The 115,343-nt window shown below is 64.5% G+C and carries 81 protein-coding genes, 4 tRNA genes and 1 pseudogene (1 of these 86 cut by a window edge); 57 read left to right on the top strand and 29 right to left on the bottom strand.

From position 1 onward, the window contains the following. The first annotated feature begins 1 nt into the window (after nucleotide 1). The 5 genes from ABCN07_RS00405 to ptsP all read left to right on the top strand — a co-directional run bounded on the left by ABCN07_RS00405 (nucleotide 2) and on the right by ptsP (nucleotide 4,396). Nucleotides 2–77 (top strand) — tRNA-Lys (locus tag ABCN07_RS00405). A gap of 347 nt (nucleotides 78–424) precedes the next feature. Continuing rightward, a complete protein-coding gene (locus ABCN07_RS00410; RefSeq protein ID WP_320679774.1) occupies nucleotides 425–877 on the top strand; it encodes a PTS sugar transporter subunit IIA in 453 nt (150 codons plus the stop codon). 231 nt (nucleotides 878–1,108) lie between these two features. Next, complete coding sequence (locus ABCN07_RS00415; RefSeq protein WP_317285825.1) at nucleotides 1,109–2,125, top strand: 1-phosphofructokinase family hexose kinase; 1,017 nt, start codon at nucleotides 1,109–1,111, stop codon at nucleotides 2,123–2,125. 186 nt (nucleotides 2,126–2,311) lie between these two features. Continuing rightward, nucleotides 2,312–2,575 (top strand): HPr family phosphocarrier protein, encoded by a 264-nt coding sequence (locus ABCN07_RS00420; protein WP_293813900.1) that lies wholly within the window; start codon nucleotides 2,312–2,314, stop codon nucleotides 2,573–2,575. 114 nt (nucleotides 2,576–2,689) lie between these two features. Beyond that, nucleotides 2,690–4,396, top strand: a complete 1,707-nt coding sequence (ptsP, locus tag ABCN07_RS00425; protein ID WP_343004905.1) for a phosphoenolpyruvate--protein phosphotransferase — start codon at nucleotides 2,690–2,692, stop codon at nucleotides 4,394–4,396. Nucleotides 4,397–4,661: 265 nt separating this feature from the next. Here ptsP and ABCN07_RS00430 read toward each other — a convergent pair. Together ABCN07_RS00430 and ABCN07_RS00435 are read right to left on the bottom strand one after the other, a co-directional pair. Then, nucleotides 4,662–4,735: transfer RNA gene (locus tag ABCN07_RS00430), tRNA-Gly, on the bottom strand. Between the two features lie 6 nt (nucleotides 4,736–4,741). Continuing rightward, a tRNA-Pro gene (locus tag ABCN07_RS00435) sits at nucleotides 4,742–4,818 on the bottom strand. 364 nt (nucleotides 4,819–5,182) lie between these two features. Here ABCN07_RS00435 and ABCN07_RS00440 point away from each other — a divergent pair. The 10 genes from ABCN07_RS00440 to ABCN07_RS00485 all read left to right on the top strand — a co-directional run bounded on the left by ABCN07_RS00440 (nucleotide 5,183) and on the right by ABCN07_RS00485 (nucleotide 16,820). Further along, nucleotides 5,183–6,115 (top strand): YegS/Rv2252/BmrU family lipid kinase, encoded by a 933-nt coding sequence (locus tag ABCN07_RS00440; protein ID WP_343004906.1) that lies wholly within the window; start codon nucleotides 5,183–5,185, stop codon nucleotides 6,113–6,115. A gap of 358 nt (nucleotides 6,116–6,473) precedes the next feature. Then, nucleotides 6,474–7,829 carry an NADP-specific glutamate dehydrogenase gene (gene gdhA / locus ABCN07_RS00445; RefSeq protein WP_343004907.1) on the top strand — a complete coding sequence of 452 codons (1,356 nt, stop codon included), beginning with the start codon at nucleotides 6,474–6,476 and terminating at the stop codon, nucleotides 7,827–7,829. Nucleotides 7,830–8,032: 203 nt separating this feature from the next. Further along, a tRNA-Leu gene (locus tag ABCN07_RS00450) sits at nucleotides 8,033–8,119 on the top strand. A gap of 140 nt (nucleotides 8,120–8,259) precedes the next feature. After that, entirely contained in the window at nucleotides 8,260–9,582 is a 1,323-nt protein-coding gene (tig, locus tag ABCN07_RS00455; protein WP_343004908.1) for a trigger factor, read from the top strand. A gap of 175 nt (nucleotides 9,583–9,757) precedes the next feature. After that, nucleotides 9,758–10,381: an ATP-dependent Clp protease proteolytic subunit gene (locus ABCN07_RS00460; protein WP_293813905.1), complete on the top strand. Its 624-nt coding sequence runs from the start codon at nucleotides 9,758–9,760 to the stop codon at nucleotides 10,379–10,381. Nucleotides 10,382–10,405: 24 nt separating this feature from the next. Then, complete coding sequence (gene clpX / locus ABCN07_RS00465; protein ID WP_343005162.1) at nucleotides 10,406–11,761, top strand: ATP-dependent Clp protease ATP-binding subunit ClpX; 1,356 nt, start codon at nucleotides 10,406–10,408, stop codon at nucleotides 11,759–11,761. A gap of 3 nt (nucleotides 11,762–11,764) precedes the next feature. Further along, nucleotides 11,765–12,493: a TRIC cation channel family protein gene (locus ABCN07_RS00470; protein WP_343004909.1), complete on the top strand. Its 729-nt coding sequence runs from the start codon at nucleotides 11,765–11,767 to the stop codon at nucleotides 12,491–12,493. Nucleotides 12,494–12,502: 9 nt separating this feature from the next. After that, on the top strand, nucleotides 12,503–14,137 hold the full coding sequence (sdaAA, locus tag ABCN07_RS00475) for an L-serine ammonia-lyase, iron-sulfur-dependent, subunit alpha (protein WP_343004910.1): 1,635 nt from the start codon (nucleotides 12,503–12,505) through the stop codon (nucleotides 14,135–14,137). A 140-nt stretch (nucleotides 14,138–14,277) separates the two neighbouring features. Next, nucleotides 14,278–15,177, top strand: coding sequence for a YitT family protein (locus ABCN07_RS00480; protein WP_343004911.1), 900 nt, complete (start codon nucleotides 14,278–14,280; stop codon nucleotides 15,175–15,177). Between the two features lie 236 nt (nucleotides 15,178–15,413). After that, on the top strand, nucleotides 15,414–16,820 hold the full coding sequence (locus tag ABCN07_RS00485; RefSeq protein ID WP_343004912.1) for an aminopeptidase: 1,407 nt from the start codon (nucleotides 15,414–15,416) through the stop codon (nucleotides 16,818–16,820). Between the two features lie 154 nt (nucleotides 16,821–16,974). Here ABCN07_RS00485 and ABCN07_RS00490 read toward each other — a convergent pair whose 3' ends face one another. Continuing rightward, nucleotides 16,975–17,652: an HAD-IA family hydrolase gene (locus ABCN07_RS00490; RefSeq protein WP_343004913.1), complete on the bottom strand. Its 678-nt coding sequence runs from the start codon at nucleotides 17,650–17,652 to the stop codon at nucleotides 16,975–16,977. Nucleotides 17,653–17,836: 184 nt separating this feature from the next. On the opposite strand from ABCN07_RS00490, the gene ABCN07_RS00495 reads away from it, so the two are divergent. From ABCN07_RS00495 to ABCN07_RS00510, 4 genes are all read left to right on the top strand, one after another. After that, nucleotides 17,837–20,581 carry a phosphoenolpyruvate carboxylase gene (locus ABCN07_RS00495; protein WP_343004914.1) on the top strand — a complete coding sequence of 915 codons (2,745 nt, stop codon included), beginning with the start codon at nucleotides 17,837–17,839 and terminating at the stop codon, nucleotides 20,579–20,581. A gap of 298 nt (nucleotides 20,582–20,879) precedes the next feature. After that, entirely contained in the window at nucleotides 20,880–22,157 is a 1,278-nt protein-coding gene (locus ABCN07_RS00500; RefSeq protein ID WP_343004915.1) for a hypothetical protein, read from the top strand. A gap of 115 nt (nucleotides 22,158–22,272) precedes the next feature. Further along, complete coding sequence (locus tag ABCN07_RS00505) at nucleotides 22,273–23,544, top strand: SPFH domain-containing protein (RefSeq protein ID WP_343004916.1); 1,272 nt, start codon at nucleotides 22,273–22,275, stop codon at nucleotides 23,542–23,544. A gap of 110 nt (nucleotides 23,545–23,654) precedes the next feature. Then, entirely contained in the window at nucleotides 23,655–24,491 is an 837-nt protein-coding gene (locus tag ABCN07_RS00510; protein WP_343004917.1) for a hypothetical protein, read from the top strand. Nucleotides 24,492–24,599: 108 nt separating this feature from the next. Here the strand turns inward: ABCN07_RS00510 and ABCN07_RS00515 are convergent, their stop codons facing one another. The 4 genes and pseudogenes from ABCN07_RS00515 to ABCN07_RS00530 form a co-directional block, all read right to left on the bottom strand. Next, complete coding sequence (locus tag ABCN07_RS00515) at nucleotides 24,600–25,229, bottom strand: response regulator transcription factor (RefSeq protein WP_343004918.1); 630 nt, start codon at nucleotides 25,227–25,229, stop codon at nucleotides 24,600–24,602. 4 nt (nucleotides 25,230–25,233) lie between these two features. Continuing rightward, nucleotides 25,234–26,703, bottom strand: coding sequence for a hypothetical protein (locus tag ABCN07_RS00520; RefSeq protein WP_343004919.1), 1,470 nt, complete (start codon nucleotides 26,701–26,703; stop codon nucleotides 25,234–25,236). After that, nucleotides 26,700–28,478 carry a histidine kinase N-terminal 7TM domain-containing protein gene (locus ABCN07_RS00525; protein ID WP_343004920.1) on the bottom strand — a complete coding sequence of 593 codons (1,779 nt, stop codon included), beginning with the start codon at nucleotides 28,476–28,478 and terminating at the stop codon, nucleotides 26,700–26,702. Before ABCN07_RS00525 ends, ABCN07_RS00520 begins: the two co-directional genes overlap by 4 nt. A 194-nt stretch (nucleotides 28,479–28,672) precedes the next feature. Continuing rightward, nucleotides 28,673–29,764, bottom strand: a pseudogene (locus ABCN07_RS00530) (ATP-binding protein); the annotation flags it as partial. Nucleotides 29,765–30,177: 413 nt separating this feature from the next. Between ABCN07_RS00530 and hypB the strand changes: the two are divergent. The 3 genes from hypB (at nucleotide 30,178) to ABCN07_RS00545 (ending at nucleotide 34,197) form a co-directional block, all read left to right on the top strand. Continuing rightward, a complete protein-coding gene (gene hypB, locus ABCN07_RS00535) occupies nucleotides 30,178–30,951 on the top strand; it encodes a hydrogenase nickel incorporation protein HypB (protein ID WP_343004921.1) in 774 nt (257 codons plus the stop codon). A gap of 49 nt (nucleotides 30,952–31,000) precedes the next feature. Beyond that, nucleotides 31,001–33,790: an FAD-dependent oxidoreductase gene (locus ABCN07_RS00540; RefSeq protein WP_343004922.1), complete on the top strand. Its 2,790-nt coding sequence runs from the start codon at nucleotides 31,001–31,003 to the stop codon at nucleotides 33,788–33,790. A gap of 62 nt (nucleotides 33,791–33,852) precedes the next feature. Further along, entirely contained in the window at nucleotides 33,853–34,197 is a 345-nt protein-coding gene (locus ABCN07_RS00545) for a hydrogenase maturation nickel metallochaperone HypA (protein WP_343004923.1), read from the top strand. Here ABCN07_RS00545 and ABCN07_RS00550 read toward each other — a convergent pair. Beyond that, a complete protein-coding gene (locus ABCN07_RS00550; protein ID WP_343004924.1) occupies nucleotides 34,194–35,618 on the bottom strand; it encodes an MATE family efflux transporter in 1,425 nt (474 codons plus the stop codon). The two genes, ABCN07_RS00545 and ABCN07_RS00550, sit on opposite strands and share 4 nt — an antisense overlap. A gap of 225 nt (nucleotides 35,619–35,843) precedes the next feature. Continuing rightward, on the bottom strand, nucleotides 35,844–36,758 hold the full coding sequence (locus tag ABCN07_RS00555; RefSeq protein ID WP_343004925.1) for a LysR family transcriptional regulator: 915 nt from the start codon (nucleotides 36,756–36,758) through the stop codon (nucleotides 35,844–35,846). Nucleotides 36,759–36,974: 216 nt separating this feature from the next. On the opposite strand from ABCN07_RS00555, the gene ABCN07_RS00560 reads away from it, so the two are divergent. Continuing rightward, a complete protein-coding gene (locus ABCN07_RS00560) occupies nucleotides 36,975–38,327 on the top strand; it encodes a Na+/H+ antiporter NhaC family protein (RefSeq protein ID WP_343004926.1) in 1,353 nt (450 codons plus the stop codon). A gap of 227 nt (nucleotides 38,328–38,554) precedes the next feature. Here the strand turns inward: ABCN07_RS00560 and ABCN07_RS00565 are convergent, their stop codons facing one another. Both ABCN07_RS00565 and ABCN07_RS00570 read right to left on the bottom strand, forming a co-directional pair. Continuing rightward, nucleotides 38,555–41,221: an NTP transferase domain-containing protein gene (locus ABCN07_RS00565; RefSeq protein ID WP_343004927.1), complete on the bottom strand. Its 2,667-nt coding sequence runs from the start codon at nucleotides 41,219–41,221 to the stop codon at nucleotides 38,555–38,557. Nucleotides 41,222–41,303: 82 nt separating this feature from the next. After that, on the bottom strand, nucleotides 41,304–42,869 hold the full coding sequence (locus ABCN07_RS00570; protein ID WP_343004928.1) for an amidohydrolase family protein: 1,566 nt from the start codon (nucleotides 42,867–42,869) through the stop codon (nucleotides 41,304–41,306). A 426-nt stretch (nucleotides 42,870–43,295) separates the two neighbouring features. Between ABCN07_RS00570 and ABCN07_RS00575 the strand changes: the two genes are divergently transcribed. From ABCN07_RS00575 to ABCN07_RS00615, 9 genes are all read left to right on the top strand, one after another. Beyond that, entirely contained in the window at nucleotides 43,296–43,643 is a 348-nt protein-coding gene (locus ABCN07_RS00575) for an Asp23/Gls24 family envelope stress response protein (RefSeq protein WP_293813926.1), read from the top strand. 124 nt (nucleotides 43,644–43,767) lie between these two features. Next, on the top strand, nucleotides 43,768–45,432 hold the full coding sequence (locus tag ABCN07_RS00580; protein WP_343004929.1) for a DAK2 domain-containing protein: 1,665 nt from the start codon (nucleotides 43,768–43,770) through the stop codon (nucleotides 45,430–45,432). Between the two features lie 15 nt (nucleotides 45,433–45,447). Continuing rightward, nucleotides 45,448–47,658, top strand: coding sequence for an ATP-dependent DNA helicase RecG (locus tag ABCN07_RS00585; RefSeq protein ID WP_343004930.1), 2,211 nt, complete (start codon nucleotides 45,448–45,450; stop codon nucleotides 47,656–47,658). Next, nucleotides 47,655–48,230 (top strand): 16S rRNA (guanine(966)-N(2))-methyltransferase RsmD, encoded by a 576-nt coding sequence (rsmD, locus tag ABCN07_RS00590; protein WP_343004931.1) that lies wholly within the window; start codon nucleotides 47,655–47,657, stop codon nucleotides 48,228–48,230. Before ABCN07_RS00585 ends, rsmD begins: the two co-directional genes overlap by 4 nt. A 3-nt stretch (nucleotides 48,231–48,233) precedes the next feature. Then, entirely contained in the window at nucleotides 48,234–48,749 is a 516-nt protein-coding gene (gene coaD, locus ABCN07_RS00595; protein ID WP_293813930.1) for a pantetheine-phosphate adenylyltransferase, read from the top strand. 765 nt (nucleotides 48,750–49,514) lie between these two features. Beyond that, a complete protein-coding gene (locus tag ABCN07_RS00600) occupies nucleotides 49,515–50,066 on the top strand; it encodes a MarR family transcriptional regulator (protein WP_343004932.1) in 552 nt (183 codons plus the stop codon). Between the two features lie 248 nt (nucleotides 50,067–50,314). Continuing rightward, nucleotides 50,315–52,099 carry an ABC transporter ATP-binding protein gene (locus ABCN07_RS00605; protein WP_343005163.1) on the top strand — a complete coding sequence of 595 codons (1,785 nt, stop codon included), beginning with the start codon at nucleotides 50,315–50,317 and terminating at the stop codon, nucleotides 52,097–52,099. Beyond that, a complete protein-coding gene (locus ABCN07_RS00610; RefSeq protein WP_343004933.1) occupies nucleotides 52,092–53,987 on the top strand; it encodes an ABC transporter ATP-binding protein in 1,896 nt (631 codons plus the stop codon). The genes ABCN07_RS00605 and ABCN07_RS00610 overlap by 8 nt, the downstream gene beginning before the upstream one ends. Before the next feature lie 260 nt (nucleotides 53,988–54,247). Next, nucleotides 54,248–55,819 (top strand): C69 family dipeptidase, encoded by a 1,572-nt coding sequence (locus ABCN07_RS00615; RefSeq protein WP_343004934.1) that lies wholly within the window; start codon nucleotides 54,248–54,250, stop codon nucleotides 55,817–55,819. Nucleotides 55,820–55,954: 135 nt separating this feature from the next. On the opposite strand, the gene mnmA is transcribed toward ABCN07_RS00615, so the two are convergent. The 3 genes from mnmA to ABCN07_RS00630 are packed head-to-tail and all read right to left on the bottom strand — an operon-like array spanning nucleotide 55,955 to nucleotide 58,976. Next, complete coding sequence (mnmA, locus tag ABCN07_RS00620) at nucleotides 55,955–57,034, bottom strand: tRNA 2-thiouridine(34) synthase MnmA (RefSeq protein WP_343004935.1); 1,080 nt, start codon at nucleotides 57,032–57,034, stop codon at nucleotides 55,955–55,957. After that, nucleotides 57,031–58,278 (bottom strand): cysteine desulfurase family protein, encoded by a 1,248-nt coding sequence (locus tag ABCN07_RS00625; RefSeq protein ID WP_343004936.1) that lies wholly within the window; start codon nucleotides 58,276–58,278, stop codon nucleotides 57,031–57,033. The genes mnmA and ABCN07_RS00625 overlap by 4 nt, the downstream gene beginning before the upstream one ends. Before the next feature lie 17 nt (nucleotides 58,279–58,295). Next, nucleotides 58,296–58,976 carry a hydrolase gene (locus ABCN07_RS00630; protein ID WP_343004937.1) on the bottom strand — a complete coding sequence of 227 codons (681 nt, stop codon included), beginning with the start codon at nucleotides 58,974–58,976 and terminating at the stop codon, nucleotides 58,296–58,298. Nucleotides 58,977–59,276: 300 nt separating this feature from the next. Between ABCN07_RS00630 and ABCN07_RS00635 the strand changes: the two genes are divergently transcribed. Beyond that, a complete protein-coding gene (locus tag ABCN07_RS00635; RefSeq protein ID WP_343004938.1) occupies nucleotides 59,277–59,702 on the top strand; it encodes an Rrf2 family transcriptional regulator in 426 nt (141 codons plus the stop codon). 109 nt (nucleotides 59,703–59,811) lie between these two features. Here ABCN07_RS00635 and ABCN07_RS00640 read toward each other — a convergent pair whose 3' ends face one another. The 8 genes from ABCN07_RS00640 to ABCN07_RS00675 all read right to left on the bottom strand — a co-directional run bounded on the left by ABCN07_RS00640 (nucleotide 59,812) and on the right by ABCN07_RS00675 (nucleotide 68,980). Next, the gene (locus ABCN07_RS00640; protein WP_343004939.1) at nucleotides 59,812–60,345 is read right to left on the bottom strand and encodes a hypothetical protein; all 534 of its coding nucleotides are present in this window, start codon (nucleotides 60,343–60,345) and stop codon (nucleotides 59,812–59,814) included. A 467-nt stretch (nucleotides 60,346–60,812) separates the two neighbouring features. Then, nucleotides 60,813–61,745 carry a DUF4268 domain-containing protein gene (locus tag ABCN07_RS00645; RefSeq protein WP_343004940.1) on the bottom strand — a complete coding sequence of 311 codons (933 nt, stop codon included), beginning with the start codon at nucleotides 61,743–61,745 and terminating at the stop codon, nucleotides 60,813–60,815. 4 nt (nucleotides 61,746–61,749) lie between these two features. Further along, a complete protein-coding gene (locus ABCN07_RS00650) occupies nucleotides 61,750–64,899 on the bottom strand; it encodes a DEAD/DEAH box helicase family protein (RefSeq protein WP_343004941.1) in 3,150 nt (1,049 codons plus the stop codon). Between the two features lie 179 nt (nucleotides 64,900–65,078). Continuing rightward, nucleotides 65,079–65,528 carry a hypothetical protein gene (locus tag ABCN07_RS00655; protein ID WP_343004942.1) on the bottom strand — a complete coding sequence of 150 codons (450 nt, stop codon included), beginning with the start codon at nucleotides 65,526–65,528 and terminating at the stop codon, nucleotides 65,079–65,081. 11 nt (nucleotides 65,529–65,539) lie between these two features. Continuing rightward, on the bottom strand, nucleotides 65,540–65,956 hold the full coding sequence (locus ABCN07_RS00660) for a helix-turn-helix transcriptional regulator (protein ID WP_343004943.1): 417 nt from the start codon (nucleotides 65,954–65,956) through the stop codon (nucleotides 65,540–65,542). 11 nt (nucleotides 65,957–65,967) lie between these two features. Further along, on the bottom strand, nucleotides 65,968–66,393 hold the full coding sequence (locus tag ABCN07_RS00665) for a hypothetical protein (RefSeq protein WP_343004944.1): 426 nt from the start codon (nucleotides 66,391–66,393) through the stop codon (nucleotides 65,968–65,970). 269 nt (nucleotides 66,394–66,662) lie between these two features. Further along, the gene (locus tag ABCN07_RS00670; RefSeq protein WP_343004945.1) at nucleotides 66,663–68,618 is read right to left on the bottom strand and encodes a site-specific DNA-methyltransferase; all 1,956 of its coding nucleotides are present in this window, start codon (nucleotides 68,616–68,618) and stop codon (nucleotides 66,663–66,665) included. Between the two features lie 152 nt (nucleotides 68,619–68,770). Next, nucleotides 68,771–68,980 (bottom strand): hypothetical protein, encoded by a 210-nt coding sequence (locus tag ABCN07_RS00675; protein ID WP_343004946.1) that lies wholly within the window; start codon nucleotides 68,978–68,980, stop codon nucleotides 68,771–68,773. 250 nt (nucleotides 68,981–69,230) lie between these two features. On the opposite strand from ABCN07_RS00675, the gene ABCN07_RS00680 reads away from it, so the two are divergent. The 4 genes from ABCN07_RS00680 (at nucleotide 69,231) to ABCN07_RS00695 (ending at nucleotide 74,413) form a co-directional block, all read left to right on the top strand. Next, complete coding sequence (locus ABCN07_RS00680; RefSeq protein WP_343004947.1) at nucleotides 69,231–70,424, top strand: hypothetical protein; 1,194 nt, start codon at nucleotides 69,231–69,233, stop codon at nucleotides 70,422–70,424. 162 nt (nucleotides 70,425–70,586) lie between these two features. Continuing rightward, the gene (locus tag ABCN07_RS00685) at nucleotides 70,587–72,038 is read left to right on the top strand and encodes a cation:proton antiporter (protein WP_343004948.1); all 1,452 of its coding nucleotides are present in this window, start codon (nucleotides 70,587–70,589) and stop codon (nucleotides 72,036–72,038) included. A 157-nt stretch (nucleotides 72,039–72,195) separates the two neighbouring features. Continuing rightward, entirely contained in the window at nucleotides 72,196–73,641 is a 1,446-nt protein-coding gene (locus ABCN07_RS00690) for a Sapep family Mn(2+)-dependent dipeptidase (protein ID WP_343004949.1), read from the top strand. A gap of 106 nt (nucleotides 73,642–73,747) precedes the next feature. Further along, nucleotides 73,748–74,413 carry a YoaK family protein gene (locus ABCN07_RS00695; protein ID WP_343004950.1) on the top strand — a complete coding sequence of 222 codons (666 nt, stop codon included), beginning with the start codon at nucleotides 73,748–73,750 and terminating at the stop codon, nucleotides 74,411–74,413. A gap of 109 nt (nucleotides 74,414–74,522) precedes the next feature. On the opposite strand, the gene ABCN07_RS00700 is transcribed toward ABCN07_RS00695, so the two are convergent. Continuing rightward, entirely contained in the window at nucleotides 74,523–76,937 is a 2,415-nt protein-coding gene (locus tag ABCN07_RS00700; RefSeq protein WP_343004951.1) for a hypothetical protein, read from the bottom strand. A 263-nt stretch (nucleotides 76,938–77,200) separates the two neighbouring features. On the opposite strand from ABCN07_RS00700, the gene ABCN07_RS00705 reads away from it, so the two are divergent. After that, a complete protein-coding gene (locus tag ABCN07_RS00705; protein WP_343004952.1) occupies nucleotides 77,201–77,575 on the top strand; it encodes a hypothetical protein in 375 nt (124 codons plus the stop codon). 277 nt (nucleotides 77,576–77,852) lie between these two features. Here ABCN07_RS00705 and ABCN07_RS00710 read toward each other — a convergent pair whose 3' ends face one another. The 4 genes from ABCN07_RS00710 to ABCN07_RS00725 form a co-directional block, all read right to left on the bottom strand. Next, nucleotides 77,853–78,530 carry a DUF1015 family protein gene (locus ABCN07_RS00710; RefSeq protein ID WP_343004953.1) on the bottom strand — a complete coding sequence of 226 codons (678 nt, stop codon included), beginning with the start codon at nucleotides 78,528–78,530 and terminating at the stop codon, nucleotides 77,853–77,855. A gap of 81 nt (nucleotides 78,531–78,611) precedes the next feature. After that, the gene (locus ABCN07_RS00715) at nucleotides 78,612–79,775 is read right to left on the bottom strand and encodes a phosphoglycerate dehydrogenase (RefSeq protein ID WP_343004954.1); all 1,164 of its coding nucleotides are present in this window, start codon (nucleotides 79,773–79,775) and stop codon (nucleotides 78,612–78,614) included. Further along, entirely contained in the window at nucleotides 79,775–80,869 is a 1,095-nt protein-coding gene (gene serC, locus ABCN07_RS00720; protein ID WP_343004955.1) for a 3-phosphoserine/phosphohydroxythreonine transaminase, read from the bottom strand. Before serC ends, ABCN07_RS00715 begins: the two co-directional genes overlap by 1 nt. Before the next feature lie 294 nt (nucleotides 80,870–81,163). Continuing rightward, entirely contained in the window at nucleotides 81,164–81,823 is a 660-nt protein-coding gene (locus ABCN07_RS00725) for a helix-turn-helix transcriptional regulator (RefSeq protein ID WP_343004956.1), read from the bottom strand. A 355-nt stretch (nucleotides 81,824–82,178) separates the two neighbouring features. Here ABCN07_RS00725 and ABCN07_RS00730 point away from each other — a divergent pair, with 355 nt between their 5' ends. The 12 genes from ABCN07_RS00730 (at nucleotide 82,179) to xdhC (ending at nucleotide 101,673) form a co-directional block, all read left to right on the top strand. Further along, on the top strand, nucleotides 82,179–83,456 hold the full coding sequence (locus ABCN07_RS00730; protein WP_343004957.1) for an amidohydrolase family protein: 1,278 nt from the start codon (nucleotides 82,179–82,181) through the stop codon (nucleotides 83,454–83,456). 800 nt (nucleotides 83,457–84,256) lie between these two features. After that, nucleotides 84,257–85,609, top strand: a complete 1,353-nt coding sequence (gene ssnA / locus ABCN07_RS00735) for a putative aminohydrolase SsnA (protein WP_317285090.1) — start codon at nucleotides 84,257–84,259, stop codon at nucleotides 85,607–85,609. Between the two features lie 202 nt (nucleotides 85,610–85,811). Further along, nucleotides 85,812–88,811, top strand: a complete 3,000-nt coding sequence (gene ygfK / locus ABCN07_RS00740; protein WP_343004958.1) for a putative selenate reductase subunit YgfK — start codon at nucleotides 85,812–85,814, stop codon at nucleotides 88,809–88,811. 117 nt (nucleotides 88,812–88,928) lie between these two features. Then, on the top strand, nucleotides 88,929–89,453 hold the full coding sequence (locus ABCN07_RS00745; RefSeq protein ID WP_343004959.1) for a 4Fe-4S binding protein: 525 nt from the start codon (nucleotides 88,929–88,931) through the stop codon (nucleotides 89,451–89,453). Nucleotides 89,454–89,463: 10 nt separating this feature from the next. After that, entirely contained in the window at nucleotides 89,464–92,283 is a 2,820-nt protein-coding gene (xdh, locus tag ABCN07_RS00750; protein ID WP_343004960.1) for a selenium-dependent xanthine dehydrogenase, read from the top strand. A gap of 104 nt (nucleotides 92,284–92,387) precedes the next feature. Next, nucleotides 92,388–93,899 (top strand): ABC transporter ATP-binding protein, encoded by a 1,512-nt coding sequence (locus ABCN07_RS00755; protein WP_343004961.1) that lies wholly within the window; start codon nucleotides 92,388–92,390, stop codon nucleotides 93,897–93,899. A gap of 13 nt (nucleotides 93,900–93,912) precedes the next feature. Further along, nucleotides 93,913–95,028 (top strand): ABC transporter permease, encoded by a 1,116-nt coding sequence (locus tag ABCN07_RS00760; RefSeq protein ID WP_343004962.1) that lies wholly within the window; start codon nucleotides 93,913–93,915, stop codon nucleotides 95,026–95,028. Next, nucleotides 95,028–95,960, top strand: coding sequence for an ABC transporter permease (locus ABCN07_RS00765; protein WP_343004963.1), 933 nt, complete (start codon nucleotides 95,028–95,030; stop codon nucleotides 95,958–95,960). Before ABCN07_RS00760 ends, ABCN07_RS00765 begins: the two co-directional genes overlap by 1 nt. Before the next feature lie 259 nt (nucleotides 95,961–96,219). Then, nucleotides 96,220–97,305 (top strand): BMP family ABC transporter substrate-binding protein, encoded by a 1,086-nt coding sequence (locus ABCN07_RS00770; protein ID WP_343004964.1) that lies wholly within the window; start codon nucleotides 96,220–96,222, stop codon nucleotides 97,303–97,305. Nucleotides 97,306–97,960: 655 nt separating this feature from the next. Then, entirely contained in the window at nucleotides 97,961–100,303 is a 2,343-nt protein-coding gene (xdhA, locus tag ABCN07_RS00775; RefSeq protein ID WP_343004965.1) for a xanthine dehydrogenase subunit XdhA, read from the top strand. Next, the gene (gene xdhB / locus ABCN07_RS00780) at nucleotides 100,304–101,185 is read left to right on the top strand and encodes a xanthine dehydrogenase subunit XdhB (RefSeq protein WP_343004966.1); all 882 of its coding nucleotides are present in this window, start codon (nucleotides 100,304–100,306) and stop codon (nucleotides 101,183–101,185) included. Further along, nucleotides 101,185–101,673: a xanthine dehydrogenase subunit XdhC gene (gene xdhC, locus ABCN07_RS00785; protein WP_293835186.1), complete on the top strand. Its 489-nt coding sequence runs from the start codon at nucleotides 101,185–101,187 to the stop codon at nucleotides 101,671–101,673. The genes xdhB and xdhC overlap by 1 nt, the downstream gene beginning before the upstream one ends. A gap of 221 nt (nucleotides 101,674–101,894) precedes the next feature. Here xdhC and ABCN07_RS00790 read toward each other — a convergent pair whose 3' ends face one another. Next, nucleotides 101,895–102,374, bottom strand: coding sequence for a hypothetical protein (locus ABCN07_RS00790; protein ID WP_343004967.1), 480 nt, complete (start codon nucleotides 102,372–102,374; stop codon nucleotides 101,895–101,897). 207 nt (nucleotides 102,375–102,581) lie between these two features. On the opposite strand from ABCN07_RS00790, the gene ABCN07_RS00795 reads away from it, so the two are divergent. Further along, nucleotides 102,582–103,994, top strand: a complete 1,413-nt coding sequence (locus ABCN07_RS00795; RefSeq protein ID WP_343004968.1) for a solute carrier family 23 protein — start codon at nucleotides 102,582–102,584, stop codon at nucleotides 103,992–103,994. A gap of 299 nt (nucleotides 103,995–104,293) precedes the next feature. On the opposite strand, the gene metK is transcribed toward ABCN07_RS00795, so the two are convergent. After that, nucleotides 104,294–105,550 carry a methionine adenosyltransferase gene (gene metK / locus ABCN07_RS00800; protein WP_343004969.1) on the bottom strand — a complete coding sequence of 419 codons (1,257 nt, stop codon included), beginning with the start codon at nucleotides 105,548–105,550 and terminating at the stop codon, nucleotides 104,294–104,296. A 571-nt stretch (nucleotides 105,551–106,121) separates the two neighbouring features. Here metK and ABCN07_RS00805 point away from each other — a divergent pair. The 6 genes from ABCN07_RS00805 to ABCN07_RS00830 all read left to right on the top strand — a co-directional run. Continuing rightward, nucleotides 106,122–108,821 carry a YhgE/Pip domain-containing protein gene (locus ABCN07_RS00805; protein ID WP_343004970.1) on the top strand — a complete coding sequence of 900 codons (2,700 nt, stop codon included), beginning with the start codon at nucleotides 106,122–106,124 and terminating at the stop codon, nucleotides 108,819–108,821. Beyond that, entirely contained in the window at nucleotides 108,821–111,103 is a 2,283-nt protein-coding gene (locus ABCN07_RS00810) for a YhgE/Pip domain-containing protein (RefSeq protein ID WP_343004971.1), read from the top strand. Before ABCN07_RS00805 ends, ABCN07_RS00810 begins: the two co-directional genes overlap by 1 nt. Before the next feature lie 167 nt (nucleotides 111,104–111,270). Continuing rightward, nucleotides 111,271–113,580: a primosomal protein N' gene (gene priA, locus ABCN07_RS00815; RefSeq protein WP_343004972.1), complete on the top strand. Its 2,310-nt coding sequence runs from the start codon at nucleotides 111,271–111,273 to the stop codon at nucleotides 113,578–113,580. Nucleotides 113,581–113,735: 155 nt separating this feature from the next. After that, nucleotides 113,736–114,287, top strand: a complete 552-nt coding sequence (def, locus tag ABCN07_RS00820; protein WP_343004973.1) for a peptide deformylase — start codon at nucleotides 113,736–113,738, stop codon at nucleotides 114,285–114,287. A gap of 57 nt (nucleotides 114,288–114,344) precedes the next feature. After that, entirely contained in the window at nucleotides 114,345–115,262 is a 918-nt protein-coding gene (gene fmt, locus ABCN07_RS00825) for a methionyl-tRNA formyltransferase (protein ID WP_343004974.1), read from the top strand. Further along, nucleotides 115,263–115,343: the 5' portion of a transcription antitermination factor NusB gene (locus tag ABCN07_RS00830; protein WP_343004975.1), read on the top strand. Its footprint extends 1,359 nt past the window's final position; only the first 81 of its 1,440 coding nucleotides appear in the window; its start codon is at nucleotides 115,263–115,265; the stop codon falls past the right edge of the window. It abuts the gene before it with no gap.

The raw sequence follows: 115,343 nt of genomic DNA on the forward strand, positions 1-115,343 counted from the left end.
TGGACCGTTAGCTCAGCTGGTAGAGCAGGGGACTCTTAATCCCAAGGTCCAGGGTTCGAGTCCCTGACGGTCCACCATTGCATGCAAGGCCCCGGTAATCCCGGGGCCTTTTGCTATTTCTGGCCACTGCGTCGCGATGCGGTGCTGGGGTTTGGCTACTGCGTTGCGATGTGTCCCTGGACTCGCGCTGCCGTGCCGTAATGCGGCCCTGTTGCCACGAGTGCGCCTTGGATGCATATCGCTTGCCTGGTTTTGCAAACAGTCCGGACTGCCATGCGTTTCGCTCCTGCTAACGCTTGTGAAATTTGGTATATCTTTTTGCAAATCGGTTACATCTATTTGCGAGCTGGCTCGCACGTGAGTACCATGCTTCCGGTATGAATGACATCGGCCGGCGGGGGCTGGCCGGGAGAGGGGAGACCCAATGGCACTGCTCGACAATGACCACGTGATTCTTGATTGCGCCGCCACCGCTCGCGACGAGGCTCTTGACCTTGCCGCGCAGAAGGCAGCCGAGCTCGGCGTTGGTGCGGACGCGTCCACGCTCGCAGAGGCCCTCAAGGCTCGCGAGGCCGAGGGTTCCACGGGTATGATGGGCGGCTTCGCCATTCCTCACTGCAAGTGCGCTGAGGTTGCAGACCCCTGCATCGTCGTTCTCCGCTTCGCTGAGCCCGTCGAGTGGGAGACCATGGACAAGGCTCCCGTCAAGGTCGCCGTCGCCCTGTTCATCCCCGATGGCGAGCGTGGCACCGAGCACCTCCGCATCCTCTCGAAGCTTGCCGTTATGGTTTCGGATGCCAACTTCTGCTCCTCCGTCTTTGATGCCGCGGAGGCCTCCCAGGTCGTCGACGCGATCAACGCCGGCCTCGAGCAGTAGGGAGATTTCTCGTCGCGCGGCGGCGTTTCGGGCCGCGCCAGAAGAGTCCCTTACTTCTTGTCGGGTTCGTCCTCCGTGCGGAGGCGTCCGATGGCAAGATTTTTGCTAAAACCCAGCATATGGCCATTAAACGGAGGTCAACTTTTTGGCTGAGTGGCTCCTGAAAGCACTGTCGGGGGCCCTTTCGTGTGTCATACTGGAGTCTGCGGAAAACTGAGGAAGGAGCGCCCCTTGATTTACACCGTTACCTTCAACCCTGCTGTCGACTACGTGATGCACCCCACGACGCTCGACATGGGCTTCACCAACCGTTCCACGAGCGAAGAGGTTCGTTGTGGCGGTAACGGCATCAATGTCTCCAGCATCCTGAACGAGCTCAACGTTGACACCATCTGCCTCGGCATCATCGCCGGCTTCACTGGTGACTACATTCTCGAGACCCTTCAGAGCGCGGGTGTCACGTGCAACTTCGTGCGCCTCGAGAAGGGCTTCACGCGCATCAACGTCAAGCTCAACGGCATCGTGATGACGATCATCAACGGCATGGGCCCCAAGATCCCGAACGACAAGGTCGATGAGATGTTTGGCCGCCTTGACCGCATCAAGGCCGGTGACACCCTCGTCCTCACGGGTTCCATCCCCAAGTGCCTGCCTGATGACATGTACCAGATCATCATGACTCGCCTCGCCGGCCGTGGCATCCGCTTCGTCGTCGACGCTCCGGGCACGCTTCTGCTCCAGTCCCTCGAGTCGAAGCCTTTCATGATTAAGCCCAACCACCACGAGCTCGGCAAGCTCTTCGACGTCTCCCCGGAGACCCCGGAGGAGTGCCTGCCCTACGCGCGTCTGCTTCACGAGCGCGGCGCCCAGAACGTCGTTGTCTCCTGCGGTGGCGAGGGTTCTGCGCTCGTCGCGGCTGATGGCACCGAGTACATCACCAAGTGCCCGCCGTGCCGTCTCGTGAACGCCACGGGCTCCGGCGACTCGATGGTCGCCGGCTTCCTCGCGAGCCTCGACGCCGGCAAGTCCTACCAGGACGCCCTCAACTTCGCGAGCGCCTGCGGTTCCGCCACCGCTGCCAGCAAGGGCCTTGCCCAGCGCTCGACCATCGATAAGTTCTATGACAGCCTCACCAAGATTATGGACGAGGAGCTCGCCAAGAAGGCCACTGCTTCTAAGGAGAAGAAGCCGGCCAAGGAGGCAAAGCCTGAGGCCAAGGAGGCAAAGGAAGCCAAGGACGCAGAGTAGCCGTTTGTCGCAGATTCGATGGTGTTGACGAACGGAAGCGTTTTGGTTGGTTATTTAGGTTCCAGCGTGCTCATGGTCTGCTAGACTCGACCTAGGCACGTGGGTGAGTCGCGGGGGTATCCGTCGGCTCATAGTGTTTATGGGGTAGGGCTCGCAAGGGTCATAAAGAAAAAAGAGGAGTTCAGCATGGTTTCCGAGAAGGTTACGCTCATCAATCCGCAGGGTCTTCACATGCGTCCGGCCGGCACCTTTGCCTCCGCTATGGGCAAGTTCGCCAGCACCGTGACCATCGTTGCCGATGGCAAGGAGACCAACGGCAAGTCGCCGATGGCCCTCATGGCCGCTGGCCTTTCCTGCGGCACCGAGATTGAGATCAAGTGCGATGGCGCTGACGAGGCTGACGCTCTCGCCGCCGCCGTCGAGCTCGTCAAGAGCGGCATCGGCGAGTAGTATCGCCTTTGGGGCCTTGGCCCCGTGCCACAAATGGCGTGTTAAGGAGGGCGGCGCACTGCGCTGACCCTCCTTTCTATTGCTACTTAGGGTACTTAGATCCAGGGGGGATTCATGTACAAGGGTGTTAACGCGTCTGACGGTATCGGCATCGGCTCTGCCCAGGTTGCCGTCGAGCCGGACCTGTCCTACGTTCCGGCCACGCACCAGGACACTGACGAGGAGGAGCGCGCCCGCTACCAGGCCGCCCTCGATGCCTTCTGCGTCAAGACGCAGGCTCAGGCTGACCGCATGAAGGTTACGGTCGGCGAGAAGGAGGCCGAGATCATGGTGGGTCACATCACCATGGCCAACGACCCCTTCATGATCGATGAGGTCAACAACCGCATCAACGACGGCAAGTGCGCCGAGCAGGCCATCGACGAGGTCTGCGACATGTTCTACGCCATGTTCGACGCCTCTGAGGAGCAGCTCATTCGCGAGCGCTGCGCTGACGTCCAGGACATCCGCACCGGCATCCTCGCCGAGCTTCTCGGCAAGGAGCTTGTCGACCTCTCCGTCCTTCCCAAGGACTCCATCGTCGTCGTGCACGACCTCACGCCGTCCATGACCGCCACGATCGACAAGGAGAACGTCGTCGGCATCGTGACCGAGGTCGGCGGCCGCACCTCCCACTCCGCGATCATCGCCCGCGCTCTCGAGATTCCGGCCGTCCTGTCGCTCGAGAACGCTTGCTCCCTCATCAAGAACGGCGACACCGTCGTCGTGAACGGCAGCACCGGTGAGGTCGTCCTCGCTCCGTCTGAGACCGAGCTTGAGGGTTTCAGGGATCTTGCCGAGAAGGCCGCTGCCGAGAAGGCCGCGCTCGAGGCCTACCGTGGCGTCCCGACGAAGACCGCCGACGGTCTCGAGAAGCTTCTCGTTGCCAACATCGGCAACCCCGACGACGCCAACGTCGCCGCTGAGCGCGACGCCGAGGGCGTTGGCCTGTTCCGCTCCGAGTTCCTCTTCATGGATGCCACCGAGCTCCCCAGCGAGGACGAGCAGTTCGCCGCGTACCAGAAGGTCGCCCTTCGCATGAAGGACAAGCCGGTCATCATCCGTACCCTCGATGTGGGCGGCGACAAGGAGATCCCGTATCTCCACCTCACCCATGACGATAACCCGTTCATGGGCTACCGTGCCGTCCGTTACTGCCTCTCCAACGCCGATCAGTACAAGGTGCAGCTCCGCGCCCTGCTCCGCGCCTCCGCCTTTGGCGACATCAAGATTATGATCCCGCTGGTGACTGACCTTGACGAGGTCCGCGACGTCAAGAAGCTCGTGGAGGAGTGCAAGGCCGAGCTCGACGCCGAGGGCGTGGAGTACAACAAGAACATCGAGGTTGGCACCATGATGGAGACGCCCGCCGCCTCCCTCATCGCCGACGACCTTGCCGCCGAGTGCGACTTCTTCTCCATCGGCACGAACGACCTTATCGGCTACACGATGTGTGCTGACCGCGGCAACGATGCCGTGCGTTACCTTTACACCGTCTATCAGCCCGCGGTGCTGCGCTCCATCAAGCGCATCATTGAGGAGGGCAACAAGGCCGGCATCATGGTTGGCATGTGCGGCGAGGCCGCGGCCGATCCGCTGCTCATCCCGATGCTGATCTCCTTCGGCCTGGATGAGTTCTCCGTGAGCGCCCCGTCGATCCTGCGCACCCGCAAGATCATCTCCCAGTGGACGAAGGCCGAGGCTGACGCCCTGGCCGAGAAGGTCCTCGCGCTCAAGACCAAGGAAGAGGTCAAGGCTGCGCTCGAGGCCGCCCAAAAGTAGTTGGGCGTTTTCTGGTGGCTGCCGGGAGTGTACCGGGAGCTGCTGAGCGTCATGCGTATCGCATGATATAAAGGCGGTCGTCATCGCTGCGTGCGGTGGCGACCGCTTTTTGTGTGCTTTGGGGGATGCAATTGCGGCACCACGGCGTGCAGAGACGTGCGCATGACAGCTGGGCGGATCCGTGTTGTTTGTCATCAATCGTTACGTCGAGTACGGAAAACAAAACAGCCCAGAGGCTTGAATGCCTCTGGGCTGCTGTTTTGCATGGAGCGGGTGACGGGAGTCGAACCCGCGTCATCAGCTTGGAAGGCTGAGGTTCTACCGTTGAACCACACCCGCATGCGTTGGTCGGGGCGACTGGATTCGAACCAGCGACCCTCTGCTCCCAAAGCAGATGCGCTACCAAACTGCGCCACGCCCCGGAACGCCGGTTAAGTATAGGCGAGCAGCCCGATTGGGGCAAACGAAAAGTTGTGCGATTGGAAAATGGTGGGCAAACGATGGCGCATCGATGGCCAAGCGATGACCAAACGATGGGGCTGGTCATCTTGCAATGTGGCTTATGTCGCGTCGGCTTTGCGCTCGCGCCATTTTTGAGTGGCAACCGGGCGGGCACACAGGTTCGAGCGACTGGCGGACGGCGCGCAAGTCTGAACGACCGGTGGACGGCGCGCAAGTTTACCCGCGGCGTCACCGCTCGAACACCCAGGCTCGGCGCGAGTCTGTATTGGGGGATACAATGGAACGCAGCGCCGGCGCAGGGCCGGCTGGATCCTCGGAGGGACCATGGCGTTCTCGCTCGGCCACACGCTCGTCATCGCAAACCCGGCATCGCAGAGCGGCGCCGGTGCCGAAGGCGCGGAGTTCGTTCGTCGCACGCTCGCGGCGTACGAGTCCGCGACGGACGGGTTCGACGTTCGCCTCACCTCCGGCCCCAAGGCCGCTACGGACATGGCCGCGGCGGCCTCCTCGTTCGACACGGTCCTTGCCCTTGGTGGCGACGGTGTGATCCACGAGGTCGTAAACGGCCTGATGAAGATTGACGACGACCACCACCGTCCGCGCCTCGGCGTTATCCCTTTGGGCTCGGGAAACGACTACGCCCGCACTCTCGGCATGGCGCCGAACGACCCGGACAAGTCCCTCGCGCAGATCCTCCGAGGCACCACGCGTCGCGTAGACCTCGGCCTCGTAAATGGCACGTACTTCGATGAGACGCTGTCGTTTGGCGTCGATGCCGCCATCGCGATCGATACCATGGAGCGCCGTCTCGCGACGGGTGCCCACGGTACGCGTCTGTTCGCGGCGTCCGGCATCGACGTCATCCGCCGGGAGATGCGCCGCTGGCCCTTCCGTGCCGTGATCGACGGCGAACCGATCGAAGGCAGCTCCGTTATCTTCACCGTCCAGGTTGGCCCCACGTACGGCGGCGGGTTCCGCATCTGCCCGGACGCCGTGTGTGACGACGGCCTGCTCAACATCTGCTATTCCGAGGGCTCGCCCTCGACCATCGAGGCCCTCGGCATTCTCGCGCGCGCTCGCGTGGCGCTCCACACCGGTTCGCGCTACCTGCGCTTCCGCACGGCGTCGAGCATCGTGATCGACTTCGACGGCGAGCCGCCCTGCCAGACTGATGGCGAGCGTTGCGAGGGGTCGCACTTCGAGATATCTTGCGCCCACCGCGCGATCGAGGTCATCCACCCTACGCGCAGCGCGTAGGGGAGGGGCCGCGCGCCCGTCGCGGCCGCCGTCCGCGCCGCGGCTGCCACACGCGCCCGTCGCAGCCGCCATGCTCACGCCTGCCTCGTGCTCATCGCAGCCGCTACGCCTGCCGCGCCGCCGGTGCCGCGCGGCCATTGTGAAGACATCGGGTTGAGTTTGTTACAACGGTGCTAATCGTGCTTGCGCGCGTGCTTTGTGGAAACGCCTGAAATGTATTTTATTGAGCGTCTGTCCAATATTTGCCGCGCGCCGTGGGGCACGGTTCGCGACCTGTGGCTTGGCGTGTCTGTCGCCTGTGTGACATGCAATCTGCCAGGTCCGTTTGCGCCAAGATGGCGCATGAGAGGAGACGTCGATGACGTATACCGAAAGGGTTCTCGACGAGCTTAAGACCCGTTACCCTGAGCAGCCCGAGTTCCTCCAGGCGGCGACCGAGATTCTCGGTACCCTACAGCCTTGCATCGATGCGCACCCCGAGTACGAGGAGGCCGCCCTTCTCGAGCGTCTCGTTGAGCCCGAGCGCGTGATCATGTTCCGCGTGCCGTGGGTCGATGACTCCGGCAAGGTCCAGGTCAACCGCGGCTTCCGCGTCGAGTTCAACTCCGCCATCGGCCCCTACAAGGGTGGCCTGCGCTTCAATCCCACCGTCACGCTCGGCATGCTCAAGTTCCTCGGCCTCGAGCAGATCCTCAAGAACAGCCTGACCACCCTTCCCATGGGCGGCGGCAAGGGCGGCTCTGACTTCGACCCCAAGGGTAAGTCCAACAACGAGATCATGCACTTCTGCCAGTCCTTCATGACCGAGCTCGCCCGTCACATCGGCCCCAACACCGACGTTCCCGCTGGCGACCTCGGCGTCGGCGGCCGTGAGGTTGCCTACCTGTTCGGTCAGTACAAGCGTCTCCGCAACGAGTGGACCGGCGTCCTCACGGGCAAGGGCCTCTCCTTCGGTGGCTCGCTCGCCCGTACCGAGGCCACCGGTTACGGCCTCGCCTACTTCGTTGACGAGTACCTCAAGAGCAACGGCGACTCCTTCGAGGGCAAGAATGTCGTTGTCCACGGTTCCGGCAACGTCGCCATCTACGCCGTCCAGAAGGTCTCGCAGCTCGGCGGCAAGGTTCTCGCCTGCTCCGATACTCACGGTTGGGTCGAGGATCCCGAGGGCATTGACTACACCGTCCTCGAGCATGTCTACAACAAGAAGCGCTCCGGCCACGACAAGGGCGTCTCCCTCGCCATGTATGTCGACGAACGCCCCGCTGCCACCTGGCACGAGGGTGACGGCCGCGGCGTCTGGCAGCTTCCCTGCGACATCGCGCTTCCCTGCGCTCGCGAGAACACGCTGCATCTCGAGGACGCCAAGGCCCTCGTCGCCAACGGCGTGAAGGTCGTGGGCGAGGGCGCCAACATGCCCACGACGATTGACGCGACCGAGTACTTCCAGGCCAACGGCGTCGTCTTCATGCCCGGCAAGGCCGCTAACGCCGGCGGCGTGCTCGTCTCCGGCCTCGAGATGAGCCAGAACGCCGAGCACCTCTCTTGGACCTTCGAGGAGGTCGACGGCAAGCTCGAACAGCTCATGCGCGGCATGTTCCACAATGTCGACGACACCGCCAAGAAGTATGGCCACGAGGGCAACTTCGTCATGGGCGCCAACATCGCCGGCTTCGAGAAGGTCGCCGACGCCATGATGGCTCAGGGCGTCTGCTAGGGAGTCTCCTGCATTCGGGCGTCCATCAACGGGTCGACGGCTTGCCGGGAGTAGCTCGCGAGTCGTCTGCGCCCTCGCGAATCTAGCGCGCACCAACGGCGCCGCGCCCAGGCGGGCTTCGGCTCTTCCTCAGTCGGGCGCGACGTCGCAGATTCTCCATCGTTGACAAGTGCTCACTTAGGTTACTATTGAGCGGTTGCCATGCGGGCGTGGCGGAACTGGTAGACGCGCTGGATTTAGGTTCCAGTGGGGGAGACTTCGTGCAGGTTCGATTCCTGTCGCCCGCACCATTGACTGTTTGAGGAGGTCGTCGTGATTGCGGCGACCTCCTTTTGCGTCTCAGCAGATGCTGTTCTCATTTGCTAGAATCGTTTATGTTTGTGCATGGGTGGGTCACTCCCGCCCACGGAATGACCATCCAGGAGGAACGTTGAAGATCACCGTCACCGCCACCGAGCCCAAGGACAACAAGCTCGAGGCCAACATTACCGTCGCCGCCGCTGATGTCGATGCCGCCATCAAGAAGGCTTACAAGGACATCGCCAACCAGTATCGCTTCCAGGGCTTCCGCAAGGGCAAGGCCCCGCGTCCGGTCATCGACGGTCTCGTCGGCAAGAACTACGTGCTCGCCCAGGCTTCCGAGGATGTCCTCCAGCAGGCCCAGCCGCTCATGCTCGACGAGCTCGACATCGTGCCCGTCGGCGAGCCCCACTTCGACGGCGAGGCCAAGCTCGTCACCGAGGGCGCTGACTTCGAGGCTACCCTTGTGATCGACGTTCGCCCGGACTGCGAGCTCGAGAGCTATGACGCCCCCGAGATCAACATGCCTCCCGCGGAGGTCACCGAGGCCGAGCTCGCCGAGCAGCTCGACGCCCTCCTGAGCTATCGCGCCTCCTTCGAGGACGCTGCTGACGATTACGTCGCCGCCGAGAACGACCTGCTCACCATCGACGTCGAGAACGTCGAGAACGGCGAGTCCCTCGCTGGCGAGGACCGTCCGTTCATGCTTGGCTCCACCCAGGTTCCCGCCGAGTTCAACGATGCCATCAAGGGCATGAAGGTCGGCGAGACCAAGGACGTCGAGATCCACGTCAACGGCACCGACGAGGCCGAGGCCAAGACCATTAAGGTCAAGGTCACCCTCAAGTCCGCCAAGAAGCGCGTCCTCCCCGAGCTCAATGACGAGTTCGCCAAGTCCGCTGGCTTCGACACCGTCGACGCCTTCAAGGATGCCGTCAAGGACGAGATCGCCAAGGACAAGGAGACCAGTCTCCCCAACCTCAAGGAGAGCCGCGTTATCGAGAAGCTCGCCGAGGCCCTCAAGCTCGACGAGGTCCCCGAGGACTACGTCAAGCAGGTCCACGATGAGATCGCCCAGGACATCCTCGCCCAGCTCCAGCGTCAGGGCCTCACCCTCGACGCCTGGCTCAACGCCCGCGGCATCCAGGCCCACGAGTTCCTGAACGACCTGAACGAGCAGGCCCTCGAGCGCGCCCGTCAGTCCCTCGCCCTCGACGCCCTTGCCAAGAAGCTCGGCTTCGAGGCCTCTGACGAGGACATCCGCGCCGAGTTCGAGGATGCCGGTGTCGCTGACGTCGACGCCTCCCTCAAGGAGTTCAAGGAGGCCGGCCGTATGCCCGCCGTCCGCGAGAGCATCAAGCGCACCAAGGCCGTCGATTGGCTCGTCGAGAACGCCAAGGTCAACATCGTTGACGAGGTTGCCGAGCGTCGTGCCGCTCGCGACGCCGAGTAGCATTTTCCGCCCGTTCGGGCTCTCACTCCCATAAAGGGGTATAAGCGCCGGGCGGGGTGATTTCCCCGCCCGGCTTTTTCTCCCCGAGCGAGCTCGCCAGCATAGGCTGGGAGGCGAACGCTCCCGCAAGATAAGATGGCCGGCTCATCCGCGCCTGATCACAATGGAGGACCACATGGTCAACCCGGTTCGCAACATTCCCAACATCCCGTATGTCGTCGAGCAGACCCCTCGCGGCGAGCGAAGCTACGACATCTACAGCCGCCTGCTCAACGATCGTATCGTCTTCCTCGGCGAGGAGGTCACTCGCGACTCCGCCAACCTCGTGGTGGCGCAGCTCCTGCACCTCGAGAGCCAGGACCCGGACAAGGACATTATGCTCTACATCGACTCGCCCGGCGGCGATGTCTATGCGGGTCTCGGCATCATCGACACGATGAACTACATCAAGCCCGACGTCTGCACCATCTGCGTGGGTATGGCTGCCTCCATGGGCGCCGCCATCCTCGCCTGTGGCGCAAAGGGCAAGCGCATGGCGCTTCCCAACTCGATGGTCCTCATCCACCAGCCGAGCTCCGGCGTCCAGGGCCAGCAGACCGACATCCAGATCGTCGCTGACGAGACCAAGTGGATTCGCCAGCACCTCAACGAGATGCTGGCCGAGGCCACGGGCCAGCCGGTCGAGCGCATCAACGAGGATACCGAGCGCGACCGCTACCTGCGCGCTGCCGAGGCCTGCGAGTACGGTCTCGTCGACAAGGTCATCACCTCGCGCGCTGACGCCGCCAAGGAGGAGTAACCAGTGCCCCAGTACCATGACCCCATGAACCCCAAGGACGTTTGCTGCTCGTTCTGTGGCAAGTCCCGCGATCAGGTGCGCAAGCTCGTTCAGGGCGCCAACGGCGTCTACATCTGCGACGAGTGCATCGCTGCCTGCTCTGACATCATTCATGGCACGCCTGGCTACGCCCATGATGTCGACGTGGATGACGAGGGCACGCTCGAGGAACTCCTGCCGCTCGAGCAGCTTCCCACGCCGCACCAGATCTATGACGAGCTCTCGCAGTACGTCATGGGCCAGGAGGACGCCAAGCGCGCGATGAGCGTGGCCGTCTACAACCACTACCGCCGCGTGCTCTATGGCATGGAGAACGACCTCTACGCCGAGGAGTACGAGCACCTCCAGCATGTCGCCCACGACACCGGCACCGAGGACGTGCTTGGTTCGAACGAGCCCGTTGAGCTTGCGAAGAGCAACATCCTGCTCCTAGGTCCCACGGGCACCGGCAAGACGCTGCTCGCCCAGACGCTCGCGCGCTTCCTGCGCGTCCCCTTCGCCATCGCTGACGCCACCTCCCTCACGGAGAGCGGCTATGTGGGCGAGGATGTCGAGAACATCCTGCTCAAGCTCATTACCGCGGCTGACGGCGACGTCGAGCGCGCCCAGGTCGGTATCGTCTATATCGACGAGGTCGACAAGATCGCGCGCAAGGCGGAGAACCTCTCCATCACGCGAGACGTCTCCGGCGAGGGCGTGCAGCAGTCGCTGCTCAAGATCCTCGAGGGCACCATTGCGAGCGTCCCGCCCCAGGGTGGCCGCAAGCATCCGCAGCAGGAGCTCATCAAGATCGACACGACGAACATCCTGTTCATCTGCGGTGGCGCCTTCGTGGGTCTCGACAAGATTGTTGCGGACCGTATCGGCAAGAAGGGCATCGGCTTCAACTCCGAGCTCGCCAAGAAGGTCACCGAGTCCCAGGATGACCTCATGGCTGAGGTCACGCCCCAGGACCTGCACACCTTCGGCATGATTCCTGAGTTCGTAGGCCGTCTGCCCGTCATCTGCTCCACCAAGCAGCTGACCGAGGACGACCTCGTGCGCATCCTCACCGAGCCGCGCAACGCCATCATCAAGCAGTATGTTCGCATGTTCGAGATCGAGGGCGTCAAGCTCGAGTTCGAGGACGAGGCCGTTCGCGAGATGGCACGCCTCGCGCTGGCCCGCAAGACCGGCGCCCGCGGCCTTCGCGCCATTGCGGAGAAGGTTCTGCAGCAGACGATGTTTGATGTCCCGAGTGACCTCTCCGTCTCCAAGGTCATTGTGACCAAGGAGGCAGTCGCCGGTGAGGAACAGCCTAAGCTCGTGCACACGCACAAGGCCGGGAACCGTTCGGAGTAGCGCATGCCCGTTCTTGACGCTAGCGCCGTCCTGGCGATTCCCTGGGGTATCGATTACGCGTCTGTGGTCGTCGGCGTGCTCACGGGCGCGATGTTCGGCTGCAGGAGCAAGCTCGATGTCGTCGGAACCACCGTCGCGGGCTTTCTCACGGGGTTTGGCGGCGGCATCGTGCGCGATCTGCTACTGGGCGCCTCCAACATCTACTTCATGTCGCACCCGGACCTCATCTTGGTGTCGCTCGCGATCTGCCTTCTGACGTTCTACTTCCGTGGGGTCTTTCTCGACCTCAACCGTTCCATTCTGGTTGCGGACACGCTTTCCGTCGCGCTCTTTGCGCTCGCGGGCTCCTCGAAGGCGTTCGCCTACGGGCTCGACCCGGTCTACGTCGTCATCCTCGGCACCATTACGGCCGTGGGTGGCGGCGCCCTGCGCGACGCGATGGCAGGTGTGACCCCGGCCATCTTCCGCGGGTCGAACTTCTACGCCGTGGCGTGTCTGGGCGGTTCCGTCGTCTTTGCCGCCATGGCGTACTTCGGGCTTCCGCTCGTCGCGGCGGGCTTTGGCTGTGTGGGCGCCGTGCTCGCCTTGCGCTATCTCTCGATTCGCTTCGATTGGAAAACGCGCGAGTACTGTGACCTGACGCCTCGCGTCGTCGCTGCCGCGAAGGGTGCCAGCAGCTTGTCCCATCAACCTGACCGCTTAGATGCGCTCCCGAACGGGCGCGAAGACTAGGGGGAGACCGTGTCGAACGTCCTCGACATCATCGGACCCGTCATGATCGGTCCGTCGAGCTCTCACACCGCGGGAGCCGCGAGGCTGGGACTTGTGTCCCGCATGCTGTTGGGGGCGGATCCGAAGAGCGTCCGCGTGACGCTCTATGGGTCATTCGCGAAGACCTACAGCGGTCACGGCACGGACCGCGCCCTCGTCGCCGGTGCCCTCGGACTCCATGCGGATGACGTGCGCCTGCGTGACTCCCTTGACCTTGCGCGCGAGCGCGGGGTCGAGGTCTCCTTTGTGGTTTGCGATGACGAGGACGAGGGTCTCCATCCCAACACCGCCCTGATTGAGCTCGCCTCCGCGGAGGGCAAGCATGTGGCCGTGCTCGGCAGCTCCATCGGCGGCGGTCAGGTCGAGGTCACTCGCGTCGATGGCATACGCGTTCGCATTACCGGCCTCAAGCGCACGCTCATCGTGCGCCACACTGACAAGCCTGGCCTCATCGCCTGCGTGACGGACGTCCTTGCCGCCGGAGGTGCGAACATCTGCGACTTCGCGCTTGCTCGCCAGGAGCGTGGCGGCGTGGCGGTCATGAGCATCGAGGTCGAGAACCAGCTCGATGGCGACATCGCCGAGCGCATCGAGCGCCTTGACGGCGTTGAGCGTTGTACGGTGCTCGAGCCCGTTGGCGCCATGGATGCGAGCGAGCCCGCCAAGGCCGGGGAGGTTCCCGCGACGGACGGTCTTGCGACAGACTTCCTCCTCGGCACGCTCGAGCCCGCCGTCAAGGCGGCACAGGATGCCGGAGTGCCCATCTCCCACGTCATCCTCGCCCAGCAGGCGCGCGTCATGGAGATGGCTCCCGGCGAGCTTTATGCGCTCATGCGCGACCGCCTTGCCGTCATGGACTCCTGCGTGGACCCCGGAAGTGACCCCTCTCTTCGTTCCATGAGCGGACTCACCGGAGGAGACGCCGCCCGCATGCTCGCCCGCGAGGCCGCCGGCAGGCCGCTCTGCGGAGGCATCGTTACGGGTGCCGTGAGGCGAGCCCTCGCCGTGAGCGAGCTCAACGCCGCCATGGGCCGCGTCGTCGCCGCACCCACCGCCGGCTCCTGCGGCATCCTGCCCGCCGCCGTCCTCTCCATGCGAGACGAGCGCGGATGCTCGGAGGGCGCTTGCGTCATGGCGCTGTTCACCGCCGCTGCCGTGGGCCTCGTGATCGAGCACGCCGCGACGCTTGCCGGCGCCGAGGGAGGATGCCAGGCGGAGACCGGCGCCGCGGCTGCGATGGCCGCCGCGGCTGTGACCGAGCTCGCCGGTGGCACGCCTCGCCAATGCGCCTCCGCCGCCTCGATGGCGATTCAGAGCCTGCTCGGCCTGGTCTGCGACCCCGTCGCCGGTCTCGTGGAGGTGCCCTGCGTCAGACGCAACGCCACGGGTGTGAGTGTTGCCCTCACCTGCGCGGAGATGGCCCTCGCCGGTATCTCCGCCACGATTCCCTTCGACGAGGCGGTCACGGCGATGAGGCGCGTGGGCGCGGTCATGCCGTCAACCCTGCGCGAGACGGGGGAGGGTGGCCTCGCCGCGACGCCCACGGGGCGTGCCCTCGACGAGAAGGCCTTTGGCGGATGCGCCGCGTGCGGCGCCTGCAGATAGTTCACGTCCGCACTTCTTGTGGCGCCTGCAGATAGCGCACGCCCGCGCTTCTTGTTCCCTATACTCCATCGCGCTAGATTGCCTTTGCCATCTGCGGCGAGGACAATGGATGGTTGTCGTTACTACGGGAGGGGAGTTCCATGGCTATCGATTTTGAGGCTATCAGCAAGCGCAACCTGGCGCGTGATGGCGCGCTCGTCGTCGTGGGAACGCTGCTGTTCGCCGTCGGCCTCAACTGCTTCATGGAGCCCAACGGCCTCGCTCCCGGTGGAATCTCTGGTATCGCGATTATCGTCAGGGCCGCGGTCATCGCGCAGGGTGGCCCGGATATTCCCGTCGGCATCCAGACCCTCGTCATGAACGCGCTTCTCATGGTGCTCGCCTGGCGCGCGGGTGGTCCGCGCTACGTCGCCAAGTCGCTCGCGGGCATCGTGTTCTGTTCGGTCTTCATCGACCTCACGGCGCCGTTCCTGCCGGTTCTCGGCAATGGCGACCTGCTGCTTTGCGCGCTGTGGGGTGGCGTTGTCTCCGGCACTGGCCTCGGCCTCGTGTTCCGTGCGGGCAGCAACACCGGCGGCACCGACATCATCTGCCAGATCATCGCGCGCCACTCGATGTTTCCCGTGGGCACGTGGGTCATCATCACGGATTTCATGATCGTCGCGGCTTCTGCCCCGGTCTTCTCGGTCGAGAACGCGCTTTATGCCTGCATCGCCACCTATTTCATGGGCAAGGTCTGCGACATGGTGATTGACGGCCCCAGCCGCGAGCGCGTGGCGTGGATCATCTCGTCCGAGCACGAGGCGATTGCCCAGGCAGTTCTTGAGAACCTCGATCGCGGTTGTACCGAGGTCACGGCGAAGGGCAAGTATACCGGCGAGGAGCGCCCGATGCTCTTCTGCATCCTGAGCAGGTCAGACATCGCCCCGCTCAAGGACATCGTCGCCGAGGTCGACCCGGACGCCATCGTCGTCATTACCGAGGCCCACGAGGCCTTTGGCGAGGGCTTCCGCAAACTCGAGGGTGGAGCCTCGCTGTAACGTGCCGGCGCGCGCTCGGACGGCCGTGCGGGCACGTCCTACGCGGCGTGGACGGCTGCGCGCCGGCGGCCGCAATCGCCGCCCTTTTCGCCGAGACACGCACTTCTTCGAGATACTGCGCCCAAAACACCGCAACATCTCGTGAAAGTGTGTGTCTCGGCGTTGTTGTTTGCGCGCCCGACGCGCCGCCAGTTGCCTACAATCGTGTCGTTGATTCGTCTCTACGAGGAGGAAGTATGGAGCGCGAGAACGCCTGGAAGAAGTACACGGACGAGCAGCTTGAGCAGCTCGAGGCCCTGAGCTGCCGTTATCGCTCGTTCATCAGCGAGAACAAGACCGAGCGCGAGTGCGTCGCCACCGCTCAGGCCAAGGCCGAGGCCGCCGGATACGTGAGCCTCGATGACTTTGTCGCCAAGGGTCGTGCGCTCGAGGCCGGCGACAAGGTCTTCGTCAACACGCGCGGCAAGGCCCTCACCCTCTTCAACATCGGCACCGTCCCGATGTCGAAGGGCCTCAACATTCTCGGTGCCCACGTTGACTCGCCGCGCCTTGATGTCAAGCAGAACCCCGCGTACGAGAAAGCCGACCTCGCCTTCCTCGACACGCACTACTACGGTGGCCTCAAGAGCTCGCTGTGGGTTGCGACACCCCTCGCCATCCACGGCGTCGTCGCCAAGAAGGACGGCACCGTCGTGCCCGTCGTCGTGGGCGAGGACCCGGCGGATCCGGTCTTCTGCATCTCCGATATCCTGATTCACCTCGCCGGCGAGCAGATGAAGAAGACGCACGCCGAGGCCGTCGACCCCGAGGCTCTCGACGTCATCGTCGGCGGCAAGCCCGTCCGTCTCGGCGATGCCAAGGAGGAGGGCGCCGACGAGCCCAAGGAGCCGGTGAAGCGCCTCCTGCTCGATCTTCTCGCCGAGCGCTATGACATCGAGGAGGAGGACCTCCTCTCCGCCGAGCTCGAGATTGTCCCCGCAGGCCCCGCCCGCGACATGGGCCTCGACCGCTCGATGATCCTCGGCTATGGTCACGATGACCGCGTGTGCGCCTACACCTCGCTTGAGGCCATGCTCGACGTCGAGAGCGTCGAGCGCACGAGCGTGTGCCTGCTCGTCGACAAGGAGGAGATCGGCTCCGTCGGCGCCACGGGCATGCAGGCCCACTATTTCGAGAACGCCCTTGCCGAGGTAATGAATCTCGCTGGTGAGACCGGTGACCTCGCGCTGCGTCGCGCGCTTGCCGCCTCCCGCATGCTCTCGAGTGACGTTTCCGCTGGCTTCGACCCGGCCTACGCCGGCCAGTTCGAGGAGAAGAACAGCGCCTTCCTCGGTCGTGGCCTGTGCTTCAACAAGTACACGGGGTCTCGCGGCAAGAGCGGCTCGAATGACGCTGACGCCGAGTATGTGGCCCTCATCCGCGACATTATGGACGGCGAGGGCGTGAGCTTCCAGACCTGTGAGCTCGGTCGCGTCAACGCCGGTGGCGGCGGCACCATCGCCTACATCATGGCTCGCTACGGTATGGACGTCATCGACTCCGGCGTCGCCGTGCTCTCGATGCACTCGCTGTGGGAGGTCGTCAGCAAGGCTGACGTCTTCGAGGCCTACCGCGGCTACAAGGCGTTCCTTCACCGCGCCTAGGGCCACGCGGCCCTAGTGCCGGTATAGCCCCGGGACGAGCTAACTCTTTGGATAGCGGCTTCTGGGTAGGCCTGCTTTCGGGTGGGCCAACCGCCAGGGGCGAGTAGCAGCTCCCGGGAGGCCTGCTTTCGGGTGGACCTACTGCCAGGGGTGACTACTGCTCCCCAGAGATCAGGGACATGAGCTCGCAGGCGTCGCGCGCGATTATGGTCGCGCCGGCGTCTGCGAGCTGCTTTATGCTGCGGAAGCCCCAACAGACGGCGAGGCAGGGGAGACCCGCGTTGGCGCTCGTGGCGACGTCCACCTCGGAGTCGCCCACGTAGGCAGCGCGACCTTCGGTGGCGTCGCGCGCGGCCTCCTCGCCCATCAGGGAGAGCGCGAGGTCGACCATGTCGCGCGCGGGCTTCTTGGCAACGCCCTCACGCACGCCCACGGCGACGTCGAAGGCGTCCGGGAAGTGCTTGGCCACGAGGCTCGCCACTGCGTAGTCCGTCTTGTTGGAGACCACGGAGATGCGCCTGCCCTCCGCGCGAAGGCGCCCGAGGAGCTCGGGAATGCCGGGGTAGGGGTGCGTGTGGTCGTCGCAGTGGACGGCGTAGAACGAGTCGAACTCCGCCTGCATCGTGTCGATCATGTCCGCAGACGTGCCTCCGGGCACCGAGTTCTCGATGAGGCGGCGGATACCGTTGCCAACATATGCGCGCGTCTCAGCGAGGGTCTGCTCGGGCAGGCCTGCCCAAGTGAGCGTGTGGTTGATGGCGAGGTGAAGGTCCTCGAGCGTGTCGAGGAGTGTGCCGTCGAGGTCGAAGACGACAGTGCTGTAACCGGTCATGTGCTGCCTTTCGTCGTGTCTCGCCCTATCGTAGCGCGCTACTCTCCTCGAGTTTCCGGAACGTAACAAGTACGAAGTGTTCATGCGGCGCTGTTATTATTAACCAATGGCCATACGCGCATGTTGCCGGTTGCGGCGCATGCGTGAGACCGCATCCTGCATGGCGAGAGCCGAGGAGGCAACCTTGACGGAGAGAGACATCACAAACAGGCGAGACGCTCTACGCGCGGCGGAGGAGGAGGCGGCGAAGACATTCGCCGGCATCGACCTGCCGGAGAGCCTTCGCGTCAACCTCGAGCTGTTTCTGCGCCTTCTGCGCGAGGTCCTGAGCGAGTACTCGCCCGAGCTGCGTTCCACGTTCGATGAGGTCCTCGCCGACCTCATCGCCGCAGACGAGGTTGGCGTGGTCAGCGCCACCGGCGCGTCCACCGAGGACGAGAATTTCCAGGCCGCCTACGAGCTCATGCGCGGCCTCACCGTCGAGCAGCAGACCATGCTCACGCGCGCCCTCACCGCCTACTTCCATCTCGCGAACCTATCCGAGGAGAACTTCCGCGTCCAGACGCTGCACGAGCGCGAGCGCGAGGTCTCCCTCGACTCCGAGACCGACGAGTCCAACGCGCTCGCCATGGCCTACCACCAGCTTGTGGAGGAGGCCGGCGAGCAGCATGCCAACGAGCTTCTCGCGCGCCTCGAGTTCCACCCCGTGTTCACCGCTCACCCCACCGAGGCTCGCCGCAAGGCCGTCGAGGGCAAGATTCGTCGTCTTTCCCGCCTGCTCGAGCAGCACCCGCATCTGGGTGGCTCTGACCTTGCGGAGAACGAGCGCCACATGCTCCAGGAGATCGACGCGCTGCTGCGCACGAGCTCCATCGCGCTCAAGAAGCCCACGCCCGTCGAAGAGGCAGACACGATCATCGACATCTTCGACAACACCCTGTTCGACATGGTGCCGCAGGTCTACCGCCGCTTCGACGACTGGGTGCTCGGCGACAACGCCGGCAAGGTCCAGCCCTTCTGCCCGGCATTCTTCCACCCCGGCTCCTGGATTGGTTCCGATCGCGACGGTAACCCCAACGTCACGGCCAAGGTGAGCCGCCAAGTCGCCGCGAAGTTCTTCACGCACATGGTGGCCACGCTCGAGGACAAGTGCCGCCGCGTGGGTCGCAACCTCACGCTCGACGTCGACCACACCAAGCCCTCCGCCGAGCTCGTGAACCTGTGGAACCACCAGGTCGAGATGAGCGAGAAGCTCACCGCCCGTGCCGAGCTCATCAGCGAGTCCGAGCTGCACCGTGCCGTTATGCTTGTCATGGCGGATCGCCTGAAGGCCACGATCGTGCGTAACTCCGACACGATGTACCACTCCTGCGACGAGTTCCTCGAGGACCTGCGCATCGTCCAGCGCTCGCTCGTTGCCGGTGGCGCCACCCGTGCCGCCTACGGCCCGGTTCAGACGCTCATCTGGCAGACGGAGACGTTCGGCTTCCACATGGTGGAGATGGAGTTCCGTCAGCACTCGCTCGTTCACAGCCGTGCGCTTGCGGATATCAAGAAGCATGGTCGCAATGGCGAGAATGGCCCGCTCGATCCCATGACGCGCGAGGTACTCGACACGTTCCGTGCGCTGGGTTCCATCCAGAAGCGCTACGGTGCCAAGATGGCCCGTCGCTACATCATCTCGTTCACGAAGAGTGCCCAGAACGTCGCCGACGTCTACGAGCTCAACCGCATCGCCTTCGCGCATGCCGAGGACGTGCCCACCATCGACGTCATCCCGCTGTTCGAGCAGCTCGAGGACCTCGAGAACTGTGTGGACGTGCTCGACGGCATGCTCAAGCTTCCGGATGTCCAGACGCGCCTCGCGGCAACGAACCGCCGCATGGAGGTCATGCTCGGCTACTCTGACTCCTCGAAGGACGCCGGCCCAACCACCGCCACGCTCGCGCTGCACTCTGCGCAGGAGCGCATCGCCCAGTGGGCTCGTCGCAACCACATCGATCTCGTGCTCATGCACGGCCGCGGTGGTGCCGTGGGTCGTGGAGGCGGCCCGGCCAACCGTGCCGTGCTCGCCCAGCCCGCGGGTTCGGTCAACTGCTTCTTCAAGCTCACGGAGCAGGGCGAGGTCATCTTTGCACGTTACGGCAACCCCGTGCTCGCCCAGCGCCACCTCGAGAGCGTTGCCGGCGCCACGCTCCTTCAGAGCGCCCCGTCCGTCGAGAAGACGAACACCGAGATGACCAAGAAGTACGCGGATATGGCAGCCGAGCTCTATGGCGCGAGCCATGACCACTTCGTCGAGCTGCTGAACACGCCGGACTTCACGCCGTGGTTCTCCACCGTAACGCCGCTCGTCGAGATTGGCCTCCTGCCGATCGGCTCGCGTCCCGCCAAGCGTGGCCTAGGCGCCAAGTCGCTCGATGACCTTCGCACGATTCCCTGGGTCTTCAGCTGGAGCCAGGCGCGCATCAACCTTGCCGCCTGGTACGGTTTGGGCACGGCGTGCGAGAAGCTCGGAAACCTCGATCTTCTGCGCGCCGCCTACAAGGAGTGGCCGCTGTTCACGACGTTCATCGATAACATCGAGATGTCCATAGCCAAGACCGACGGACGCATCGCCCGCCACTACCTGGCTCTGGGCGACCGCGATGACCTCGCCGAGATGGTTATGGACGAGATGGCGCTCACGCGCAAGTGGACGCTTGCCATCGTGGGCGACGAGTGGCCGCTGCAGCACCGCCGCGTGCTTGGCCAGGCCATCCGCGTGCGCAACCCCTACGTGGACGCCCTGTCCATCTCCCAGGTGCGTGCCCTCACGGCCCTGCGCGAGCACGAGGCAGAGCTCACTGCCAAGGAGCGCGACGCTTACATCAAGCTCATCCTCTCCGCAGTCGCCGGAGTCTCCGCCGGTCTGCAGAACACCGGGTGATGTTCAGGCTTTAGCCCTATTGCAACTATGCCCGCCGGTAGCACTCGCTGTCGGCGGGTGACAAAGGGACAGTCCCTTTGTCAACTTTTCAAGCCTACCTCGCGATTCTCGCGCGGGGCAGGCTTTTTTGTCGGCGAGTTTTCAATTTGGGCCATTTGTCCCAAACCGTGGCTCGCAAGGGGCCTTATGGGCATGTGATTGTGCCTTCCTGGGAATCAGAATCCTAGGTGAGAGGGATACGGGCGTTGTGTTCGTGGCATCGCTTTAATCTGTCAAACCTGTAGGCAGGGAGGCAAGTATGGGGCTCGAGAGCGTCAACTACCAGTGTCCGGCGTGCGGGGGTCCGTTGCGCTATGACGGCGGCAAGGGCAAGCTCGTCTGTGACCATTGCGATTCCGAGTTTGAGGTTGCGCAGATCGAGGCCATGTTCGCCAACGCCGAGGCCAAGGCAGAGGAGCGGGCGGCGGGTGCTAGCGCTCAGACGCTTGACGGCGGCTATGTCTGCGCGTCGTGTGGCGCCCAGCTCATGACTGACGGCACCGTTGCCGTCTCTCGTTGCCCCTACTGCGGCAACCAGACCATGCAGGCGGCCACCTTTACGGGTGACTTCAAGCCTGACCTCGTCATTCCCTTCAAGCTCGATCACAAGGCTGCCGTCGCCGCCCTTGACGAGCACTACAAGGGCAAGATCCTCCTTCCGCGCGAGTTCAAGACGGGCAACCACATCGACGAGGTCCAGGGCGTCTACGTGCCCTTCTGGCTCTACGACTCCAACGCCAACGGCAGTGCCACGTTTGAGGCAACCAATACCCGCAGCTATATGCGCGGTGACGACGAGATTATCGAGACTGATCACTACACCTGCGAGCGCTCTGGCTCCATGGCCTTCACGCTCATTCCCGTCGATGGTTCCACGCGTATGCCTGACGGCCACATGGATTCCATCGAGCCGTATGACTACCAGTCTCTGGTTACCTATTCTTCTGCCTACCTTCCTGGCTTCCTGGCGAATCGCTGGGACGAGGACGTCGATGCGTGCCGCTGCCGCGCGGAGCATCGCGTCACCAAGAGCGTCGAGAACGCCCTTGGCGAGACCGTGACCGGTTATGCCACGGTCGACTGCACGTCTTCTAACGTCGACTGTGGCTGGCACGACGAGAGGTGCGCCCTGTTTCCGGTGTGGATGCTGAGCACGAGCTGGGAGGGGCAGAACTTCCTGTTTGCGATGAATGGTCAGACCGGGCGCCTCGTGGGCGATCTTCCCATCTCCAAGCCCAAGCTCATCGCCATCTGCGCCGTTGTCTTCGCTGTGCTCTTCGGTGGGTTGTGGGTCGGCATGGACGGCGCCTCCGTCATGGAGTCCGATAACCCGCTTTGGGGCCTTGCGATGATCGTCCTCATTCCCGTCATCATCACCGTCATCGTCGGTGCTGTCCTCGTGGGGCAGATGAAGAGCGCGATTGAGGCTGGTCAGGCGGATACCTACCTCGACCGGAGCACCTTCCAGCTTGCCTCCCAGAGCGATACCTACACGCACACCACGACGCAGGTCATCCACCACGAGAAGAAGAAGTAGTAGCAGCGTCTTTGCGACGCGCATTCGATTGGCTCCAGCACGTACATAACGGCCGTGCCCCGCGGGGCGCGCCAACCGGCTCCACCACGTTCGCCACTTCGAGAAAGGAAACACCATGGGACTTCTTAAGGCTGGTATCGGTGCGGCATCTGGCGTTCTTGCCGACCAGTGGCGCGAGTACTTCTACTGTGAGGCCCTCGATGCTGACACGCTCGCCGCGAAGGGCCAGAAGCGCACGGGTAACCGCAGCAGTAACAAGCATGGCGAGGAGAACATCATCTCTGACGGCTCGATCGTCGCCGTGGCTGATGGCCAGTGCATGATCATCGTCGAGGACGGCGCCATCGTCGACGTCTGCTCCGAGCCGGGTAAGTTCGTCTATGACACTGGCACCGAGCCCTCCGTATTCACGGGTAATCTCGGCGAGAACATCAAGAGGAGCTTCCAGGAAGTCGGCAAGCGCTTCTCCTTCGGTGGTGACACTGGCAAGGACCAGCGCATCTACTACTTCAACACCAAGGAGATCATCGGCAACAAGTACGGTACCGCGAGTCCCGTGCCGTTCCGCGTCGTTGACAACAAGATTGGTCTCGATGTCGATATCACGGTCCGCTGCAACGGCGAGTACTCCTACAAGATCGTCGACCCGCTGATGTTCTACAAGAACGTCTGTGGCAACGTTGACACCGTCTACACGCGTGACCTGATCGACTCACAGCTCAAGAGCGAGCTGCTGACCGCGCTCCAGCCCGCCTTCGCGCGTATCTCCGAGATGGGCATTCGCTACAGCGCGGTGCCGGCTCACACCAAGGAGCTCGCTGCCGCCCTCAACGAGGAACTCAGCTACGAGTGGCGCGATCGTCGCGGTATCGAGGTCGCCGCCTTTGGCGTCAACACGATCAGCGCCCCTGAGGACCAGGAGCAGATGATTCGTGACCTCCAGAGGGCTGCCGTTATGGCCAACCCGACGATGGCCGCCGCAAACATCGCGGCCGCCCAGAGCGACGCCATGCGCACCGCTGCGGCGAACCCCGCCGGTGCCGCCATGGGCTTCATGGGCATGGGTATGGCGGGCGGCATGGGTGGTATGAATGCCGCGCAGCTGTTTGCCCAGGGTCAGCAGCAGGCGGCCCAGATGCCGGCTCAGCAGGCCCCCGCTCAGGCAGCTCCCGGCATGGCGGGCGCGGCTGTCGCCGCCGGTGGTGCTCCTGCCGGTTCCTGGACCTGCTCGTGCGGTGCCGTCAACGCGGGTAACTTCTGTTCGACGTGCGGCTCTCCCAAGCCCGCCCCGGCTGCTCCCCAGGCTCCCGCCGAGTGGTACTGCCCGTCCTGCGGCACGAAGAACTCCGGCAACTTCTGCATGAGCTGCGGTACGCCGAAGCCGTAGCGGCATAAGCGTCTGCTTTGGGCGCGGGGCGTTCGAGCCTCCCTTCCGCATCCGCGCCCGGGCAGGCGCCGAGAGACGACTAGCAAAGCAAGTGGGAGAAAGGACAAGACATGAAGAAGACGGCGAACCTCTGGCGAAGGATGCTCGTTGGCATCGCGCTCATGCTCACCATGTGCCTCGCCCTTGTGGGCTGCGGCGGCGGTGGCGGCTCCGCTGAGTCCAAGCTCATCGGCTACTGGGAGCTTTCCGGCGGCACCCTCGAAGGCGAAGAGCTCGATGACGAGTTTATCCAGATGATGAAGGATTGGGATGCTCACATGATCATCCACTTCGCCGAGGACGGTAAGTGCGAGGTGGACATGTTCGGCGACGTCTACGACGCCACGTGGGATGCCAAGGCCAAGACCATGGAATGGGAGGGGGAGACCGTCGAGTTCAAGCTTGACGGCGACACCCTGAGCATCGTTGACGGATCGGATCACATCGAGTTCAAGAAGGGCAACTCGACCGACCTTGCTTCCTTCATCGAGACTGATCGCTCCACCATGACTCGCAGCGGCACCGATTCCACCACGGACTCTGACGTCGAGCCTGCCATGATCCCCCTCGATCCCGTCCAGACCATCGCTGATGACGAGTGGATCACCGCCACGGTCGACGCGAAGTACGCTGACGAGTACGGCTACGTTGGTCTTGTCATTTCCGTCAGGAACAACTCCAACGAGAACGTCACGCTCTATTCGCCCACCGGCATGAACTACGTCGACAACGTCGAGCACGAGGCTTGGTTCAGCTGCAGCCTGACGCCCGGAGAGACCATGACCACCGAGCTCTACTACGACGGCATCACCTCTGTGGATCAGCTCGTCAACATCACCCTCAACCTCGGCCTTTACTATACCGAGTCCTATGACGACATCTGCAGCTATAGCACCGTCGTTATGTAACTCTTCGTGCGATAGCCGTCCGTTCGTGAGCTAAGTCATGAACAAGGGGCCGGGACGCTTCGAGTGTCCCGGCCCCATTTCTATGCACTGGTGACGCGGTGTCGGCTCCTACTTGTCGCCGATGCGCGGGACGATGGAGCCTTCCGCCACGGCATGCACGGCGAGGCGGAGGATGTTGTCATAGCCCGTCTTGGCGAGGATTTCTCCGATGCGACGCTTGACCGTGCCTTCGCTCATGAAGAGCTCGCTGGCGATCTCCTTGCGGCTCTTGGCCTCGCAGACGAGGCGGAGAATCTGGATCTCCTCATCCGTGAGGGCCGCGCTTCCGGAGAAGACGGAATCCGGAGCCTTGGGGAAGGTCGAGTAGCCGGAGTCCGTGGAGCGCATCACGGAGAGTAGCTCCGAGATGCCAACGTTCTTGTACACGAAGCTGTCGACCCCGGCGTCACGCGCTTGCTCGACGAAGGTGATGTCCGGCATGCCCGTCATGATGACGACGCGCGTCTTGGGGGAGTCTCGCTTGATGCGCTTGGCAGCCACTATGCCACTCGAGTCATTCTCGGTGCAGACGTCCATGAGGGCGAGGTCGACGCCGCCCCTGGCAACGAAGCCAGGTGCCTCGGCGGCATCTACAAGCGAGGCGACGACATGCATGTCTGGCTGGGAATCGATGGTGGAGACGAGGCTTTCCCTGAGCATCGCCTGGTCTTCGACGATCAACACGCCAATGATTTCCATGTGATCACCTCTCGGGAATGCCGACATTGATAACGAAGGGGGATTTGCTCGCGATTTCGAGGAAACCGCCGAGGGACTCGACGGCGCGTCTCATGCCCGCGATGCCTGTGCCGCTCGTGATATCCGCGTTCTTTGCCATGCCGTCGCCGTCATCATGCGCGACGAGCGTGACGTAGCGGGCGCCGTGCGAGGCCTCTTTGCGCCCAAGCTGGATTTCGACCGTGTGGGCATGGCCGTGCTTGCAGGCGTTGGTTGCCGTCTCGCGGATGACGTCGACGAGTGTCGCCGCCACCCGAGGGTTTGTGGGCAGCTCACCTGTGACCTCGATCTCTACGCCCACAAGGGCGAACGCGGAGACGACGGCGGCGAGGGCGGTGCCGGCATCCCCGGCATCCCCGCGCAGGTCATTCATGACCGTGGCGATGAGCTCCTTGAGCTCTGCGACGGAGGCGTCGTCGATGCGCTGTTCCTCGAGGTACCGGTGGATGATGGAGAGGCGTTGGCCAACGACGTCATGGACGCGGGCTCGCATCTTTAGGTGCGCCTCTCCCTCGGCGACGAGGCCGACGAGCGACATCTGCTCCCGAATGGCCTCGGTTGCATCTTTGAGGTCGAGGTTTGCCCGCCAGAGATTGCGATTGGCAAGGGCGAGGTCGGTCACGTCGAGTGCGAGCGTCATTTGCCTCTCGTCGTTCTCTAATATCTCCCTAGTGAAGAGCTTGTATGTATCGTTGGGAAGACGAATGAGGAGTTTCTCGTTTCCCTCGCCTGAAAGCAGCGGGATTCCCTGCAAATTCGCGATGGTGCGAAGGGGCTCCGCAACGCGGTCGAGGCGCTCCCACATGTCACTAAGGTCTCCAAGGTCGGTCGGGAGATCGAGAATGCCGAGCGTGCCTCGCATGGTGTTGTTCATAAGCGCGAAAGCTGATCTGTGTTCTGTGGCGAGGATGCCCACCGGAATGACGTTGACGGTCTCGATGACGGAGAGCTTCGAGAGCTTTTCCGTGCGACGGATGGCGTCGACGCAGATCGCCGCGGTGGTCCTGAAGAGGAAGTACGCCACGTCGAGAATCGCGACGATGGTCCAACTTGGACCGAGAAGCCTGAGCGCGGGCGGCGTACAGAGCGCCATGAACGTTATCTCCGGAATCATCACCGGATGTTTCAGGTAGATGCAAAAGGCGATGCCGTATACCACGGTGATGACATTGCCCCAGAGGAAGTGACCCCATTGGGACGTGAGGATCGTGTCCGCCGCGAAGGTGCCTGTGTTCGAGAGGACGCCAATCATGTAGTCCGCTGCGAGGAAGAGGTGGTTCGCGACGCCTATCTCGTAGTAGAGGCCGATAAAGGCGAGGCGGCGGTTGCGTCCGGCTGCGGTGAGGGGGACGTGGACGAGCTGGAGGCAGCAGCTGATGAAGCTACCCACGAAGAGCAGGAGCAGGGATGTCTCGTTGAAGATGCCGGGCATCATGCGTCACCTCCCAAGCGGACCCTAGCGACGAGCCTGAGCTCGCCGGCGTCACCGGAAAGGACGAAGATCACGTCGCGCGCCTCGAGGGTGCGCTCGAGCTCGACCGCCTGGGGTCGAGCCAGGAGGTCGTCATCATCGTCAGACTCGAGCACCGCGCGGAGCTCCGCCGTTCCGTCGGGGCGAGTGCCAAGGTGATAGAGCAGGCTGGGCTTCTTCGTGTCGAGCGCAACGAAGGCGAAGTCATAGATGCAGTCATAGAGCGTGCTCATCTCGCTCGTGGCGAGGGCATGGGGAAGGTCGACGGCGGCGGCGCAGTCGATGCCGACCGCGCGAAGGTCGCTCGCGAGCTCGTTGGCGATGAGGACGATGCGGTCTCGGTTGAGCTCGGGGTCCTCGCTGGTCGAAAGGACAAGGGAGCCTTTGCGCTTGCTATAAGCGACAAGCATGCGCGCCCGTTCGACCTCGCGCCGGCGTTCCTCGTCGTGGCCGGGGCCCTCCGGAAGCGTATCCAGGATTCTCGCCGCCCGTGAGAGGGACGTGGCGAGAGCTGCCTCGATCTCATCAACGAGCTTGCGCTCTGCCTCTACGCCGGCGAGGGCCCTGGCAACCTGCACTTGGGCGCCAAGCACCTCGCTGTCGCGGAGGAGCTCCGCGTGGACCTGCTCGAGCTCGGCATGGACATGGTCAAGATCGCTGACGTCCTGCGCGAGAATTGCGGCCCCGCCCGAAATGGGCCAGACCCTCGTGACCTCGTGCTCGCCCGTTCGTATGGAGACGGCCCCGTCGCCCTTGCTCTTGGCGAGTTCTTCGAGCAGGTGGCGGACGGTGTCGCGCCGGACGGACTCCGCCTTAGTTGTGGCGAGGTAGGTTTTGCCGTCGAGGTCGACAATGCGCAGGTCAAGGGGGATCTTCGCAAAGGATTTATCGAACCTGACCTTGGACGGAATGAGCCCGAGGTCGAGTGAGAGTTCGAGGGCCGTCACTACGAGCGAGGCGTAGACGAGCGAGAAGTTGAGGCGCATTGCGAAGGGGAGGCGGAACACGTAACCGAGCATGTAGAGAACGCCAACCAGAAAGACGCCCACAATGATGGCGATGAATGTGCGGAGGTGCTTTCGCGACGCGCGGGCGAGGCAGGCGAAGAAGCCGGTGTAGCAGAGGACGTTCCAGATCATGAAGAGCCAGTAGCCGCCGCGGTACTCATACTCACCCACTACGCCTGGGTTAGGCGAGTCGAACGAGAAGACGAGCCGATGGAGGTTGTTGGAGAAGACGAGCACGATGAGGGCACAGGCGAGGGCGATGAGGCCGCATTTGATGTCGCGGGCGGCGGGGGAGCGGTCGAGGCCCGCGGCGCGCCCGCCAATCAGCAGGGTGAGCAGCGGGATGACCGTCATGGGGACGTAGTAGAAGTACCAGCAGAAAATGCCGAGCCAGAGGCTGTGCGTCTTCCACTTGATGATGGCGTCGAGCATCCAAAATACGAGGAAGATCGCGATGCCAGCGAGGTAGATGCGGTTCTTGCGGTCGAGGCAACGGAGATAGGCGGAGACCCCCCAGAGCGAGAAGACCGAACTCGCGATGCGCATGTGGACCGCACGGTCTCCCATCCGCCTGAACCGGACGTTGCCATGCGGAACCGGGGGAATGGGCGGCCCCGCAAGGGCCATGGCGGCGATGACGAGGGCGAGGAACACGACGGCGATCGCGCCACAGACGACGAAGGCCCCGCGCTTGCGGGCTAGGTTTCTTGCCGACTTGATTGGGCTGGCCATCGTCACCTCCCCATGGCGAGACTCATGTATCTTCGGTATTTCTAGGATACGCGACCGTGGGTGGGTCACGTGTCCCAAGCTCGCCATTCTCGGCGCGCGGGCAGACGGGTGGGCGTGCGGGTGCGTGCGGGCGGCCGGGCGCTTGCGCGGGTGGCGTGCGGATGCGTGCGGGCCCCGGCCGCTTGCTCTCTCTTTTACTCCTCGCGCCAAAGAATCTTCTCGTTAACGAAATCGAGGAGGTGGGGAACACGCATACGGACAAGGCCATAGCCCGCGGCCTCGATGACGCGCTCGCGAATAAGGCTCGCGCGGTATTTGCTTGCCCATGCGCTTGAACGCTCACATCGCCGAGCGATATCCGCCAGGCGCGACGGCCCTTCCTCGTCCCGGGCCATTGCCTCAATGAAGAGACGCTGCGGACTTCTGAGCCCGTAGTAAACAGGTGCACAAACTGCATCAAAGAAGGCCTCGCGAGCGTCGCGAACGCCAAGCTCGACATCAACGGGTTCAATCGTGTCGGATCCACGTTTGTCCGCGGATCGCCACATGTAGTAGCCGACGAGCTGAACAAGGTAAGGATGGCCGCCGGAATGACGTGCGGCGAGCATAGCAGCATCGAAGCCGATTTCCTTGCCCGCTCGGTTGACGGCCTCGACGTATGAATCCCTGACGTCGGGAATCATGACGTCGCCAAGGCGCTCTTTCTGCGCGCGACGTAAGAAGGTAAGGACCTTATTGTCGAGCAGGTCATCCACGGAGGAGGGAAGTGCGGCGAAAACCATGGCGATGCCGCGCTTCTGGTCATCCGGCAGCGGGCTCATATCCTGGTCTGCGATGACGTGTTGCAAGGTGGTGGCGAGGGTGACCATGTCTTGCTCCGACGCCGCTTGTGCCTCGTCGACGGTGAAGACAATGCCGCGACCGGGTTCCATTTCTGCGAGGCGAGCGTTGATGGCATCGCGTAGCGTGAGGGCACGTTCCTCGGGCGCCGTGATGGAAAGGTTGCCGAGACTTGCGCTGACGACGCCCCCGATGCTCACTGAAGGACTGATTGAGGCGGCGTCTACCCGTGCCTTCCTGGGGGAGAGGGCTTGGAGGAGACGGTCGCACATGCCCCGTGAGGCTGTTTCCGGGAGAACCGTCCATCCACGCGCGACGGCCTCGCGGCGAAGTTCGCCAAGCATGACGGTCTTGCCATAGCCTCGGTTTCCGCTGATGAGCATGAGCCTCCCCGGTGCGCCTGCGCCATTTTCGAGGCCTTCGACGAATCCATCGATTACGCCTTGGCGCCCGACAAGGACCGGGGTATCTTGCCTGCTGTAGGTTTGAAGGGGTTCGTGGCCACCGCGTCTCCTTTGGCGTGATGCTGGGCGGTTTGTTCGTTGCCCGTTTGATTGAGATTTACCAACTTATACCAATTTATACCGAATTATACCGAGGCTACGAAGGCCCTCAGCACCTTAGTAATTAAGGAGGAGGATGGCTCGGAGCTTACGGTTTTCGAAAGCTAGCCTGTATTGATCATCCAAGCTATGCGACATATTGCCCGTCTCGCGCACGCGCGGGGCGGGCAATTTATGTCTCTGCCGTCTGGCGATTGCCTGCGGGCGTGAGTCGCCTGCTCCTGTACACTCAATTAGATTATGTAAATCACCCGCATGTGTCCATGGGGATGAGCGTGGCTTACGAGGGGAGCGACATGGAAGATACCGAGAAGGACGCGCGCGAGCGTGAAGTCCGCGTCATCGAGGTCAAACAGAGCGTGTTCGCGAGCAACGATCGCGCGGCGGACGCTCTCCGCGACGAGCTTCGTGCTCGCAAGACCTTCCTGCTCAACTTGATGAGCAGCCCCGGTTCGGGCAAGACCACAACGCTCGCACGCACCATCGAGGCCCTTGCCGGCGACCTTTCCATCGGCGTCATGGAGGCGGACATCGACTCAGATGTCGACGCGCGCGCCATGGCCGCGACGGGTGTCACGGCGATCCAGCTCCACACGGGCGGCATGTGCCACCTCGATGCCGCCATGTGCCGTCAGGGCCTCGCGGAGCTCGAGGCCGCTGCCGAGGCCGCGGGCACGGCTCCCCTCGACCTCGCGATTCTCGAGAACGTGGGCAACCTCGTGTGCCCGGCGGAGTTCGATACGGGCGCGAGCGTGAACGTCGCGATCCTCTCCGTGCCGGAGGGTGACGACAAGCCCCTCAAGTATCCGCTGATGTTCGAGGTCTGCGACGTCGTCCTCGTCAACAAGATGGACGTGGCGCCGTACTTCGACTTCGACCTCGCACGCTGCGAGGAGAACGTGCGCCTGCGAAACCCCGGTGCCAAGGTCATCCCGATGAGCGCCAAGACGGGGGAGGGCATAGACGCATGGGCGGCATGGCTGCGCGCCGCCGTCGCCGCGTGGAAGACCGGCACGTTCGAGAAGGCTACGCCGGCCAACAGCGAGGCCCCGCACTATCCAGGCGAGTAGCGGCGGGCTACGTCATCCGCCCCTTACGCCCCAACCCAGAGGAGTGACCATGATCATTAACGGCCCCGGCATTTCCTACACCGAGCCTGACATCGGATCCGAGTTCGTTCCCGAGCTTCCGGAGAACCTGCGCCCCAGCATCGTGGCCCTCTGCAAGCACTGTACGAACCGCCTCCTCGGAAAAGACGAGCTCCTGCCCTATGAGTACTGGAGCTTCGCCGAGGCCGCGACTGACGAGCAAGCTGACATGCTCGTCAAGCTCAAGATGCGCCAACCCTACACGCTCGAGGCCGCTGTCAAGGCGACGGGCATCCCGCCGGAGAAGCTCGAACCCATGCTCGACGAGGTCTCCTACGTGGGCCTCCTCGAATACAACTGGGAGAATCCCCAGCATGAGAAGCAGTGGGTTCTCCCCATGCTCGTGCCGGGATCGGCGGAGTTCCTCAACATGCGCTGGAGCCAACTCGAGGAGCACCCGGTCTTCGCCAAGTTCTTCGAGCAGGCCTCGAAGGGCCCGCTCTCTCGCGCGACGCCGCTCGTGCCGCCCGGAGGCGCGGGCATCGGCATGCACGTCATTCCCGTCGAGCGCGCCATCGAGCACGAGAACCAATCCATCTCCATCGAGCACATCAAGCACTGGCTCGACAAGTACGACGGCAAATACGCCGCCAGTGCCTGTAGCTGTCGCATGAGTCGCCAGCGCATGGGCGAGGGCTGCGGTGACGACTTCAACGACTGGTGCATCGCCGTCGGCGACATGGCGGACTACGTCGTCGAGACGAACCGCGGCCACTACATCACGCGCGAGGAGGCCCTCGACATCTTCCAGCGTGCGGAGGACAACGGCTTCGTCCACCAGATTACCAACATCGATGGCGAGAACAAGATCTTCGCCATCTGCAACTGCAACGTGAACGTCTGCTACGCACTTCGTACCTCGCAGCTGTTCAACACGCCCAACCTCTCGCGCTCCGCCTACGTCGCCCACACCGATCCTGCCAACTGCGTGGCCTGCGGTCGATGCGTTGAGGTCTGCCCCGCCGGCGCCGTGAAGCTCGGCCAGAAGCTGTGTCAGAAGTCGACTGGCGAGGTGCCTGAGTATCCACGCCAGGAGCTGCCTGACGCCGTCAAGTGGGGCCCGGAGAAGTGGAGTCCCAACTACCGCAACAAGAACCGCATAGAGACCTACGACACGGGTACCGCGCCCTGCAAGACGGCCTGTCCGGCGCACGTCGCCGTCCAGGGCTACCTCAAGCTCGCGGCCCAGGGCCGCTTCACCGAGGCGCTCGCCCTCATCAAGCGCGAGAACCCGCTGCCCGCCGTCTGCGGCCGTATCTGCAACCGTCGCTGCGAGGACGCCTGCACGCGCGGACGCGTGGACGAGGCCATCGCCATCGACGAGGTCAAGAAGTTCATCGCCCAACTCGACCTCGACGCCGAGACGCGCTACATCCCACCCCAGGTCCGTCCGAAGGTAGAGGGTGACTTCGAGGAGAAGATCGCGATCGTCGGTGCCGGCCCCGCGGGCCTCACCTGCGCCTTCTACCTCGCCGAGAAGGGCTACAAGCCCGTCGTGTTCGAGAAGAGCGAGCGCCCCGGCGGCATGCTCACCTATGGCATCCCAGCCTACAAGCTTCCCAAGGACGTGGTCCAGGCCGAGGTTGACGTCATCGAGGCCATGGGCGCGGAGTTCCGCTATGGCGTGGAGGTGGGTCGCGACGTCACGCTTGCCGAGCTGCGCGAGCAGGGCTTTAAGGCCTTCTACATCGCCATCGGCTGCCAGGGCGGACGACTCGCGGGCGTTCCTGGCGAGGACGCCGAGGGAGTGACGGTTGCCGTCGACTTCCTTCGTGAAGTCGCGACGGAGCAGCTTGACCGCGGCACGGCGTCACCCGTAAGCGGGAAGGTCGTCGTCGTGGGAGGCGGAAACGTCGCCATCGACGTCGCGCGGACGGCCGCCCGCCTTGGTGCGAAGAGCGTCGAGATGCTCTGCCTCGAGTCTCGAGACATCATGCCCGCCTCGAGCGAGGAGGTTGCCGAGGCTGAGGCTGACGGCGTGCGCCTCTCCTGCGGATGGGGCCCGAAGGAGGTCCTTGCACGGGACGGCCACGTGACGGGCATCGTCTTCAAGCGCTGCACGCGTGTCTTCGACGAGGACGGCCGCTTCGCTCCCGAGTATGACGAAGGCGACACCATCGAGCTTTCCTGCGACCAGGTGGTCATGTCCATCGGCCAGTCCATCGTGTGGGGAGATCTGCTCGAGGGTAGCGTTGTCGAGCTCGGCCGCGGCTCCGGTGCCGTGGCGGATCCGAAGACCTATCAGACCGCAGAGCCTGACATCTTCGTGGGCGGCGACGTCTACACTGGCCCCAAGTTCGCGATTGATGCTATCGCCGCAGGTCATGAGGCGGCGGTCTCCATCCATCGCTTCGTCCAGGGCGGCACGCTTACCATCGGACGCAACCAGCGCAGCTACGTAGCGCTCGATCGGGACGACGTGGACTTCGGCTCGTATGACACGACGACTCGCCAGGAGCCCGCGATTGACCACGACCGCGAGAAGGCCGAGCCCTTCGGCGAGTACGTGCGCACCTTTACCGCAGAGCAGGTCATGGCCGAGACGGCGCGCTGCCTTGGCTGCGGTGCGTCGGTGGTCGACCCCAACAAGTGCATTGGCTGCGGCCTCTGCACCACGAAGTGCGACTTCGACGCCATCCACCTGTCCCGCGAGAGGCCCGAGTGCTCCACGATGGTCAAGTACGAGAAGAAGGTGCCGAGCCTGCTTAAATATGCGGCAAAGCGCCAGGTAAAGATTATGTTTGGTGGCAAGGGCAAGTAAGCTTTGCCACGCGCCCGCCCGTCGCCTCGTGCCGGGCGGGCGCGCCATCGCTTGGGGGACGCGTGCACGAGCTGGGAATCGTCTTCTATATCATCGACGACGCCAAGAAGGCGGCGACGGACAACGGGCTGACCTCCGTGCGGCGCGTGACGCTCGACCTCGGCGAGGTGTCCGGCGTGGTGCCGGACCTCCTTCAGGACGCGTGGACGTGGGCGTGCAAGCGCGATCCGATGATGGAGGGATGCGAACTCGAGGTCTGCGAGAAGGAAGCGGCGAGCGTCTGCGAGACATGCGGGACCGAGTACGGAACTGTTGCCCATGGGCGCATCTGCCCCGCGTGCGGCAGCGAACGCACGCACCTCTTGCACGGGCGCGAGGTCATGATTCGCGAAATCGAGGCGTACTAGGCGGCCGCCTTCTCGCGACGAGCGTAGATCTTGCTCGGGCGGATGATCATCAGGGCGATGAAGACGAGCAGCGTCGTGGAGCCAAGGCTAATGGGATAGATTGCCAGAAGCCTCAGGAACGAGGGCGCGGCGGGGAAGACCACGCTCACCCAGAAGAAGCGCCACCCGCATACGCTTATGGCCGTGATGAGGGCCGGCGGCAGCGAAATGCCAAATCCTCGCAGGTAGCCGCTCATGTTCTCGTAAGCCATGCTGAACATGTACGACGGGAACAGGACGCATATCCTCAGATATCCCAGCTCGACCACCGTGGGGTCGGGGTTGAAGGCCGCCATGATCTGCCTGCCAAATCCCAGCAGGATGGCGAGCACGATAAGCTCTGCGACCTCCGCCTCCGCGAATGCGATGAACAGAATCTTCTTACAGCGCTTGATCTGGCCGGCGCCGTAGTTCTGGCCCACGAAGGTGGTGCAGGCCTGGCTGAACGAGTTCAGAAGGTTGTAGACCACGTACTCGAGCGACAAGACCGCCGAGCTCGCGGCCATGACCTCGGTGCCGAGGCTGTTGATGCAGGCCTGGATGACGATGTTCGCGAGGGAGAAGACCGCGCTCTGGAGGCCCGCAGGCAGGCCGATGCGCACGATGCGTCCGAGGACCTGGCGGTCAATGCCGAGCTCGCGGGGGTTCAGGCGGATGGGTGAGTCTATGCGCACGAGGCGCACGAAGAGGATGGCGGCGCTGATCGTGTAGCTGATCGCCGTTGCCGCCGCGGCGCCGCCGACTCCCAAGTTCAGTACGGGGATGAACAGGAACACGAGTGCGACGTTGACGAGGGAGGAGAACGCGAGCGCCTGGAGCGGCATCTTCGTGATACCGACACTGCGGAAGATCGCCGCCTCGAAGTTGTAGAGCATGATGGAGGGCAAGCCCAGCAGGTAGACGCGCAGGAAGGTGAGGGCCTGGGCGAGGTTCTCGGGCGGTACGTTGAGGAGGCGGAGGAGGGGCGCGGCAAGCAGCTCTCCTACGAGCGTCACGGCGAGGCCAAAGACGGTGAGCGAGACCGAGCTGTGGACCGCCTTGTGGACGGTGTCCCTGTCGTTCGAGCCAATTGCGTTGGCAATGACGACGTTCGTGCCAAGCGCGATGCCGATGAACAGGTTGAGCAAGAGGCTCGTGATGGGCGTGTTCGAGCCGACGGCGGCCATGGCGGCGGGGCCGGCCTCGCCGGAGAGGTGGCCAACCATCATCGTGTCGATGAGCGAACTCATTTGCTCGAGGATGCCGGTGAGCGCGACGGGCAGGGCGAAGGCGGGGATCGTGCGCCAGAGCGAGCCGTGAAGCATGTCGAGCCTGCGACGGCTACCAGCAGAGTGTTTCTCGTTCGTCTCTTCGCTCTGAATCGCGCTCGTCTCTTCGCCCATGCCACCTAGCCCTTCGCGTGCGCCCTGTTCGACAGCCCTAGTCTAGACGCGCCGCGCCTGCGTGCGCAACGCTTTTGGGGGACTGAGGGTGGATTTGTAACGGGTACGCGGCGGCGTGCCTACGCGCGGCGGCGTGCCTGCGTGCGGTGCGTGCGAGCCCGTGCGTGGCCCACGAGCGCCGGAGCTCCCGCGTGCGGGCGGCGGCGTGCCTGCGCGCGGCGCACACTACAGGCAGTCGTAGGCGATGTCGGCGAACTCGTCGATGACGTGCCAGCGCTGCGGACTCGCGGGCAGGCAGAGGCTGATCGGGTAACTTGCGCTCGGGCCCAGGTCATAGAGCAGGAGCTCGCGGCGCTGAAGCCTGCTCGTGATGACGTCGAGCAGGTTGAGGGGGCAGATGCAGGCACCGATTCCGTTCAGGGCTAGCGCCAGCAGCGTGTCCATGTTGCGCGAGCTCGCGCGAACGATCGGCTTGAACCCGGACCTGCCAAACAGCTCGCTCGCGATGATACCCGTGACGTCCTCCGGTGGGCTTGCCACGAACGGGCATGTGGCGAGAGGGGAGAGGTCTCCCTCGGAGAGTGGCTCCGCGATGGCGTGCTTGTCGATGCCGACGTTCTGCAGGAGCCCCTCGCTCACCAGGAGCGCCGTCTGCTCGCGGTAGAGCGGGGTGGCCTCGATGCCGGGCACGGGGTGCCCCGCGACGCCGATCGCCACGTCGATCTTTCCCTCCGCGAGCGCGAGCATGATGCCGTCGTTGTCGTTCTCAAGGATCCTTATCGCGACGTTCGGGTATTTCTTGCCGAGTGCCGGCGCGATGCGGGGGAGGACCGCACGCCCGCGGGTGAAGGACACGCCGATGCGCAGCGTACCGGTCTGCTCTGCGGAGTCGCCGGCGAGCTGACGCCTGAGGCTGCGCATCTCTGCGGAGAGTCGCTCGCAGTAGGCGAGGAAGGTGTCGCCCTGGTGCGTGAGCCGCAGGGGGACGGAGCGCTCGATAAGAGTGCATCCGAGCTCGCGCTCGACTCCGGCGATGTGCGCGGAGAGCGTCTGCTGCGTCACGTGCAGCCGCTCCGCCGCCTTCGTGAAGCTGCGCTCCTTCGCGATCGCCTTGAAGTACTCCGCCGTCTGGAAGTTCATCTCGTCTCCCCGCCCACGCGACCTGCAAAAGGGACAGTCCCTTTTTCAGGTTTTCCTTTGGCGCCCGCGATTGAAAAAGTGACAAAGGGACAGTCCCTTTGTCAACTCGTGGTCACAAGTATAGATTGTGGCAATCACTAAAAGCAACAGTTTGAACGTGTGGATATCGGGGCGCATAGTGTGGTGGCAAGCGGGCGGAGGGAGACCCGCGACGACGTGGATGTGGAGGATGCCTTGGCGGAGATCGTGGTTCTCGGGGCGTTTTGCGCGGAGCTCATCGCCTGCGTGGTGCTTGGCGTTCCCATGACGTTCGCGCTCCTTGTGGGTCTCGCCATGTTCTGCGGCTATGGTCGCTATCGTGGCCATGGCACTCGCGAGCTCGCCCGCATGTGCGCGGACGGCGTCTGCTCCGCGAGTGGTGTGATCCAGTCGTTCATCCTCATCGGTGCCCTTACGGCGCTGTGGCGCGCCTGCGGTACGGTCTCCCAGATCGTGGTCATGGTGACCCCGCTCGTGACCCCGGCAACCGCGCCCCTTTCGGTCTTCCTGCTCTGCTCGCTCATGTCGTTTCTCACGGGCACTGCGTTTGGCACGTCCGCCACGATGGGCGTGGTTAGCATGACGATGGCGAGCTCCATGGGTGCGAACCCGCTGGTCTGCGGTGGCGCGGTGCTTGCCGGCGCCTACTTTGGAGACCGCTGCTCCCCGATGAGCTCGAGCGCCCTTCTCGTCCGTTCGGTCACCGGCACCAGGATGTCTGACAACTTCAAGGCCATGATGCGCTCCTCGGCGGTTCCCTTTGTGGGTACGGTCGCGATCTACGCCGTGGCGGGCCTGCTCCTCCGCCCGAGTGGTTCGTTTGGCTCCGCCTCTACCGCCACGGCACTGGCCGCTTACTTCGATCAGGGCATCGTCGCCCTGCTGCCTGTGGTTCCCGTCATCGTTTTCCCGCTCATGCATATCGGCATGAAGCGCTCGATGATGGCGAGCATCGTGGTCGCAGCCCTCGTGTGCGTTGTCTTCCGCGGCATCGCGCCGATGGATGTCGCCGCTTTCAGCCTGCTTGGCTTCCGCGCCTCGGATCTGCTCGTCTCGAGGCTCATGTCGGGCGGTGGCGTCGTCTCGATGCTCAATGTGACCGCCATCGTGTGCCTGGCCTCGTCCTTCGTTGGCCTCTTCGAGGGGACCGGTCTTCTTGACGGCGTTCGCAACCATATGGAGGAGGTCGCGGACAGGATCACCCCCTTCGGAGCAATCCTCGCGGTGACGGTGCCGGCGAGTATGGTTGCCTGCAACCAGACTCTTGGCATCATGCTCGCGAGCCAGCTCTGCGAGAACGTCGAGCCCAACAAGCGCTCGCTGGCCCTCGCCCTCGAGGACTCTGCTGTGGTCATCTCGCCCCTGGTGCCGTGGTCGATCGCCTGCACCGCGGTCATGACGATGTGCGGCGCCCCCTCAGCCTGCTGGGTCACCGCGGTCTATCTCTGGTTCATTCCCCTCTGGCACCTGCTCTGCAGCTTGCGCTCGCAGCGCACCGGTCGTCTCGTCCCGGCGATTGCCTGCGAGTAGCTGACGCGGCAGCGATGCGGCGGCGACGCGGCTGACGTCGCGCCGGTCTGCCGCGTATCGCACCGCGCGCCTAGAAACGAAAACCTACCTCTTGTAAGGAATCGGGCCCGATTTCGGTCTCGAAACCTTACAAGAGGTAGGTATCGGCGATTTGAGAGGCCCCGCGCCGGGGTGGGCGTGAACCGCGGTGCGCTCCGCGCCGGGGTGGCCGCGAACCGCGCCGCACGCTACTTCCTCGGACGGTACGCGGGGTCGACCTCCTGCAGCTCGGCGAAGGAGTCGATCTCGATGATGTGCGAGGGGTTGCACTCGCGCACGTGCACGTCGTAGTTCTCGGCAAGGACGCGACAAGGCACGTCATCCCAGAAGATCTGGCGGTTCTCGTCAGACATCTCGAACGCGACGGGTAGGTCGCGAGCGAGCTTGGCGCCGTCCTCGGCCGTCCAGTAGGAGAGGCCGACCATCTGCCAGCAGTCGCGGCCGAGGTCCTTGGCGAGCTTCGTGATGCGGCCGCTCTCGTCCGTATCGAAGTACCAGTCGAGCGTCTCGTCAACGGGGAATCCCAGGTAGCTGCTCTGGTACTGGTACTTGCTGATGTAGCGCGGGTCCGTGAGGTAGAGGTCTGACTCGAAGGCGTAGGCGTTCTGGAAACACTCGGGCACAGCCTTGACCGCCGCCACGGCGGAGGAGATGTTGTTCGTTTCGGCGAAGATGGGGTTGTCGATGAAGTGGATCCCGGGGTATTGCTTGAGCAGGACGTCGAACTCGTCCGGCAGGTAGCCGCGGATGACGTAGATCTCCTCGATGCCCGCGGCGAGCACGGCGTCAATCAGGCGCTCGATGAAGCGTTTGCCGTGGACGCGCACGAGTGGCTTGGGCGTGTTGACCGTGATCGGCAGCATGCGCGAGCCAAAGCCCGCCGCGAAGAAGACCGCTCGGCGCGCGCGATAGGGCTCGAGTGACATGAAGCCCGCCGTGGTGAGCGAGGCACCCACGCTCGTGCGGTTGACGAGGCCCTCGTCCGCGAGCTGCGCAAGCATGGAGGCGTCCGCCTCGTTGCCCTTTCCGCCTTCGACGGCGACGAGCGCGTCGAACTCGGGGCGCGTGAGGGCGTGGAGGTTCTTGCAGCTCTCGTCCAGCATCTCCTGCGCGGCGGCACTGAAATCCTTTGCGGCGTCATACCAGATGCGCGTCCACTTGCCGACCGGCGCGCCCTTGCACTCCTTGAAGAGCGCCCAGACGTACCAGTACCAGCCCACGACAGCCACGCATGCGGTGCAGTGCAGCAGCTCCTCGTCGGTCGCCTCACGGCCGAAGTAGTAGGGCAGCACCTCGAGCGCGCGCTTGACGCTATAGCCCGAGCCCTGCGCGATGAAGTTGCCAAAGTCGCAGCCGTAGTCGCCCATGGCCGCGTACTCCCAGTCGATGAGGCAGATGTCGTCACCGGTAACGAGGAGGTTCGGGCCGTAGAAGTCGTTGTGGCACAGGACGGGGGCGCCGGCGCCGGTGCGCATCGGGCCAACGAGCTTACCGATTTGCTCTGCGAGCTCGTCGAAATCCGCGGGCAGCGGCCAGCCCTCCTCCTCGAGCAGGTGCCAGATCCGCTTTGCCTCGTCGTAGAAGTCGAACTTCCAGGGCGAGGTGGCGCCGGACGTGTGGAGCGAGCGCGCGATCTCGAGCGCGTGCCTGACCTCGTCCTCGTTCTCATAGTCGAGCTCGTGGCAGCCTTCGATGAAGCGGCTGAGCTTCCAGCCGGTCTTGGGGTCCTCGTGGATGAAGCTCGAATCGAGGCCCAGGTCAGAGGCAATGCCGAGGGCGTAGGTCTCCGCCTCGCGGTTGATGATCTCGTCCGTGCCGGCGCCGGGGTGACGGTATACGTAGCGCACGCCCTTGCAGGTGAAGAGGACGGACAGGTTCGTGAGGCCCGAGTCGAGCGGGCGGACGTCCGTGATGTCGTCGCGGCCGCAGCTGAGCGTGCGGCAGATGTTGTCGAGGATCGTGGAATCGACGTTCTCCATGAAGGCGGTGTCGAAGGCGCAGAGATCGCCGAGGTAGTCGAACTCGTGGATCGTGTCGCGAGTGAGCTTGCGGGCGAACATGTGCAGCTCGTCGACGTGCTCGATGAAGATGGTCTCCCAGAGCTTGCCCTCGGTCTCGGGGAGGTTGTACTCGTCTTCGAGGATGTCGAGGTAGTCGTCGGCGAAGTCCTGGTCGAGGTAGGCCGGGCCCTCCATGCGCCAGGCGACGTCGGTGTCCTTGCGCGCGGCGACGATAAGGTCGTTGGCGCCGAGGTCGAATGCCTGCTTTGCGCCCTTGCCCTGGGTGCGCACGGCCACGCAACTGGAGCGGTACTCGTACGGGTGGAAGAGGTTTTCCTCGTAATACTGGTCCGCCGGGCAGACGTAGGTGTTGCCAAGGTAGCTGCGCGCGCTCCAGAGCGACGCGTGGTTGTTCCTGGTGGCGTATTCCGTCGTCTGGACGAGCTTTACGCCGAGCTTGTCCTCGAGGTAGTAGAAGCTCTCCTTCATCGGTCCGACGACCACGTGGATGTCCTCGACGCCCGCCTCGCGCAGCTGGCGGATGAGACGCTCGATGAGGACCTCGCCCCTCACGCGGAAGAGCGCCTTGGGGCGCTCGAAGGAGAGCGGGGCGAAGCGCCTGCCGATGCCCGCGGCGAGGATGATGGCACCACGCACGCGGAACAGCTCGAGCGCCTCGCGTCCGGCGTCGGTGATGGAAAGGTCGCTCGCGACGAGGCCGGCTTCCGTCAGCGTGCGAACGGCCTTGTTGACCGAGCCGAGCGAGACGCCGGCGTTGGCGACGATGTCTCGCTGCGTGGTCGCGGGCTTGGTGGCCAGCGAGGAGAGAACGCGGAACTGGATGTGCGAAATCATTGACGGTCCTTCGTTTGTTGGAAAAGTTGACAAAGGGACAGTCCCTTTGTCAACTTTTTTGGCGTGATGGCGGGCGGGTGGGCTAGCAGGCTCCGTGGCCGAGCATGCCGCGCGCGATGGCGGCGGCGACGCCCTGGTGCTGCGGGCGATACGGGCGGCCTTGGAGGAGGAGCTCCTCGACCTTGATGCGCTCGAGCTCGGCGGTGGGCACCTCGTAGGGGTTCTCGGAGAGGATCACCATGTCGGCGAGCTTGCCGGCCTCGAGAGAACCGCGGTCGCGCTCGTCGAAGGTTACCCAAGCGCCGTTGTAGGTCGCGGCCCTGAGCGCCTCGCGGATGGTGAGCGACTGGCCGGGCGTGCTGTTGTTGCAGGCGCGGTGCAGCCAAAGGATGGGATCGGGGTCCGTGCAGGGCGCGTCCGAACCGAGGGAGATCACGATGCCGGCGTCGGCGATGTCGCGAAGCGGGTTCAGGCGGCCGACGCGCTCCTTGCCGAGGAGCTCAACGAGATAGGACTCGGGCTCCTGCGGCCAGTCGATGAAGGAGGACTGCATCGGGAAGTGGATGCCGTGGCTCGCGCAAAGGGCGATGCCCTCGGGCGTGGGCAGGTTATCGTGGATGATGCCGTGGCGGGCGTCCTCGCGCGGGAACTCGTCGAGCGCGCGGGCGAGGCAGCGGGCCGCCTGGTCAAACGCGGCATCGCCTATGGCATGGACCTCGATCTGGAGGCCGGCGCGGTTGGCGGCACGGCAGAACTCGAGGACCTGCTCGTCGGTGTAGTAGAGGACGCCCTTGTCGTCGGTGCCCTCGTAGGGCTCGTGCATCGCGGCGTCCTTCGAGCCAAAGCAGCCGTCGAGCGCGCAGGCGAAGCATCCGCCGATGCGCGGCAGGTGGCGCTTGGTGGCGACCTTCGGGTCGAGCGACTGCGGGAAGATGCGGATCTGGAAGCCGCTCTGGGCGCTCTTGGCGAGCCACTGCTCGAGCGATATGTCGAGGTCTCCGGTGAAGCCGACGCCCGAGACGTCGTGGACCATGCCGATGCCCCTGCTGGCGAGGTAGTCCATCGCGTGTTGGATGTTCTTGACGAGCTCGGGGATGGAGAGCGAATCGGTGATGAAGTTCGAGACCGCGAAGAAGGCCTCCTGGTTCATCTCGCCCGTGTTCGGGTGGTAGCCGCGGAGGACGGAGACCTTATCCTCGACCTTCCTGAGCAGGGGAGTGTTGACGACGCAAGCGTGGCCGTCGTACTTCACGATCATGAGCGGGCGGTCCGGGCAGACGGCGTCGAGCTCCTCGCGCGTGACGAGGCGGCCCTCCTCGACAGAGTAGGGCGAGGCGCCGAAAGCGATGAGGGTCTTGGCGGATGACCTGGCGGCGAACTCGCTCACCATCTCGCAGATTTGGGCGTTCGTTCGAGCGTTCATGACGTTGAGGCCGGCGTTGAACGTGGCGAAGCTAGCGAGGTGTTCGTGCGTGTCGACGAAGCTCGGACAGAGGGCGCGGCCGGCAAGGTCGACGCGCTCGCCGGTGACGTAGCGTTCGGGCAGGTTATTGCCCACGTAGACGATGCGGCCGCCGTCTTCGACGAGGTAGCGCGCCACGTCGTCCGTGGCGTTGACCGTGAGGATGGTGCCTTCGTAGACCTTCATTCGTGTGTCCTTACGTGTGGGCACGGGGGTGCCGGGCGGGTTTGCGACATCGGCGCCGCGAGCGGCGTGCGGCGGTCATCCGGCGCTCGTGCGATGGTGGGTGCCGGGCGACCGCTGCTTCATGCGACCCGCCCCGTGCGAGCGCGAGCCTTTGTTCACGAATAGTGTTCACATGTATAAGGAGTCTGTAAAGAGTGAACATGAAAAATAAGCGGCGAACGTGCCAGCTCTTTCCCGGAACGGTTCTTTTGGGCGGAGCCGGGCGCCGCTCGGGTGCGGACGTGGCGATACGCGGGTCTCGCACAGCTGCCGCGCGCCGTCGCCTGGCTTCGCGCTATACTTCCTTCTACCTATGAAATCTCATGGGCCGCCGGCTTCCCGGTGGCTTGGTGGCCGGTGCAGCCGGCCAAACGAGAGGAGAGACGCATGGCCGATCCCATTCCCGGCACCCTCCGGGTCTCTAACGACGTCATCGCTGACCTCGCCGGTTACGCCGCGTTCGAGTGCTACGGCGTCGTGGGCATGGCCTACACGGATGCCCAGGACAACATCGTTCGTCTGCTGTCGCTCGGCAGCCTCCGCAAGGGCATCGACGTCACCGTGGTGGATGGTCGCGTCAAGGTCGACCTCCACACCGTCCTCGAGCAGGGCGTCAACATGGCGAGCGTCTCCCGCAACCTCGAGAGCGCCGTTCGCTTCACGCTCAAGGAGGTCGCGGAGATCGACAACGCAGACGTCACGGTCCACGTCGAGGACCTTCGCGCCAACAGGTAGCGCCCACTCGGTCCGGGGCTATCTCGGGCCGTACCCTTGGCCCGGGTCATCTCGGGTCGTCGCACGACGCCCGCAAGCGGGCACCAACGCCGCTAAGGCAATCGATATGGAGAGAGTCCCAAACATGATTTCCAACGTGATTCGCTCGTGCTTCCCCGTCGCCGCCAAGGCTGTGGCCGACAAGTCGGAAGACATCAACAAGCTCAACGTCTTCCCCGTGCCCGATGGCGACACCGGCACCAACATGTCGCTCACGCTCGGCACCGTCGTCCGCGAGGTCGAGGCGCTTCCCGCAGACGCGGACATGGAGGCCGTTGCCAAGGCAATCACGCACGGCTCCCTCATGGGTGCCCGCGGCAACTCCGGCGTCATCACGAGCCAGATTCTTCGCGGCATGGCGGAGGGCCTCGTTGGCTCTCGCGAGCCCGTCACCGCGGCGGACATCGCGGCGGCATTCCGCAACAGCGTGAAGGTCGCCTTCAAGGCAGTCCGCAAGCCGGTCGAGGGCACGATCCTCACCGTCATCCGCGACATGTCGACTCGCGCCGACCGCTGCGAGAAGGAGAAGATGCCGGTCCCCGAGATGCTCGAGGCCCTCGTCGTCGAGGCGTATGAGTCCGTCGCCCGCACGCCCGATCTGCTGCCCGTCCTCAAGGAGAACGGCGTCGTCGACTCCGGCGCCTACGGCTTCGCCACCTTCGTCGAGGCCTTCGTCAACGCCGCCCTCGGCAAGTCCGGCAAGATCGACTTCGAGACCTCCGTCGCCTCTGCCTCCTCCGCGCACGGTGCCGCAGACGCCCGCGTCGCCATCGAGCTCAACGATGACTGGGAGGGCTCGGAGTACACTTACTGCAACGAGTTCCTCTTCAAGGCCGAGGAGGGCTTCGATCCCGACGCCGCCCTCTCGTACCTCGCCACGCTCGGTGATTGCGAGCTCGTCGTCGGTTCCTTCCCGGACTTCAAGGTCCACGTCCACTCTAACGAGCCCAACCGCGTGCTCGAGTACATGCTCAAGTACGGTCAGGTCTACGAGGTCTTCATCCACAACATGGTGATGGAGGCCCACGATCGCACGGCCAGCATCGCCGCGGACCAGGCTGCCGCTGCTCCCGCTGAGCCCAAGAAGCCCCTCGGCTTCGTTGCCGTCGCCGCCGGTGCCGGCGAGGCCGACATCCTCAAGTCCCTCGGCGTCGACGTCGTGGTCTCTGGCGGCCAGACGATGAACCCCTCCACGGCTGACATCCTCGACGCCGCCGCCTCCGCCAACGCGGAGCACGTCATCGTCCTGCCCAACAACGGCAACATCCGCATGGCCGCGGAGGCCGCCGCGAGCGCCTCTGAGGACTTCGAGATCATCGTCGTTCCCACCAAGACCGTGCCGCAGGCGTTCGCCGCCATGTTCGCCGTCGATGTCGAGGCTAGCGCCGAGGACAACGCCGAGGCCATGGTCGAGGCCATCGCCGAGGTCCGCGACGGCGAGGTCACCCACGCCGTTCGTGATTCCCAGGCCGCTGACGGCACCCCGATCCACGACGGCGACATCATGGGCATCGCCGGTGGCGACATCGCCATCGTCGGCTCTGACGTCGAGCAGGTCACCCTCGACCTCATCGCCAAGATGCAGGACGAGGAGGAGGGCGACACCCTCACCATCCTCGCCGGCGAGGACATGGACGAGGAGCGCTTCGACGCCCTGTGCAGTCGCATCGAGGAGGCCCAGCCTGACCTCGAGATCGACGCCCACCGTGGCGGCCAGCCGCTCTACCCGGTCATCTTCTCGATCGAGTAGCCTTCCGGGGCTCGTGTGACCGGCACCTCCGGGGACCTCGCCCGTGCGGCGGGGACCATTCCAGACATAGGCGAGGCGTCGCTGCGCCTCGCGCGCACGCGGGCGTGGGACGGCGATGTCTCGCGCCTGCGTTTTGCTCGAGGGTCTCGCGCTGAGGCCCTCGAACGCCTTGGCGTGGAGAGCGTCCGAGACGCGCTTCTCCACATCCCGCATCGCTACCTCGACTTCACGCGCATCACGATGGTCTCCCAGGCAGACGTGGGCGCCGAGGTCACGTGCGTGGGCGTCATCGACAAGGTGACGCTCAAGCGTCCGCGCCCGCGCCTCCAGATCGTGGAAGTCGCGCTTATCGACGAGACGGGCGTGCTCATGTGCACCTTCTTCAAGCAGCCCTGGCTCGCGGACCAGCTCCATCATGGCGACACGCTCGCAGTTTCCGGCAAGGTCACCTTTGCGTATGGCTTCAAGCAGATGACACCACAGTTCCACGAGGTTGTGGCGCGCGAGGGGGAGGCCGCCTCCCCGTCTGCGTTCGCGCGCCTGCTACCCGTGCATTCCGTTTCCGAGGGGCTGACGCCGGCTTGGATGCGTCGCATCGAGAGCGCCGCGCTCGCTGACTGGGGTGACGCCTGCGACTTCATGCCCGCCAGGCTCGTCGCGGCCCACGGTCTCATGACCGAAGCGCGCGCCATTCGCGAGGCGCACTTCCCGTGCGCCTCGCACGCCGCCGAGCGTGCCCGCCGCCGTTTCGCCTATGACGAGCTGCTCTGCCTGCAGGCGGCCCTTCTCGCGCGCAGGCAGATCGAGATCGCGGAGCTCTCGGCCCATGCTCACGTGACGTCCGGCCCCCACGTCGAGGCCCTGCTCGCCGCGCTGCCGTTCGAGCTCACGGGCGAGCAGCGTGCTGCCGCGGATGAGATTCTCGCTGACATGGCTGCCGCAACGCCCATGAACCGCCTGCTTCTGGGTGACGTGGGCACGGGCAAGACGGCCGTCGCCGCGGTCGCCCTCGCCGCCGTCGCAGATAGCGGCACCCAGGCCGCCGTCATGGCGCCCACGAGCGTCCTCGCGCGCCAGTACGCCGAGAAGCTCGGCCCGGTCTTCGACGCCGCGAACATCACCTGGGCCCTCGTGACGGGTTCGACGCCTTCCGCCGAGCGCTCGTCCACGGCCGTCTCGCTCGCAGCCGGCGACACCTGCGTGCTCTTTGGCACGACGGCAGTGCTCGGCGAGGACCTCGCGTTCGCGGACCTCTCGCTTGTCGTCGTAGACGAGCAGCATCGCTTCGGCGTGGGCCAGCGCTCGCGTTTGCGCTCGAAGGGCGCAGCACCCGATCAGCTCACGATGACGGCAACGCCCATCCCGCGCACGCTTGCGCTTTCCGTCTATGGCGACCTTGCCTGCTCGCGCATCACGGAACGTCCGCATGCGGGGGCCGGCATTACCACGAAGCTCCTCACGCCGGAGAACGCGGACGTCGCCCATTCTGCCATCGCGGAGGCCATCGCCGCGGGTCATCAGGCTTATGTAATCTGTCCGCTTGTCGACGATGCGGATGACGGCTCCGAGCTCGACGACGTGCCTGCCGAGGAGCTCGCGCGCACGGAGGCCAAGCCACACTCCGCGCAGGCGACCTTCGAGCGCCTCCGCGACAGGGTGTTCCGTGACGCGAACGTGGGCCTGCTCACCGGCCGCATGACGCCGGCGGAGAAGGACGAGGCGATGGCCGCGTTCCGCTCCGGCGCCACGCAGGTGCTCGTGTCGACGACGGTCGTGGAAGTGGGCGTTGACGTGCCCAACGCCACAGTCATGATGGTGTGGGACGCCGACCGCTTTGGCCTCGCGACTCTCCATCAGCTGCGCGGGCGCGTCGGGCGAGGGAAGGATCCGGGCACCGTCTATCTCGTCTCTGCGGCACGCGGCACGAGTCCGGCGAAGAGGCGCCTCTCCGCGCTCGAGAGGACGAGCGACGGCTTCGAGCTCGCAGAGACCGACCTGCGCCTTCGCCACGAGGGCGAAGTGCTGGGATACCGCCAGAGCGGTGGCGTGACGCTCCGGCACGTGGACCTGATCGCGGACGCAGACCTCGTAGAGGCCGCGCACACAGACGCGCTCGAGCTCGTCTCGGCGGACCCGTCGCTTTCTGGGCCGAGAAACGCGCCGCTCGCGCGAGAGGTCCGCAGGAGGTTCGGGGCATATTTCAAGGGAGAAAGGGGAGACCAATGAGGATTGTAGGCGGCGAATGGAAGGGGCGCCCGATCGAGGCGCCCGAGGGCCGCGACGTCACGCGCCCGACCACCGATCGCGTCCGCGAGGCGGTTTCCTCCATGATTCTGTCCGCGCGCGGGCTGTCGCTCGAGTGCTCTCGCGCGCTCGACGCGTTCGCGGGGTCTGGTGCCCTTGGGCTCGAGATGCTCAGCCGCGGCGCCTCGTGGTGCACGTTCGTTGACCTCGACCGTGACGCCTGTGCGCGCGTTCGCAGGAACGCGGCGTCGCTCGGCGCCGATCCGATGAGGTACAACGTCGTGCGCGGCGACTCCGCGAGACTCGCCGCTGGTGGCAGGATTGCTGGCGCGCCCTTCGACATCGTGCTGCTTGACCCGCCGTATGCCACCGAGGCCACCGATGTCGCCGCCTTCGTGGAGTCTCTCGATTCCACGGGTCTCCTCACGGAGGACGCTATCATCCTGTACGAGCGCGGCTCGAACCGGCCCACGATCGAACCTTCCGGTTTCGTGCCGCTCAAGCAGAAGCGCTACGGGCACACGTCCGTTGACCTGCTGGGAAGGGATAAGTAGCTCATGGAGAACTCTCACGTGAACCGCATCGAGCACGTTGTGGTGCCGGGCACCTTCGACCCCATCACCTACGGTCACATCGACGTCGTCCGCCGCGCGCGCCGCATTGCCGGTCGCGTGACCGTTGCCGTGGCGGCGAGCCTTGGCAAGAACGGCACTGGTCCCAAGTTCACGTTGGACGAGCGCGTCGAGCTCGCCCGTCGGGCCCTGGCGGACGAGGGCGTGAGCGAGGGCGTCGACGTGCGCCCGCTCACAGGACTCCTCGTCGACTTCTGCCATGAGATTGGCGCGGGCGCCGTGGTCAAGGGCCTGCGCGCGATGACGGACTTCGAATACGAGCTCCAGCAGGCGGACCTCAACTCCCGCCTCGCGCCGGACGTCGAGAGCATCTTCGTGATGAGCAGCCCCGAGTACGGCTACGTGTCGAGCTCCATCGTTCGCCAGCTCGCCGGCCTTGGCGCGGACGTTTCGATGCTCGTTCCGCCCTGCGTCGTGGAGGCCCTCCGCGCGAGGTTCTAACCGCCACGCGAGGTTGCGCGGGCGCAGGTGGCGTGCGCGTAGGCGTGCGTGGCGCGTGCGGCGTGCGCACGGGCGGCGCGCTTTCGCGTCTGACGACGCCGCCCCGGCTGGCGACGTCGCTGCGCGCTGCTGTGGTGGGGCGCTCCCGCGTCTGGCGACGCCGCCCCGGCCGGCGATGCCACCGCGCGTTGCTGCTTCGCCGAGACACGCAGTTCTTCGAGGTATCGGTGCCGGAAGGCGGCCATAGCTCGAGAAGGTGTGAGTTTCGGCGAGCGCGCCTCCGCGGCGGAAGCCAGGCGACATACATTGGGGCGCTGTCTGTGTCGAAACCTCGCCAGCGTTTCCCGCTCTGCCGCGCCGCCTCACTAGAACCCACCTCTTGTAACGTTTCGGTCCCGAAAAACGCCCCGAACCCTTACAGGAGGTGGGTTTTCTCGCCCGCCCCTTCCGTGAGCCCGCACCCGCCCGCACGGCGACGCGCCTGCGCCATCCCCAGCCCGCGAACGCCGACGCGTTCCGGCCGGCGATGCCCCGCGTCTGGCGACGCCGCCCCGGCTGGCGATGCCGCCGCGCGCTGCTGCTTCGCCGAGACACGCAGTTCTTCGAGGTATCGGCGCTGGAACGCGGCCATAGCTCGAGAAGGTGTGGGTTTCGGCGAGCGCTGCTCGCGCGTGGTGCGAAAAGTCCCGCAATTAGACGTTCAATTGATACGAAATCGGACTATACTGAACCAGAATTGTCCGAAACCGTATGATTTGGAAGCCTATGCCGAACGAGGTGCGCTCGAACACGGTCCCCGCCGCCAGCGACGCCGCGCCCGCGGTCCCTGCGGGCCCCATTCCAAGGGATCCGGACGGCCTCATCTCCGTCGGCGTTTGGAACCGCGAGTTCGACAAGCTCTATCGAAAATCTGACCAGCTCTATCACAACCTCGCACGTGGCTGTGGCCTCTCTGACAGCGCGTATTGGCTGCTCTATGCCATCTACGCCCGCGGCAACGAGGCCTCGCTGCGCGATCTCTGCGAGGCCTACTGCCTCAGCAAGCAGACGCTCAACTCGACCCTGCGCACGCTCGAGTCGAAGGGCTACGTCGAGACGTCGTTCTGTGAGGGCAGCCGAAAGGCTAAGCGCGTCGCGCTCACGCCGGCGGGCCGCGCGTTCGTCGCGGCCAAGATCGTGCCCGCAAGTCAGGCGGAGCGTCGAGCGTTCGAGGTGCTCGCCCCCGAGGAGCAGGACGAGATGATGCGGCTCATCGACAAGTACGTCGGTGCGGTCGAGGAGGAGATCAAGAGGATGGAAGGGGAGGAAGCAAGGTGAGTCAGGACAAGGACACGATAGAAAACGAGCTGCGGAGGCAGGCCCGCGAACGCCGCGATGCCCGCCGTGCGGCAGCTCCAGGCGCCAGCGGCAAAGACGCCGCCGGCAACCCCTCCGCATCTGGCGCCGCCGGCAACGACGGTGGCCTTGCCACCTCCGCCAAGCGCGCCTCCAAGTCCGAGGTCGTTAGGCTCCTGGCCAGCCTTCTCGCGCCCTACAAGCGCCTCTGCGCGGGTACCCTCGTGGCGATGCTCTTCGACCTCTCGGGCATGCTGCTCATCCCCACGCAGCTCTCCATGATGATCAACGTCGCCATCACCACGCACGACGCAAACGAGTTCATGACCCACGGCGTCCTCATGCTGGTCGCGGCGCTCTGCGGATCGTTCGGCTACATCACGTCGACGTGGCTCGCCTCGCGCCTGTGCGCCAACGTCGGCCGAGACCTGCGCATGCGCGTCTATCGCGCCTCGCTTGACTTCTCCGCCGGCGACTTCTCGCGCTTCGGCACCGGCTCGATGATCACGCGCACGCTCTCGGACGCAAACGTCGTGCAGCAGACGCTGCTCATGGCCATCCTCATGATCCTGCCCGTGCCCATCATGTGCGCCATCTCGGTGGGGCTGGCGTTCTCGATCGATACGCTCATGGGTTGGGTGCTGCTCACCGTCACTGTGGCGACCATCGCCGTCTCCCTCGTGAGCGTCTTCGCCACGGCGCCGATCTTCACGCGTCTCCAGGGCTTCATCGACTCGATGAACGCGCGCCTGCGCGAGGCCATCACGGGTGTGCGCGTCGTTCGCGCCTTCGGCTGCGAGGACGAGACCCGTGAGCGCCTGGACGAGACCTTCTCCGCCTACGCGGACAATGCCATCCGCGTGAACATGGTCTTCGCCGCGACGGACACCCTGGCGTTCTTCCTGATGAACGCCGTGGAGTCGCTCGTCATGTGGCTCGGCGCCAACCGCGTCGGCGTGCACGCGATGCAGATCGGCTCCATCTCGGCCATCATCGAGTACGCGATGCTCATTCTGTTCTTCCTGATGATGGCGCAGTTCGCGCTCATCTCCGTGCCGAGGGCCATGGCGTGCCTCGACCGTGCGTCCGAGGTGCTGCGCTTCGTGCCCGAGATTCGCGATGCCGAGACCTGCGTGGCGCTCCCCGAGACGCTTGCCAAGCCCGAGGCTGGCGCAAAGGGCGAGGATGCCGCCGCCGCGTCCGTCACAGCCGACAGCGCCGCCGCCGCGCCCGCTGCCACCGCAGCCGGCGACGCCGCCGCGCCCGCTCCCGCCGAGGTCGCCCGCTTCGACCACGTGAGCCTGCGCTTCTCCGACGCGGATGAGGATACCCTCCACGACCTGACGTTCAGCATCCGTCGCGGCGAGGTCACGGCCATCATCGGCAACACCGGCTCCGGCAAGTCGACGATCGCCAAGATGCTCCTGCGCTTCAACGACGTCACCAGCGGCAAGCTCCTCTTCGAGGGCGTCGATGTCCGCGACGTCGCCCAGGCAGATCTCAGGAGCCGCATCGCCTATGTCCCGCAGAAGGCGTGGCTCTTTAGCGGCACCATCGCCGAGAATCTCCGCCACGGCCGCGCCAACGCGACGGACGAGGAGCTCTGGCACGCGCTCGACGTCGCGCAGGCGAGCTTCGTTCGCGAGCTGCCCGGCGGCCTCAACGCTCCCGTGACCCAGGGCGGCACGAACTTCTCCGGAGGCCAGCGCCAGCGCCTCGCCATCGCGCGCGCCCTCGTGCGCCACGCGGACCTCTACGTCTTCGACGACTCGTTCTCCGCGCTCGACTTCAAGACCGACGCGGCGCTTCGCCATGCCCTCACGACCGAGCTCGCGCACGCGGCGCAGCTCGTGATCGCCCAGCGTGTAAGCACCATTCATGACGCCAACCAGATTGTGGTCCTGAAGGATGGCTCGATCGTGGGCCTTGGCCGCCACGACGACCTCATGCAGACCTGCGACAACTATCGCGCCATCGCGGAATCCCAGCTCAGGAAGGAGGTCAGCCATGAGTAACGAAGAAGAGCTCAAGCGCCAGACGCCCGAGTTCGAAGGGGAGCTCAAGCGCCAGGCACCCGAGCCCGAAGAGGAGCTCGAGTACCAGGCACCCGAGCCCGAAGAGGAGCTCGAGGTGCCCGCAAACGCCGCCGCCACGGCCGTGCGCCTTTGGAACGCCGCCGCCGGTCAGCGTTGGAGGCTCGTCCTCATGAGCGTCTTCGCCGTGACCTACGTGACGCTGCAGCTCGGCGCCGTGTCCTACAGCGCCGGCCTCATCGACCTTTTGTGGGGCAACATCCAGGAGTGCTTCGCGCGCGGCGAGAGCTACGTTGTCGCCTTCGAGAACGGCGGCACCGAGATCCTGACGTTCTTCGGTCTCTGGACGCTCTCCTGGGCCTTCTACACCATCAACTCCTTCATTATGGCGAGTTTCGCGGAGCGCCTGAACCTCAGGCTCCGCGAGCAGATCGCGGCCAAGCTCGAGCGCCTGCCGCTCGCGTACTTCGACCGCCACCAGCCGGGCGAGACGATCAGCCGCGCCACGAACGACCTCGATAAGGTCAGCGAGGTGCTGCAGCGCGGCCTCATGCAGGTCGTGAACTCCGGCCTGACGTTCCTCCTTGCCGTCATCCTCATGTTCTCCGTGAGTGTCAAGCTCGCGCTCGTCTTCACGGCGTTCGCCTCGGTGGCGCTGCTCGTGACGAGGTTCTTCGCGATGCACACCCTCACGGCGACAGCCTCGAGGCAGGCGTCGCTCGGCAAGCTCACCGGCTGCGTGGAGCAGGCGTACTCCGGCCGCGCCGTCATCAAGGCGTTCGGCCGTGATGAGGCCAGCGTGGCGGAGATCGGCAAGGCGGCACAGGAGCTCGCGACGGCGTCCGCGTTCTCGGACTTCCTGACGCAATCCGTCGGCCCCGCCATCCGTTTCGTCATGCGTCTGTCGCAGGTCGTGATTGCGTTCCTCGGGGGCCAGATGCTGCTTACCGGTGGCTTTACCGTGGGCGTCTTCCAGGCATTCTTCCAGTACCTCAACCACGCGTCCGAGCCGCTCACGCAGGTTTCGCTCACCGTGAACATGCTGCAGGGAGCCCTTGCCGCCGCGGAGCGCGTCTTCCGCCTGCTCGACGAGGACGAGGTCGAGGCGGATCCGGCGGAGCCCATCGAGCCCGTCCAACCGGTCGAGGGCCGCATCGCCTTCGAGCACGTGCGCTTTGGCTACACGCCGGAGAACCCCCTCATGCACGACGTCTCGCTCGTGGCGGAGCCTGGCCAGAAGATCGCCATCGTGGGCGCGACGGGCGCCGGCAAGACGACGCTCGTGAACCTCCTCATGCGCTTCTACGAGGTCGATGGCGGCCACATCACGCTCGATGGCCGCGATACGCGCAAGATGCGCGCCCGCGACCTGCGCCAGCAGTTTGGCATGGTGCTCCAGGACGCCTGGCTTTTCGAGGGGACCGTGGCCGAGAACATCGCCTACGGCTGCCCCGGCGCCACGCGCGAGGAGGTCATCGCCGCAGCTAAGGCGGCTCATGTCGACTTCTTCATCCACACGCTGCCGGAGGGCTATGACACGGTGCTCGCCGGTGACGCGGAGGCCGTGAGCGCCGGCCAGCGCCAGCTCTTTACCATCGCTCGCGCGATGCTGCGCGACCCGGCGATCCTCATCCTGGATGAGGCGACCTCGAGTGTCGATACGCGTACCGAGCAGGCGATCGTCCACGCGATGGAGAATCTCATGGCCGGCCGCACGAGCTTCGTCATCGCGCACCGCCTCTCGACCATCGTCGACGCGGACCTCATCCTGGTGATGGACCACGGCAACATCATCGAGCAGGGCTCGCACGACGAGCTGCTCGCCCGCGGCGGCGCGTACGCCGAGCTCTACCAGTCGCAGTTCGCGTAGGGGTGGATCGACCCGACGGGGGTGCGCGGGAGGCCTCGCCGTGCTTCATTCGGGTGTCCTTCGGAAAACCCCTCATTTCGCATGGCGAGGCCTCCCGCTGCTTGCTGCGGAGGGGCGATGCCCATGCGGATGGCAGGTGCTCGTCGGCTGCGTGCGGCGGGCAATCGGTGCGTGGCGAGGAGAATCTTTTTCTCGCTCGCGTGGTAGTCTTGGGTTACGGATATTAATTCCCGCGCTGGTGGCGGTGAAGGGAGACAGTAATGGGTTGCACTACAATCCTAATTGGCAAAAAGGCGAGCTACGATGGGTCAACCATTATTGCGCGCAATGAGGATTCCTCTAACGGCACGTTCGACCCGAAGCGCACCGTCGTGGTGATGCCGGAGGATCAGCCGCGCCACTATCGCTCGGTGCTCTCCCACGTCGAGATCGAGCTGCCGGATAACCCGCAGCGCTACACCGCCGTGCCCAACGCGCTTCTCGACGAGGGCATCTGGGGCGAGGCCGGCTTCAACGAGGCCCAGGTCGCCATGAGCGCGACGGAGACCATCACAACCAACGAGCGCGTGCTTGGCGCTGACCCCCTCGTCACGCTTGCGCCCGCGAAGGGCAACCCCGGCGAGGAGGGCTATGAGCCGGAGGTTCCCGGTGGCATCGGCGAGGAGGACTTCCTCACGATCGTCCTCCCGTACGTCAACAGCGCGCGTGAGGGCGTGCGTCGCCTGGGCGAGCTGCTGGAGACCTACGGCACGTACGAGATGAACGGCACCGCCTTTTCTGACGCGGACGAGGTCTGGTGGATTGAGTCCGTTGGCGGCCACCACTGGATCGCCCGCCGCGTGCCGGATGAGGCCTACGTCACGATGCCCAACCAGCTTGGCATCGACGACTTCGACCTCGATGATGCCATGGGTGACCAGCGCGACTTCATGTGCAGCGCGGACCTTCGCGAGTGGATGGCCGCGAACCATCTCGACCTCACGCTCTCTGACGCTGACCTCGGCCTTGCTGGCAGCGAGGAGGGCGCGGTTTGCGCGGACGGCGTTCACACGCGCTTCAACCCGCGCGAGGCGTTTGGTTCCCACACCGGCCGCGACCACGTCTACAACACCTGTCGCGCGTGGATGATGCAGCGCACGCTCAATCCCAGCGACGCCTGGGACGGCCCGGACGCCGAGTGGGGCCCGGAGAGCGACGACATCCCCTGGTGCCGCGTGCCGGAGCGCAAACTCACCATCGAGGACGTGAAGGACGTGCTCTCGAGCCACTACGACGGAACGCCGTTCGACCCCTATGGCAACCTCGGCACCGATGTCGAGCGTCGCCGCTACCGCTCCATCGGCATCAACCGCAACAACCACCTCGCCGTGCTGCAGCTGCGCCGCTATGCGCCCGCGGCCACGCGCTGCGTGCAGTGGATGGCCTACGGCTCGAACGCCTTCAACACCCTGGCGCCGTTCTTTGCCCAGGTTGGCGACATGCCGGCGTACCTGCGCGACACCACGGCCCACGTGACCACGGAGAACTTCTACTGGGCGAACCGCATCATCGCCGCGATCGCCGATGCGCACTTCAACGACAACGTGAACACCATCGACAACTACCGCGAGCGCACGATGGCCTTTGGCCAGCGCGTGCTGCGCGAGACCGACGCCCGCGTCGCCGCGCTTGAGGAAGCCGGCGCTGACACCGCCGAGGTCGAGGGCGTGCTCGAGGTGGCCAACCAGCGCGTTGCCGACGAGCTTCGCGTCGAGACCGACAAGCTGCTCGACAAGGTGCTCTACACCTCGAGCATGCTGATGAGGAACGCTTTCTCGCTGTCTGACCACTAGGAACGGCAGCTGCCCGGGCGCGCCTGAAGGGAGGTCGCGCCTGAGGATTCGAAACGCAGAGGCGCTCGTCACCCACGTGGCGAGCGCCTTCTGTTATCGCGGGCGCGCGGGCCGCGCCGGCCGTGCGAGTGGGCGCTACTCGACGTGCTCGATTGTGCCGCCGCCGAGGACTTCGTCGCCGAGGTAGAGCACCGTGGCCTGTCCGGGCGTGATCGCGCGCTGCGGCGCGTCGAACTCGAGGCGCACGCGGCCGTCTGGAAGCGGCGTCGCCACGCAGGGCTGATCCGGCTGGCGATAGCGCACCTTTGCCGCCGCACGCACGGGCTCAGCCGGCACGTGGCCGGAGACCCAGTTCCACTCGCCGGCGACGAGCGCGCTCGCCATGAGGCGGTCCTCGTCGCCAAGGGTCACGGTATTGGCAACGGTGTCGACCTTGCAGACGTAGACGGGCTTGGCGCAGGCCACGCCCAGGCCCTTGCGCTGGCCCAGCGTGTAGCGAAGCGCGCCTTGATGGCGTCCGAGGACGTTGCCCTCTGTGTCGAGAATGTCGCCCTCGGGCGCGATGCGGCCAGTGCGCTCCTCAATAAAGCGCAGGTGGTCGCCGCCGGGAACGAAGCAGATGCCCTCGGAGTCCTTCTTGTTGGCGCTCGTGAGGCCATAGCTTGCGGCGATGTCGCGCACCTCGGGGTCCTTGAGCATCCCACCCAGCGGAAACATGACGTGGGCGAGGCGCTCCTGCGTGAGGCCGAAGAGGAAGTAGCTCTGGTCCTTGCGCGTGTCGACCCCCTTGAGCAGGTGCCAGCCGGCGACGTCGTGAGTGACGCGCGCGTAGTGGCCGGTGGCGACGTGGTCATACCCGAGCTCGAGCGCCAAGTCGAGCAGGGCGCCGAACTTGAGGTGCCGGTTGCAGGCGACGCAGGGGTTGGGCGTGAGGCCGGCCTCGTACGCCGCGACGAAGGGGTCGATCACGTCGCGAGCGAACTCGCGCGAGTAATCGAAGACGCGGTGCCGGATGCCCGCGTCCCAGCAAGCCTGGCGGGCATCGGCGATGTCGTCGGTGCTGCAGCAGGTACGCTCGCCGGGGCGGTCGTCCTCGTTGGTGGCGAGGCGCATCGTGGCGCCCGTACACTCGTAACCCGCGTCGACCAGGAGCCTCGCGCAGACGCTGGAATCGACGCCGCCGCTCATGGCGACGAGCACGCGTCCGGAAGTCATCGGGCGTCACCTCCCGCTGGTGTGCCGGAGGGCGGGTTGGCAGAGACGTGCGACTGCGCTGTCAGCGTTTCGCCTTGCTTGCGCAGGCGCGCGGCGACCGCGGCGATTGCCTCAGCGGCGCGGTCGACAGCGGCCTCGTCGTTCTCCTCGGCATCGAGGGAGACTCGCAGATACGTGCGTCCCACCTCGGGCGATATGCCCATGGCGGCAAGGACGTGGCTCTCCTCGAGGGCGCCCGCCGCGCAGGCGGAACCCGCGCTCAGGCACACGCCGAGCTCGTCGAGAAGGACGAGGGAGCGCTGGTGGTCGACTCCGTCGAGCGTGATGGCGACGATTCCGGGAAGGCGAAGCGAAGGGTCAGAAGGGCCGAGTACGCGCACCCCCTCGATGTTGGCAAGCCCACGAATAAATCGCCCGCGCAGCGCTTCTACCTGCGACGTATTGGTCTCGAGCCGACCGTATGCCTCGTCGAGCGCGGTCGCCATTCCGGCGGCTCCCGCGACGTTCGAAGTGCCGGCGCGGTGCCCGCGCTCCTGCGCGCCTCCGAGGACGAGCGGTGCTGGAACAACGCGGTGCGAGCACACGAGTGCTCCCATCCCGCGAGGACCGTGGAACTTGTGGGCGGAGAGCGCGAGCAGGTCGAAGCCGTCGCGCGTGAAGTCGATGGGGAGGTGGCCCGCTGCCTGGACGGCGTCCGTGTGGAAGAGCGCGCCTCGCTTGCGGGCCATGCGGCAGACGTCGCGCACGGGTTGCACGGTCCCCACCTCGTTGTTTGCGTACATGAGGGAGACGAGGCAGGTATCAGGGCGCATGGCGGCCTTGACGTCGGCCACGCTGACGAGCCCGTCGGCGTCGGGCTTCACGAGGGTGACCTCGAAGTTGCCGCCATAGGGGCCGTCGGGCGAGGCGAGAAGCTCGAGCATGCGAAGGACGCTCGGGTGCTCGATGGCGGAGGCGACGATGTGGCGCCTGCCCTCGCGCGCACCATAGGCAGCGCCCGTGAGCAGGGCTTGGTTATTCGCCTCGGATCCGCAGGAGGTGAATTCCACCTCGTTGGGGCGCGCGTGGAGGCGCTCGGCGATGCGGCGGCGTGAGCTTTCGAGCACGCGAAGCGCCGCATCGCCGGCGGCGTGCTGGCTCGCGGGGTTGGCGAAGGCGTCGCCAGCATAGACCTCGCGCATGGCGTCAAGCGTAGTGGCACTCGTGCGCGTGGTGGCGGCGTTGTCGAGGTAGATGATAGTCATGAGCTGCGATTAATTGGCTAGGCCAGCGTAGCGGGCGCGGCATCGGCACCCGTGGCGTAGGTTGCGGCGTGCTGGGCGGGCGCGGCTGAGCTGGGCGCGTCAGTCGCGGTGGCCTCGGCCCCATCCGCCTCGTCCCCGTGCGGCGCGGAGGGGGAGTGGCGCATGGCCTCGATCGTCTTCTCCATGAGCGTTGCGAGGTCCCAGCCCAGGCGATCGGCGCCCTGCTCGATGACGTCGCGCGAGCAACCCGCGGCGAACTTCTTGTCCTTAAATTTCTTCTTGAGCGACTTCACCGTGAGGTCGTCGACGCTCTTGGAGGGGCGCATGAGCACCGCGGCGCCGATGAGCCCGGTGAGCTCGTCTGCCGCGAAGAGGACCTTCTCGAGGTCGCTCTTGGGCTCATAGGGCGTGCCGGTGAGACCCCAGCCGTGACTGCAGCACGCGCGGATCACGAGCTCGTCGATGCCGGCCTCGCGCATGAGCTGCTCTTCACGGACACAGTGCTCCTCGGGCCAGCGCTCGAAGTCGAGGTCATGCAGGGTGCCGACGGTCTGCCAGAGATCTGCCTCGTCGGCGTGGCCCATATCGGCGGCGTACCAGCGCAGGACCTCGCCCACGATTCGGCCATGCGTGAGGTGGAACGGGTCTTTGTTGTAACGCTCGAGAAGCTCGAGCGCCTCCTCAGGAGTGGGAACCATGGTCTCTCCTTTGTCTTGCTTGGGCAACCTGGCGGCGATGGCTGCTGCCGGGTCGGGGTGTTTCTGTGGGCAGCGGGAGCTCGTCGATTGTGTGGCGCGCGCGACCGTCGCGCAGCTTGCGCGTGAAGCGTTTGCGTCGCGATGCTGTCGGCAGTTTGCAGAGCGACTGCGATAACCTATTATCCTATAGCAATGATAGGAAATAGCGCGCGACGAACCCTCGGGCTGCGTCACGTGATTGTACGCCCAAGCCTCAGCGCCATGCTGCGCACGTGCGGGGCGGGAAGATCTGGGGGAGCCATGCTCGTATCCACGAAGGGCCGCTATGCCCTCCGCGTCATCATTGACCTCGCGGAACGCGAGGGTGAGGGCTATCTACCCCTTCGCGATGTCGCGCATAGGCAGGGCATTTCCGAGAAGTACCTCGAGAGCGTCCTCAAGACCCTCGTGCGCGACCACCTGATCGAGGGCATGCGCGGCAAGGGTGGCGGTTACCGACTCACGCGTCCGGCGGCGGACTACACGGCGGGCGAGGTGTTGCGTGCGACCGAGGGCTCGCTTGCGCCCGTGGCCGGCCTGGATAACGAGGAGGCCTTCCGTATCGAGGAGCCCAGGTGTCACGAGATGTGGGAGAAGCTCGACGCGCTTATCGAGGACTACCTCGATGGCATCAAGGTGACGGATCTCTGCGTCTCGACGCTCGCGGGCAACGACTACGTGATCTAGGGCCGGCGCATCGGTTACGCGCTTGCCGCGCTGGCCGCGCTTGCCGCGTTGGCCGCGTCTGCGTGCTGGCCCGGTCACACCGCCCGTGCCCCCGTCGCGCCGTTCGCGCTTACGCCTCGCGCACCTCGGACTCGCGAACCCATCCCAGCTCAGAGCACTCGTCTGCGCTGGAAAGCTCGTAGGCGGGCTCGCCGCAGATCTCTCCCACAGCGTTCACGACGCACGGCGTGTTGGTCGCTTCGTCGATCACCAGGTCACCGACGCCAAACCGCGCGGCGGGGCCTGCCGTCTTTTCAGCCACCTCGCGAGCGATGCGCTCCTCAGTTTCGCGGCGGACCTTTCGGTCATATTTCTGCTGGCTAGCTTGGTGGGTGAGATGCCAGCCGCCGCAGTATTCGCACTTGTAGATGTAGAGCGGCCGTTCCTCAGACTCCTCGCAGAAACGCAGGGTCGCGCGGGCCTGATCATACGTGGCGTAGCGGCGCTTCTTCGCGCACGAGTTGGCCATGTGCCACATGTTTTGCTCGACGAGAAGCTCATGGCGCCTCTTGCGATTGGCGCGCTCCGCGCGCGTCTCACGAGTCCGCCTCTGGTCCGGACGCTCGGGTGTCTCGCCGGATTCGTAGCGCTTGATGCTGGTCATTTGCCGTCCTTTGATGTGGTTGTTAGGGACCATGATAGCGGTCGATGGCTAGATGGCCTGCATGTGGGGCTCACTGGGCACGCATTCGAAGCCGCTGTGACAGCAGCGGCTTCTTTTCGGCCGCAAAATGCGGCCGAAAATGGGGTATGGAACCGTCTCTTAATTGAAGCGCCAGTAAAAACTCGCTAAGTAGGGGGCTGTTTCGGGTTTGGCCGAGTAGACGACCGATATGGATCTTTGCCAACTGGGGTTTTGCGGCGAAAAGGCGGGGGCTACTAAGGCCATCTGGGATTAGCCCCCTACTTAGCGACTTTTTTCGTCCGGGCGCCTGGACGCGTCCCCTAGACGTCGCCCATCGGCATGTATGATCACTCGAGAAACGACTCAGCCGAGGAGCATTGACCCGATTCTCGTGCTGTCGAGCAAGCCCGCGCTTCGCCCTAGCCACGCATCCCGGGCAACGCCCTCTACAGCTCAAGCTCCCTGATAATCTTTTTCATCTCGAGCGCCCAGCCGAGCTGCTCTTTGATGAAGTCGTCCCATTTGTCCTGCTGTGTCCTGACCGCGCGCCCGGTCTTGTAGAGACGAATGCCCGACGCCTTGGTCGCGTCGAACACCTTGGCCTTGAGTCCGAGCCTCTGCTCGAAGATGGCCACGTTCGCGATGGCCCTGTGACCAATCTCCTTGTCGTCCGGCACGTAGAACTCGACGCCCGTACGGCCGCCCTTCGTGTCGATAAGCAGCGCCATGTGATACGCCGAACTCTCGCAGCTCAGGGTGGACCAATGATTCTTCGCCGGCTTCCTGGGGCTGAACTCCTTCATGAACTCAGGCGTCGCCTCGGCCACCTCGCGGTATCTCGTCCAATAGGCGAGCTTAATCTTGTCGGTCTCGGACATGCCTTCGCTCGCCTTGACGGCGCGCGCCCACTCGTTGGGCTGTTCGACCACGTTGAAGCGCGGCGCGGGGAGGGAGCCGCCGATGGACCAGACCTCTATCTCGACGAGGAAAAACGCGACCTCTTCATCCGTGTGGGCGTTGAGCCACTCGATGGCCTGGCGATGCTCGTCGCGGGCGTGGCGAACGATCCAGATGACCATCTGGGCGCCCTTGCCGGCGGCGTAGGTGATGATCTTGCCCAGGTGATCGTGGTTGGTGTCCTCGAGCTGGTTCTCGATGATTACCTTGGCGCCTGTGGCCGTGTCAGCGGCGTAGATGTCCACGCGGAAGGAGCCGACGGCAGACTCGACCTCGCGAAGCTCGAGGTCCATCCCCACGGCCTCGCTGAGCAGCGCTAAGCTGCTCTCCTCCGCGAGCCACTTGGTGAAGTCCAGCGCCTCGTGGGGCCAGACGGACTTGAGGTCGACCTTCTTGATCGTCCCAAGGTCATAGTGCTTCATATGCCTACTCCATCCCCTGGATCACGGTGAGCAGATCCTGGTAGCTGTGGACGACGTTATAGCGCACGTCCTCGCCGGAGAACTCGTTGAAGAGCTTTCTGGCGCAGGCGATCTTGCCGCGCTCGATGTCGCGCAGGGTCAGGCTGTCCATGCTGCCCTTGGTCTCTGCCACGAAGAAGACGTGACGCACGCTGCCCTTCTCGAAGGCGATGGCCCAGTCGGGAGCGTAGGAGCCCACCGGCGTGGGAATCTTGAACGTCCTCGGCAGCTTGGCATAGACGGCCACCTTGCCTACGGCGGACTCGAGGTCGCGCGCGAAGTCGCGCTCGCCCTCGGAGTCCCAGATGACGTAGTCCTGCACGCACCGCGATGTCTCGATGGCACGGCTCATGTTCTCGGGCATCTGCTCGGCGAAGATGGTCGAGTCGTACTTGTCATCGAGCTTGTGGTAGGTGATGTGGTCAACCACCATCGTCGCCTTCTCGGCGAGGATGCACCTGGACACCTTTGCGATGAACTCCTCGGGGTTGTCGCGGAACATCCTGAACTTCGCCGGCATGATCCCCTTGAGGATGGCCGCGGCGCTCCTGCGCGTGATCTTCGCCCCGGCGGCAACCTCGCCCAGGAGGTCGTACGTGACGCCGGAGGAGTCCTCGCCAATCTCGTAGTCCCTCCTCGTCATCGTGCCGAATGACTCGCCACGCTCGAGTTTCTCGCGCGATTGGCTCGCGCGCTGGGTCGCCGTCGTCATGACGTAGGACGCCTTGGTAACGTAGAGCTCGGAGTTGATGCGCTCGATGGCCTTGCGCCTCAGCTCCTCGTCGTCGAAGTCGACGGTGTAGGAATGCTTGGAGTTGATCTTGTTCCAGAGCTCCTGGAACTCCTCACGCTTGAAGTTCCGGTTGAGGCGGTTCGCGGTGACCTTCGCGGTGTGTCCGTTTGCGGCGTAGTTATCGAGGGCGTGGGGATCGTAGACGCTCTGGACGAGCTTCTGGATGTCCTCGCGGTAGGCGTAGAGGTGCTCGGGCAGGTCATCGTCGGAGACGGTCGCCAGGCCGGATTCCTTGAACTTGGTCGTGGGCGCGCCGTCGCGGTCGATGAGGCGGTTGATGGTCAGGGCGTACAGGATGTCCTTGCTGTCGGATTCGGTGAGGGTGTAGGCCCTGTCCTCGTTGCCCTGCACGACAAGCCCGGTGAGGAACTTCTCGTTGACAGCCTTCGGTCGGTCGCGCAGCGCGCTCCTGATGTCGGACTGCAGTGCGCGGGTGAACTCGTCGTAGCTCTCGGATGCGATGACCGTGAGCTTGTTCACGCTCTGCACCTCGCTCTCGCCCAGGGTCTCGAGGTCTTGGCGCTCGCCGTCCTGGTTCACGCACAGACGCAGGCCGCGACCGACCTCCTGGCGCTTGCTGGTCTCGGAGTTCGAGTGCTTGAGGGTGCAGATCTGGAAGATGTTGGGGTTGTCCCAGCCCTCACGCAGCGCCGAGTGGCTGAAGATGAAGCGCACCGGCTCGTCGAAGGAGAGGAGGCGCTCCTTATCCCTGAGGATGAGGTCATAGGCGCTCTCGTCGTCGGACTCGTCCTTGCCGCGCTTGACCTTCGAGTCGACGGAGTGGCCCTTCTTGTCGACGGAGAAGTAACCTGCGTGCGTGGAGTGTGCCCCGATGCCGCGGAGCCACTCGAGGTAGCGGCACCTCGCCTCGCCGAGGCCGGCGTCCAGCGACGCGTCGAGGCTCTGCTGGCCGCGACCGTACTCGTCGACGGCGCGAGCGTATTCCTCCTCGAAGATTCGCCCATATTCGCCGAGGCCCTCCTCGCCGTCCTCGTCGTAGACGCGGTACTTCGCGACCTCGTCGATGAAGAAGAGCGAGAGGCACTTGATGCCGCGCGCGAAGAGGGCCTCCTCCTTCTCGAGGTGGCTCTTGATCGTCTCTCGAATCTGCACGCGGCGGATGTCGCGCTCGGCGGAGTCGCCCCAGACCTCGCCGCGGTGAAGCTCGATGCCGTTGAGAAACTTCACGTAGCCGAGTTGCCCGTCGGAGTCGGGGACGATGTCGGCGATGGTGTAGCCCTCGCGGTACGCCTCGAGTTCACCGGACTCGATGTATATGTCGGAGAGGTTCGTGAGCGTCTTGCTGCGCTTGGTCACGGTACCCGTGGCGCCAAGGCGCTTGAACTCGATCACGGCCTCGGGCGCGCGGTCCTTGGAGACCTTGATGTCCTGCAAGTAGAGGTAGCCGTCCGTGCCGCGCATGTTCTTGACCTCGAAGCCCTTGACCTCGATGCGCTTGACCAGGCGCTGGTTGTAGGCGTCGAGGGCGTCGAGGACATAGACCATGTCGTGCTGGTCCTTGTGCGTGGCGGAGTAGTTGAGGCAGGCGAGCGGGTGGAAGCGCTTGATGCCCGCCTGCGTGGCCTTGCCGCCCATCTTCTGGGGCTCGTCCTGGATGACGATGGGGTTGTTGGCGGCGATGACATCGATGGGGCGACGACTGCCAAACTCGTCGCGCTCCGAGTACATGATGCGAGCTTCCTTGGAGCTGCCGCCCTCCTTCATGGAGGTGTTGAACGTCTGCATGTTGATGATCATCACGTTGACGTCGGCACTCGAGGAGAAGCGGTCGATCTCGCCGAGGCGCGAGCTGTCATAGACGAAGTAGCGGATCGCCTTGCCATACTGCTCGAAGAAGTGCTGCTCGGTGTTCTTGAGCGACTTGTAGACGCCCTCGCGGATGGCGATGGAGGGCACGACCACGATGAACTTGGTCCAGCCGTAGAGGCGGTTGAGCTCGAGCATGGTCTTGGTGTAGACGTAGGTCTTGCCCGTGCCCGTCTCCATCTCGACGTCGAGGTTCACGGGGGCGGGGCCCTTGGCGAGCGTCTCGGTCTCGGGGATGCCGTTGGCTCGCTGCACCTTGTGGATGTTGTCGAGCAGCGTGGCGGAGCCGAGTGCGAGCGGGGCGTTGGCGTAGCCCTCGCTTGCCTCGAACTGCTCCTCGAAGCCCGCGATGGTTTCCATGCCGTTCTTGATGGCACCGCGGCCGAGGTCGCGCAGGTAGACCGCGGCACCGGAGTTGGGTTGCCCGGCGAAGACGTCCGCGACCGCCTTGGCGGCGGCTGTCTGGTAGGGCTGGATCTTGAACTTGAAGTGCATGGAGGCTCCAAATCGGGGGAGGAGCGTAGGCGTAGGCGCGAGTTCGCCGTCGTCTGCGCTCGTTGGGTGCGCGCAGCTAATAGGGTATCGCTTAGCGAGGACACTCGCAGGTGTGGCCACCCCTAACGATGTGGGTGGTCATCCGCTCGACCGGTACCCCAGGAACCCTTGCTTGCCGTCTATACGCCGGTGGCCTCGGCGCCTCCGGACAGATAGTCGCGCACGATATCAAGCGGAAGGATCGCGGGGATCATGACCGGGCCTGCCGGCGATAATCCCGACACGGTCATAATGCAAGTCTTTGCATGACCGTAGGCCATGGAGATGGCATTGGAGAGCAAGTACTCGTCTGCTTGTTCGTCGGTCATGGATGTCGGAAGCGACGCGTGCGCGGAGACGAGCACCTCCACGCTTGCCTGCAGCTTCTCTTCGTCGTCGTGCTCGTGGTCTACAAGCGAGGTCTTAACGGTGAGGTTGAGTGCGACGAGGCCCTCGCTGCCTGAGCGCCCGAGCTGCTTGACCGTGAAGTCCAGACCAATCTTTTGGTCCATGTGCTCGGCGGGGCAATCCGCGATTTGGAAAGAGGAGCTGACCAGGAACAAGTCGTCGAGCTGAATCGGCGCAATCATTACGGTTTCCATTATGCTGCGAGACCTCCCTTAAAGAGTGTCAGGTGCTTGGCGTTTCCTGTCTCCCGTGTGGCGGCGATGCTTTGCCTGGCGCGGTCTTCGCCCCAGCCGCTGGTTCTTGCCTCGCTTGACTTGTACCGATACGGGACCTCGGCGACAAACGACGGGGATGAGTTGAATTCGATGGTGATGCCAAGGGCCAGCTCGAACTGCGCGAGGGTCTTGAGGGTCATATTGGACTGAGTGTTTAGGATGTTGGACAGGCGCTGGGGCGTTATGCCCATTCGCTCTGCAAGCTCCTTCTTGCTCAGTCCCTGCCTCCGCATCTCGTCTGCCGCAAGATATGCGAGTTCAAGGGCGTGGTCATATGCGATTGTTTCTGCGGATTTGGTCTCTTCCATAAACGCAGAGAGATCTACGGTCTCCATGGTGCCTCTCCTCATTTGGCTTTCTCTAGGCGCTGTAGCTGCGCGGAAGCCTCCAGTGCGAGTCTCTTTGTCTGCTTGATTTCCCTGTGTATGTTCCCACTGCCTTGATGTCCTCTAAAACGATGGAGCAGAACGATGCGAGCCGGGTCTTTGCAGACTATGTATGCCATCTCGCGAGCCGCTCCGTCAAAGCCCTTTATCTCGTAAAGGCCGGTTTCGGAGTCCAGACATCTGAGCTTTTGCGTCTGGCATGACGTAGCGACGCCGTAATCGATTATCTTTCCCAGTTGCAAAAAGAGCTTGTGGCAGGATTCCCTCAGGCGGCTATCGGCCATGGCCTTCTGGAGCTCGGATAGATTGTGAGACGTCTTCTTGAGCTCCCAAAACACGTGGTCTTCGTCGAGCCGATACTCAACCAGTTCGTAGCCATCGTCCATGTCGCCCCTTTCCGCCGTCTCGGTGCGTCCCCATTAGGCAACTTCACTTATAAGTGAACTCTACCCAATGGGACCATGAGCGGTCAAGGCCTGTCAGCGCTATGGGGCATGGGTTTTGAGAGGGACGTATTCGTGTGGGCCTGACCCCGGCAGTCGTAATAGTCGTCCTCACGGGTCACGTCAGAGAGAGCCCGAATCTTGCTGCCATATCCCTTTAAAGCGAAGTAGCCCCCTGCCCAATGTGCTGAGCAGGGGGCTACCGGATTACCCTAGATGACCTTGCGGATGGTTTCGGGGCTGAACGTCTTGAAGAGCTCGTCGAGGTTGGCCACGTCGGCGTCGCTGGCGAAGCTGGAGTCGCGGAAGACGGCGTAGATCGGCCTCTCTCGCGCGATCGCTTCGAGGGCCTCGGTCGAGACAGCCTCGTCGAAGCATGCGATAAGCTGGCAGTCGTTTACGTCGAAGCACGCCTTGCCGCCGATTTCGCGCCCGACGATTTTTGCGGAGTACTCGATGCGGAACGCGGGCAAGACCTGGAAGAGCAGGTCGAGCGGCAGAGCGTCCTCGGCGGAGTTGTCGGTGAAGAGGTCGAGCTCGGTCTGCTCATACTGTTCGGGCGTGGCGTACTCGTCCTTGAGACAGGACTCGTCCACGCGTAGCACGCGGAAGCCGATGTTAGGCACGGGCTTGGGCTCGGCGCCAAGCTCCAGCTGCTCGTTGGCCTTGTCCACCTCCGCCCTGATCTTCTCGCCGGCACGGCGGATGCGCTCCTCGCCGACGTTGCACAGGTTGTCCCAGCCGCCGGAGGTCTCCTCGGGCAGCTGGACGAGGATGAAGCGACGATTGCCGCCATCCTCAGCGTTCTTGCGCATAACCGCTTCCGCCGTCGTGGCGGATCCGGAGAAGAAGTCGAGGATGAGAGAGTCCTCGTTGCTCGCAATGGTCAGAATGCGATCAAGCAGGCGCACGGGCTTAGGTGTGTCGAAGGGAGCGGAGCCCTCGAAGAGAGACTTCAGCTGCTTCTTGGCTTCGTCGGTGTGGCCGACTTCGGAGTAGGGCCACAGGTTGGTAGGCATCTTGCCGTCCATCTCGTCAAGATAGCGCTTCAGTCGCATGCCTCCTTTTCCGCCGCTAGTAAAGTAGAGTCGAGGCCAATTGCCTTCATCAAATCGTTTTTGGGCGGCTGCGTACGTTTCTTCGCAGGGGTTCTTGAGGACGATGGCTTCGACATCTTTCCTTATCTCGTCCACAGATACGCCGCATATTTCAGCACGCCGTGCTTCATCGTGTAGATTTCTAAACTCATAATCAGCCCATTCACTCATTAGGCGTAGCATGCTGTACCCGCCGAACGGCCGGCACCGGCCGTTCGGCGGGTACAGCAGCTCGCCTGTGAGTGGATGCTGAATGGCGTATACCATGCCCTGGTGAGTTGCTGCCCCGGGGGCGGCAGCATCGCCAGAGGACCAAGGGCGAGGATCGCCATCGGGGCTCGAGTAGCGCTCGTCCATCTCGACGGTTCTGGGAAGCCTGCCCGGAACCCAGTCAGGACTCTTTGAATACGTGAGGATGTGCTCGACTTCCGCGGGGATGCCCTTCGAATCGTTTCTGGGCGAGTAGGTCTTCTGCCAGGCAATGTCGCCCACGAAGCAGGCAGCGCCAAACACCTCATCGCAGATGGCTCGGAGGTTCTTGGACTCGTTGTCATCAATCGAGATGAAGATTGCCCCGTCATCGCTCAGCAGATCCCTAGCCAGCATGAGCCTCGGGTACATCATCGAGCACCAGTCGGAGTGGAAGCGACCGTTGGACTCGGGGTTGACCACGAGGCGGCCGCCCTCCTCGTTGTAGTTGCCGCTCTGGGCGTCGTATTCTGCTCGCGTCTGGGAGAAGTCGTCGTCATAGACGAAGTCGTGACCCGTGTTGTATGGGGGATCGATATAGATAAGCTTGACCTTGCCGGCGTAGGTCTCGCGCATGATCTTGAGGGCCTCGAGGTTGTCGCCCTCGATGTAGAGGTTCTCGGTGGTGTCCCAGTCCTTGGACTTCTCGGGGCAGGGGCGCATGGTCTTCTTGGTGGGGCGGCGCGCCTCGAGCTTGGCCTCGCGCTTGCCGGGCCAGGTGAACTGGTAGCGCTCGCGCACCCCGTCGACGATTACGTCAGAAAGGTCGTCGCGAAGGGCATCGAAGTCGACGGCGAGCGTAACATTGCCGTCTGCATCCATAGCCTCGGTTACGACGTCAGGGAAGAGTGCAGCAATCTTAGCTATGTTCTCCTGCGTGAGATCGGGGGGGTCTCCCGGCTGATCCTGTCCATCTATCTCTCCTCGTTACTTAGAACTCTTGGTTGCGTCGGCGAATGGGTGGGATATTGACTTTACTTATCAATCCCGCCCTTCTCTAGTTTCTCGATCTGCTTCTCGAGCGCCCGCATCTGGCGGAACAGCTCGTTTTTGCGGGTGAACTGGCGCTCCTTGCGACAGCGTGCCTCTGTCTTATCGCGCTCCTCGCGCAGCGTCTTGAGCTTGGTCGCCTTGGCGAGGCGCTCCTTGACCGCGGCGCTCCTTGACCGCGGCGCCCTTCGCACCCATGTCGCCAAAGGCGACCTGGGAGGCGAGGGAGTCTCACACATTGTTCATGTTAGCGGTATTCAGGCTGAGGGTAAGCCCTTCCGCGCTACGTCACTCGCCAACGACAAGCTTAGCGGGCATCGCTGCGAGGCTCCGCCCATTTTTGTCCGTAAGCTCTGCCGCATGCGACCGCTCGCGGAAGACGTCGCGGAGAGCTGTCCGGGGGATGGCACAATCGGAGGGACAATCCGTTGAAAGGTTGCCCCCATGATGTCCTTCAACATTGACCAGGTGAACTTCCGCGATCTCTATCGCCAGGTCCTCTTCGTCGGCTACTCCCTGCGCGAGCCCCTCGCCGCCGCCGGCGTCGCGGACCTGCCGGAGGACGCGGACGGCATGCTCGCCTATGGCTACATCGACCCGGACGCCGGCCTCAGCTTCGAGGCGCTCGCCCCGGCGCGCATGTCTGACCTCACGGTCTACCCGGAGTTCGACCTCATGCGCAAGCTCAAGTGCACTATGAAGGTGCGCGGCGCGGAGATGTCCGTCCACACGACCGTCGCCTACTCCAAGAACCCCGCCGAGTACTGGGAGACCTACGCGGACCACATCGCCTCGATCGACGAGTTCTACGCCGTCAGCCCCGACCGCGAGGTGACCCGCAAGGACACCGCCATCGACCACCTGCGCCACCCGTGCTACCCGGATGACATCCGCATTAGCATCGTCGACGAGGACTACGGCGAGGAGCGCCTCTGGGCGACCCTCCAGGGCTGCACCGAGGACGGTCTCTACTACGTTGGCAAGCTGCTCAACGAGCCTGCCCAGAACTTCGGCGTCCACGTCGGCGACCTCGTCACCCTCGTTCCGGACCGCGGCGCGGATGGCATGGGCGAGCTCGCCTTCCTCACCACGCCCAAGCTCAAGCTCGAGCCCGAGGACGACGAGGAGGACCCCGATGACAAGGCCTTCGAGGTGAAGTTCGCCGTCGCGTGCGAGGTCATGCGCCGCGCGGACCTCCTCGACCTTGGCACCAACGAGAAGTACGGTGCCCCGGCGGACGAGTATGACTTCGAGGCGTTCGTCGCTGCCGATTGCATCTCTGCGGACTCGGACGTCGAGCAGGCGGCGGCCGTAATCGCGAAGATCTTTGGGACGTCGTTTGACGTGGAATGCGACGCGCTCGAGTGCGAGGAGGTGGCCGAGGAGCTCCTGGCCGCCTGGGACGAGGCCGGCGTCGAGCCCGACGAGTACGACTTCGACCCGATGCCCGTAGTGGACGAGCACTTCTCGCGCTGGGACGACGAGAAGGCCCGCTACGAGGACGAGGCCCCCATGGTCCGTAACGCCGACGGCGAGCTGGTCAAGGCGGGCGTGACGTACCACTTCGTCATCCGCGTCTGCTCGCAGGACTGGGACCTCGAGGACGCCGGCGAGGAGTCCGGCGAGGGCGAGGAGTAGCGTTCGCGGCGCGCGGGGAGTCGCGGCAAATCCGCTCCCCGCGCGCTGATTCTTGCGCCCGCATCTGGGTAAGAATGGGGGAGCCCGCGCCGGCGCGCTCACGCCGCGCCGCGATGCCCGCATCTTTCGCGGCTCCGCCGCGTCCGCCCGGAAGGACCGCCCATGACCCAAGACCTCATCATGCTCGCCGTGATCCTCGCTGCCGTCGTGGCGTCGTCGTTTTTGGCGAGCCTCATTCCCGGCCGCCCCATTCCGGAGGTCGTCTTCTTCGTGGTCGCCGGCGCCGTCTTGGGTCCGCACTGCGCGGGCGTTATCCACGCTTCCGCTGGCATGTCGCTCGTGAGCCGTCTCGGCATGGGATTCCTCTTCCTCATCGCCGGCTACGACCTCGATCTCCGCGAGCTCATGGGCCGCGCGGGCAGGCACGGCGCCGTCTGCTGGGCCATCTGCATGGGGCTCGCCGTCGCCGCCACGCTCGCGCTTGACCTCGGCCTTTCCTCCACAGGCGTCGCCGCCTTCGCCATCGCGCTCACCACGACCGCCTACGGCACCCTCGTCCCCATCATGCGCGACCGCGAGCTTTCGGGCACCGCGGTGGGCGGCGTCATCGAGTCCTACGGTGCTATGGGCGAGCTCCTCCCCGTCGTGGCGATGTCGCTCATGCTCTCGCCTGCGCGCTCGATGTCGGCGAACGTGGCCGTGCTCGTGCTCTTCGTCGCCGTGTGCGTCTTCGTGGCCCTCCAGGCCGAGCGCGCCCGCGCCTGGGGCTCGCGCCTGTGGAAGTGGGTCGTTGACAACGCCGAGACGAGCTCGCAGGCGACCCTTCGCGTCACGGTGTTGCTGCTGGTGACTCTGCTCGCCCTCGCTGCAGCGCTCGACCTCGACGCCGTGCTCGCCGCATTCGCCGCCGGCTTCATCCTGCGCCACCTCCTGCCGGACGAGCGCGGCAAGCGCCTCCTCGACAAGATCGAGATTCTTGCCAACGGGTTCTTCGTGCCGGCCTTCTTCGTCATCTCCGCCACGAGCATCGACTTCGCCGCCGTAGGGGCCGCGCCTGGCCTGCTCGCCATCTTCGTGGGGCTGCTTCTGCTCGTGAGGGCGCTGCCCGTGGCCGTCTGCCTGCAGGTCTTCCCCGAGACGCGCGACATGCCCACCGGCGAGAAGGTCTCCGCGAGCCTCTACTGCACGATGGCGCTGCCGCTGATCGTCGCCCTCACCGAGGCCGCGACGGCGGTCGACGCGATGCCCGAGTCGATGGCGAGCGTGCTCGTGACGGCGGGCGCGCTCACCGTGCTCGTGATCCCCGTGCTCACCAACGCCTCGCGTGTGGCGATCGCCGCGCATCCCGTCGAGGCGGCGCACGAGATCGCCGAACACCCGGATTCCGTCCGCGAGATCATCCACGAGCACCACGAGCACGTTCGCGAGGCGACCGAGCTCTTCCACGAGGAGCGCGCCGAGCTGCGACGTCGCGGCGTGAGGCTCTCCGCCGCCGACTATCTGGCCCAGGCCGAGCAGATCCGCGAGCGCCACATCGACGACCTGCGCCGCATCAACGAGCACAGCCGCGAGGAGTACGAGGGCCTCCGCGAGGACCGCCGCCACGCGAAGTAGGCGGGGCCCTCGACCGCGCGCTACGTCGGCGTTTGTTTCCGCTAGGTGGCGCTCTGCGTTTCTCGGAGGGTCCCTCCGGCGCGGGGTCGTATTATGGTGGGCGGACAATACGCCGCCGCGGGCTAGCCTCGCGGCGCAGAAGCTAGGAGACCCCCCCATGGCAGAGAACAACGCCCAGCTAAAGGCAGACATCGAGGAGTTTGTCGACCGCGTGTGGCCAGAGGTCCTCGATGACATCGAGGCTCTCGTCAGCCACTGCAGCGAGGAGGACCTCGAGCATGCCACCGAGGGCGCCCCTTGGGGTCCCGGTCCGCGTGCCGCCCTCGACGAGGCACTCTGCATCGCCAACGTCTGCGGCCTCGAGGCGCATGATTGCGAGGGCTACCTCGGCTATGCGGATCTCGTCGGCGAGTCCGAGAAGCAGATCGCCACAATCGCCCACGTCGACATCGTCCCCGCCGGCCCGGGCTGGCACACCGATCCCTTCGAGATGGTTCGTCGCGACGGCTGGATCCTCGGCCGCGGCGTTATCGACGACAAGGGCCCCGCGGTGCTCTCGCTCTACGCCGGACGCTTCTTCGCGGAGCGCGTCGCGGCCACGGGCAAGCGCCTGCCGTACACCCTGCGCGTGATCCTTGGCGCCAACGAGGAGACCAACATGGGCGACGTCGAGTATTACCTCGATCACAACCCCGAGCCGGACTTCCTCTTCACGCCAGATGCCGAGTTCCCGGTGTGCTGCGGCGAGAAGGGCCTCTACGGCGCGACCTTCCGCTCCGCTCCCATCTCCGGCTCCGTCGAGGGTTCCGTGATCCGCGCAATCGAGGGCGGCAGTGCCACCAACGCCATCCCGAGCCTTGCCGCAGCCATCGTCCGCGCGGATGCCAGTACGCTGCCCGTCGCGGCTGACCTTGAGATCGAGGATGCCAGCGAGGACGGTGAGACGCTCGCCCGCATCACCGCGCACGGCATCGGCGGCCACGCGAGCATGCCCGCCGGCACGAAGAACGCCATCGCCATCCTCTGCGCCTACCTGCTCGAGAACGGTCTCTGCTCCGATGCCGAGCGCACGTTCCTCGAGCTCGAGGCCACCATCCATGCCTCCACGGACGGCTCGAGCCTCGGCATCGCCGCCACGGACGACATCTTCGAGCCGCTCACCTGCATCGGCGGCACCCTGCGCCAGACCGTTGACGGCCGTCTCGAGCAGACGGTCGACTCCCGCTACCCCAAGTCCACGACGTCCGAGGCGATCGACGCGGAGCTCGAGAAGATCGCTGCCGCCCACGGCTGCGAGTTCGAGCCCGGCCGTGCCGTCGTGCCGTTCTACGTCTCGCCGGATTCCCCCGAGATTCAGACGCTCGTTCGCTGCTACAACGAGTACACCGGCAAGGACACCAAGCCCTTCACCATCGGTGGTGGCACCTATGCCCGTCATTTCAAGAATGCCGCGAGCTTTGGTCCGGAGGTGCCGGGCCTCGAGACGCCGGAGTGGGTTGGGTCCATGCACGGCCCCGATGAGGGTGCGAGCGAGGAGCAGCTGCGCGAGGCGCTGAAGATCTACATCTATGCCATCGCCGAGCTCATGAAGCTCGAGCTTTAGAAACTCGCTCGGGCTTGGCTCTTGCTTGGGCCGCGCCCGGAGCCTGCGTTTGAGGCTTGGTCCCTCGCGTCCGAGCTTGAGGAACTGACATTAGGGGGTATACCGCGTGGAGCACGCGAAGCAGATTTCCGAGTCCATCGAGATGGGTGCCATCATGGCGCTCGCTGGCGGCTTCATGGACGCCTATTCCTATATCGGCAGGGGAGGTGTCTTCGCCAACGCTCAGACGGGAAATATACTGCTCGCGGCCGTGAACCTATCGAGTGGTGACCCGAGCTCGTCTCTCAGGCACCTGTTTCCGGTCATCGCCTTCGCACTTGGCATCATGATGGCGGACCTCGTGCATGAGCGCTTTGCGAGCCTGCTGCATTGGCGTCAGGAGACGGTCCTCGTCGAGGCGGTGATCCTGTTCATCGTGAGCCTCATGCCGGAGAGCCAGAACCTCCTGGCGAACTGCCTCACGTCGCTTGCGTGCGGCATGCAGGTTGAGAGCTTCCGCAAGATCCACGGGTACGGCATCGCGACGACGATGTGCATCGGCAACCTGCGCTCGGCGCTGCAAAACGTCGACGACTTCATCATCACGCACAACCGTGGCTTCCTGCTTAATGGCCTGCTTTACTTTGGCGTCATCACCATGTTCGTGGCTGGCTCGGTGCTGGGCAACGCGTGCATCGGCTGGTTTGGCCTGCACGCCATCGCCGTGGCCTCCGCCCTGCTCGCGCTGGCCTTCACCGTGATGTTCGTTGACCGCGAGGGCAACGAGGACTAGCTGCGACCAACATAGAACGCAGTTGCGCCCGCAGAAGGAATCTCCTTTCTGCGGGCGCTTTTGCGTAAGTTGACAAAGGGACTGTCCCTTTGTCTCCTTTGTCAACTCTCTAGCGGTCGGGTTCGTTTTCCATGGAGTTGGCGACGCCGTGCATGACGTCGTCGCCGGAAAGCGCGCTGAGGAGCGTCGCGAAGCCGCGGGCGACGGGGAAGACCTCGGCGTCCGTGGCGCCCTGGGCAGCCTCCACCAGAACCTCGACCACGCGCTCCGTGGGTGCGAGCGGGATGTTGGCACGGCGGAGCGTCTCCTCGACGTCCTCTGCCGCCACGCCATCAGAGCTGTTCTCGACACGCAGGCTCATGAGCTCGATATGAGCCGCCATGCTGCAGGCGGAGTGGCTCATGACCGCCTTCTGATAGCACGCGTCCGCGACGTCAGCCTCGCCGAGCTTCCACTCGAGGAAGGCGAGGCGGTAGTAGCACACGCCCACGCTCTGCGGGTCGAACGCGTACTCGAGCTGCTGGATGAGCTCGTTTGCCGCGGCCTCGAAGTCATGGTCGAGCTCGAAGCAGCGGGCGGCGCGGAGCGTGCCGGAGACATCGAACGGGCAGAGGTCCTGAGCGCGGCGGGCGAAGCCGAGGGCTTCCTCCTGGCGGCCGGAGTCGATCAGGGCACTCGCCATGAGGAGCTGGGCGGCGAAGTAGGCGTCCGGCACGAGGCGGACCTCCTCGCCCTCCTTGGCAAGAAGCCTGTTGTAGAGCGCGCGGGAGACATAACTCGTGAACTCGCGCCACACAACGCCGTTGCCGTCCGTGTAGGTGTCGAGGGCGTCGACCGGGGCGAGGACGTCCGTGAGCGTCTCGATGGCGTCTGCGGATTTGCCGCTCGTGACCTGGTCGAGCGCGATCGCCGTCGCGCGGGAGAGGGCGCCGCCGTTGACGAACTCGTCCACGAAGGCGAGGGAGTCCTTATCGTCAAGACGGCCGTCGATGATCGCCTGGGCGCAGCGCTCGCCGGCCTCGCGCACCGTGGCGTCACGGTCATTCTGCGTGAGGTCGAGGATACGGCGGACATCCCCCAGCGTGGTGCCGCCCAGCTGGCGTGCGACGGCCTCGGCCACCTGGGAGCGATGCGCGTCCTCGTTGATGCCGAGGTCATGCACGAATTTCGTGCCAAGGAGGCTGGCCTCGAAATCCGGCAGGATGCGACTCGAGAGGTCGACGTTGTCATAGCGGCTTGCAGGGCAGAAGCGCTCCGCCTCCGGCACGAAGCCCTGCTCGACCGCGCAGAGGCGGTCTTCCTCGATGCGGAAGTCGACGCCCAGCTCGCGGCAGAGCTCGCGTGCGTCGAAGGGCTTCGAGAGGTCATGCTCGCGCAAGGCCTCTCGCGAGATGTCTGCGCTGACGAGACACCGGCGTCCGCGCGGGCTCTTGTCGACCACGGCGACGAACGCATGGCAGAGGCGTCTCGAACTGCGGAAGGCGTGCGCAGCGAGCAGGAGCGTCAGGCGCAGGGCGTAGTCCGTCGCCATTTGGTCACGCATCTGGGAGGTCGCGGGGATGATGCGGTCGAGTTCCTCGGAGTAGATGGAATGGGGCTGGCAGAGGGCGTCCCTGTAGGGCGTCTCGATCGCAATGTCGCCGCCCATGAGGTTCACGCGGAAACGCACGGAGAGGCGGAGCGGCAGGCGAAGGCTCTCGATGCCCGCGGAGAAGGTCTGGCGCACGCCCCACTCGCCGGCGACGTCGAGCATGCTCGCCTGCTTGATCGGTTTGGTGCCGAGCTGTGCGGTGATGGTGCTCGCAAGGCCCTGGTTGAAGGCGTAGCACTCCTCGAACGTGGCGGTGTGGTCGAGACCCTTCCAGGCGAAGAGCGCACGATTGAGGGCGCCTTCGAGAGCGATCACGCGTAGGGCCTCGCGCTCCGGAATGCGGCGTTTCGTCGTGCGGAGGAAGAAGCTCTTCGTGCGGTAGGGGAGGACGACCTCGAAATCCGGGATGTGAGCGCCGGGGTCATCGATTCCGGCCTCCTGGAGACCGCGGGCGAGGTAGAGGGAGAAGGCGTCCGGATGCGGGGTCGTGGGGTCGTCGTCCGCCGCGCGCTCCTGAGCGAGGGTGTCGCGCGTGAGCGTGCGGAGCTCCCTCAGAGGGTTGTCCGCCTCGGCGAGACGGCGGGAGAGCTCTTCGATGTCGCGGGGCTCGTCGTAGAGCGGGGCTGCGGGGATGTCGGCGTCAGTGGTGTCGGTGCCGTCGGGCGAGTCGCCAGAGGCGGCCGTTGCGGCGCCGGCATCGCTGGCCTGCGTGACGCCATCCGCTGCGATGCCGGGAACGGCGCCATTCTCGGCATCTTTTGCCGCCGCGGCTGGGTGGTCGGTTGCCTTGCGGGGCGGGAAGCTGACGATGCCGTCGCGCGAGAGCCTGCCGAGCAGGAAGCACACGACGCTGACCAGGCCCAAGATGGACCCGATGGCGAAGCCAACCAATACCATGTTCGCGCTGTCGCCCATGAGCTCCTCTCCCAGCACTGAGACGTCGTCCTTTGCGTGGTTTGCGCGTCTGCGCACCTTTATAATTTGCCTATCTTAGCTAACTATACCCGGCTACGGCGCGGCGGTGTCTCCTGGATATGGCACCCGCGCACACGCACATAAAACCGCACGTTTTTGGCGTGCCGCGGGAAGCCGGAGAGCCGCCGGTCCGCATCGCGCCGCGCCCGCGTCGAACAAGGCGTGTCGCGGGAAGCCGGAGATCCGCGGTGCTGCACCGTGCCGAACAGAGGAGGAGCCTCATGCCCGTAGACATCAAGAACCTCGCCGCGCAGATCACCGAGGCAATTGTGAACGCCCCGGAGCTCGCACAGGAGCTCATCGACTCGCCCGCACAGACCGTCGAGCGCATAACCGGCCAGAGCGAGGCGGACCTCACGGAGCTCTTCCAGCTCGTGCTCTCGAACCTCTCGAAGACGGGCGTTGACCTCTCTGGTCTCGACCTGACGAAGCTTGACCTGACTGCGATTGATCTCTCGAGGCTCGACCTCGGCGAGCTTGCCGGCATGGCGCAGTCCCTTGGCATCAGCTTCGTCGACCTCGCGGGTGCCGCGTCTGGCCTGCTTGGCGGCAGCGGCGTTTCCAGCCTCCTCGGCAGCCTCTTCGGTCGCAAGTAGTCGCCGCGCTCGGCAGTGCTCGCAGCCTGCGTGCCTCGCGCAATCGGCGTTGCGGCTCGAGACTTCGCCAAAGCCTACCGCTTGTAACGTTTCGGCGCCAAAAACGCGCTCAATCCCTTACAAACGGTAGGTTTCGTGCCTCGTCCGGCGTCGCGCCCCGTGCTTCGTTCGGCGTAGCGTGCGTGCGCGCAGGCGACGTCGCGCCCCGTGCTTCGTCCGGCGTTGCGTGCGAGCGCGCAACCGGCGTCGCGCGCGAGTGTGCAGACGGCACCGCGACCTAGGCGAAGCGGTGCAGTAGCAGGCCGTTTCCGGGCAGAAGCTCGCGCTCGACATCCTGACCGCGCGGAACGAGGAGGGCGAGAGAGTGCAGGGCCGGTGAGCGGGCATCGAGGTTGGGCTTGGCCGTGCGGGCCTCGGCGGCGATCGCCACGGCCGCCTTCGCGACGGCGAGGTCTCCCGTGGGCTCCACCTCAGTCGCGCCAATCGCCGCGACGATTGCCCCGACGGCATCCTCCCTGCTCACACGCCACACCACGACCTGCGTGCCAGCTCCGTTCGAGAGGTTGTAGAGCGGCGTGGCCGTCTGCGCGGCCGCGACGATCGTCTGGATCGCGAAGTTGTTCTCGTACGCGAGGGCCACGGCGTTCGCATGGGCGGCCAGGGAGCGCATGCGCGCGGCGATCGAGTCTGCCGCGTCCGTGATGCCCGCTTCGGCATCCTCGCTGGCTACCGCGGCAACGAGTCCGGTGAGCTCGCCGGCGTCGCAGCAACACACGATGCCCTGGCGTACGGCATCGCCGTCGCGACGTGCCACGAGGTAGAGCGCACGTCCCAGATCCTGCATGTATGCGCCCGAGGCGACGAGCGCGTCGAGCTCGGCGGCGGTCGTGGGCTCGCACATCTCGCCCATGCGCGTCGGGTCGGGTCGGACGCTTGAGAAGGCCTGGATTTGCATCGTGTTCCTCCAAACTGAAAAGCGGCTGGGGGCCAAGGCCACCCAGCCGCGCGGGTTCGGGCGAGCGAGCCGTTGCGGCCGCTACTTGATGACTCGCACGCGATAGATCGCGGGAATCGCCTTGAGGGCTTCGATCGTAACATCCTCGAGGTGCTCGTCGGTGTCGAACATGGTGTACGCGTTCTCGCCGGCACTCTCGTTGACCATACGCTGCACGTTGGCGTTGTCCTTCGCGAGGATGGCCGTGATTTGGCCGATCATGTTGGGGACGTTCGCGTGTAGGCACGCGATGCGGCTCGCGGCGCGCGCCTTGCCCATCGAGCAGGTGGGGTAGTTGACGGAGTTGGCGATGTTGCCGTTCTCGAGGTAGTCCTTGAGCTCGCTGATCGCCATGTCCGCGCAGTTGGCCTCGGCCTCGCCGGTGCCCGCGCCGGAGTGCGTGGTGATGAAGGTGTTGGGCATGCGGACGGTCTTGGGCGTGGCGAAATCCGTCGCGAACCAGGAGAGGCGACCGCCGCGGAGCGCCGCGTCGACGGCGTCCTCGTCCACGATCGTCTCGCGCGCGTAGTTGATGAGGATGGCACCCGGCTTGAGCAGGCCGAGGACGTCCGCGTCGATCATCGAGATGGTGTCGGCCTTGCTGGGGACGTGGAGAGTGAGGTAGTCGCAGTTGCGGCAAAGGTCCTCGAGCGTGCCCACGCGCTGGACCTCGCGCGAAAGCACCCACGCGTGCTCGACGGAGATGAACGGGTCATAGCCGAAGACCTGCATGCCGAGGTCGACGCAGGCGTTGGCGACCTTCGAGCCGACGTTGCCGAGGCCCACGACGCCGATGCGCTTGCCCTTGAGCTCGTGGCCGACGAACGCCTTCTTGGCCTTCTCGGCGTTGACCAGGATGTTCTCGTCATCCGAGTGTGCGCGGACCCAGTCCATCGACTGCACGACGCCGCGGCTCGAGAGGATGAGCATCGCGAGGACGAGCTCCTTGACGGCGTTGGAGTTGGCGCCCGGCGAGTTGAATACGACGACGCCTCGCTTGGCGTACTCCTTGATGGGGATGTTATTCACGCCGGCACCGCAACGAGCGATGGCACGAACGGATTCCGGCAGGTCATAGCCGTGGAGGTCGGTCGAGCGCATGAGGATGGCGTCTGCGCCATCGGCATCGGGGACGAAGTCATAGCCCTCGCCGAACTCGACGTCGCCGTCCTTGGTGATGTCGTCGATCGTCTTGATGTGACGCATTACGCATGCTCCTTCTCGAACTCGGTCATGTAGTCGACGAGGGCGCGGACGCCTTCGACGGGCACTGCGTTGTAGACGCTCGCGCGCATGCCGCCCACGAGTCTGTGACCCTTCACGCCGGCGAGGCCGCGCGCGGTGGCACCGGCCACGAACTCGGCGTCGAGCTCCTCGCTGTTCGTGCGGAACGTGACGTTGGAGATCGAGCGGCTCTCCGGCTGGGCGTGGCCGTGGAAGACCTTGCTGTGGTCGAGGAAGTCATAGAGCAGGCCGCTCTTCTCGAGGTTGCGCTCGCGCATGGCCTCAAGGCCGCCCTGCTCCTCTATCCAGCGGTAGACCTTGCCGCACAGGTAGATGCCAAAGGTGTTGGGCGTGTTGAGCATCGAGCCCTTCTCGGCCTGGGTGCGGTAGTCCATGTAGATGGGGCAGCTGGGGATGGCGGGGCCGTCCTCGATGAGGTCCTCGCGCACGATGACGACGGTCACGCCCGCGCAGCCGGCGTTCTTCTGGGCACCGGCGTAGAGCAGGCCGTATCGGGAGACGTCGATGGGTTCCGCGAGGAAGCAGCTCGAGACGTCGCCGACGAGCGGAAGCTCGCCGGTGTTGGGGATGTCGTGGAACTGCGTGCCGAAGATGGTGTTGTTCTGGCAGAAGTACAGGTAGTCATAGCCGTAGATCTCTGCGAGCTCGCCGACGCCGACGACGCTGGGCACGCGGTCGAAGTTGGTCCACTCGCTTGTGGCGATGACCTCGGCCTCGCCGTACTTGCGAGCCTCCTGGTATGCCTTCTTGGAGAAGTTGCCAGAGACGATATAGGCAGCACGGCCCGTTGCCATGAGGTTCATGGGGATGCCGGCAAACTGAAGCGTGGCGCCGCCCTGCAGGAAGAGGACCTTGTAGTCGCTGGGGATGTCGACGATGCGACGGAGGGTCGCCTCGGTCTCGTCGAAGATCTGCTGGTAGGTAGAAGATCGGTGGCTCATCTCGAGGACACTCATACCGCAGCCGCGGTAGTCGAGCATTTCCTCGGCGCACTCTGTGAGCACGCTTTCGGGCAGGGCCGAGGGCCCCGCTGCGAAGTTGAAGACGCGAGCCATGTGACCTCCTTGCCGCCGGCGAACCGACGCCTCGTTGCCCCGCGGGATGTTGGGGCTAGTTGCAAGTGTCATTAGGATAGCCGTCTCCGGTAGTTTTTCGTGTTAAGCCTTGGTAACGGAGCCGGCGGGTTGGCGACGCGCGGGCTGGCGTGGGTGCGGGCTGGCGGGGGCGCTGGCGGGCGCGCGGGTGGCGAGCGGACTGGCGGCCTGCGGGTGGCGTGCGGCGCACGGCGCGTGCGCTGGCGGGTGGCCGGTAGTTGCTGGCGGAGAGCAACGTGGAACCAGTGCCTCCGCCTATGACTCGTCCGTGCTCTTGGCTTCGTCTAGGTAGCTGTAGAGGGTGTACTTCGAGATGCCGAAGTACTTGCAGACCTTCGGACCGCTCTTGGTGATGAGGAAGGCGCCCGTGTCGTTAAGGTAGCTGATGGCGCGCACGCGCTCCTCCTTGTTCATGAGGGCGGCTGGCTTGCCAACGAGCGCGACGCTCTGCTCGATGAGGTCGTCAAGCAAGTCCGCGACGTTCTTGACAATGGGCTCGGGGTCGCCGGTCGGGTCATCGTTGGGACCGATGCCGGTCAGCGCGGAGAGGGTGTCCGCGGCGGCGGAGATAAGCGTGATGTCATAGTTGATGCCGAGGATGCCGATGGGCGTGCCATCCTCGTCGCGGATGAAAACCGTGCTAGAACGCAGGATGCGGCCATCGTCCGTCTTAGTGAGGTAGGCGAGACGGTCGTCGAGCTTGTGCAGGCGACCCGCCTTGACGGCCTCGAGGACGACGTGGCTGGGGCCGTCGCCAACGGTGCGGCCGGTGACGTGACCGTTCTCGATCGCGACGATTGAGCGACCTGGATCGGTCGTCTCCAGGTCATGGACGACAACCTCGCAGTTCGACCCAAACTGTACGGCAATGGCGTGAGCGAGACGAGAGTAGAAGTCGACTTGGGTTGCGTCCATGAGAGGCCTTTCAAAAAGTTTAGGGTGAATCCGCTGGTCTCTCGACCGTTACACCGTATTGTAAACGGTCTACCTAACTTAAAGTATGGTACTAGATTACGACAAAAAATAAGTAAGGGAGAGCGATGCCGCGCGCGCTGACGGGTGACTGGCCAGTGGCATCGGCAAGTGGGGGCCGCCTGGGTGATGTCTGACAGTCGCGCTGCCTGCCGCACCGTCTGTCGCGCCGCGCATCGCGCCGCTTGCTACCCGCGCCGCTTGCTGCGCCGTCGACCGCGCCGCGCTACCCGCCGTACCGGCGCTCGTCGTCTTTATCGTTAAATACGCTCTGATTTAGGGCCAGAAGGAGCAAACCATGGATACCAAGTCCTTCGTTCTCAAGGGTAACGTCTGCTATAACACCACTCCGCAGGAGGTCGTCTGCGTGCCATCCGGTTACGCCGTGTGCGTCGAGGGCGTCTCCGCCGGCGTGTTTGCCGAGCTCCCGGAGGAGTTTGCCGTGCTTCCCCTCATCGATTGCGGCGACAACCTGATCATCCCCGGCATGACCGACCTCCACATCCACGCCCCGCAGTATGCGTTCCGCGGCCTCGGCATGGACCTCGAGCTGCTCGATTGGCTCAACACCCACACGTTCCCGGAGGAGGCCCACTACGCGGACCTCGACTATGCCGGCCGTGCCTACGACATCTTCGCGGATGACCTGCGCCGTAGCGCCACGACGCGTGCCGTCGTCTTCGGCACGCTTCACGTTGGGGCGACCGAGCTGCTCATGGACAAGCTTGAGGCCTCCGGCATCACCTCCTACGTGGGCAAGGTGAACATGGACCGCAACGGTGGCGTTGACCTCGAGGAGGACACTGCCCAGTCCGCGGCTGACACTCGCCGTTGGCTTGCCGACGTCGACGGTCGCTATGACCACACGGCGCCGATCATCACTCCGCGCTTCACGCCGAGCGTCACCGACGAGCTCATGGGCGAGCTCGCATCGATTCGCGACGAGTTTGGCCTGCCCGTCCAGAGCCACCTTTCCGAGAACCCCTCGGAGTGCGGCTGGGTCAAGGAGCTGTGCCCGTGGTCGAGCTGCTATGGCGACGCGTATGACCACTTCGGCATGCTGGGCGACCGCACCGTCATGGCCCACTGCGTCTATTCCGATGAGACCGAGACCGAGCTCCTACGCAGCACTGGCACGTATGTGGCGCACTGCCCGCAGAGCAATGCCCAGCTATCGAGCGGAATCGCGCCCGTTCGTCGTTACCTCGACCTTGGCATGAACGTTGGCCTCGGCACCGACGTGGCAGGTGGCGCGAACCTCTCGATGTTCCGCTGCATGGCGGATGCCGTGGCGGTTTCGAAGCTGCGCTGGCGTCTTGTCGACGATGGGCTTGCTCCTCTGACGACGCAGGAGGCTCTGTGGCTCGCAACGGTTGGTGGCGGCTCGTTCTTTGGTCGCGTAGGCTCTTTTGCCGAGGGCTACGAGTTCGACGCCCTCGTCCTCGACGATTCCGCGATTCGCACTCCGCGTGCGCTTGACGTTTGGGAGCGGGTCGAGCGCTACGTCTACCTTGCTGAGGAGGGTGGCTGCCTCGTGCGCAAATTTGTCTCCGGCCGCGAGATCGACCTCTCCTAGGAGGTCTGGCGCGGGTCCGTCCAGCTGGGCGGGCCCGCGGTTTTTGGTTCGTCTGGCCATCCGCCGTCTCGGCTTTTGCCTGAACCCACCTCTTGTAACGTTTCGGGGCCGAAATCGACGGCGAACCCTTACAAGAGGTAGGTTTCGGCGAAGTGCGTCGGCCGCGCGCCGCGCCGGTCACGCCGTGCGCTGCCGCTGGGCCTTATGCCAGGCAACTCGTCGTGCCACCTGGCCTTTGTCTCACGCTGACGAGCGCTCCAAACAATCTGTTTGGCTGTGGGCGAAACCGTTGGCCAGTATCGTGCGTTGTTGTCGCTTGTGAGCAACGAAACCCCAGCTAACTCGTGTGGCAATGCCGACTAAAAAAGATACCGTTCGCCGAAACGTCACAAATCGCTTGAATCGCGAACGCGGGGATAAACCTGCAGATATAACAAATAGTTAGGGCTAAAAACATAATGTACGTGCACTGCCGCTCGCCAGAGGAACGGCATGGGTTCGCGGATGAATGGCAACAATGGGTTCAAGTCATGGTCACGAGGCCATGCTGCGCGCGGCGGGGGAGGGCCCGCCGGCGTTGCGCGAAACGGGGACACCCGCCCGCGCCGGGAGACGACAGGTTCCGGCACCCAGCGAGACGGCAAGTCCGCCTGCGCCGGGAGACGGCACCGCCGCACGCCCGGCGAGACGGCACCCGCAAGCGCCACGCGAGACGGAGCAATCCGTCAGCCGGAGTCCGGCCGCGCTTCCATCAAAGAGTTGCAGGTGACAAACCCCGCCTGCCCGTTGGAGGGAGCACTATGCTGATCGTCGGCAATGGTCGTGTCATTACTCGCGACTCCAAGAACCCCTATCTCGAGCGCGGTGCTGTCGCCATCGATGGAGACACCATCTCCGCCATCGGCGATGAGGAGGAGCTCAAGGCCGCTAACCCTGGCTACGAGTACGTCGACGCCCACGGTGGCGTCATCATGCCGGGCCTCATCAACTGCCACACGCACATCTACTCCGGCCTCGCCCGCGGCCTTGCCATCGAGGGCTGCAACCCCACCAACTTCCTCGAGAACCTCGAGCAGCAGTGGTGGAAGATTGACGACAACCTCACGCTGGACGGCACCCGCGCCTCCGCCTACGCCACGATCCTCGACTCGCTTCGTGACGGCGTGACCACGATCTTCGACCACCATGCCAGCTTCTGCGAGATCCCCGGCTCCCTTTTTGCCATCAAGGACGTCGCCAAGGAGCTCGGCATGCGCTCCTGCCTCTGCTACGAGGTCTCCGATCGCCGCGGCGAGGAGAAGCGCGACCAGTCCATCGCGGAGAACGCAGAGTTCGCGAAGTGGGCCCATGACGCCCGCGAGGCCGGTGACAACATGATTGCCGCGATGTTTGGCGGACATGCCACCTTCACCCTGTCAGACGAGACGATGGACAAGATGGCCGAGGCCAACGACGGGCTCACCGGATTCCACATCCACGTCTGCGAGGGCATGAACGACGTCTGGGACTCCCGTCTCAACCGTGGCGGCATCTCGCCCGTCGAGCGCCTGCTCCAGCACAACCTCCTCGGTCCGGACACCATGCTCGGCCACTGCATCCACGTGACGCCCGCCGAGATGGACATCATTCGCGAGTCCGGCACCTGGCTCGTCAACAACCCCGAGTCCAACATGGGCAACGCCGTTGGCTGCGCTCCCGTCCTCGAGTTCTTCCGTCGCGGCATCCCGGTCTGCATGGGCACGGACGCCTACACCCACGACATGCTCGAGAGCCTCAAGGTCTTCCTGATCATCCAGCGCCACAACGCCGCTATGCCCAACGTCGGCTGGGGCGAGGCCATGACCATGCTCTTCGAGAACAACGCCAAGATGGCCACGAAGTACTTCGGCCGCCAGCTTGGCATCCTCGCGCCCGGCGCCGCCGCTGACGTCATCGTCATGGACTACCCGGTCTTCACGCCTTTCTCGGACGAGAACATCGACGGCCACATGCTCTTCGGCATGATGGGCAAGAACTGCCGCACCACCATTGTCAACGGCCAGGTCCTCTACAAGGACCGCGAGTTCGTTGCCTTCGACGAGGAGCGCATCAACGCCTGGACCCTCGAGCAGTCCAAGAAGCTCTGGGGCGACCTGAACCACCGCACCTACTAGTTAGTCCTCCTTCGGGCCGGCGCAAGGGCGCTGGCCCGTGGGCGTAGCCGGGCTGGGACCTGGCTGCGCGTTCTCGTCCGGGCGGGGTCTGGACGAGGGCAAGGCGGCCTCCGCGGGGCCGTCGCGCGGGCGTAGGCTCGCCCGCGTTATCCACACTCGCCACGTCGCGCGGTCTCGACGGGGCAGGAGAGGAGCTCACACCATGAGCGACGTCATGAGGCCGATCCCGTTCGCACAGCTGATGAACTGGATCATCACCGAGCACGCAGACAAGGGCAGCATCTTCGGCATCCGCAAGATCGTGCGTCACGAGGGCGGTGCCGACCCGATCTTCGCCGAGAAGATCGAGACGCCCTTTGGTCCCGCCGCTGGCCCGAACAGCCAGCTCGCCCAGAACATCGTCGCCTCCTACGTGGCCGGCGCCCGCTTCTTCGAGCTCAAGACCGTCCAGGTCATGGACGGCGAGGAGCTTTCCGCGTGCGTCAACAAGCCCTGCATCGTGGCTGAGGACGAGTGCTACAACTGCGAGTGGTCCACGGAGCTCACTGTTCCGCAGGCCATGGACGAGTACATCAAGGCGTGGTGGGCCTGCAAGCTGCTTGCCCGCGAGCTCGGCCTTGGCGACCCGGACGGCTTCGTCTTCAACATGAGCGTGGGCTATGACCTCGAGGGCATCAAGAGCCCCAAGGTCGACGCCTACATCGAGGGCATGAAGGACGCCTCCAAGACCGACGTCTGGGCGGAGTGCCAGGCCTGGGCCAGCGCCAACCTCAACCGCTTCGAGAACGTCGACCAGGCATTCGTCGACTCCGTGAGCCCGCACGTCTCCTCCTCCGTGACCGAGTCCACGCTCCACGGTTGCCCGCCGGCGGAGATCGAGCGCATCGCCACCTATCTCATCACCGAGAAGGGCCTCAACACCTACATCAAGTGCAATCCCACGCTGCTCGGCTATGAATACGCTCGCGAGCGCCTCGATTCCCTTGGCTTCGACTACATCGCCTTCGACGACAAGCACTTCCGCGAGGACCTGCAGTGGGCGGACGCCATTCCCATGTTCGAGCGCCTCATCAAGCTCACCGCCGAGTGCGGCCTGTCCTTCGGCGTGAAGCTCACGAACACCTTCCCCGTCGACGTCACCCGCAAGGAGCTTCCGAGCGAGGAGATGTACATGAGCGGCCGTTCGCTGTTCCCGCTCACCATCCACCTCGCGCGCCGCATCTCCGAGCAGTTCGACGGCAAGCTGCGCATCTCCTACTCCGGCGGCGCTGACGCCCAGAACATTCGCGAGGTCTACGGCGCCGGCATCTGGCCCGTCACTATGGCCACGACCGTCCTCAAGCCCGGCGGCTACGAGCGCTTCTCTCAGATCGCCGGCCTTCTTACCGACGTCGCTCGCAAGGATGACGTCGACGTCGCCGCAGTCGCCGCTCTCGACGAGGCCGTCGCCGCCTCCCCGAAGTACAAGAAGCCCGTCAAGCCGATGCCGACCCACAAGCTCGACTGGCCGCTCCCGCTGACGAACTGCTTCACCTCGCCCTGCCGCAACAACTGCCCGATCGAGCAGGACATCCCGGCCTACCTCGCCGCCGTCGACGAGGGCAGGCTCGATGACGCCATCGCGATCATTGCCGAGCGCAACGCCCTGCCGTTCATCACCGGTAACCTCTGCCCGCATCCCTGCGGTGCCAAGTGCATGCGTGCCTTCTACGAGCCCGAGGGTGCCGCCATCCGCGCGAGCAAGCTGAAGGCCGCCCGCGGTGGCATCGACTCCCTGCTCGCCGCCATCAAGGCCGATGGCGTCAAGGCCGTCGACGGAGCCGCTGATCACAAGGTCGCCGTCATCGGTGGTGGCCCGGCTGGTCTTGCCTGCGCCTTCTTCCTCTCCCGCGCCGGCGCCGACGTCACGGTCCTCGAGCGCAAGGAGACCCTGGGCGGCGTCGCTCGCCACATCATCCCGGCGTTCCGCATCTCTGACGAGGACATTGACCGCGACGTCGAGCTCTGCCTCGCCTATGGCGCCAAGGTCAAGACCGGCGTCGAGGCCACGTCCGTCGCTGAGCTCAAGGCCGAGGGCTACACCGACGTCGTCGTCGCCTGCGGTGCCTGGGCTCCCGGCCACGTGGGCCTCGAGTACGGCGAGGAGATTGACGTCCTTGAGTTCCTCGGTGCCGCCAAGAGGGGAGAGGACCTCTCCGCCCTCGGCTCCGACGTCGTCATCGTCGGCGCTGGTAACACCGCCATGGACGCCGCCCGCGTCGCCAAGCGTCTCCCCGGCGTTGAGAACGTCCGCATCGTCTATCGCCGCACCAAGCGCTACATGCCCGCCGACGAGGAGGAGCTGGCCGAGGCTCTTGCCGAGGGCGTCGAGCTGTGCGAGCTGCTCGCCCCCAAGGGCCTCCGTGCTGGTGTCCTTGCCTGCGACAAGATGATTCTTGGCGAGCCTGACGAGTCCGGCCGCCGCAGCCCCGTCGCCACCGGTGAGGTCATCGAGGTCCCGGCCACGTCCGTGATCTGCGCCGTGGGCGAGCACATCGAGGGCTCCCTGTACGAGGCCGCCGGCGTCGAGGTCGACCGTCGCGGTCGTCCGGCCGGCTGCGCCACGGGCGTCGAGGGCGTTTGGGCCGCCGGTGACTGCCGCCGTGGACCCGCTCGCTTCGTTGACGCGATCGCCGATGCGCAGGAGGTCGCCAAGGGCATGCTCGGCGTCGACTTCTCCGCCTATGCCAGCGAGAACGTCCGCTCTGGTCACGAGGACGAGTGCTACGCCCGCAAGGGTGACCTGTGCCTCGGCTGCGCCGGCTGCTCCAAGAACTCCGGTTGCCTCGGCTGCGCCACCGTGTGCGAGGCCTGCTGCGACGTCTGCCCGAACCGCGCCAACGTCTCCATCGTCGTGCCGGGCCTCGCCCAGCACCAGGTCATCCACGTTGACGGCATGTGCAACGAGTGCGGCAACTGCGCCGTGTTCTGCCCGTGGAGCGGTCGCCCCTACAAGGACAAGCTCACGCTTTTCTGGAGCGCCGAGGACATGGGCAACTCCGAGAACCAGGGCTTCCTGGCCCAGCCCGACGGCACGTTCCTCGTGCGCGTTGGCGGCAAGACCGCTGCCTACGACGTCGATGACGCCGCCTGCGGCCTGCCCGAGGAGGTCCGCCTGACCATCAAGGCCACGCGCGACTCCTACGGCTACCTGTTCGCCTAGAAGCGAGATCCGGGCCGTCTCTTTTTCGGACGGTCCGTAAGGTCAGCCAAGTACGTATCGATTCAAGACCTGGGTGGCGCCGGGAGCGTCCGGCGCCACCTTCCGAGGGGAACGACCATGGGTGAGATGACCCCCAAGACAGCCAAGCCAAAGGCCCCCGCGCGCCCGCGCAAGCCGCGTCCCGTCGCGTTCGTGCGCTGCGGCGGCGGTAACAAGACCTGCGACGGCGCGCCGTCGTGCGGCCAGGGCTGCATTGGTTGCGGCAGTTGCGTCGAGGCTTGCAAGTTCGGCGCCATCAGCATGAACGAGCACGGCGTGGCCTTCGTCAACCGCGAACTCTGCCGCGGTTGCGGGGTCTGCGTGCGCAAGTGCCCGAAGGGCGTCATCGAGCTCGTCGACCCGGATCGCCCGATCCGCGTGCGCTGCGTGAACACCTCGCACCCACAGACGGCGAAGGACAAGTGCCACATGAGCTGCATCGGCTGCGGTCGCTGCGTGCGCGTCTGCCCGACGGGCGCGATCAGCCTCGACCATGGACACGCCCGCATCGACTACGACGAGTGCATCGCCTGTGGCATGTGCGCAGTCACCTGCCCGCGCGGCGCCATCTCAGACGCCGGCGGCATGTTCGCGGCAGTGTAGGGGAGACGACATGACTACCAACGAGAAGAAGACCGCCGTCGCGGCGCAGGGTACGCCGTCCAAGGCGTATGAGATCATCGTCAACGGGCGCGTCGAGGTGGCTCGCGAGAACAAGTCGCTCCTCCGCTTCCTGCGCGACGACCTCCACATCACGAGCGCCAAGGACGGCTGCTCCGAGGGTGCCTGCGGTGCCTGCATGGTCATCGTCGATGGTCGCGCCGTCCGCGCGTGCGTCCTCACGACGAAGCTCGCGGCCGGCCGTACCGTGACCACGGTCGAGGGCCTCACCCACGAGGAGCAGGAGGCCTTCGTCTATGCTTTCGGTGCCGTCGGCGCCGTCCAGTGCGGCTTCTGCATCCCCGGTATGGTCATCTCCGGCACCGCACTCGTGCGCAAGAACCCCGATCCCACGGAGGCCGAGGTCAAGCGTGCCATCCGCGGCAACGTCTGCCGATGCACCGGCTACAAGAAGATCATCGAGGGCATCCTGCTCGCCGCCGCCATCCTGCGCGGCGACGAGGTGGTCGATCCCGCCCTCGAGCGCGGCGATGACTACGGTGTGGGCAAGCGCGCCTTCCGCGTCGACGTCCGCCGTAAGGTCCTCGGCTTTGGCAAGTACCCTGACGACCTCGACCAGCGCGACTTCCCGGATATGGTCTTCGCGAGCGCCGTCCGCTCCCGCTTTCCGCGTGCCCGCGTGGTGAAGATCGACTTCGAGAAGGCGGCCAAGCAGCCCGGCATCCTCGGCATCCTCACCGCTGACGACGTGCCCGTCAACCAGGTGGGCCACCTCATCCAGGACTGGGACGTCATGATCGCGGAGGGCGACATCACTCGCTGCGTCGGAGATGCCATCGTGCTCGTGGTGGGCGAGACCCCGGCCCAGGTCGAGCGCGCAAAGAAGTTCGTGAAGGTCACCTACGAGCAGCTCGAACCCGTCCGCAACATCGCGGAGGCCGCCGCTCCGAACGCCCCACTCATCCATGACGGCTTCCTCGCCTTCGGCAACCAGGTGAAGCTCGAGAACAACATCTGCCAGCAGCGTCACGTCACTCGCGGCGACGCCAAGACGGCGCTCGAGAACTCCGCGTTCACGGCGACGCAGAGCTTCACGACGCCGTTCACCGAGCACGCCTTCCTCGAGCCCGAGTGCGCCGTCGCTGCCCCTTACAAGGACGGCGTGAAGATCTGGTCGACGGACCAGGGCGCCTACGACACGCGCAAGGAATGCGCGCACATGTTCGGCTGGGACGCCACGCCCGAGCGCGTCGTCGTCGAGACGATGCTCGTCGGCGGCGGCTTCGGTGGCAAGGAGGACGTCTCCGTCCAGCACCTTGCCGCGCTGGCGGCGGTGCACTTCGGCCGAGCCGTCAAGTGCCGCCTCACGCGCCAGGAGTCGATCAACTTCCACCCGAAGCGCCACCCGATGGAGGGTACCTTCACGCTCGGTTGCGACGCCGAGGGCAACTTCACCGCGCTCGACTGCGAGATCAACTTCGACACGGGCGCCTACGCGAGCCTGTGTGGCCCGGTCCTTGAGCGCGCCTGTACGCACTCCGTCGGCCCCTACAAGTACCAGAACACCGACATCCGCGGCTATGGCTACTACACCAACAACCCGCCTTCCGGCGCCTTCCGTGGCTTCGGCGTGTGCCAGAGCGAGTTCGCGCTCGAGAGCCTCATCGACATCCTTGCCGAGAAGGTCGGGCTGGACCCGTGGGAGATTCGCTACCGCAACGCCATTGAGCCGGGCGAGGTCCTCCCGAACGGCCAGATCGCGGACTGCTCCACCGCCCTGAAGGAGACCCTTGAGGCCGTGAAGGACGCCTACTACGCGCATCCCGGCCACGCAGGCATCGCCTGCTCGATGAAGAACTCGGGCGTCGGCGTCGGCCTTCCGGATGCGGGCCGCTGCAACATCCGCGTCGAGCATGGCCGCGCCGTGGTCTATGCCGCCACGTCCGACATCGGCCAAGGCTGCAACACGGTCTTCCTGCAGGACGTCTCCGAGGCCTGCGGCCTTCCGCGCGAGCGCATCGAGAACGGTGAGTGCTCGACCGAGAACGCGCCTGACTCCGGAACCACCTCCGGCTCCCGCCAGACGGTGGTCACGGGCGAGGCCGTCCGCGGCGCCTCGTTCCTGCTGCGTGACGCCATGATCGCCTACGAGCGCGACCACACCCTCCCCGAGGGCCCGGTCAGCGCCAAGGGCGACGGCAAGAGCTTCTCGTTCGCGGACGGCACGAGCTTCGAGGTGCCCGCCGCCGAGCTCGTCCCCGGCAACACCCGCACGGCGGCCGACCCCGTCGCCGCGCTCGAGGCGCTTGAGGGCAAGGAGTTCTTCTACGAGTATCTCGAGCCCACCGACAAGCTCGGAGCCGACGTCCCCAACGCGAAGAGCCACATCTGCTACGGCTTCGCCACGCATGTGGTTGTGCTCGATGACGATGGTCGCGTGACCGATGTCTACGCCGCGCACGACTCCGGCAAAGTCGTGAACCCGATCGCCATCCAGGGCCAGATTGAGGGCGGCGTCCTCATGGGCATGGGATACGCGCTTACGGAGGACCTGGGGATCGAGGATTGCGTCCCCGCCGCCGGCTACGGTAAGCTGGGACTCTTCCGCGCGACGGACATCCCCGACATCCATGCCATCTACGTCGAGCGTGACGAACAGCTGCCCGTCGCCTATGGTGGCAAGGGCATTGGCGAGATCGCGACCATCCCGACAGCCCCGGCCGTCCAGAACGCCTATCGAGCCCTTGACGGTAAACTTCGCCCGAACCTTCCGATGGTCGATACCTATTACTCTCGAAAGAGGGCAAAATAGGACATAAAAGAAGGCATACTGGGTTGGTAAGCTGACAGTAATGGTAGAGAAACAACCCGGGTGGAAAATATCTCTGAAGGCACGCGATTGGAAAGGTGGTAGCTATGGCCGAGTTGCTTCGCATGGACAACATCAGCAAGGCATTCGGCACGTTCTACGCGAACAAGAACGTAAACCTCGATATCGAGCAAGGCGAGGTACATACGCTTCTTGGTGAGAACGGTGCCGGCAAGTCGACGCTCATGAACGTCCTCATCGGCCTTTACCAGCCAACTGACGGGCACATCTTCATGCGCGGGCAGGAGGTGCACATCACCAACCCCGGTGTCGCCGTCGAGCATGGCATCGGCATGGTCCACCAGCACTTCATGCTCATCGAGGACATGACGGGTCTCGAGAACATCATCCTGGGCGACAAGCGTCACAACTCGCCGCTGCTTCAGATCGCGGATGACCGCAAGGCCATCGAGGAGCTTATGGATCGCTACGGCATGGAGATCGACCTCGACGAGAAGGTTGGCGACATGTCCATCGGCATGCAGCAGCGCGTCGAGATCATGAAGGTCCTGTTCCGTGGCGCCGACCTCGTCATCCTCGACGAGCCCACTGCCGTCCTGACGGACCTCGAGGTCGAGGGCCTGTTCGACATCATGCACTCGCTCACCGCCGAGGGTAAGTCCGTCATCTTCATCTCCCACAAGATGCGCGAGGTCATGCGCATCTCCGATCGCGTGACGGTCCTCCGCCGTGGCGAGACCATCGAGACGGTCCGCGTCGCGGATACCACCGAGCAGGAGCTCGCGGACCTCATGATCGGCCAGAAGTTCACGGAGAGCACCTACCAGAAGGTCTCGGATGCCTCCGAGGTCGCCTTCGAGCTCAAGGGAGTCTCCTACCAGCCCGAGGTCAAGCATGGCGGCCTCAAGAACGTGTCGCTCGCCATCCACAAGGGAGAGATTCTCGGAGTCGCCGGCATCGACGGTAATGGCCAGAGCCAGCTTGCCGCCCTCGTCACGGGCCTTCTCAAGCCCGAGTCCGGCGAGGTCTTCGGTCCGGACGGTTCCGCCATCGGCCTCTTCAGCCCGAGCGCCTTCATCGAAACCGGCCTTGGCAACATCCCCGAGGACCGCAACAAGATGGGCCTTGTCGGTGACATGACGGTCGCCGAGAATCTCGTGCTCAAGGCCACCGAGGACGAGCGCTTCTCCGCCGGCCACGGCGCCTGGCTCAAGCTCGACGCCATCCGCGAGCACGCCGAGCGTCTGCGCGAGGAGAACGACATCCGCTGCACCTCCGTCGAGCAGACTGCCCGTTCGCTCTCCGGTGGCAACCAGCAGAAAGTCATCCTCGCCCGCGAGCTCGACGCCCACCCGAAGCTTCTCGTGGCCGTCTATCCCACGCGCGGCCTCGACATTGGAGCCACCGAGTTCATCCATGATCAAATCATCGCCCAGCGCGACGCCGGATGCGCGGTCCTTCTCATCTCTGCGGACTTCGACGAGGTGCTGAAGCTCTCGGATCGCATCACGGTCCTGTTCGAGGGCGAGATCATGGGCACGTATCCTGGCGCGAATCCTCCCATCAAGGAGATTTCGCTCGCCATGGCAGGAAAGTAGGAGGGGAGGGACAGTGGCTGACAACAAGAAGAAGGCGGCGCCCTCGAAGAAGGGCGCCCTGAGCGAGGAACAGCTGCGCGAGAAGCGCCTGACGATCATCACGCCGGTCGTGTCCGTGCTCCTTGCCCTCATCATCGGCGCGATCATCATCGCCTGCCTCGGCAAGAACCCGATCACGGGCTATGCCGCGATGCTGAAGGGCTCTCTTGGCGATATCGGCAAGATTGGCAAGACGCTTGAGCGTGCCTGCCCGCTGATCTTCACGGGTCTTGCCGCCGTGTTCGCCTACAAGTGCGGCGTGTTCAACCTCGGCGGCGAGGGCCAGTTCATCATGGGCGCCTCCGCCTCCGCGTACTTCGTGCTGAAGCTTGGCCTCACCGGCCCGTCCGCCATCGCGGTGGGCCTCGTCGTGGGCATCGTCTTCGGTGGGCTGTGGGCGCTCCTCCCGGGTATCCTCAAGATCACCCGAGGGCTCAACGAGATGATCACGACGATCATGTTCAACTACATCGCCCTGTACTTTATGGAGTTCCTCTACAAGAACGTCTACTCCGACCAGGGCCTGCCCCAGACTCCCGCCATGCCCAAGTCCGCGCATCTCTTGGACATCGGCCCCGCGCACTTTGGCGTGCTGATCGCCATTATCCTCGGCATCCTCGTCTGGTATGTGATTTTCCGCACGTCCTTCGGCTTCAAGATTCGTGCCGTGGGCATGAGCCCCACCGCTGCCAAGGTCAACGGCTTCCCCGTCCGCACGCTCGTGCTGCTCGCCTTCGTCATCTCCGGCGCCATCGCCGGCCTCGGCGGCGCCATCGAGCTCTTCGGCAAGACGCCGTTCCGCCTCGCTGACGGTTTTGGTTCCGGCTTCGGCTTCGACGGCGTGGCAATCGCGCTTATCGCGCAGCTCAACCCGCTTGGCGCCATCGTCGTCGCCCTGCTCTTCGGTGTGCTCTCCACGGGCGGCACGATGATGCAGTCCGTCATCGGCGTTCCCACGGCGATCATCGACATCATTCGTGGTCTCATCATCATCTTCGCCGTCGCGGGCATGGCCCTGGTGAAGCTGCCCAAGATCAAGGCGTACATCGCCTCGCTGGGCAAGAACAAGAAAGCTGAGGTGAAGGCGTAATGGATTTCATGGTTGCGCTTCCCACCATCGTCAGGGCGATGGCTATGGGCGCCGTGCCCATCCTGCTCGCCGCCCTGGGCGAGGTCTTCTCCGAGCGTGCCGGCATGGTCAACATCGGCCTTGAGGGAATCATGGTCGTGGGTGCCTTCGTGGCGTTCGCCGTCGGCAAGGTCACGGGCAACCTCTGGCTCGGCCTGCTCGTCGGCATGGCCGCAGGCGTGCTCATCAACATGATCTACGCGTTCTGCACGGTCACCCTCTGCTCTGACCAGGTGGTCACGAGCATGGCGGTCAACATCCTCGCGCCGGCCATCGCGCTTTTCGGATACAACCTGTTCGTCGGCTCCAACCCAGAGAACGCCACCGGCGCACAGATGCCCAACATCGCCATTCCCGGCCTGTGCGATCTCCCGGTCATCGGCAACGGCATGTTCAACCAGTCGCTGCTTGCCTACATCGCGTTCCTCCTCGTGCCCGTGGTTGCGTTCTTCTTCAAGCGCTGCCGCGCCGGCCTGTCGTTCCGCTCCGTGGGCGAGAAGCCCCAGGCCGCAGAGACCCTGGGCATCAACGTCATCCGCACCAAGTACGTGGCCTGCATCCTGTGCGGCGCCCTTGCCGCTGCGGGCGGCGCCTTCCTCACGATCTGCTACACGCCGATCTACACGAACGGCATCGTCGCGGGTCGCGGCTTCATCGCGCTGGCGACGGTCATCTTTGGCCGCTGGAGTGCCGTGGGCGTCATGCTCGCGAGCCTGCTCTTTGGCTTCTTCGATGGTGTGAACGTAGCCCTTCAGGCTCAGTTCCAGTCTGCGCCGGTCATGTTCTTCAAGATGATTCCGTATATCTTCACGATCGTGGCCCTCGTGTTCTTTGGCTCGAAGCACGCTGGTCCGAAGGCCAACGGTCAGCCGTATAACCGCGAGATCCGTTAGCGATACAATGAGACGGTGATTCGCGGGGGTGGGTCACCGTCTCGTGTACAGCTTGCATTTAGCGTCAGGTCGAGCGGATATAGGGGTTTCGCTTGTCTTGGCGCAAGGCAGGGACGGCATGGGCAGGCTTCGTTGGGCCCATCCGCCTTGCAGAATGGCATCACCTGCCGGATTCGGCAGAGGCGTTTAGTTTCATGCGTACGTGCACCAGGCTTTAAACGTGGGGCGCAAAAGAGCCCCGGAAAAGAAGGGAAGCACCATGAGCAAGAACATCAATCGTCGTCAGTTCGTCGCCGGTGGCGCCACCGCCGCTGCGGCCCTCGCCCTCACCGCGTGTGGTGGCTCTGGCTCTGACTCCGCCAGCACTGGCTCCGCCGAGAAGAGCTCCTACAAGGTCGCTATGATCATGAGCGGCATTATTACCGACGGCGGCTGGGACCAGGCCCACTATGAGTCCCTCAAGCGCGCCATTGACTCTCACCCCAACTGGGAGATGCTCGAGCCCAAGGAGAACGTCGCCAACGCCGACGCCGCCACCGCCGCCGAGTCCTACGTTGACCAGGACGTCGACCTGATCGTCGGCAACGGCAACCAGTTTGCCTCCACCTGGGCCGAGGTCGCTTCTGATGCCGCCGAGTCTCACCCCAACGTCCACTTCCTGATCACCAACACCAACCCTGAGCAGGAGCTCACTGACTACGAGAGCACCGACAACGTCGAGACCGTTCTTCCTGACTTCACGCAGCTCGGCGCCCTCGCCGGTGTCATCGCTGGCCTCATGACCCAGACGAAGTCCATTGGCTTCATCGGTGGCATGAAGCTTCCGAGCACGCTCGCCAAGTACAGCGCCTACCTCGCTGCTGCCCAGAAGATCGATTCCTCCATCCAGGGCCAGTACAACTTCGAGGCCGGCTTCTCCGACGCCGCGAAGGGCACCCAGCTCACCGAGCAGTGGATCAACTCCAAGAACGTCGATGTTATGTGGGGCGACGCCTCCGCGGTCGACAACGGCTCCCGTAAGGCCCTCGAGGCCGCCGGTGCCGACACTCACTTCGACATCGCCCAGCCGATCGACATCCTCGGCGACGACCAGCCGACCGTCATCGCTTCCACGGTGACCGACTGGAAGATCGACCAGGCCATGGACGAGATCGAGGCCGGCACTTTTGGTGGCGGCAAGGCCATCACCGCCAACATGGACAACGGCGGCGTCACCCTCGGCAAGTTCTCCGACAAGGTCCCGTCTGACGTCCAGGATAAGATCAACGAGTACGCCGATCAGATCAAGGCCGGCACCTACCTGAGCGACTCCGAGATCGAGGCCATCCAGTCCACGCTGGGCTAGTCTGGCTAACTTGCGTTTGAGCCGAGGGGCTGGGCGGGGCTGCGACGAAGTCGCAACGCGCGTCCGCGCAGCTGAGACGGTCGACGTGCGGTCGAAGTTGTTGTCGTTCGGCTAGAGCTAAAGACAATCGGCTATTTGGCCGGGATGCCAAGTGCGTCCCGGCCTTTTTTGCGCTGCGAACGCGAGATTGCGTGCGGGTTGGGACGGCGACGCTGCGTACAAACCGTCCGCCAACGTTTCGCTATTGCCAGATTATTGTCCACAAGTCCTTACCCCCACTGCGCGCTCGCCTTGCTTGCAGCGCAATGCAGACATGGCTCCGCGTGTCGCGGGGCCGCACGCATCTGCGGAATCCCTTCATCGCACTCTAGCGTTAAACTCACACAGCTATAACGCCCAGGTCAAAGGGGTTGTTGCGTTATTTGCGCTTCCCTGCCAGCCACCCGGTTTTCCCGCCCGTTCACCGCCCAAAAGTAGGCTCGCGCTGCTCGCTTGGCTAACCTTTTTTTAGCCAGCAAGACTTCTCATCAGAGAACGCCGCTTGCCATGGGGCGTTTAAGGATTCGCGTTCGCGAGTGCCGCCGCGCCTAGCTATGCGGGGCAGAGTCCCCACGCGCGCTCGGGAAGCGCGCAACAATTCCATAAGGAGGACGTCATGGAGACACTGAGGGAGGTCGGCAGGCCGATCCCAAGGGTTGACGCCTACGACAAGGTCACTGGTCGTGCGAAGTTCACGGATGACCTATGTCCCAAGCCTTGCCTTGAGGCAAAGCTTCTCCACTCCACCATCGCAAACGGTCGGGTCACCTCGATTGACACCACGGAGGCACTCAAGGTGCCGGGCGTCGTTGCTATCTACACGTGCTTCGACGTGCCCAAGCACCCATATCCCGTGGCCGGCCACCCCTGGTATGCCAACTCCGCCGCGGCCAAGCGTGACCAGGCTGACCGTCGCCTGCTTGACGACCGCGTGCGCATCTACGGTGACAACATCGCCGTCGTGGTGGGCGAGGATACCGTCGCTTGCGACCGCGCGCTGCGCCTGATTAAGGTCGAGTACGAGGAGTATCCCGTCGTCTACGACGCGATTGAGTCCATGAAGGGCACCGAGGTGCCCGTCCATGAGGCCAAGCCCGACAACATCGTCGCCCACACTTGCGCGGTCACGCCTGAGGACAAGCTCGCCGAGGCCGGTTACAAGACGGTGGAGGAGGCCCTCGAGGATCCCGCCTATCATCACATCGCCATCCATGCGGAGAGCCGCGAGCAGTCTCAGGTCCACATCGAGTCCTGCGTCTCTTACTGCTACATGGAGGGCAACAAGATCGTCTGCGTGAGCTCAACGCAGATCCCGCACGTCGTGCGCCGCGTCATCGGCCAGGCCCTTGGCATTCCCTGGGGCGACGTTCGCGTCATCAAGCCCTACATCGGCGGTGGCTTCGGCACAAAGCAGGACGTCCACTACGAGCCTCTCAATGCGTGGATCTGCAAGCAGCTCGGCGGCCGATGCGTCAGGCTCGAGATCTCGCGCGAGGAGCTCTTCTGGGCCACTTCGGGCCGCCAGCCCAAGACGTTCGACATCGAGTGCTCCTATGGCGACGACATGACCCTCCACGCTCGCAAGATCGTCGCGTACTCGAATACGGGCGGATACGTTCACCACGGTCACGCCCTCGTTCTCAACTCGGTGAACAGCTTCCGCTGGCTCTACCACACCAACGAGGTCGCCACGCACTCCGAGGCCTACACCATCTATACCAACGGCCCGCACACGGGAGCCATGCGCGCCTATGGCGTGCCCGAGGGCAACTGGGCGGCCGAGTGCCTCATGGGCGACATTGCCTATGACAACGGCTGGGATGGCCTCGAGTTCCGTCTCAAGAACGTCTATACCGACAAGTTCGTCGACGAGTTCACGCCTAACGGAGTCATTGCCGCCCATACTTGCGCCATCAGGGAGTGCGCCGAGAAGGGCAAGGCGTACATCGAGTGGGATCGCAAGAAGAGGGAGTACGCGAACGAGACCGGTCCGATTCGCCATGGCGTGGGCGTCGCGTTCTTCGTGTACAAGACTGCCGTCGCTCCGTTCGCGCTCGAGACGGCCACCGCTCAGGTCACGCTCAACCAGGACGGCTCGGTCCAGCTCCAGATGGGCGCCACCGAGATTGGCCAGGGAGCCGACACCGTCTTTAGCCAGATGGCAGCCGAGGCCATCGGCGTCGATACCGAGGACATCCACATCGTCTCGCAGCAGGACACGGACGTCACGCCCTATGACTCCGGTGCCTATGCGTCGCGCCAGACCTACGTCTCCGGCACGGCCGTGAAGAAGGCTGGCGAGACCCTCAGGGGCAAGATTCTCGACTTCGCGCGCAAGCTCACGCCCGACGCGCCCGGCGAGCTCGACCTGCATGACCATGCCATCTGGGACGGCGAGGGCAACAAAATCTGGAACCTCGCTGACCTCGCCCTCGAGGCCTACTACAACCTCGACGGAGCAGATCAGCTCTCCGCTCACGAGACCATCAACGTCCACACCAACACCATCGCCGGTGGCGTCACTTTCGCTGACGTCACGGTGGACATGCCACTTGGCCAGGTCACGGTCAACAAGATCATCAACGTCCAGGACTCTGGCCGCCTGATCAACCCCAAGCTCGTTGAGCAGCAGATTCACGGCGGTATGGCCCAGGGTATCGGTTATGGCCTCTACGAGGAGCTTCAGATCGACCCGAAGACCGCTCGCGTCCTCAACCCGACGCTTCTCGACTACAAGATCCCCACGACGATGGACCTGCCCGACCTCAAGGCGGACTTCGTCGAGAAGCCGTGCCCGACGGGGCCCTACGGCAACAAGGCGGTTGGCGAGACCCCGGTCATCCCGCCCGCATCCGCCATCCGAGACGCAATCCTCGACGCCACCGGCGTCAAGTTCTACGTGGAGCCCATGACGCCGCAGCGTCTGTTCGAGGGCTTCAAGGAAGCGGGGCTGATCTAGATGTACGACATCGAATCGCTCTATGAGGCCACCAGCGTGGCTGATGCCTGCGAGGCCCTTGCGGCCGACCCCTCCGCCGAGGTCATCGCCGGTGGTACCGACGTCCTGGTCATGCTGCGCGAGGGCAAGGGCGCGCCTGCCCATCTCGTCTCGATTCACGAGCTCCATGACGAACTCGATGGCGTGCGCCTTCTCGACGACGGCACCGTTTGGATCGGCCCCATCACGTGGTTCCATCACGTGACCACGTCCCCGGTCATCCAGGAGACCGTGCCGGTTCTCGGCGAGGCCTGCGACACCCCGGGCGGCCCGCAGCTGCGCGTCTCCGGCACGATTGGTGGCAACGTTTGCTCTGCCGCCACCTCGGCCGACTCCGCATCGACGCTCTTTGCGTTTGGTGCCCTGCTCGACCTTCAGAGTTCCCGCGGAACGCGCACCCTCCCCATTGAGGAGTGGTATGCCGGTCCCGGCCGTAGCCATCGCGAGCGTGACGAGCTTCTCGTGGGCATCCGAATTCCGCGCGACCACTACGAGGGCTTCTCCGGCCACTACTTCAAGTATGGCAAGCGTCGTGCCCTCGAGATCACCACGATGGGATGCTGCTGCCTGGTGAAGCTTGGCGAGGACAAGCGCACGATCGAGGATATCCGCCTCGCGTTTGGCGTCGCCGGCCCGACCCCGATGCGCGCCATCGCCGCCGAGGACGCCGTGCGCGGGCTCGATGTGGCCGAGGCCGCCGAGCGTATCGGCGAGCTCGCCTGTGCTTGCACCAACCCGCGTGACTCCTGGCGCGCGAGCAAGGACTTCCGCCTGCAGCTTATCAAGGAGATGTCGAAGCGTTCCCTCATCGAGGCCGCTCGAAAGGGAGGGGCTGATATTTAATGGATATGCGAATTCTTAAGTGCACCGTCAACGGCAAGGAAGTGCAGGTTGGCTATGACCCGCGCGAGAGCCTGCTCGACACGCTGCGCAACCGCCTTGGCCTCACGAGCGTCAAGCGCGGCTGTGAGGTGGGCGAGTGCGGTGCCTGCACCGTCCTGATCGACGGCGTCGCGACTGATACCTGTCTGTACCTTACCGAGTGGGCCCAGGGCAAGAACATCCTCACCGTTGAGGGTCTTCAGGCTCCGGACGGTACGCTCAACCCCGTCCAGCAGGCCTTTATCGACCAGTTTGCCGTTCAGTGCGGCTTCTGCATCCCTGGCATCATCATGAGCGCCGTGGAGATGATTGACTCTGGTAAGACCTTCACGCGCGACGAGATCCGCAAGAACCTCTCCGGCCACCTTTGCCGCTGCACCGGCTACCAGAACGTGATTGACGGCGTCGAAAAAGCGATTGAGATCGTCCACAAGGAGTGCGGCGAGTAGGCGAGAGACGTCTCGCTACTGTTGCCTAGCATGAGGGCCCGACTCCCCACGGAGCCGGACCCTCTATTTGTGCGGTTCAGAACTCTTGATGCCCGTCCAGGTCACCCCAGCAGCCAAGGCCCGCCTCTGCAACGTGGGTCTGCGTGGCCTCCGGACGCGGAGCGAGGGTTTTCTCGAAGAGCACCCGAGCGCAGCGTCCGGAGGCCACGCCGGACCTCGTTCTACGCCCAGTTCACGATGATCGTGTTGTTGTCGAGCTTCCCATTGCCTTGGTCAAGACCATCGCCCACGCAGACGTCATAACCGTTGCGTTGCAGGTCGTTGACGAACTTGGCCAAACGCGCCGAGTAGGTGTTGAGCAAGCGGGCCGTTTGGATGGGGGAGATGAGGTCCTGATCGCGACCGTAGATGATGTCGCAGATGGCGTCGGCGACATCCGTGTTGCTATTGGCAACGAGGTCGTTGTAGAAGGAGTTGCCCACACCGTTGCGATCGTCGACACCCGGAGCGAACTTTACCGAGAGCTCGTAGTGACCAAACTTCGCGTACATGCGGACGCGCGTGTCCGTGCGGGCGGCGCAGTTGCGGATGGCCCAGTTGATCGCGTTATCGGAGAGGGTGTCAGCCGCGGCGCGCTCGCGATTGGGTTTGGCCTCGTCCGCGATGGCGCGAGCCTCTTCTGCCTTGATCATGTCGAGCATGGTACCCTCCGTCTGAAGTCGTTGCGTGCGGTCGAATCGTATCCCAGGCCAACGCCGTGGCCTGGCAATACCGCTGATTCATATAGTAAATTACCGTTCGCGAGGTTATACCCGCCGTTTGCGCTCCACAACGTAAGAACCAAACAAATAGTTTTAGTAACTGAATAATATTTTGCATGTCGTGCGGGACCCAAAGGAGGAGCACGCATGGGAAACACCATGAAGACCGAAGGTAATCTGGACGAGAGGCTTTTCAAGCGCGAGGGAGTTCCACCCCTGTCCTCGCTTGTGCCGATGAGCCTTCAGCACGTGCTGGCGTCGTTCGCCGGCGTCATTACGCCAGCGATGATGATCGCCACTACGTGCAAGTTCACTCCGGAGCAGGAAGCGGCGATCATCCAGGTCGCCCTCATCCTCTCCGCCATCGACACGCTGCTTCAGCAGTTCCCGCTCTTTGGGCGCATTGGCGCGGGCCTGCCCATCCTCACGGGCGCATCGTTCGCCTTCCTTCCCGTCATGCAGGCGGTTGGCGGCGAGTTCGGCTTCTCCGTTGTACTCGGCTCGCAGCTCATCGGCGGCATCGTGGCGGTGGTCTTCGGCCTTTTCTACGATAAGGTGAAGCGTTTCTTCCCGCCGCTCGTCACCGGTACGGTCATCTTCACCATCGGCGTCTCGCTCTATCCCACCGCCATCAAGTACATTGCCGGTGGTGTCGGGACGCCGGGCTTTGGCAGCGCCCAGAACTGGCTTGTTGGCCTCGTCACCTTCGCGCTGACCTTCGGCCTCACCAACTTCACGACGGGCATCACCAAGATCGGCTCGATCTTCTTCGCCATGCTCATTGGCTGCCTTGTCTCGATTCCCTTTGGCATGATCGACGCCTCTGCGATTTCCGGCGCGTCCTGGTTCTCCCTCCCGCAGTTCATGCCCTACGAGCTCAAGTTCGACCCAGCGGTGTGCATCACGGTCGGCATCATCTACGTGATGGTGAACGTACAGCTCATCGGTGACCTTTCCGCTGCGGTTGCCGGTTCGATGGACCGCATGCCCAAGGGCCGCGAAATCAGTGGCGGCATCATGGCGCAGGGCCTCGTCTCCATCATCTCCTCGATGTTCGGCGGCCTCCCGACCTCCGCGTTTGGCCAGAACGTCGGCATCATCGTGAGCACCAAGGTCATCAACCGCTGGGTCTTTGGCGGCGCGGCTCTTACCTTCATGGCAGCCGGCCTCTGCCCGAAGCTCTCCGCGCTCCTGCTCATGATTCCGCAGCCCGTCATTGGTGGCGCCACGATCAGCGTTTTCGGCACCATTACCCTCAACGGCATTCGAATCCTCGTGAAGGACGGGCTTACGCCGCGTACCTGCACCATCTTTGGTGTGTCTGTGGCATTTGGCCTGGGCATCGCGCAGGTCGCTGGCTCCCTTACCGGCACTGGCATGCCTGCATGGATCAACACCATCTTCGGCACCTCCGCGATTACCCCATGCGCCGTCATGGCCATCGTGCTAAATCTTCTCATGCCTCCCGAGCCCATCGAGGAGGGCGAGGCGCTTAAGGTCGCCGATTCTGGCGATCATGACGCCGAGGGCGACGACGAGGTCGAGGCTGCCGAGGCGTAGCGCTCGGGAGTTGGATTCGCTTGCTGCGTGATTGCGCGGCTCGCTTGGGGCGGGCGCGGCTGGGATGTGGATTCTGGCCGCGCCTGCTGTTCGTAAAAGAAGTGGGTGCGCCCCGCTGAGGGGAGCACCCACTAATAGCTAGGTGGTTGGTGGCTCAATCATCGTGGCCTTGCGCGTCAGCCAATGCTCGCGTCGCGCCGCCGGTTGCTGCTCACGCCACAGGCTCGCGCGCCACTCATCGCTCGTGCCGCGGCCTCGCGTGTCAGCCAATGCTCGCGCCGCCCCGCTGCTGACGTCCTCTACGCAAGCTCGGCCACGGCGTCCCTGAGCTCGTCGACGCGGTTCGTGGCCTCCCAGGTGAAGTCCGGGTCCTTGCGGCCGAAGTGGCCATATGCGGCGGTCTTCTCGAAGATCGGGCGGCGAAGGTCGAGGTCGCGAATGATGGCACCCGGGCGCAGGTCGAAGACGCGCTCGACCGCAGCCTCGATCGTGCGATCGCTCACCGTGCCGGTGCCCTTGGTGTCAACCAGGATGGACAGCGGGTGCGCGACGCCGATGGCGTAGGCGAGCTGAACCTCGCACTTGTGGGCGAGACCAGCGGCGACGACGTTCTTGGCAACCCAGCGCGCGGCATACGCGGCGGATCGGTCGACCTTGGTGCAGTCCTTGCCGGAGAAGGCACCGCCGCCATGGCGGCCCATGCCGCCGTAGGTGTCGACGACGATCTTGCGGCCGGTGAGGCCGGTGTCGCCCATCGGGCCGCCAACGACGAAGCGGCCGGTGGGGTTGACGTAGATGTCCGCATTACCCCAGGGGATGTCGACCTCGGCGAGAACCGGCGCGATGACGTGCTCGATGACGTCGTTCTTGATGACGTCCATGCTCTCGACGCTCGGGTCATGCTGCGTGGAGACGACGATGGCGGTCACCTCGGCGGGTCGGTCGTTCTCGTAACGGACGGTCACCTGGGTCTTGCCGTCCGGGCGAAGGTATTCGATCTCGCCGGACTTGCGGACGTCCGCCAGGCGCTTGGCGAGGTTCTGGGCGAGGTAGATGGGCATGGGCATGAGGGTCTCGGTCTCGTCCGAGGCATAGCCGAACATCATGCCCTGGTCGCCTGCGCCGATGAGGTCGAGAGGATCGGTCGTGCGGCCTGCCTGGGCATCGAAGGACTCGTCGACGCCCTGGGCGATGTCGGGGCTCTGCTCGTGAATCATGCTGATGACGCCGCAGGTCTCGCAGTCAAAGCCGAACTTGGCTCGGTTGTAGCCGATACGGCGAAGCACGTCTCGGGCGATGGTCTGCACGTCGACGTAGGCCTGGGTGCGGATCTCGCCGGCGACGACGACGGTGCCGGTGGTGACGAATGTCTCGCAGGCGCAACGGACCGCAGAAAGGCTGGCGGGGCTGCCGGACGGGCTGACGTAGCCCTCGGCCTCGAGGCGAGCCTCCTTGGCGAGAATCGCGTCGAGCACGGCATCGCTGATCTGGTCGCAGATCTTATCAGGGTGACCCTCGGTCACAGACTCCGAGGTGAAGTAGTAGCTCTCTGACATGCGTGCAACCTCCTTGGGCGCAAGGCCCGTACATGGCGCCTTCCGGCACCCGGAGACGAAAAACGTCCCCATGCCTATATGCAAGGGGACGTCGATGACGCGTGTCATGCTTCCCCCGTCTTCCGGAGAGCGCGGCTCTCCGCCGAGAATTGGCACCCTGCCGGCGGCCACGGCCGCGAGGTGGGTTGTCGGAGCGTCATAGGGCTCGGTCCCTCGGCTCTACGCGTCTTGGCGGTGCTTGGCCGCTTCGACGCCTCTTGACGAGCGCCCTTTCAGGGCATAGATAGTGTATTGGTTCGAAAGACGTCTGTAAACTTCAGAAATTATGTAAAATCGTCTGCTTAGAGTGCGTATAATGCCCCATCGCGAGGGTATATAGGACAGCCGTGGATGCCGGGCCAGCCTGGCTCCTTACTAAGAACACAAATGAGTGTGCCTAGCGTAACCGCGCGTCCCGTACCTCCACCGGCAAGTCTCCATCGCCGGCCAGCAAGACCCGCACCATCGCCGGCAAGGCCTCGTCGCCGGCGAGCGCAACCGTAAGTCACGTTCTACTGCAGGGAGTCACCACGTGAGAACTGCCTTCGACATCTTCAAGCGCGACCTCAAACGCATCCTCGTCAATCCCGTGGCCGTCATCGTCGCCGTCGGCGTGTGCATCATCCCGTCGCTCTACGCATGGTTCAACATCCTCGCCAACTGGGATCCGTACGAGAACACCTCGACGGTCCCCATCGCTGTCGTCATCGAGGACGAGGGCGCCGAGGTGGGCGACAAGGGCTACATCAACGCCGGCGACATGGTCGAGGAGCGCCTCAAGGACAATGACCAGCTCGGCTGGAACATCGTCGATAGCGAGGACGAGGCGATTGAGGGCGTGAAGAGCGGCCGCTACTACGCCGCCTTCGTCCTGCCGAAGGACTTCACCAGCTCCATGGGAGACGTTCTCGACGGCGACACCGAGCAGGCGCACATCGCCTATTACGTGAACGAGAAGGTTAACGCCATCTCGCCCAAGGTGACCGATACCGGTGCGACCACCCTCGAGGCGCAGATCGCCAACCAGTTCGTGCAGGTCGTCGGCGAGACGGTTTCCGAGAAGCTCTCGGGCCTCTCCGGGAGCCTGCTTGGCGGCATCGACGAGGCCACCGCGAGCGCTACCGAGAGCCTGGTCGAGGTGCAGGGCCTGCTCAATGGCATCGCCGATGGCCTTGACAACGCTGGTGGCACCATTTCCGACGCCCGTGGTGCCGTTAGCTCCGCCCGCTCCACGCTCTCCCAGGTGAGTACTTCCTCTGCCTCGCTCGCGGACACGCTTTCGAGCTCCATGGACTCCCTCTCCACCACCCGCGCCAACGCGGGCGCCCTTGGCGCGCAGCTCTCCGGTGCCCTTGGCACGAGCGTGTCGACCATCTCTGGCATCTCCAGCAAGGCTAACTATGACATCGGCCAGATCACCGGCGACGTGGGCTGGGCCCAGGGCCAGCTCGATGGCGCGATCAACCACATTGGTGCCCTCAACTCCAACACCATCGCGGACCTCACGACCTCCATCCAGCGTGCGTGGGTCACGATCAACGGCCTCGATGACTCAACCCCCAACAAGCAGGAGATTCTCAACGCGCTTTCCTCCGCGGAGTCTGCGCTCAACGAGCTCAAGAACCTGAACGACGGCCAGATCGCCACCCTCAAGGAGAAGAGCGCCGCCATCAAGAACGCCAACGACGCGATTGCCGGCCTCTCTGATTCCGTGAACGCCGCCGTGCAGGCGACCTCCCAGGGCCTTGCCGAGGTGCAGGGAACGCTCAACACCACGACGCTCCCGGCCGTCTCCAGCGCGCTCGACGGCTTCGCCGACGCCGGTGGCCGCCTTGTGGGCACCGCCAGCGCACTCGCCCCGATGCTCTCCCAGGCTGACGGCACGCTCTCCCAGCTCGACGGCATTCTCGCTCAGAGCTCTGACGCCATCGCCCAGACCTCTGCCGGTGTTCGTTCCGCCGCGGATGCCGTGGGCTCGCTCGCGACCGATACCGCCGCCATCCAGAGTGCCGAGGCCTTCAGCATGCTCAAGGACGCGCTTGACCTCGACGCGGAACAGGTGGGCGACTTCATCGGCTCGCCCGTCGAGATGGTCTCCCAGCCCATCTATGCCGTGGAGAACTACGGCAGCGGCGTGGCGCCGTTCTTCACCAACCTCGCTCTTTGGGTGGGCGGCTTCGTGCTCGTCGCCATCTACAAGCTCGAGGTCGATGACGAGGGCATCGGCAAATTCAAGCCGTGGCAGGGCTTCTTCGGCCGCTGGCTGCTGATGAACCTCCTGGGCCAGGTCCAGGCCATCGTCTGCTGCGTGGGTGACGTACTTCTCGGCATTCAGTGCCTGAGCCCGGTGGCGTTTGTCTTCGCCGGCATGGTGGAGAGCTTCGTCTACGTGGCGTTCATCTACTCGATATCCGTGGCCTTCAAGCATATCGGCAAGGCCATTGCCGTCCTGCTCGTGATCCTGCAGATTCCTGGCGCCTCGGGCACCTATCCCATCGAGATGATGCCGGACTTCTTCAAGAACGTTCACCCGTTCCTGCCGTTCACGTATGGCGTCAATGCCATGCGCGAGGCCATCGCGGGCTTCTACGGCAACTATTACGCCACGAACCTGCTCGTTCTTCTCGTGTTCCTGATTCCGGCGCTGCTCATCGGCGTTACCGCGCGTCGCCACCTGCTCAACATCAACGCCTTGTTCGATCGCAAGCTTGGGGACACGGAGCTCATGATCACGGAGCGCACGAGCATGGAGGGCGCGACCTTCCGCCTCTCTACGCTCATTAAGATCATCATGAACTCCGGCGAGTACAAGGCCGCCTTCACCGAGCGCGCCGCAAAGTTCGAGCTCATGTATCCCACGCTCATCAAGCGTGGCTTCGCAGCGCTCATCTGGGTTCCGCTCGTCCTGCTTGCGCTCATGTTCGTCCTGCCCGCGAAGTTCGCGATGCTGACGCTCTGGATTCTCTCGCTGATCGTCATCAGCACGTTCCTCATCGTGGTGGAGTACTTCCACGAGCGCGTCTCCAAGAAGCTCTCGCTTACCGACATGAGTCGCGAGGAGCTCTTCGCCCTCCTCGACGACGAGCTTCGCCAGGAGTTCATGGCGTTCGCCCCGCTCGACAAGATGCGTCTCGAAAAGGACGAGGTCAACGCCTCCGCCCTCGAGAACCGTTCCGCACGCAAGGATTCCGATGCCTCGGATGCCGATTCCTCGAAGGGAGGCGAGGCGTAATGCGCAAGATCATCGACTTCATCAAGCGCGACCTGCGCCACATCAAGGGGAACGTCATTGCTCTCGTCGTCATCATGGGCATCATCGTGGTACCGACGTTCTATGCATGGTTCAATATCGGTGGCTTCTGGGACCCGTACAGCAACACGAAGAACCTGAAGGTCGCCGTTGCCAACTCTGACCTCGGGTATACCTCTGACCTCATGCCCATAGAGATCAACTTCGGTGATCGCGTAGTCAATGACCTGCGCGAATCGACGACCATCGGCTATACCGTGGTCTCCGAGGACGAGGCCATCGAGGGAGTTCGCTCTGGCGAGTACTACGCTGCCGTCGTCATTCCGGAGGACTTCTCCGCCGATCTCCTCACAGCCCTTTCTGACAATCCGGTCAAGGCCCAGGTCAAGTTCTATCAGAACGAGAAGGCCAACGCGATCGCCCAGATCGTGACCAACAAGGCATCCGCCGCCATCGAGAAGGACATCGACGAGTCGTTCGCGAGCACCGTGACAACCGTCGGGGCCGGCGTCCTCGACCAGCTTGGCAACTATCTCGATGACGATAAGATCGCGGAGGTTGCCGCCAACCTCGACACCGCCGTGCAGAAGAGCTCCGAGACGCTCACGTCTACCGCCCAGACCATGCGCGGCTTCGCGGACACGCTTGACGCCACCCAGGGCCTGCTCGGGTCCGGCTCCTCGGCCTTCGATGCCTCCCTGTCTTCCGCGCTCTCCGTGGGCAACTCGCTCAAGGGTGCGGCGAGTAACGTCCGCGACCTCGGTAACGCCCTCGACGGCACCACGGGATCGATCAACGACGCCATCGCCTCGAGCTCTGCCAGTATCGGCGCGGTCTCCGATGCCATCGATAGCGCGTTCAATGCTGCCGATGGCCCCACGAACGACCTCATCGACGCCCTCACCAAGGCGCAGGGCGTGGCCTCCACGAACCAGGAGCGCCTGAATGACCTCGCGTCGCGCCTTGGCGCCGCGGCTGACAAGATGGACGCAGCCAAGTCTTCCGTCGACACCCAGCTGAACGCCCTCGACCCGAATTCGCCGCTCTACGGCATTCGCTACTCGACGCTCCACAAGACCTCGATCGCGCTCCAGGACGCGAGGGACTCCGCCCGCGAGCTCAAGGCACACGCCGAGAGCGCCGCCTCCTCGATGGGCGAGCTCGCCCAGATGCTCGGCAAGACCGCCGGAGACATCCAGATGGGCAAGACCGACGCCGCAGCCGCCCGCGCCGAGCTCCAGGGCATCGTCTCGAATGCGAAGGACAGCCTTTCCTCCGTCGAGTCCTTCTACGAGACGAACCTCAAGGGGTCGCTCAACGACCTGGCCAACAACATCGACTCCGCCGCCGGCGATGCCGACTCCATCATGTCGAGCCTGAACGAGACGCTCGGTGCCGTCGGCACCACCGCCTCTTCCGCCGCGAACTCCATCGGTGGCGCTAGCGACTCGCTGAGCCAGGCCGCCGACGTGCTCGACGACTCCGCCCAGAAGCTCGTTGCGCTTCACGGCAAGCTCACGGCAGCCCTCGAGTCCGATGACATGAACCAGGTGCGCTCGATTCTCTCGGGCGATGTCAACGAGCTCGCGAACTTCATCTCCAACCCCGTCGTCGTCGATCGCAACCCGATCTATGCGATCGAGAACAACGGCAGCGCCATGGCGCCGTTCTACACGACGCTCGCCATCTGGATTGGTGGCGTCATTCTGGCCGCCCTCGTGAAGACGGGCGCGAGCGAGAAGGCCATTGAGGAGACGGGCTGCTCGCACGCCCAGGCCTATCTCGGACGCCTTGCCCTGTTTGCGGGCGTCGGCCTGCTCCAGAGCGCGCTGATCTGCGCCGGTGACCTTTACTTCCTCGGCGTGCAGTGCGCCAACCCCGTCCTCTTCTTCCTGGTGGGGTGGCTGGCGAGCTTCGTGTTCGTGAACATCATCTACGCCCTTACCGCGAGCTTTGGCGACGTGGGCAAGGCCATCGCGGTCGTCCTCATGGTCATCCAGGTGGCGGGTTCCGGTGGCACCTTCCCCAAGGAGATGCTCCCTGCCACGTTCCAGGCTCTGTATCCCTTCCTTCCATTCGTTCACAGCGAGAACGCCATGCGTGCCGCGATGTTCGGTCTTTATGGCAATGACTACTGGATCTGCATGGGCAAGCTCGCGTGCTTCCTCATTCCGGCGCTCCTGCTCGGCCTCGTGCTTCGTCGCCCGATTATCCGCCTGAACGAGTGGGTCGAGGAGAAGCTCGAAAGCACGAAGCTGATGTAGGGGAGGGCCGCTCGCACCTGTGACCGTCTCGGGCCGTGCTCGCCGTCGGGTTACGCCCGCGATGGGCCGAACCTGCGGTCGCAGCGCGTCCGCGCCGCCCTTTCATAGATCGTCCGACAACGCCCGGATGCGCCCTGAGAGCGCGTCCGGGCGTTACACTTAGGCGCATGAGATACGCAAAGGTCGTCCCGGACATACAGACGCGCGCCATCGACGGCGCCTTCGACTACGCAATCCCGCCGGAGCTCGAGCCGCGGTGCCTCGTGGGCGCCACGGTGCTCGTGAGCTTTGGCCATAGGGACGTCGTCGGCTATGTCACTGCCGTTGGAGACCAGCCTGGCGAGGGCGTCTCTCCGGAGCGCGTCCTGCCCGTTGCGCGCGTGCTTGCGGCCCCGGCGTTTGACGAGGTGGGAGCACGCCTCGCGGAGTGGATGGCAGCCGAGTATGCCGCGCCCCGGCCCGCGTGCCTTCGCCTCATGATGCCGCCTGGCCAGACGATGCGCGTGAAGCGCGAGGAGGGCGGCGAGTGGCAACTCGTGGTCGAGCGCGCCCAGGCCGTCGACGACCGCTGGGCCTCCCTCACGGAGGAGGGCCGCGCCTTCGAGCCCCGCGCGAACGCGAGCCGCCAGCGCCAGGTCCTCGCGGCACTCGCGGCGGGCCCCATGCGCCTGGCAGAGCTCTCCGCTCTCGTGCCGGGGGCTTCGAGCGTCGTGTCGTCTCTCTCGCGCAAGGGCGCCGTTTCCGTCGAGCACAGGCGCCGCGTCCGTGGGTCCGACGAGGGGACGAGCCTCTCGAGCGCCTCTGCGCCCAGGCCCGAGTGCCTCACGGCCGGGCAGGTCTCCGCGCTTGATGCCATTGCTCGCGCGACCGAGGCACGTGCGGGCGACGTGGTCCTTGTCGACGGCGTCACGGGGTCTGGCAAGACGGAGGTCTACCTCGACGCTATCGAACGCGTCCGTGCGCAGGGGAGGGGCGCGATCGTCCTCGTTCCGGAGATTTCGCTCACGGCCCAGACGGTCGGCCGCTTCAGGAGCCGCTTCGGCGACGACGTCGCCATCCTCCACTCCCGACTTTCGACCGGCGAACGCTTCGACCAGTGGGACATGGTCCGCATGGGTGCCGCGCACGTCGTGGTTGGCGCACGATCCGCCCTGTTCGCGCCTCTCGCGAACGTGGGCCTTATCATCGTGGACGAGGAGCATGAGGGCTCCTACAAACAGGACCAGGCTCCGCGGTATCACACGCGTGACGTCGCGGCGAGGCTCGCTCGCGAGCGTGGCGCGGCGCTCGTGCTCGGCAGCGCCACGCCCTCGCTCGAGAGCCTCGAGCGTTGCCGTGTCGGCTCGTGGCGTGGCGTCCGATGGACCCGCGTCGAGATGCCCGAGCGTCCGGGTGCTGCCGTCTTGCCCGAGGTTCGCGTGGTGGATATGCGCCAGCAGTTCGCGGCGAAGAACGGCTCGGTCTTCTCGACGGTCCTCTCGGAGGCCCTTCTCGGCGTGGCGAAGCGCCGCGAGAAGGCGGTCCTGCTGCTCAATCGACGCGGTTTTGCGAGCTTCCTCATGTGCCGCGAGTGTGGCTGCGTGCCCACGTGCGAGCACTGCTCGACGGCGCTCACGTACCACGAGCGCACGCATAGCCTCATGTGTCACAGCTGTGGTCGCTCCTGGCCCGTGCGCGCCTATCCGGACCCCTCGACCAAGTGCCCCAACTGCGGGAGCCGCTACCTCGCGCAGTTTGGCCTCGGCACCCAGCGCGTCGAGGACGAGCTCAACATGCTTCTTGCGGGGCAGGGGGTCGACGTCATCCGCATGGACGCGGACACCACCTCGACGAAGGGCGCGCACACGCGTCTGCTCGAGGAGTTCGACGCGAGCGAGTGCGCCGTGCTCGTGGGCACGCAGATGATCGCGAAGGGCCTCGACTTTCCCGAGGTCACGCTCGTGGGCGTGGTCAATGCGGACACGACGCTCAAGTTGCCGGACTTTCGTGCCGGCGAGCGTACGTATGACCTACTCGAGCAAGTTGCCGGGCGCGCCGGCAGGGGAGGCCGGCGCGGCGAGGTCATCATCCAGACGTACTGGGCGACGCACCCCGCAATCGCTGCCGTGGCCAGGCATGACCGCGCGCGGTTCGAGGGCTATGAGCTTGGGCAGCGTGAGGAGGCGTACTACCCGCCCTTCTCACGCGTGTGCAACGTGACCGTCTCCGGCAAAAGCGAGCGCCTCGTGCGCGAGCGCACCGACGAGCTTGCTCGCTATTTGCGCGAGGCCGTGCTCGACCTCGACGGCGAATGGGAGGTTCTTGGCCCCGCGGAGTGCGTGCGCGCTCGCGTCAAGGATCGCTTCAGGCGTCATATCGTGCTCAAGTGCCCGGTGGGTGCCGAGCCCGGCCCTATCCTTGCGGCGGCGGCCTCGCGGCTCCCGGCGCGTCGAGACGTGTCGCTTGCGATTGACGTCGACGCTTACGACATGATGTAGGGGTCGGCGGCGCGCGCGGTCTGGCCGGCTGCGCTCGTTGTCCGTCACCCATCGCGTGGCTATCGCGTGAGGACGTGCCCGTGCGGCTTTTCGAGCGCATTCCTGCTGGTATCATGGTCTCTTGTGAAAACTCACGGCAGCCGAGAAGGAGCATCATGAGCGCATCCGAAGACATCGTCCTGACCCCAGACCCGCGCCTCTCCGAGATGTGCGCGCCCATCGAGAAGATCGACGACTCCGTCCGCAAGCTTGCCAAGCACATGCTTGACGTCATGTATGACGCCGACGGCTGCGGCCTCGCCGCGCCCCAGATCGGCAAGCTCGTTCGTCTCGTCGTCATCGATGTTGACTATGTACCGGGCGATTCCTCTAGCCGCAATCCCTATGTGCTGATTAACCCCAAGGTCGTCACTGCAGACGGCGACCCGCGCCTCTTCTCCGAGGGCTGTCTCTCGTTTCCCGGTATCTCAGTGGACATCGAGCGCCCGAGCCATGTCATCGTCCACGCGACGGATCTCGACGGCGACCTTCTTCAGTATGAGGCCGAGAACAACCTCCTCGCCGTCTGCCTCCAGCACGAGATCGACCACCTGAACGGCGTGACGATGGTCGACCATCTCTCGCTGCTCGAGCGCGTCAAGGCCCTGCATGACTGCGAAGCTGCCATCTCCGGCGGCGCACGTCCCGGTGAGACCTCCGCGGAGTAGTGGCCGCGTTGTTCGCTCCTTCCATCCTCTGACCCGTTCCCTTCTAGGGAGGCCGATATGCGCGTTATCTTCATGGGCACGCCCGATTTTGCCGTCCCGTCTCTTTGCGCCCTCGCGGATACCTTCGAGGTCGCCCTCGTCATCACGAGGCCCGATGCCGTTCGTGGCAGAGGCAAGCGCCTCGAGCCCAGTCCCGTCAAGGCGGAGGCCATCTCTCGTGGCATCGAGGTAATCGAAGCCAATCGCATGACGCCCGAGGTCTTAGATGCCATGCGTGCCGTGAGCGCGGATATCATCTGCGTCGCCGCCTATGGCTGCATCCTTCCGGATGCCGTCCTCGAGATGGCGCCTCTCGGCTGCGTGAACGTGCACGCGTCGCTTCTCCCTCGCTGGCGCGGCGCCGCCCCCGTTCAGCGTGCGATTCTCGCCGGAGACGAGCGTGCGGGCGTCTCGATCATGCGGGTCGTTTCCGCCCTCGACGCCGGCGCCTATTGCGCGCAGGCCTCCTGCGAGGTTGGCGACATGACTTCCGCCGAGCTCATGGCCAAGATTGGCGAGCTCGGTGCGGATGCTCTCATCGAGTCCCTCCGCGAGATTGAGGCTGGTACGGTCACGTGGACCGAGCAGGACGAATCTCTCGTCACCTACGCGCACAAGATCGAGAAGGCCGAGATGAAGCTCGATCCGACGGATGACGCCCTCGAGAACGCCCGCCGCGTGCAGGCCTCCTCGGACGCCGCTCCCGCGCGTTGTGCCGTCGCAGGTAAGGGCGTTCGCATCATGCGCGCCACCATCTGCGAAGACATGAGGCCCGCTGTCGGAGCGGTCAAGGTTTCCCATGGCCGCGTCGCCCTTGGTTGCGCCGACGGTGCCATCGAGGTCATCTCCGTCAAGCCCGACGGCAAGCGCGAGATGGAGGCGTCTGCCTGGGCGGCTGGTCTCCGTGGAGACGATATTGCCTGGGAGCGTGTGTAGATGACAGTCGCAAGCCCGGCTCGCACGACGGCCCTGCACCTGCTTGGCGCGCAGCGCCGCCGCGGAGCCCGCGCCCGCGAT

This window comes from Collinsella sp. 1033st1_E11_1033SCRN_220408 (assembly GCF_039062465.1).
Classification (GTDB): domain Bacteria; phylum Actinomycetota; class Coriobacteriia; order Coriobacteriales; family Atopobiaceae; genus Parolsenella.

Excerpts from the sequence above, each read along its gene's own strand:
- def (WP_343004973.1), top strand. The coding sequence starts at position 113,736 with ATGAGCGCATCCGAAGACATCGTCCTGACCCCAGACCCGCGCCTCTCC.
- ABCN07_RS00525 (WP_343004920.1), bottom strand. The coding sequence starts at position 28,478 with ATGGCCAGCCCAATCAAGTCGGCAAGAAACCTAGCCCGCAAGCGCGGG.
- ABCN07_RS00625 (WP_343004936.1), bottom strand. The coding sequence starts at position 58,278 with ATGACTATCATCTACCTCGACAACGCCGCCACCACGCGCACGAGTGCC.
- ABCN07_RS00520 (WP_343004919.1), bottom strand. The coding sequence starts at position 26,703 with ATGATGCCCGGCATCTTCAACGAGACATCCCTGCTCCTGCTCTTCGTG.
- ABCN07_RS00505 (WP_343004916.1), top strand. The coding sequence starts at position 22,273 with ATGGGACTTCTTAAGGCTGGTATCGGTGCGGCATCTGGCGTTCTTGCC.
- ABCN07_RS00575 (WP_293813926.1), top strand. The coding sequence starts at position 43,296 with ATGGCCGATCCCATTCCCGGCACCCTCCGGGTCTCTAACGACGTCATC.
- ABCN07_RS00540 (WP_343004922.1), top strand. The coding sequence starts at position 31,001 with ATGATCATTAACGGCCCCGGCATTTCCTACACCGAGCCTGACATCGGA.
- ABCN07_RS00640 (WP_343004939.1), bottom strand. The coding sequence starts at position 60,345 with ATGACCAGCATCAAGCGCTACGAATCCGGCGAGACACCCGAGCGTCCG.
- ssnA (WP_317285090.1), top strand. The coding sequence starts at position 84,257 with ATGCTGATCGTCGGCAATGGTCGTGTCATTACTCGCGACTCCAAGAAC.
- ABCN07_RS00510 (WP_343004917.1), top strand. The coding sequence starts at position 23,655 with ATGAAGAAGACGGCGAACCTCTGGCGAAGGATGCTCGTTGGCATCGCG.
- metK (WP_343004969.1), bottom strand. The coding sequence starts at position 105,550 with ATGTCAGAGAGCTACTACTTCACCTCGGAGTCTGTGACCGAGGGTCAC.
- ABCN07_RS00660 (WP_343004943.1), bottom strand. The coding sequence starts at position 65,956 with ATGGAGACCGTAGATCTCTCTGCGTTTATGGAAGAGACCAAATCCGCA.
- rsmD (WP_343004931.1), top strand. The coding sequence starts at position 47,655 with ATGAGGATTGTAGGCGGCGAATGGAAGGGGCGCCCGATCGAGGCGCCC.
- ABCN07_RS00485 (WP_343004912.1), top strand. The coding sequence starts at position 15,414 with ATGGAGCGCGAGAACGCCTGGAAGAAGTACACGGACGAGCAGCTTGAG.
- ABCN07_RS00730 (WP_343004957.1), top strand. The coding sequence starts at position 82,179 with ATGGATACCAAGTCCTTCGTTCTCAAGGGTAACGTCTGCTATAACACC.
- ptsP (WP_343004905.1), top strand. The coding sequence starts at position 2,690 with ATGTACAAGGGTGTTAACGCGTCTGACGGTATCGGCATCGGCTCTGCC.
- ABCN07_RS00515 (WP_343004918.1), bottom strand. The coding sequence starts at position 25,229 with ATGGAAATCATTGGCGTGTTGATCGTCGAAGACCAGGCGATGCTCAGG.
- ABCN07_RS00635 (WP_343004938.1), top strand. The coding sequence starts at position 59,277 with ATGCTCGTATCCACGAAGGGCCGCTATGCCCTCCGCGTCATCATTGAC.
- ABCN07_RS00420 (WP_293813900.1), top strand. The coding sequence starts at position 2,312 with ATGGTTTCCGAGAAGGTTACGCTCATCAATCCGCAGGGTCTTCACATG.
- ABCN07_RS00790 (WP_343004967.1), bottom strand. The coding sequence starts at position 102,374 with ATGCTCGACATGATCAAGGCAGAAGAGGCTCGCGCCATCGCGGACGAG.
- xdhB (WP_343004966.1), top strand. The coding sequence starts at position 100,304 with ATGTACGACATCGAATCGCTCTATGAGGCCACCAGCGTGGCTGATGCC.
- ABCN07_RS00460 (WP_293813905.1), top strand. The coding sequence starts at position 9,758 with ATGGTCAACCCGGTTCGCAACATTCCCAACATCCCGTATGTCGTCGAG.
- ABCN07_RS00755 (WP_343004961.1), top strand. The coding sequence starts at position 92,388 with ATGGCCGAGTTGCTTCGCATGGACAACATCAGCAAGGCATTCGGCACG.
- ABCN07_RS00630 (WP_343004937.1), bottom strand. The coding sequence starts at position 58,976 with ATGGTTCCCACTCCTGAGGAGGCGCTCGAGCTTCTCGAGCGTTACAAC.
- ABCN07_RS00795 (WP_343004968.1), top strand. The coding sequence starts at position 102,582 with ATGGGAAACACCATGAAGACCGAAGGTAATCTGGACGAGAGGCTTTTC.
- fmt (WP_343004974.1), top strand. The coding sequence starts at position 114,345 with ATGCGCGTTATCTTCATGGGCACGCCCGATTTTGCCGTCCCGTCTCTT.
- ABCN07_RS00715 (WP_343004954.1), bottom strand. The coding sequence starts at position 79,775 with ATGCGTCACATCAAGACGATCGACGACATCACCAAGGACGGCGACGTC.
- ABCN07_RS00745 (WP_343004959.1), top strand. The coding sequence starts at position 88,929 with ATGGGTGAGATGACCCCCAAGACAGCCAAGCCAAAGGCCCCCGCGCGC.
- ABCN07_RS00615 (WP_343004934.1), top strand. The coding sequence starts at position 54,248 with ATGGGTTGCACTACAATCCTAATTGGCAAAAAGGCGAGCTACGATGGG.
- ABCN07_RS00690 (WP_343004949.1), top strand. The coding sequence starts at position 72,196 with ATGGCAGAGAACAACGCCCAGCTAAAGGCAGACATCGAGGAGTTTGTC.
- hypB (WP_343004921.1), top strand. The coding sequence starts at position 30,178 with ATGGAAGATACCGAGAAGGACGCGCGCGAGCGTGAAGTCCGCGTCATC.
- ABCN07_RS00685 (WP_343004948.1), top strand. The coding sequence starts at position 70,587 with ATGACCCAAGACCTCATCATGCTCGCCGTGATCCTCGCTGCCGTCGTG.
- ABCN07_RS00645 (WP_343004940.1), bottom strand. The coding sequence starts at position 61,745 with ATGAAGCACTATGACCTTGGGACGATCAAGAAGGTCGACCTCAAGTCC.
- ABCN07_RS00655 (WP_343004942.1), bottom strand. The coding sequence starts at position 65,528 with ATGATTGCGCCGATTCAGCTCGACGACTTGTTCCTGGTCAGCTCCTCT.
- ABCN07_RS00490 (WP_343004913.1), bottom strand. The coding sequence starts at position 17,652 with ATGACCGGTTACAGCACTGTCGTCTTCGACCTCGACGGCACACTCCTC.
- ABCN07_RS00580 (WP_343004929.1), top strand. The coding sequence starts at position 43,768 with ATGATTTCCAACGTGATTCGCTCGTGCTTCCCCGTCGCCGCCAAGGCT.
- ABCN07_RS00680 (WP_343004947.1), top strand. The coding sequence starts at position 69,231 with ATGATGTCCTTCAACATTGACCAGGTGAACTTCCGCGATCTCTATCGC.
- ABCN07_RS00600 (WP_343004932.1), top strand. The coding sequence starts at position 49,515 with ATGCCGAACGAGGTGCGCTCGAACACGGTCCCCGCCGCCAGCGACGCC.
- ABCN07_RS00570 (WP_343004928.1), bottom strand. The coding sequence starts at position 42,869 with ATGAAGGTCTACGAAGGCACCATCCTCACGGTCAACGCCACGGACGAC.
- ABCN07_RS00550 (WP_343004924.1), bottom strand. The coding sequence starts at position 35,618 with ATGGGCGAAGAGACGAGCGCGATTCAGAGCGAAGAGACGAACGAGAAA.
- ABCN07_RS00705 (WP_343004952.1), top strand. The coding sequence starts at position 77,201 with ATGCCCGTAGACATCAAGAACCTCGCCGCGCAGATCACCGAGGCAATT.
- ABCN07_RS00565 (WP_343004927.1), bottom strand. The coding sequence starts at position 41,221 with ATGATTTCGCACATCCAGTTCCGCGTTCTCTCCTCGCTGGCCACCAAG.
- ABCN07_RS00650 (WP_343004941.1), bottom strand. The coding sequence starts at position 64,899 with ATGCACTTCAAGTTCAAGATCCAGCCCTACCAGACAGCCGCCGCCAAG.
- gdhA (WP_343004907.1), top strand. The coding sequence starts at position 6,474 with ATGACGTATACCGAAAGGGTTCTCGACGAGCTTAAGACCCGTTACCCT.
- ABCN07_RS00610 (WP_343004933.1), top strand. The coding sequence starts at position 52,092 with ATGAGTAACGAAGAAGAGCTCAAGCGCCAGACGCCCGAGTTCGAAGGG.
- ABCN07_RS00410 (WP_320679774.1), top strand. The coding sequence starts at position 425 with ATGGCACTGCTCGACAATGACCACGTGATTCTTGATTGCGCCGCCACC.
- ABCN07_RS00500 (WP_343004915.1), top strand. The coding sequence starts at position 20,880 with ATGGGGCTCGAGAGCGTCAACTACCAGTGTCCGGCGTGCGGGGGTCCG.
- xdhA (WP_343004965.1), top strand. The coding sequence starts at position 97,961 with ATGGAGACACTGAGGGAGGTCGGCAGGCCGATCCCAAGGGTTGACGCC.
- ABCN07_RS00665 (WP_343004944.1), bottom strand. The coding sequence starts at position 66,393 with ATGGACGATGGCTACGAACTGGTTGAGTATCGGCTCGACGAAGACCAC.
- ABCN07_RS00480 (WP_343004911.1), top strand. The coding sequence starts at position 14,278 with ATGGCTATCGATTTTGAGGCTATCAGCAAGCGCAACCTGGCGCGTGAT.
- ABCN07_RS00470 (WP_343004909.1), top strand. The coding sequence starts at position 11,765 with ATGCCCGTTCTTGACGCTAGCGCCGTCCTGGCGATTCCCTGGGGTATC.
- ABCN07_RS00605 (WP_343005163.1), top strand. The coding sequence starts at position 50,315 with ATGCTCTTCGACCTCTCGGGCATGCTGCTCATCCCCACGCAGCTCTCC.
- serC (WP_343004955.1), bottom strand. The coding sequence starts at position 80,869 with ATGGCTCGCGTCTTCAACTTCGCAGCGGGGCCCTCGGCCCTGCCCGAA.
- ABCN07_RS00810 (WP_343004971.1), top strand. The coding sequence starts at position 108,821 with ATGCGCAAGATCATCGACTTCATCAAGCGCGACCTGCGCCACATCAAG.
- xdhC (WP_293835186.1), top strand. The coding sequence starts at position 101,185 with ATGGATATGCGAATTCTTAAGTGCACCGTCAACGGCAAGGAAGTGCAG.
- ABCN07_RS00765 (WP_343004963.1), top strand. The coding sequence starts at position 95,028 with ATGGATTTCATGGTTGCGCTTCCCACCATCGTCAGGGCGATGGCTATG.
- ABCN07_RS00725 (WP_343004956.1), bottom strand. The coding sequence starts at position 81,823 with ATGGACGCAACCCAAGTCGACTTCTACTCTCGTCTCGCTCACGCCATT.
- priA (WP_343004972.1), top strand. The coding sequence starts at position 111,271 with ATGAGATACGCAAAGGTCGTCCCGGACATACAGACGCGCGCCATCGAC.
- xdh (WP_343004960.1), top strand. The coding sequence starts at position 89,464 with ATGACTACCAACGAGAAGAAGACCGCCGTCGCGGCGCAGGGTACGCCG.
- mnmA (WP_343004935.1), bottom strand. The coding sequence starts at position 57,034 with ATGACTTCCGGACGCGTGCTCGTCGCCATGAGCGGCGGCGTCGATTCC.
- ABCN07_RS00770 (WP_343004964.1), top strand. The coding sequence starts at position 96,220 with ATGAGCAAGAACATCAATCGTCGTCAGTTCGTCGCCGGTGGCGCCACC.
- clpX (WP_343005162.1), top strand. The coding sequence starts at position 10,406 with ATGAACCCCAAGGACGTTTGCTGCTCGTTCTGTGGCAAGTCCCGCGAT.
- ABCN07_RS00710 (WP_343004953.1), bottom strand. The coding sequence starts at position 78,530 with ATGCAAATCCAGGCCTTCTCAAGCGTCCGACCCGACCCGACGCGCATG.
- ABCN07_RS00440 (WP_343004906.1), top strand. The coding sequence starts at position 5,183 with ATGGCGTTCTCGCTCGGCCACACGCTCGTCATCGCAAACCCGGCATCG.
- coaD (WP_293813930.1), top strand. The coding sequence starts at position 48,234 with ATGGAGAACTCTCACGTGAACCGCATCGAGCACGTTGTGGTGCCGGGC.
- ABCN07_RS00555 (WP_343004925.1), bottom strand. The coding sequence starts at position 36,758 with ATGAACTTCCAGACGGCGGAGTACTTCAAGGCGATCGCGAAGGAGCGC.
- ABCN07_RS00670 (WP_343004945.1), bottom strand. The coding sequence starts at position 68,618 with ATGGATGCAGACGGCAATGTTACGCTCGCCGTCGACTTCGATGCCCTT.
- ygfK (WP_343004958.1), top strand. The coding sequence starts at position 85,812 with ATGAGCGACGTCATGAGGCCGATCCCGTTCGCACAGCTGATGAACTGG.